This window comes from Faecalibacter rhinopitheci (assembly GCF_015234135.1).
GTDB lineage: Bacteria > Bacteroidota > Bacteroidia > Flavobacteriales > Weeksellaceae > Empedobacter > Empedobacter rhinopitheci.
The window spans coordinates 1-115,343 of sequence record NZ_JADGIK010000007.1 but is presented as its reverse complement, the minus strand read 5'-3'; the positions used below and the strand labels follow the sequence as shown (position 1 = coordinate 115,343).

101 protein-coding genes, 7 tRNA genes and 1 pseudogene (1 of these 109 running past the window's edge) are annotated in these 115,343 nt (G+C 31.0%); 54 read left to right on the top strand and 55 right to left on the bottom strand.

The window, feature by feature from the left end; translation table 11 throughout:
* From IM532_RS11165 to IM532_RS11145, 5 genes are all read right to left on the bottom strand, one after another.
* A protein-coding gene (locus IM532_RS11165) for an AAA family ATPase (RefSeq protein WP_194183531.1) crosses the window boundary here: on the bottom strand, positions 1-1,979 show its 5' portion. The gene continues 160 nt to the left of window position 1, outside the view; only the first 1,979 of its 2,139 coding nucleotides appear in the window; it begins with the start codon at positions 1,977-1,979; its stop codon lies off the left edge, out of view.
* A 106-nt stretch (positions 1,980-2,085) separates the two neighbouring features.
* On the bottom strand, positions 2,086-3,819 hold the full coding sequence (locus IM532_RS11160) for an AAA family ATPase (protein ID WP_194183530.1): 1,734 nt from the start codon (positions 3,817-3,819) through the stop codon (positions 2,086-2,088).
* 24 nt (positions 3,820-3,843) lie between these two features.
* Positions 3,844-5,172, bottom strand: a complete 1,329-nt coding sequence (locus tag IM532_RS13720; RefSeq protein WP_228063721.1) for a restriction endonuclease subunit S — start codon at positions 5,170-5,172, stop codon at positions 3,844-3,846.
* A complete protein-coding gene (locus IM532_RS11150) occupies positions 5,172-7,430 on the bottom strand; it encodes a restriction endonuclease subunit M (protein WP_194183529.1) in 2,259 nt (752 codons plus the stop codon). The genes IM532_RS13720 and IM532_RS11150 overlap by 1 nt, the downstream gene beginning before the upstream one ends.
* A gap of 2 nt (positions 7,431-7,432) precedes the next feature.
* Positions 7,433-7,630: a helix-turn-helix transcriptional regulator gene (locus tag IM532_RS11145; RefSeq protein ID WP_194183528.1), complete on the bottom strand. Its 198-nt coding sequence runs from the start codon at positions 7,628-7,630 to the stop codon at positions 7,433-7,435.
* Between the two features lie 326 nt (positions 7,631-7,956).
* Between IM532_RS11145 and IM532_RS11140 the strand changes: the two genes are divergently transcribed.
* Positions 7,957-8,466 carry a hypothetical protein gene (locus tag IM532_RS11140; protein WP_194183527.1) on the top strand — a complete coding sequence of 170 codons (510 nt, stop codon included), beginning with the start codon at positions 7,957-7,959 and terminating at the stop codon, positions 8,464-8,466.
* 12 nt (positions 8,467-8,478) lie between these two features.
* Complete coding sequence (locus IM532_RS11135; RefSeq protein ID WP_194183526.1) at positions 8,479-9,033, top strand: hypothetical protein; 555 nt, start codon at positions 8,479-8,481, stop codon at positions 9,031-9,033.
* Positions 9,034-9,063: 30 nt separating this feature from the next.
* Here IM532_RS11135 and mobC read toward each other — a convergent pair whose 3' ends face one another.
* The 6 genes from mobC to IM532_RS11105 all read right to left on the bottom strand — a co-directional run bounded on the left by mobC (position 9,064) and on the right by IM532_RS11105 (position 14,746).
* Positions 9,064-9,405 carry a plasmid mobilization relaxosome protein MobC gene (gene mobC, locus IM532_RS11130; RefSeq protein WP_194183525.1) on the bottom strand — a complete coding sequence of 114 codons (342 nt, stop codon included), beginning with the start codon at positions 9,403-9,405 and terminating at the stop codon, positions 9,064-9,066.
* A 239-nt stretch (positions 9,406-9,644) separates the two neighbouring features.
* Positions 9,645-10,502: a toprim domain-containing protein gene (locus IM532_RS11125; protein ID WP_194183524.1), complete on the bottom strand. Its 858-nt coding sequence runs from the start codon at positions 10,500-10,502 to the stop codon at positions 9,645-9,647.
* A 219-nt stretch (positions 10,503-10,721) separates the two neighbouring features.
* Positions 10,722-11,873: a VapE domain-containing protein gene (locus IM532_RS11120; RefSeq protein ID WP_194183523.1), complete on the bottom strand. Its 1,152-nt coding sequence runs from the start codon at positions 11,871-11,873 to the stop codon at positions 10,722-10,724.
* Between the two features lie 116 nt (positions 11,874-11,989).
* The gene (locus IM532_RS11115) at positions 11,990-12,268 is read right to left on the bottom strand and encodes a helix-turn-helix domain-containing protein (RefSeq protein ID WP_188319761.1); all 279 of its coding nucleotides are present in this window, start codon (positions 12,266-12,268) and stop codon (positions 11,990-11,992) included.
* A gap of 76 nt (positions 12,269-12,344) precedes the next feature.
* Complete coding sequence (locus tag IM532_RS11110) at positions 12,345-13,520, bottom strand: hypothetical protein (RefSeq protein WP_194183522.1); 1,176 nt, start codon at positions 13,518-13,520, stop codon at positions 12,345-12,347.
* The gene (locus IM532_RS11105) at positions 13,517-14,746 is read right to left on the bottom strand and encodes a phage integrase SAM-like domain-containing protein (protein ID WP_194183521.1); all 1,230 of its coding nucleotides are present in this window, start codon (positions 14,744-14,746) and stop codon (positions 13,517-13,519) included. Before IM532_RS11105 ends, IM532_RS11110 begins: the two co-directional genes overlap by 4 nt.
* Positions 14,747-15,079: 333 nt before the next feature.
* Between IM532_RS11105 and IM532_RS11100 the strand changes: the two are divergent.
* Positions 15,080-16,437: pseudogene (locus IM532_RS11100) on the top strand (IS3 family transposase).
* A 248-nt stretch (positions 16,438-16,685) separates the two neighbouring features.
* On the opposite strand, the gene IM532_RS11095 reads toward IM532_RS11100, so the two are convergent.
* From IM532_RS11095 to IM532_RS11075, 5 genes are all read right to left on the bottom strand, one after another.
* Complete coding sequence (locus IM532_RS11095; protein ID WP_194183520.1) at positions 16,686-17,090, bottom strand: hypothetical protein; 405 nt, start codon at positions 17,088-17,090, stop codon at positions 16,686-16,688.
* A gap of 232 nt (positions 17,091-17,322) precedes the next feature.
* Positions 17,323-17,730, bottom strand: a complete 408-nt coding sequence (locus IM532_RS11090) for a hypothetical protein (protein ID WP_194183519.1) — start codon at positions 17,728-17,730, stop codon at positions 17,323-17,325.
* A complete protein-coding gene (locus tag IM532_RS13825; protein ID WP_317173012.1) occupies positions 17,705-19,015 on the bottom strand; it encodes an RHS repeat protein in 1,311 nt (436 codons plus the stop codon). The genes IM532_RS11090 and IM532_RS13825 overlap by 26 nt, the downstream gene beginning before the upstream one ends.
* An 821-nt stretch (positions 19,016-19,836) precedes the next feature.
* Positions 19,837-20,679 (bottom strand): isoaspartyl peptidase/L-asparaginase, encoded by an 843-nt coding sequence (locus IM532_RS11080; RefSeq protein ID WP_194183518.1) that lies wholly within the window; start codon positions 20,677-20,679, stop codon positions 19,837-19,839.
* Between the two features lie 5 nt (positions 20,680-20,684).
* Positions 20,685-21,554, bottom strand: a complete 870-nt coding sequence (locus IM532_RS11075) for a cyanophycinase (RefSeq protein WP_194183517.1) — start codon at positions 21,552-21,554, stop codon at positions 20,685-20,687.
* Positions 21,555-21,671: 117 nt separating this feature from the next.
* Here IM532_RS11075 and cphA point away from each other — a divergent pair, with 117 nt between their 5' ends.
* Positions 21,672-24,293 carry a cyanophycin synthetase gene (gene cphA, locus IM532_RS11070; protein WP_194183516.1) on the top strand — a complete coding sequence of 874 codons (2,622 nt, stop codon included), beginning with the start codon at positions 21,672-21,674 and terminating at the stop codon, positions 24,291-24,293.
* Between the two features lie 106 nt (positions 24,294-24,399).
* On the opposite strand, the gene IM532_RS11065 is transcribed toward cphA, so the two are convergent.
* The 4 genes from IM532_RS11065 to IM532_RS11050 all read right to left on the bottom strand — a co-directional run bounded on the left by IM532_RS11065 (position 24,400) and on the right by IM532_RS11050 (position 27,505).
* Complete coding sequence (locus tag IM532_RS11065; protein ID WP_228063720.1) at positions 24,400-24,930, bottom strand: GNAT family N-acetyltransferase; 531 nt, start codon at positions 24,928-24,930, stop codon at positions 24,400-24,402.
* Positions 24,931-25,302: 372 nt separating this feature from the next.
* On the bottom strand, positions 25,303-25,944 hold the full coding sequence (locus IM532_RS11060) for a hypothetical protein (RefSeq protein ID WP_194183515.1): 642 nt from the start codon (positions 25,942-25,944) through the stop codon (positions 25,303-25,305).
* Positions 25,945-26,195: 251 nt separating this feature from the next.
* Entirely contained in the window at positions 26,196-26,924 is a 729-nt protein-coding gene (locus IM532_RS11055; protein WP_228063719.1) for a 3-ketoacyl-ACP reductase, read from the bottom strand.
* Positions 26,925-27,034: 110 nt separating this feature from the next.
* A complete protein-coding gene (locus IM532_RS11050; RefSeq protein WP_194183514.1) occupies positions 27,035-27,505 on the bottom strand; it encodes a nucleoside deaminase in 471 nt (156 codons plus the stop codon).
* A gap of 123 nt (positions 27,506-27,628) precedes the next feature.
* On the opposite strand from IM532_RS11050, the gene IM532_RS11045 reads away from it, so the two are divergent.
* The 7 genes from IM532_RS11045 (at position 27,629) to IM532_RS11015 (ending at position 33,713) form a co-directional block, all read left to right on the top strand.
* Positions 27,629-28,066, top strand: coding sequence for a DoxX family protein (locus IM532_RS11045; RefSeq protein ID WP_194183513.1), 438 nt, complete (start codon positions 27,629-27,631; stop codon positions 28,064-28,066).
* 201 nt (positions 28,067-28,267) lie between these two features.
* A complete protein-coding gene (locus IM532_RS11040; RefSeq protein WP_194183512.1) occupies positions 28,268-29,326 on the top strand; it encodes a 3-oxoacyl-ACP synthase III family protein in 1,059 nt (352 codons plus the stop codon).
* Between the two features lie 177 nt (positions 29,327-29,503).
* Positions 29,504-29,941: a MarR family winged helix-turn-helix transcriptional regulator gene (locus IM532_RS11035; protein ID WP_194183511.1), complete on the top strand. Its 438-nt coding sequence runs from the start codon at positions 29,504-29,506 to the stop codon at positions 29,939-29,941.
* A gap of 5 nt (positions 29,942-29,946) precedes the next feature.
* Positions 29,947-30,432 (top strand): DUF2798 domain-containing protein, encoded by a 486-nt coding sequence (locus IM532_RS11030; RefSeq protein ID WP_194183510.1) that lies wholly within the window; start codon positions 29,947-29,949, stop codon positions 30,430-30,432.
* A gap of 134 nt (positions 30,433-30,566) precedes the next feature.
* On the top strand, positions 30,567-30,890 hold the full coding sequence (locus IM532_RS11025) for a hypothetical protein (protein ID WP_194183509.1): 324 nt from the start codon (positions 30,567-30,569) through the stop codon (positions 30,888-30,890).
* Between the two features lie 31 nt (positions 30,891-30,921).
* Positions 30,922-31,869: a hypothetical protein gene (locus IM532_RS11020; protein ID WP_194183508.1), complete on the top strand. Its 948-nt coding sequence runs from the start codon at positions 30,922-30,924 to the stop codon at positions 31,867-31,869.
* A 68-nt stretch (positions 31,870-31,937) separates the two neighbouring features.
* Complete coding sequence (locus tag IM532_RS11015) at positions 31,938-33,713, top strand: MutS-related protein (RefSeq protein ID WP_194183507.1); 1,776 nt, start codon at positions 31,938-31,940, stop codon at positions 33,711-33,713.
* Between the two features lie 75 nt (positions 33,714-33,788).
* On the opposite strand, the gene IM532_RS11010 is transcribed toward IM532_RS11015, so the two are convergent.
* The gene (locus IM532_RS11010; protein WP_194183506.1) at positions 33,789-34,805 is read right to left on the bottom strand and encodes an OmpA family protein; all 1,017 of its coding nucleotides are present in this window, start codon (positions 34,803-34,805) and stop codon (positions 33,789-33,791) included.
* A 163-nt stretch (positions 34,806-34,968) separates the two neighbouring features.
* Between IM532_RS11010 and IM532_RS11005 the strand changes: the two genes are divergently transcribed.
* From IM532_RS11005 to IM532_RS10995, 3 genes are all read left to right on the top strand, one after another.
* Positions 34,969-35,850 (top strand): AraC family transcriptional regulator, encoded by an 882-nt coding sequence (locus tag IM532_RS11005; RefSeq protein WP_194183505.1) that lies wholly within the window; start codon positions 34,969-34,971, stop codon positions 35,848-35,850.
* An 832-nt stretch (positions 35,851-36,682) separates the two neighbouring features.
* Positions 36,683-37,039 (top strand): HopJ type III effector protein, encoded by a 357-nt coding sequence (locus IM532_RS11000; RefSeq protein ID WP_228063718.1) that lies wholly within the window; start codon positions 36,683-36,685, stop codon positions 37,037-37,039.
* 5 nt (positions 37,040-37,044) lie between these two features.
* Positions 37,045-37,485, top strand: a complete 441-nt coding sequence (locus IM532_RS10995; RefSeq protein WP_194183504.1) for a hypothetical protein — start codon at positions 37,045-37,047, stop codon at positions 37,483-37,485.
* A 78-nt stretch (positions 37,486-37,563) separates the two neighbouring features.
* Here the strand turns inward: IM532_RS10995 and IM532_RS10990 are convergent, their stop codons facing one another.
* Together IM532_RS10990 and IM532_RS10985 are read right to left on the bottom strand one after the other, a co-directional pair.
* On the bottom strand, positions 37,564-37,986 hold the full coding sequence (locus tag IM532_RS10990; protein WP_194183503.1) for a LexA family protein: 423 nt from the start codon (positions 37,984-37,986) through the stop codon (positions 37,564-37,566).
* Complete coding sequence (locus tag IM532_RS10985) at positions 37,986-39,254, bottom strand: Y-family DNA polymerase (RefSeq protein ID WP_194183502.1); 1,269 nt, start codon at positions 39,252-39,254, stop codon at positions 37,986-37,988. Before IM532_RS10985 ends, IM532_RS10990 begins: the two co-directional genes overlap by 1 nt.
* A gap of 142 nt (positions 39,255-39,396) precedes the next feature.
* Between IM532_RS10985 and IM532_RS10980 the strand changes: the two genes are divergently transcribed.
* Positions 39,397-39,705 carry a hypothetical protein gene (locus IM532_RS10980; protein WP_194183501.1) on the top strand — a complete coding sequence of 103 codons (309 nt, stop codon included), beginning with the start codon at positions 39,397-39,399 and terminating at the stop codon, positions 39,703-39,705.
* A 58-nt stretch (positions 39,706-39,763) separates the two neighbouring features.
* On the opposite strand, the gene IM532_RS10975 is transcribed toward IM532_RS10980, so the two are convergent.
* A complete protein-coding gene (locus IM532_RS10975; RefSeq protein WP_194183500.1) occupies positions 39,764-40,252 on the bottom strand; it encodes an SPOR domain-containing protein in 489 nt (162 codons plus the stop codon).
* 413 nt (positions 40,253-40,665) lie between these two features.
* Between IM532_RS10975 and IM532_RS10970 the strand changes: the two genes are divergently transcribed.
* The 8 genes from IM532_RS10970 to IM532_RS10935 all read left to right on the top strand — a co-directional run bounded on the left by IM532_RS10970 (position 40,666) and on the right by IM532_RS10935 (position 53,034).
* Positions 40,666-42,084, top strand: coding sequence for a c-type cytochrome (locus IM532_RS10970; RefSeq protein WP_194183499.1), 1,419 nt, complete (start codon positions 40,666-40,668; stop codon positions 42,082-42,084).
* Between the two features lie 22 nt (positions 42,085-42,106).
* Positions 42,107-45,262, top strand: coding sequence for a TAT-variant-translocated molybdopterin oxidoreductase (locus tag IM532_RS10965; RefSeq protein ID WP_194183498.1), 3,156 nt, complete (start codon positions 42,107-42,109; stop codon positions 45,260-45,262).
* A gap of 34 nt (positions 45,263-45,296) precedes the next feature.
* Entirely contained in the window at positions 45,297-46,700 is a 1,404-nt protein-coding gene (gene nrfD, locus IM532_RS10960) for an NrfD/PsrC family molybdoenzyme membrane anchor subunit (RefSeq protein WP_194183497.1), read from the top strand.
* On the top strand, positions 46,687-47,250 hold the full coding sequence (locus IM532_RS10955) for a DUF3341 domain-containing protein (RefSeq protein WP_194183593.1): 564 nt from the start codon (positions 46,687-46,689) through the stop codon (positions 47,248-47,250). Before nrfD ends, IM532_RS10955 begins: the two co-directional genes overlap by 14 nt.
* A complete protein-coding gene (locus IM532_RS10950; protein WP_194183496.1) occupies positions 47,250-47,927 on the top strand; it encodes a c-type cytochrome in 678 nt (225 codons plus the stop codon). The genes IM532_RS10955 and IM532_RS10950 overlap by 1 nt, the downstream gene beginning before the upstream one ends.
* 18 nt (positions 47,928-47,945) lie before the next feature.
* Positions 47,946-49,283 carry a hypothetical protein gene (locus IM532_RS10945; protein WP_194183495.1) on the top strand — a complete coding sequence of 446 codons (1,338 nt, stop codon included), beginning with the start codon at positions 47,946-47,948 and terminating at the stop codon, positions 49,281-49,283.
* 296 nt (positions 49,284-49,579) lie between these two features.
* Complete coding sequence (locus IM532_RS10940; RefSeq protein WP_194183494.1) at positions 49,580-50,389, top strand: GLPGLI family protein; 810 nt, start codon at positions 49,580-49,582, stop codon at positions 50,387-50,389.
* Positions 50,390-50,403: 14 nt separating this feature from the next.
* On the top strand, positions 50,404-53,034 hold the full coding sequence (locus IM532_RS10935) for a carboxypeptidase regulatory-like domain-containing protein (RefSeq protein ID WP_194183493.1): 2,631 nt from the start codon (positions 50,404-50,406) through the stop codon (positions 53,032-53,034).
* Positions 53,035-53,218: 184 nt separating this feature from the next.
* Here the strand turns inward: IM532_RS10935 and IM532_RS10930 are convergent, their stop codons facing one another.
* From IM532_RS10930 to IM532_RS10890, 9 genes are all read right to left on the bottom strand, one after another.
* Complete coding sequence (locus IM532_RS10930) at positions 53,219-53,533, bottom strand: hypothetical protein (protein ID WP_194183492.1); 315 nt, start codon at positions 53,531-53,533, stop codon at positions 53,219-53,221.
* Positions 53,534-53,630: 97 nt separating this feature from the next.
* On the bottom strand, positions 53,631-54,776 hold the full coding sequence (locus IM532_RS10925) for an acyl-CoA dehydrogenase family protein (RefSeq protein WP_194183491.1): 1,146 nt from the start codon (positions 54,774-54,776) through the stop codon (positions 53,631-53,633).
* 55 nt (positions 54,777-54,831) lie between these two features.
* Positions 54,832-56,382 (bottom strand): acyl-CoA dehydrogenase family protein, encoded by a 1,551-nt coding sequence (locus IM532_RS10920; protein WP_194183490.1) that lies wholly within the window; start codon positions 56,380-56,382, stop codon positions 54,832-54,834.
* 14 nt (positions 56,383-56,396) lie between these two features.
* The gene (locus tag IM532_RS10915; protein WP_194183489.1) at positions 56,397-58,082 is read right to left on the bottom strand and encodes an AMP-binding protein; all 1,686 of its coding nucleotides are present in this window, start codon (positions 58,080-58,082) and stop codon (positions 56,397-56,399) included.
* A 46-nt stretch (positions 58,083-58,128) separates the two neighbouring features.
* On the bottom strand, positions 58,129-58,899 hold the full coding sequence (locus tag IM532_RS10910) for an SDR family oxidoreductase (RefSeq protein ID WP_194183488.1): 771 nt from the start codon (positions 58,897-58,899) through the stop codon (positions 58,129-58,131).
* Positions 58,900-58,901: 2 nt separating this feature from the next.
* Positions 58,902-59,762 (bottom strand): BKACE family enzyme, encoded by an 861-nt coding sequence (locus tag IM532_RS10905; RefSeq protein WP_194183487.1) that lies wholly within the window; start codon positions 59,760-59,762, stop codon positions 58,902-58,904.
* A gap of 36 nt (positions 59,763-59,798) precedes the next feature.
* A complete protein-coding gene (locus IM532_RS10900; RefSeq protein ID WP_194183486.1) occupies positions 59,799-60,617 on the bottom strand; it encodes an enoyl-CoA hydratase-related protein in 819 nt (272 codons plus the stop codon).
* Between the two features lies 1 nt (position 60,618).
* A complete protein-coding gene (locus IM532_RS10895; protein WP_194183485.1) occupies positions 60,619-62,574 on the bottom strand; it encodes an acetyl/propionyl/methylcrotonyl-CoA carboxylase subunit alpha in 1,956 nt (651 codons plus the stop codon).
* Positions 62,575-62,599: 25 nt separating this feature from the next.
* Positions 62,600-64,195, bottom strand: coding sequence for an acyl-CoA carboxylase subunit beta (locus IM532_RS10890; RefSeq protein WP_194183484.1), 1,596 nt, complete (start codon positions 64,193-64,195; stop codon positions 62,600-62,602).
* Positions 64,196-64,440: 245 nt separating this feature from the next.
* Between IM532_RS10890 and IM532_RS10885 the strand changes: the two genes are divergently transcribed.
* The 6 genes from IM532_RS10885 to IM532_RS10860 all read left to right on the top strand — a co-directional run bounded on the left by IM532_RS10885 (position 64,441) and on the right by IM532_RS10860 (position 71,266).
* A complete protein-coding gene (locus IM532_RS10885) occupies positions 64,441-65,076 on the top strand; it encodes a TetR/AcrR family transcriptional regulator (protein WP_194183483.1) in 636 nt (211 codons plus the stop codon).
* A 37-nt stretch (positions 65,077-65,113) separates the two neighbouring features.
* Complete coding sequence (locus IM532_RS10880) at positions 65,114-66,319, top strand: acetyl-CoA C-acetyltransferase (RefSeq protein ID WP_194183482.1); 1,206 nt, start codon at positions 65,114-65,116, stop codon at positions 66,317-66,319.
* Between the two features lie 17 nt (positions 66,320-66,336).
* Positions 66,337-68,484: a 3-hydroxyacyl-CoA dehydrogenase NAD-binding domain-containing protein gene (locus IM532_RS10875; RefSeq protein ID WP_194183481.1), complete on the top strand. Its 2,148-nt coding sequence runs from the start codon at positions 66,337-66,339 to the stop codon at positions 68,482-68,484.
* A gap of 30 nt (positions 68,485-68,514) precedes the next feature.
* Positions 68,515-69,663 carry an acyl-CoA dehydrogenase family protein gene (locus IM532_RS10870; protein WP_194183480.1) on the top strand — a complete coding sequence of 383 codons (1,149 nt, stop codon included), beginning with the start codon at positions 68,515-68,517 and terminating at the stop codon, positions 69,661-69,663.
* A 117-nt stretch (positions 69,664-69,780) separates the two neighbouring features.
* The gene (locus IM532_RS10865; protein ID WP_194183479.1) at positions 69,781-70,827 is read left to right on the top strand and encodes a CaiB/BaiF CoA transferase family protein; all 1,047 of its coding nucleotides are present in this window, start codon (positions 69,781-69,783) and stop codon (positions 70,825-70,827) included.
* Positions 70,828-70,939: 112 nt separating this feature from the next.
* The gene (locus tag IM532_RS10860; RefSeq protein ID WP_194183478.1) at positions 70,940-71,266 is read left to right on the top strand and encodes a hypothetical protein; all 327 of its coding nucleotides are present in this window, start codon (positions 70,940-70,942) and stop codon (positions 71,264-71,266) included.
* A 67-nt stretch (positions 71,267-71,333) separates the two neighbouring features.
* Here IM532_RS10860 and IM532_RS10855 read toward each other — a convergent pair whose 3' ends face one another.
* The gene (locus tag IM532_RS10855) at positions 71,334-71,828 is read right to left on the bottom strand and encodes a septal ring lytic transglycosylase RlpA family protein (protein ID WP_194183477.1); all 495 of its coding nucleotides are present in this window, start codon (positions 71,826-71,828) and stop codon (positions 71,334-71,336) included.
* A gap of 223 nt (positions 71,829-72,051) precedes the next feature.
* Entirely contained in the window at positions 72,052-73,986 is a 1,935-nt protein-coding gene (gene dnaG, locus IM532_RS10850) for a DNA primase (RefSeq protein ID WP_194183476.1), read from the bottom strand.
* A 233-nt stretch (positions 73,987-74,219) separates the two neighbouring features.
* Between dnaG and IM532_RS10845 the strand changes: the two genes are divergently transcribed.
* The 3 genes from IM532_RS10845 (at position 74,220) to sucD (ending at position 77,045) form a co-directional block, all read left to right on the top strand.
* Positions 74,220-75,008: an META domain-containing protein gene (locus IM532_RS10845; protein ID WP_194183475.1), complete on the top strand. Its 789-nt coding sequence runs from the start codon at positions 74,220-74,222 to the stop codon at positions 75,006-75,008.
* A gap of 87 nt (positions 75,009-75,095) precedes the next feature.
* Positions 75,096-76,022 carry a UDP-3-O-(3-hydroxymyristoyl)glucosamine N-acyltransferase gene (locus IM532_RS10840; RefSeq protein WP_194183474.1) on the top strand — a complete coding sequence of 309 codons (927 nt, stop codon included), beginning with the start codon at positions 75,096-75,098 and terminating at the stop codon, positions 76,020-76,022.
* A 153-nt stretch (positions 76,023-76,175) separates the two neighbouring features.
* The gene (gene sucD / locus IM532_RS10835) at positions 76,176-77,045 is read left to right on the top strand and encodes a succinate--CoA ligase subunit alpha (RefSeq protein WP_194183473.1); all 870 of its coding nucleotides are present in this window, start codon (positions 76,176-76,178) and stop codon (positions 77,043-77,045) included.
* Between the two features lie 110 nt (positions 77,046-77,155).
* Here the strand turns inward: sucD and IM532_RS10830 are convergent, their stop codons facing one another.
* The 7 genes from IM532_RS10830 to IM532_RS10800 all read right to left on the bottom strand — a co-directional run bounded on the left by IM532_RS10830 (position 77,156) and on the right by IM532_RS10800 (position 82,302).
* A complete protein-coding gene (locus tag IM532_RS10830) occupies positions 77,156-77,557 on the bottom strand; it encodes a hypothetical protein (RefSeq protein WP_194183472.1) in 402 nt (133 codons plus the stop codon).
* 108 nt (positions 77,558-77,665) lie between these two features.
* Positions 77,666-78,004 carry a hypothetical protein gene (locus IM532_RS10825; RefSeq protein WP_194183471.1) on the bottom strand — a complete coding sequence of 113 codons (339 nt, stop codon included), beginning with the start codon at positions 78,002-78,004 and terminating at the stop codon, positions 77,666-77,668.
* A 186-nt stretch (positions 78,005-78,190) separates the two neighbouring features.
* Complete coding sequence (locus IM532_RS10820) at positions 78,191-78,862, bottom strand: DUF4240 domain-containing protein (RefSeq protein WP_194183470.1); 672 nt, start codon at positions 78,860-78,862, stop codon at positions 78,191-78,193.
* Positions 78,863-78,869: 7 nt separating this feature from the next.
* Positions 78,870-80,009: a glutathionylspermidine synthase family protein gene (locus tag IM532_RS10815; protein WP_194183469.1), complete on the bottom strand. Its 1,140-nt coding sequence runs from the start codon at positions 80,007-80,009 to the stop codon at positions 78,870-78,872.
* 9 nt (positions 80,010-80,018) lie between these two features.
* Positions 80,019-80,414 (bottom strand): hypothetical protein, encoded by a 396-nt coding sequence (locus tag IM532_RS10810; RefSeq protein WP_194183468.1) that lies wholly within the window; start codon positions 80,412-80,414, stop codon positions 80,019-80,021.
* A gap of 10 nt (positions 80,415-80,424) precedes the next feature.
* On the bottom strand, positions 80,425-80,664 hold the full coding sequence (locus tag IM532_RS10805) for a hypothetical protein (protein WP_228063716.1): 240 nt from the start codon (positions 80,662-80,664) through the stop codon (positions 80,425-80,427).
* 126 nt (positions 80,665-80,790) lie between these two features.
* On the bottom strand, positions 80,791-82,302 hold the full coding sequence (locus IM532_RS10800) for a succinate CoA transferase (protein WP_194183466.1): 1,512 nt from the start codon (positions 82,300-82,302) through the stop codon (positions 80,791-80,793).
* Between the two features lie 189 nt (positions 82,303-82,491).
* On the opposite strand from IM532_RS10800, the gene IM532_RS10795 reads away from it, so the two are divergent.
* Both IM532_RS10795 and IM532_RS10790 read left to right on the top strand, forming a co-directional pair.
* Positions 82,492-83,313 carry an AraC family transcriptional regulator gene (locus IM532_RS10795; RefSeq protein WP_194183465.1) on the top strand — a complete coding sequence of 274 codons (822 nt, stop codon included), beginning with the start codon at positions 82,492-82,494 and terminating at the stop codon, positions 83,311-83,313.
* Between the two features lie 2 nt (positions 83,314-83,315).
* A complete protein-coding gene (locus tag IM532_RS10790) occupies positions 83,316-83,975 on the top strand; it encodes an alpha/beta hydrolase (RefSeq protein WP_194183464.1) in 660 nt (219 codons plus the stop codon).
* 22 nt (positions 83,976-83,997) lie between these two features.
* Here the strand turns inward: IM532_RS10790 and truB are convergent, their stop codons facing one another.
* Genes truB through IM532_RS10770 form a run of 4 tightly spaced genes read right to left on the bottom strand, consistent with a single transcriptional unit; the run spans position 83,998 to position 86,766 of the window.
* The gene (gene truB / locus IM532_RS10785; RefSeq protein ID WP_194183463.1) at positions 83,998-84,693 is read right to left on the bottom strand and encodes a tRNA pseudouridine(55) synthase TruB; all 696 of its coding nucleotides are present in this window, start codon (positions 84,691-84,693) and stop codon (positions 83,998-84,000) included.
* Positions 84,693-85,571 carry an undecaprenyl-diphosphate phosphatase gene (locus IM532_RS10780; RefSeq protein ID WP_194183462.1) on the bottom strand — a complete coding sequence of 293 codons (879 nt, stop codon included), beginning with the start codon at positions 85,569-85,571 and terminating at the stop codon, positions 84,693-84,695. Before IM532_RS10780 ends, truB begins: the two co-directional genes overlap by 1 nt.
* A complete protein-coding gene (locus tag IM532_RS10775; protein ID WP_194183461.1) occupies positions 85,571-85,873 on the bottom strand; it encodes a DUF3098 domain-containing protein in 303 nt (100 codons plus the stop codon). Before IM532_RS10775 ends, IM532_RS10780 begins: the two co-directional genes overlap by 1 nt.
* Entirely contained in the window at positions 85,873-86,766 is an 894-nt protein-coding gene (locus IM532_RS10770; protein ID WP_194183460.1) for a cell division protein FtsX, read from the bottom strand. The genes IM532_RS10775 and IM532_RS10770 overlap by 1 nt, the downstream gene beginning before the upstream one ends.
* Positions 86,767-86,862: 96 nt before the next feature.
* On the opposite strand from IM532_RS10770, the gene rsmA reads away from it, so the two are divergent.
* Together rsmA and mgtE are read left to right on the top strand one after the other, a co-directional pair.
* Positions 86,863-87,630 (top strand): 16S rRNA (adenine(1518)-N(6)/adenine(1519)-N(6))-dimethyltransferase RsmA, encoded by a 768-nt coding sequence (gene rsmA / locus IM532_RS10765; protein WP_194183459.1) that lies wholly within the window; start codon positions 86,863-86,865, stop codon positions 87,628-87,630.
* 4 nt (positions 87,631-87,634) lie between these two features.
* The gene (gene mgtE, locus IM532_RS10760) at positions 87,635-88,990 is read left to right on the top strand and encodes a magnesium transporter (RefSeq protein ID WP_194183458.1); all 1,356 of its coding nucleotides are present in this window, start codon (positions 87,635-87,637) and stop codon (positions 88,988-88,990) included.
* Between the two features lie 48 nt (positions 88,991-89,038).
* Here the strand turns inward: mgtE and IM532_RS10755 are convergent, their stop codons facing one another.
* A complete protein-coding gene (locus tag IM532_RS10755) occupies positions 89,039-90,193 on the bottom strand; it encodes a sensor histidine kinase (protein WP_194183457.1) in 1,155 nt (384 codons plus the stop codon).
* 157 nt (positions 90,194-90,350) lie between these two features.
* Between IM532_RS10755 and IM532_RS10750 the strand changes: the two genes are divergently transcribed.
* Together IM532_RS10750 and odhB are read left to right on the top strand one after the other, a co-directional pair.
* Positions 90,351-93,131: a 2-oxoglutarate dehydrogenase E1 component gene (locus tag IM532_RS10750; RefSeq protein ID WP_194183456.1), complete on the top strand. Its 2,781-nt coding sequence runs from the start codon at positions 90,351-90,353 to the stop codon at positions 93,129-93,131.
* Positions 93,132-93,147: 16 nt separating this feature from the next.
* Positions 93,148-94,383: a 2-oxoglutarate dehydrogenase complex dihydrolipoyllysine-residue succinyltransferase gene (gene odhB, locus IM532_RS10745; protein ID WP_194183455.1), complete on the top strand. Its 1,236-nt coding sequence runs from the start codon at positions 93,148-93,150 to the stop codon at positions 94,381-94,383.
* A gap of 515 nt (positions 94,384-94,898) precedes the next feature.
* Here the strand turns inward: odhB and IM532_RS10740 are convergent.
* From IM532_RS10740 to IM532_RS10730, 3 genes are all read right to left on the bottom strand, one after another.
* A complete protein-coding gene (locus tag IM532_RS10740) occupies positions 94,899-95,534 on the bottom strand; it encodes a CPBP family intramembrane glutamic endopeptidase (protein ID WP_194183454.1) in 636 nt (211 codons plus the stop codon).
* Between the two features lie 196 nt (positions 95,535-95,730).
* The gene (locus tag IM532_RS10735) at positions 95,731-97,311 is read right to left on the bottom strand and encodes an FMN-binding glutamate synthase family protein (protein WP_194183453.1); all 1,581 of its coding nucleotides are present in this window, start codon (positions 97,309-97,311) and stop codon (positions 95,731-95,733) included.
* A 233-nt stretch (positions 97,312-97,544) separates the two neighbouring features.
* Positions 97,545-99,131, bottom strand: coding sequence for an ABC transporter substrate-binding protein (locus IM532_RS10730; RefSeq protein WP_228063715.1), 1,587 nt, complete (start codon positions 99,129-99,131; stop codon positions 97,545-97,547).
* A 64-nt stretch (positions 99,132-99,195) separates the two neighbouring features.
* Here IM532_RS10730 and mtaB point away from each other — a divergent pair, with 64 nt between their 5' ends.
* From mtaB to IM532_RS10710, 4 genes are all read left to right on the top strand, one after another.
* On the top strand, positions 99,196-100,530 hold the full coding sequence (mtaB, locus tag IM532_RS10725; protein ID WP_194183452.1) for a tRNA (N(6)-L-threonylcarbamoyladenosine(37)-C(2))-methylthiotransferase MtaB: 1,335 nt from the start codon (positions 99,196-99,198) through the stop codon (positions 100,528-100,530).
* Between the two features lie 54 nt (positions 100,531-100,584).
* Positions 100,585-101,199, top strand: a complete 615-nt coding sequence (locus IM532_RS10720; RefSeq protein WP_194183451.1) for a porin family protein — start codon at positions 100,585-100,587, stop codon at positions 101,197-101,199.
* Positions 101,200-101,282: 83 nt separating this feature from the next.
* Positions 101,283-101,795, top strand: a complete 513-nt coding sequence (locus IM532_RS10715; RefSeq protein ID WP_194183450.1) for a DUF4136 domain-containing protein — start codon at positions 101,283-101,285, stop codon at positions 101,793-101,795.
* 100 nt (positions 101,796-101,895) lie between these two features.
* Positions 101,896-102,495, top strand: a complete 600-nt coding sequence (locus IM532_RS10710) for a porin family protein (RefSeq protein ID WP_194183449.1) — start codon at positions 101,896-101,898, stop codon at positions 102,493-102,495.
* Between the two features lie 69 nt (positions 102,496-102,564).
* Here the strand turns inward: IM532_RS10710 and IM532_RS10705 are convergent, their stop codons facing one another.
* Entirely contained in the window at positions 102,565-103,635 is a 1,071-nt protein-coding gene (locus tag IM532_RS10705) for a TerC family protein (RefSeq protein ID WP_194183448.1), read from the bottom strand.
* Between the two features lie 103 nt (positions 103,636-103,738).
* Between IM532_RS10705 and IM532_RS10700 the strand changes: the two genes are divergently transcribed.
* The 4 genes from IM532_RS10700 to lon all read left to right on the top strand — a co-directional run bounded on the left by IM532_RS10700 (position 103,739) and on the right by lon (position 110,504).
* On the top strand, positions 103,739-105,484 hold the full coding sequence (locus tag IM532_RS10700) for a glycoside hydrolase family 3 protein (RefSeq protein ID WP_194183447.1): 1,746 nt from the start codon (positions 103,739-103,741) through the stop codon (positions 105,482-105,484).
* 5 nt (positions 105,485-105,489) lie between these two features.
* Positions 105,490-106,620: a serine hydrolase domain-containing protein gene (locus tag IM532_RS10695; protein WP_317173015.1), complete on the top strand. Its 1,131-nt coding sequence runs from the start codon at positions 105,490-105,492 to the stop codon at positions 106,618-106,620.
* Positions 106,621-106,642: 22 nt separating this feature from the next.
* Complete coding sequence (bshA, locus tag IM532_RS10690; RefSeq protein WP_194183591.1) at positions 106,643-107,770, top strand: N-acetyl-alpha-D-glucosaminyl L-malate synthase BshA; 1,128 nt, start codon at positions 106,643-106,645, stop codon at positions 107,768-107,770.
* A 319-nt stretch (positions 107,771-108,089) separates the two neighbouring features.
* Positions 108,090-110,504, top strand: coding sequence for an endopeptidase La (gene lon / locus IM532_RS10685; protein ID WP_194183445.1), 2,415 nt, complete (start codon positions 108,090-108,092; stop codon positions 110,502-110,504).
* A gap of 56 nt (positions 110,505-110,560) precedes the next feature.
* On the opposite strand, the gene pncB is transcribed toward lon, so the two are convergent.
* Positions 110,561-111,760 (bottom strand): nicotinate phosphoribosyltransferase, encoded by a 1,200-nt coding sequence (gene pncB, locus IM532_RS10680; protein WP_194183444.1) that lies wholly within the window; start codon positions 111,758-111,760, stop codon positions 110,561-110,563.
* A 92-nt stretch (positions 111,761-111,852) separates the two neighbouring features.
* The gene (locus IM532_RS10675) at positions 111,853-112,587 is read right to left on the bottom strand and encodes a hypothetical protein (RefSeq protein ID WP_194183443.1); all 735 of its coding nucleotides are present in this window, start codon (positions 112,585-112,587) and stop codon (positions 111,853-111,855) included.
* 69 nt (positions 112,588-112,656) lie between these two features.
* Here IM532_RS10675 and IM532_RS10670 point away from each other — a divergent pair, with 69 nt between their 5' ends.
* Entirely contained in the window at positions 112,657-113,049 is a 393-nt protein-coding gene (locus IM532_RS10670) for an RNA-binding S4 domain-containing protein (RefSeq protein WP_194183442.1), read from the top strand.
* A gap of 10 nt (positions 113,050-113,059) precedes the next feature.
* Here the strand turns inward: IM532_RS10670 and IM532_RS10665 are convergent, their stop codons facing one another.
* Together IM532_RS10665 and IM532_RS10660 are read right to left on the bottom strand one after the other, a co-directional pair.
* Positions 113,060-113,572, bottom strand: coding sequence for a shikimate kinase (locus tag IM532_RS10665; protein WP_194183441.1), 513 nt, complete (start codon positions 113,570-113,572; stop codon positions 113,060-113,062).
* 12 nt (positions 113,573-113,584) lie between these two features.
* Positions 113,585-114,187 (bottom strand): hypothetical protein, encoded by a 603-nt coding sequence (locus IM532_RS10660; RefSeq protein WP_194183440.1) that lies wholly within the window; start codon positions 114,185-114,187, stop codon positions 113,585-113,587.
* A gap of 267 nt (positions 114,188-114,454) precedes the next feature.
* On the opposite strand from IM532_RS10660, the gene IM532_RS10655 reads away from it, so the two are divergent.
* From IM532_RS10655 to IM532_RS10625, 7 genes are all read left to right on the top strand, one after another.
* A tRNA-Lys gene (locus IM532_RS10655) sits at positions 114,455-114,527 on the top strand.
* 126 nt (positions 114,528-114,653) lie between these two features.
* Positions 114,654-114,726: transfer RNA gene (locus tag IM532_RS10650), tRNA-Lys, on the top strand.
* Between the two features lie 49 nt (positions 114,727-114,775).
* Positions 114,776-114,848, top strand: a tRNA-Lys gene (locus IM532_RS10645).
* Positions 114,849-114,897: 49 nt separating this feature from the next.
* Positions 114,898-114,970: transfer RNA gene (locus IM532_RS10640), tRNA-Lys, on the top strand.
* 52 nt (positions 114,971-115,022) lie between these two features.
* Positions 115,023-115,095 (top strand) — tRNA-Lys (locus tag IM532_RS10635).
* A gap of 49 nt (positions 115,096-115,144) precedes the next feature.
* Positions 115,145-115,217: transfer RNA gene (locus IM532_RS10630), tRNA-Lys, on the top strand.
* A 49-nt stretch (positions 115,218-115,266) separates the two neighbouring features.
* Positions 115,267-115,339: transfer RNA gene (locus IM532_RS10625), tRNA-Lys, on the top strand.
* Positions 115,340-115,343: the final 4 nt, after the last annotated feature.

The window sequence follows — 115,343 nt, the reverse complement described above, 5'->3', positions numbered from 1 at the left end:
GTGGCTTTTTTCTTTAATTCTGTTTTTCTTTTCTTTGCTTGTTCTTTACCATAACTTGCTACTGTATCTAAAGCAAGTTTACTTCCTTTCTTTAGAGTGAATTTACCCTCTTGCTGATTATATGTCCCTATTATATCTGTATTACGTTTCTTGGTATATATTTTAAATAAGTGATTTTTTATAGGTTCATCTTTTACAACTTCATCATTTTGTGTAATAGGTTGAACATCCTTAACACTATTTTTTGTAATTAAACTTTTCCTATAAACATCAATTTCTTTAACTATGTTGAATAATTTTCTAAAATGATTAAAATCTTCTTTTTTAAAAGTTGATGATTGATTTGCCAAAATATTCTTAGCATCGTTTAAAACATCTTCGGAATATTCTTTTATAGATTTATTACTAGTCTTACCAAATGTATTAGAAACAGCCTCTTGAAAAGCATTTTCCCATAAAGAATATTCATACATCATTTCTATAGAACAATCACATCTTTTATCTTCAATCTCTGGTAATGTAGAAACGAAATAGTTCGAATTAGGCTTATCGCTTTCTAATATTTTATAATACGATTTTCCATCAATTTTAGAATAATTTTTTGGATTTTTGAAATCATTTAAAATTTTATTTTCTCTATCAAATAAACCAATATACAGTTTAGAATTATCAAATTCACTTTCATATAATCCTCTTAAAAAAGGTTGAATATTAGTTTCAGTATTTAACTTGAATATTTCAAAATCCAAATTTTGATATTCATCTTTTAAAGCCGAATAAGCGTTGTTAATATGTTCTTTATCGTGTTTACCTTCGACTAAAAGAATAATTGGTTTACGCGAAGCAATGAATGCATTTTGTTGAAACTTATTCCAAAAATCACCTGAAACATTTTCTAAGATTTCTTGTTTTTTCTGCGGAACCAATTTACCTTGGTTTAGCATATACAAAGCATCCTCTTCTAGCGTATCTGTCAAGGTTGGTGAATGAGTTGTTAAAACTACTTGGCGATTATCTATATACCGTTCGAAAACTTTTTTGATTTGAATCTTGTTGTTCAAATGAATATGAGCATCTGGTTCATCCAATATAAATAAACTATCTTCTGCTCCCGCAAATTCTAAAGCAGCTTTTATTAAAAGCATTTTCTTTTCACCTTCACTGAAATGTTCAATATCTAAATGGTCGTCATTGTATTTTATAACAATATCTTCTACCATTTTCTTTTTATCAGGTGTAAAAGCTATATATAAGTACTTATAAGCATCTGCAATGGTATAGCCTTTTTCATCAAAAATATCATTTAGTTCCTCTAATGTATATTCATCTTTACCATCTAGTGTTTGAATAAATTGTTTTACGTTACTATCTGCATAATTTTTATAATTATCCTTGTTGAAAGTAAATTTTACAGTATGTACTGTTTGTATATTAAGGATATCCAAACAGAAAGTATCCTTTTCATCATATTTTATTTGTAACAATAAACACAATAAAGAAATATGCCAATAAAATTTATTGATGTACAGCATTTTAGGAAAATCATTGTAAATTCCAATTCCTGTAGATTTACCACTTGTAATATTACTCACATAATCTAAATAAATTGGCTTATACCAATTATTCCAAAGTCGATTTTCTTCCCCGCTGTAGATAGCAACTATTTGTTTTGGAAGTTTGTCATATACATCTGAAACTACAATATCATTTACATAGTATTTAATTGTAGTTTTTTGTTTTGTGATCGTGATAGTGTTTGTAGATCCACTATTAACATAAGAGATTGAAAAACTAAACGGTATATCTTTATCCTTTTTTGTGTATAAATTTTTGAAAATAAAAGAAAGCGATTCAAGTAGATTACTTTTACCACTCCCATTATTTCCAATGAATGCCATAATTCCAGATTTATTATCTTTTAAATCGATATTTAGGTTTTTGTATTCTTTATCTTTTATCTCAAGATGAGTAATTTTCATTTTGTATTCAGTATATCTTAATTTATATTAGTATGTTTTATTTGTAGTGTAGAAAAAGTATTATCCTAAATGATTATTATTTGTTGTTGCTTTTCAATTGGTGTCATTAAGGTATTTTTATAGAATAAAGTTTGTCAATTATTTTTTTAAATCCCTTGAAATCTTCAAGTTTAAATTTCTCAAAATTATTTTCTATATAGCTTTTTGGGTCTTGAAATCCTTTTAAATCTTTAAATTGTTTAGCTTTACTCACTTTATTAGAGTAATATTTTTTGTAGGTATCTAAAGAAAAATAGTCTTCTAATAAAAAGTCTTTATGAAACTTTGAATTACTAGTTTTGGGATAGACAAAAGCAAATAAATTTGTTTTACCTGTTTTATCTATTTTTTTAACAATTTCATTTACAGTTTTTCGACCAGGATCATCATCGTCACAAATTATAAATAATTTCTGATTTGAATTTATTGATCTATATATTTTATTATAAATCTGAATAGTATTATCAGCTCCACCTCCATTGATAAAATCAAAACTTAAAACCTTATATTTATTATCTATTGACTTAAAATAACGCAATGCTCTAGTAAGATATTTTTCGTCATATTTACCCTCAACTAATATAATATCGTTTTTAGAAGAAACAGCAATTACGCCATCCATTAAAGAAAACTCATTGCCTGAAATATTTTTAATATCACTAAATTTTGTTGCATTTGTCACAGTTAAACCTGATCCTTTATCATTTAATATAAAAGTACTTTCATCAGGAAAACTATTTAATAAGCTTGGTGAATGAGAAGTTAATATTGAACAAAACTCTGCTTCCTGCAAATAAGTTTTTAACTCTTTCTTCTTAACGATATGTAAATGAGAATCTGGTTCATCTAATAAAATTATAGAATTATTATTCGCTAATACATTCAGGATGCATTTGATTAAAATTAATCTTTTTTCACCTTCGCTCAGTTGTTTTAGACCTAAATGATTGTTCTTTATTTCTATCTTATGAAAAAGCTTTTTCCCCTCTTTCATTCCTATGGCAAACAGTAAAAAGAATAATTTTCGACAGTTCTTTTTATTATCTCCAACCTGTAAAACTACAATATCTCTAATCTCATTAAGGTGTAAAGAACTTCTTTTTTCTTCTTGACGAGATTTTATTGTTCGAATTAGTGTAAGAGCCTCGTTATATGCTTCTTCACCGACATCAATATTTTTTACGTACCAATCAACTCTACGATCATAATTATTTGGAAAATCAAAATGTATAGAAATATCAGTTAATTCATTAACTTTTAAAATCTCCTTAATATAATCACTAGAGTCATCGTGACAAATAAGTGTTAATAGCGCAATTTGCCAGCTATATTTATTAACATATACTAACTTCTGCTTTTCACGATATGAACCTCTCGCTAGTTTATTAAAATAACCAAAATAGAATTTCGAATAGATTTCTTCCCACATTCGCTGCTCATCTCCACTATAACAAGCAAATATTTCGGATGGTAAATAATCTCTTTTTGATCTTTTTATTTCCTTATTTTTTATAATACCATCTTGTTTGAGTAGAGTATAAATCCCATTTTCTATTTGAATTTCTTTATTATCTATTGTGTAAATAATTTTGTATAAAAAATTATAATTTGGGTGAAACTCCTCAATAGTTTTGTTTTGATAAAGACTTCCAAATATCAAACTTATTGCTTCTAAAACATTACTTTTTCCTGATCCATTTAAACCAATCAAGGCAATATAATTTTCAGCATTAGTAAAATCAAAAATAGTTTTTTTCTTAATATTCTTATATCCTTTTATCTCTAGATGAGTAATTTTCATAATAATATTTTTGGCTAGTTTATTTTATTGAAAAATTGCGTTTTCAAATTCTTCGTTTGCTTGTAGTTTTAATAATTCAGCTTTGTTAAATATATTTCTTTTATCATACTTCAATTTTTGAATATTCTCAATAATCGATTTTTGGATTTCTAATGGAGGTAAAGGAATTATTATTTCTTTTAATTTACCTTGCGATAAGCTTGGCATAATTGTTCCAGTATATTTTTCTTTATATTGATTTTGAATAAAATTTGATAGATTTATTTCTGCGATATAATTACCTAAAACTTTCGATTTATCTATTTTTATAATAAATACTTCCGAAGATGCAATAAAAATTCCTATGTCTTTATAATAAGAATTACCAACTGTACCTTTTCTTGTAATAAGAAGATAATCGTCTTTCAATAAATCCTTCTCATTATATTTATTAACATACCTAATGTCTGCATCGGATATACAATTTTCTTTAATATCAGAGACCTTCAAAAATCTTATTCCTTCATTAGAATAAAACCTTGAAGAAACACCATTGTTAACACTAACAAATAAATCATTATACTTTACAAGTGGATATTTTGAAACTAACTTTTGTTGATAACCTAAAATAAATTCTGTATCCCATCTTTCTAATTGAGTAAAATTAACAAGATTAAGCCCTTTCTTTTTTTTATTTATTTTATCACCACTACTTATTCCCAACTCCGTAAACAAAAACTTCTCTATTTCTTGGTCTATATTCTTAGCTTGCTCTTCTAATTGATTCGATTCATTTATTTTAGCAAAATATGCATCTACAATTTCTTGTTGTTCTTGGAGGCTCGGTAAGGGAATTTTAAATTTTAAAAAAACTTCTATTTCAATCCTTTGTCTATTAGTTGTTCCACTACTACAAGATTTTGCTAAATCGATAAATACATTAGTTGAAGTAAGTAAGAAGAAGAAACTTGGATTAATAATATTTGTATCAATATTAAACAAAGGAAAATCATTAGTTACTATTGCTCCATCTAGAAAATCAGGAACAATTCCAAAAGCACCATTTCTTGCATCAATTTTAGACAAAATAAATTGCCCTTTAGATGCAATATATTGACGTTTTACACCTATTTCACTTCCCTTTATATCATCTCTTAAAAAAACTCCTTTGGAGTATAATTTTATCGTGACGCGTTTATAACTTGAAGTATTCTCTATATTAATTATATTCTTACTACGTTTTAATATTTTAGAAATTGGTATTAACTCAAATTTATTTTTAAAACTATTTTTTTGCTCTTTTAAAAAAGCTACACTCCAATAATTCAGATTCACTAAATTTGTAAATTCTAATAAACTATTTCCCATTTTCATTAGTTATAAAAGATTTCAGATTCAGCTGTTACATTACTTTCTGCTAAAGGAATACGATATATTTGGTTTTCAATTACTTCATATTTAATATCTTTAAATAAAGTATTCCACAATTTATTTTCTGAGCGGTATTGCTTAAATTCTTCTGCTAAAGGTTCTAAATCGTTTTCAATTTTAGCACCAGTTGTACTGATACCCGCTTTTTCTACTTCGGCAATCGGAATTTGATAATTGAATTTTTCTTTTACTAAAGCTTTTATTTCTGTTTCTATTTTTGTTTCAATAGACTTTTGTTCAGCTTTTAGAGTTTTCTTCTCTTCTACAGACAATGTTTCCTTACCTTTTTTAGCTAAATCCTCTTTAATTTTTTTTAAACGTATTTCATAGGTTGTATTTATCGTTTTTGTTACTTCTTTTACAATTTTATCATATTCTTTTCGCTCCTCTTCGGTAAACTTTTTAAAGAATAATAAGCTTGGTTTTACCGTCGCACCACTCGCAATAAATACATCTTGTGGAATAGAGGTAATTAAAATAATCTTGGCTTTGCTTACTACAAAATCTCTTACCTTATTTATATTTGAATTATTTAAAATTCCTTCAGGTAATACAATTCCCATACGTCCGCCTGGTTTCAATAAATTTAAATTACGCTCGATGAATAACACCTCAGTCAGCGTACTCATTTTACCAGTTTCGTACAAGTTTAAAAGTGGTTTACCGATATTATCGTTTACTTGTTTTAAAGCTTCATCGTACGCTGTCCCGTAGTCTTTCCTATATTTTTTAATTCGCTCTTCGTCTGTATATTTATCAGCTTCACTTATTTTTAATGTTTTTTCTACACGTGCTCCAAACGGTGGATTGGTTAAGATGACATCAAAACGATTTTCGAAGATTCCATTTACATTCAATAGACCATCGTTATGGTGTACACCACCGTGCCCATCACCATGCATAATCATATTCATTTTCGCTGTACGGCTCATACGAGGATTGGCATCTGTTCCATAAATACTGTATCGACTAAGTTTATACATTCTTCCTTTGGAATTATATATATCGAGTTCTGCGTTTAGCTTTGTAAAGAAATTATTTACCTGATCGTCTACTTTGGCTTTTTCTTTTTCAGAAAGTTTGTCGTATGCTTCTGTATAATATTGTGCCTTGATTTTGTCTTTTGCTACTTGAATTTCATCTTCAATTTTTGCACGTACGTATTCGAAGGCTTTAATTAAAAAACCTCCCGAACCACAACACGGATCGCAAATGGTTTCACCTTCTTGCGGATCTAATACATCTACCATAAAATCTACTACAGTACGCGGTGTAAAGAATTGACCTAATTCTCCTCTAAACGTACGCCCTAAGAATTGTTCGAACGCTATCCCTTTTACGTCATCTGATGTGGTAGAAAGGTTGTAAATCTGTAATTCTTTTACAATAGCTTCGAAACTGTTTTCACGGATTCTTAGAATTTCAGTAGGCTCGAATAAATCATCGTCTTTGAAATCTTCTTTGGTTTGATCGAATAAGAATTGATAAAAATCTTTCCCATCTTTTGGCTTGTATTTTTCGTAACTCGCTTTATCTGCTTTAAAGGCTTCTTCTGAAAATATCTGATGCTCAGAGTTAGCTCTTTCGTATCTAATCTTAATAAATAAAATTTTAGAAATTTCATCAAAAGCAGCTTCTGGAGAAAGTTTGTCGTTGTTACGAATGATGTTATGACATTTGAATAAAGTTTTACTAAAATCTTCTCTTAAAAAGTCATTAGTTTTTTGCAATAATTTTTTAATTTTTGGTTCACTTTGAGCTTCTTCATTATTTGGAATATCTAATATCTCTTCTGTGTTTAAGGAGTTTGTTTTGAATGTTTTAGAGAATATTTTAGTTTGTTTTGAGTTAGTTGCAACAAAAAAATCAGCTCCTATGTTTTTAGATAAATTAATACCTTTAAAATAATCTTCTTTTCTAATTATTATGCTATCGGATTTACACTCAATAACTATTAAAGGTTTTTTATTATTTAATTTTTCAATTTTGTTACTCCAAACAATAATGTCATATTTGATAGAATCTAAATTTCCTAAATTAATTTTTTTTGAATAGTCTTGTTCCATTTGATCAAGGCTATATCCATACGAATTAACTAACCTTACAATATAATTTTGCCTTACTTCCTCTTCTGGTTTTAACACTAGCCACTTATCTTTTAAAGGAGCATAAATTTTATTATTCTTAATTTGAACTTCCATTTTTATATTGTCGAGTTTAATAATTCTTTAATATCTATTTTTAATAGTATGGCAATCTGCGCCATAGTCTCTATTGATGGCTGTACTTCATTCGTACACCATCTAGAAACAGTAACTTCGCTTTTGCCTAGTTTTTCAGCTAACCATTTATTGGTTTTACTGTTCTCAACAAGTATTATTTTTAATCGATTGATTTTCATTATATGTTATTAGATTAACATTTGATGTTAAATATATTAATATAGGTAGTATAAAAAAAGAGAATTTGCAAGAAATATTTCAAATTAAAATATGGAATTGATTTTCTATCTTTACATCATTAAAATAGTAATTACGTACGCGTAAGCTATCGTCAATTGGTGACAGAAAACCGCGAATTTTCAAAACAACCAAATTTTCGATGGGCTTACGCCCATGTCTATATATGGCGTGGGCTAAGTCTTTCTGGTTGTTGGGTTCTTCGCGGTACCTCTGTCACGAAATGTATTTAGTTCCACGCTACTTTATTTCTAAAAACAATCTAGACATGGAGAATCAATTAACACTGCAAGAGAAAAAAAGTATTATTTCTCAATTTTTAAATATTTCTTTTTTTGGAAATATTAATCCACCAGAATTTATACGATTAAATGAAGTTGAAGTAAAAGAATTTTCAGATTCTTTTAAATCAGGAATTCTTAATAGAACAGAAGATTTTAAACCATTTATTATAAGTTCAATTTCAGCATATATTTCAAATTTGGATGAAACTGAAAGAAGCAAATTGTATTTGATGATGATATCTACTGGAAATTTTACAGCAGATGCTTTTTTATTCAATGAAAATGATGCTAGTATCGAAGAAATACATATTGGTATTCTTGAAGCAATTGAGAAAAATCAAAATAACTTATTTGTTAATCTATTTTTTTCTCGAATTCTAACTATAAAAGGAGGGATAATAGCTCATAAAAAGCATTATGCAACGAAAGAATGGTATGATTCAGCGATAGAAAATCAGTTGAATGACTATAATGAATTATGTTTTACTAATTAAATATTTGACCAAATGAAAGCAAGATTTATACTATTCATCTTATTCTATACGCTTTTAAACTCGTTCATCTTTGCTCAACAAAAATGTCCTGATCTAGAGAATGAAATTAAAATTCAAAAAGCTAAAAATGAAGAACTCTTGAAAGAGAATCATTATTACAAAGAAACGTTGAATTTAATGAAACCAATACAATCAGTGAAAGTAGATGGTTTTCAATTAGATATAACAAGTATTATAGGTTCTAAAGCTGATAAAACAGTTACGGTAACTTTTATGTACAAAAATATAGAAACTCAAACACGAAGTTTTTTTCAATGTGAACAAGCTTATTTTATAGATCCACAAGGAAACCAAGTGCAAACTTATGAAGTCTTTGTTTCGTTTAATAATGGAATTCGAGCCGAAAATATCAAAACTAACATCCCAACTAAAGCAACCATCACATTCAAAACAACCGAAACAACTTACCCAATCATACGACAGTTAAAAATAATCGTTTATCCAAAAGAAGTAATGTCGAAGCAAATTGAGGCAATTTTTGAGAACCTTGATGTTGTTTGGAAATAAAAAATGGATCAGATTTGATCCATTTTTTTTCTACAATTCCATTACATATTTATAAGCAAGATCGTTAGCTTTATTCTTTAAAATAATTAATTCACGAAGTAAATTATTAAATTCTTTTAGAGTATTTTCATCAATTTTTTGATTTGTATTTACATATTTTGCTACTTGATTTATGTTTGTAGAAACTTTAGAATAATCAAAATTTTCTTGATTTAATAAATTCATAATTTTACGATGTTTTGTTTTATCCCTTAACTTTAAAACATCAGTTAATATTAAATCAGTTAATGAAAGTTCTCTTTCACTTGCTATTTTAAGAAATTCATTTTTTTCTTTTTCTGACACCCTAATTTGTATAAATTTATCTCTCATTTTTTATAAAATTTTATTAAAATTCATGATTGAGTTCCGAAATTATGTACTCTTTTTTTTGTTAAAAAAGCAAGTTTGTGATTTGACGTAGTGACAAATCCACATCTTGCATCTAATTTGAAATTTAACATTATTTTAAGAATTGTTTACTTGAAAATTTTTTACAAAAAAAAGCAAGTTCGTGATTTGTCGTAGTGACAAATCCATATCTTGCATGTAAATTCATTTTTAACATTAATTTAAGAAATTGCTTTAATTAAAAAATCATTCAAATCTTTGAAGTTTTTATAAAAAAAAGAATCATCTTTTACTTTATTTTTTAATTCAGTTTCTAAAAAAAATGTAGCAGATTTTCCTGAGTCATCATGATCTAAATAGGATTCAATTTTTTCATATTGATTAATCAATTCTAAATTTTTTCTGAGCAAAGCAATTGAGTTTAAAATCAAAAAATCATTTTTAAATTCTTCAGTAGGAAATAAAAAAAGGTAACTAATAAAATCACTCCAACTTTCAAAAAGTTTTAATTGATTTTGATTATTTTTTATCAAAGTAATATTTTTTATAACCAAACACATTTTGACATATTTATTTCGAATTTCAAAACCATTTTGATTATTTGGAAATGCAATAGCATAATATTTTTTATCATTTAACTTATAATGAATTTCTTTACAATATCGATTTACAATTTCTAAAGGGAGTTTTCTCTCATCTAAATATTGAATTAAAGGTAATGAAGTGATTTTTTTCAATTCTAAGACACTATAATTATTTTTTGGAGTATATATATCATTTGAAACTTTTTGCTGTTGAAAAGAAAAAGAATTTTCGTTGAAGTATTTTAAAACTCCTTTTACATCTGTTTTCAAATAATGAATAAAAAAATCAACGTTTTTTCCACCTAATCCGTTTCCGTGATCGAACCAAATATCATATTTGTAAATCTTCGAAATATGAAAAGAAGGGGTTGATTCGTTTGGTCTAAAAGGAGATTTAAACCAAATCGATTTATTATTTATTTTTTTAGGTTTGAAGCCTATTTTTTGATCCAAAATTTTTACAAAATCTAGACTATTTATTTCGTTTAAATTCATATATATTCTTTTTAAGTAAGAGTTTTTACCCGTTCTACCTATTCAGTATAATCTATAAGCGGGATTGAGCTTATTTTTTCTACCTGTCCATACCTATTCAGCCTATTCACTTTTTGTACTTTTGAATAGGTAAGAATAGGTAGATATATCTTACTTATCTAAAATGAACATAGATGAATAAAGGGTTTGAATAGGTAGAACGGGTTGAATAGGTAGATTTTAAAAATTTAAAATTTTAGAGTAATAATTTGACAATTTTATTTTGTATTTTTTTGTTCTTTCATCTCCAATTCTCACATATTTATAACCGATATTGTTAAGTAGTTTACCCAATATGTTTGGGTATTTATTAATATTAACTTTTCTAAGTGCAAAACTTAAATCAGTTACAGTCATAAAATCATTTTCATCTTCACTATGATCTACAAATGCAATAATTTCTTCTTCTTCCCTTGTGAAAGCTCTGAAACTGTTATTTTTTTCATCATTGTAACTTAATTCATCTTTAGTCATAAATGGGTTAAACCCTTTTTCATTATAAGCTAGATGATAAGCTTGTGACCAAACTTTGTTAATATCTATTTTAGAATAAGAAAAGTCAATGTGATTTATTTCAAAAACTAACCATCTAACGTTACTATTATCTTTAAGTATGTGAGTTTTATTTGTAGATCCGATAAATGATGCAATACGCTCAATTCTTTCTGATTTTCTAGCATAAGGCAATCTTTCGTGGATATTTTCTTTTGAAATGAGAGCTTTTATAAATTCTAATAAACTTGTAAGAAAATTCTGCATTTCGTCTAAGTTTATAAGGAAGTTTGTAGCTAGTTTTATTACGCTGTCCTTCTCATTCGTTATGTCTTCTGAAAAATAATCCTCTAAAATAAACGGTACGAGATAACGTATAAATGAAGATTTTCCTATATTTTGGATTGAACTATAAAGTATAATAGCATTTTTGTTGATTATTTTCTTTTCACAAGCGCATAAAATAGTTCGAACTAGAAATTTTTTAAATTGCTCGTTAAAAAACTCTTGATGTTCATTCACTTCAATCTTAGAAACTAATTCTCCAATATAATCTTGTCCATCCCACTTAGGTAAAAGATTATGAAAATAGTTTTTAATTGGATCATAATGAGTAGAAAACGCTTTTAAATAGATTAATAGCTTATCAAATGATAGCTTAACATTGTTTCGTTCTAACTCAATATATAGACGTTCAATATTGAGTTCTGAGAAATTATATTCTCCTAAAGCAGAAACTTCGTAAATAAGTTTGATTTTATTAAAACGAATTTCATAATTTTTGTTCAGATAATACTCTAGCTTATCGAATACAGAATTCGACATAACATTTTCATTCATAAATGTTTCTGATTTTAAATGAAATGCCTTATATTTGTTTCGCAATATTTAAATACAATAAGGCATTTGCTTTGTTTATAATATTTGAAGTGATTATTGGGGAATAATCACTTTTTTTATGCTTTTACTAAATCTTGATTTTGGGAAGCAAGTTTGATTAATTGACTTCTAGAATAGATAATATTTCTTCCGATTTTATAAAAAGGAATTTTTCCTTTCTTTCGCCAATTAATAATTGTTTGAACAGTGGTATCAAACATTTCTGCAACTTCTGCTTGTTTTAAACGATCTTCTTTTACAGGATAATTTATTTTTTCAATAATTTTTATCGATTCTTTTTTTATTTCAGGAGCAATTACATTATCAACTCCACGATCTACAAATCTGTTACTCATTTTGTATAATTTTAATTGTTTTTAACTGATACAAATGTTGATATAATTTTTCATTTTCTATTTACACCAGTATACACTAGCCCTGTTCATCAATGTTTTGATATATTTTGTATATTTTGGAAATTTCTTTTGTTAGGGTTTTAGGTCTATTTAGAGGTCTTTTGAAATAAGATTCTATAGTACTTTTGCTTATTAATTGTGCTCCAAAATAATTAGATAATATTATTGGAAGAATATTTGTTATTCCCGTTAAATAACCAAGATCAAATTGATGAATAAAAAATGCTATAAATCTAATTTTTGATTCATCATCTTTTATGATTTTTTTTAAAATTATATTAGTATGATTTAAAGTAGAAATATCATATTCTGGTAACTCTATACAAATGTTAGTCAAAAATATTTCTCCAATATTAATATTATTATAAATTGAATCTTCACCTATTTCATTATACAAAAACTGTTTGAATTCATTTTGAAATGAAATGAAATTTGAAAAATGTGTGTTTGTATTTAGTAAATCTTTTTCAGTGTATTCTGATAAAGGATAATCAGCATTAAAATATTCTTTTTCACGTAATATTTTACATAATTCATGTTTTTCAATGAATAATTGATCGTCATTTTTTAAGAGTGAAACATCTTTATAATTTGAATGATCAAAATTTGGAATATGATTAATACCAATTTTATAAAAAATTACATCTTTACTCATTATTAGCTCTATTGCTAGAGTGTCAAAATCATATTTTTTTAATTTACTAATTACGAATTTTGTAAAAATGTTTAAAGCAACTTCCTTGTCATGAATAAAAAACAATCCAAAAGAATCTTTAATTGAAAAATTATCATTCAGCTCAGTATTTAGTTTTGCTTTGTGTTTAATTATCTTGTTGTCAATAATTTCTATAAAATCATCAAATAATGGTGGATGATATTCAAAAGAAATTGCTTTATATTTTAGACCAATTAAATAAGCTATAAAGTGAACTGTTGACAAACTTTTTTCAGTTTCTTTGATTTTTTCTAATGAATTATCAATAATATTATAGTAACCTTCAGAATCAATTAAATGGATGATTTTTTTGAAATTCTCATTTATATAAAAAGCAGGGAAAAGTTCTAATAGCTCAAAATAATCTAATTTTTCAATCATCTCTAATGATATATCATGAATATTTTGAAGATTTAGATTAAGTTTTAAAACACCCAAAATTTGATCAACGTTGTTTATTAAATTAAAAGTTCTCATTTTATATTATTCCAAATGTTCATTTCTCTTTGCTTATGTACTTCTTCTATTTTTACATAACGTCTGAATGATTTTTCATCTTTACTATTTGTGATGTTTCTTAGTACTCGTTCATTCATGCCAAGGATTAAACTGTTTGTTATGAAAGTTTTACGAGCGACATGAGAAGTGATTAATAAATATTTTTTAAACTTTTTATCAATTCGTTTTGTTCCTATGTAACGAACAATATTAACATCATCAAACCATTCTAGATCTTCACAACATTCTTGAATTTTTTTATTTAGTTTTTGTGAATAAATTTTAGGAATTGGATAATAGATAGTATCCTTATATTTATTTAAAATTTCATTTGCAAAATCATTTAATGGGACAATATGATCGTTTGTTTTAGTTTTGATTAATGATAAATTAATGTGATCTTCATATATATTTGCATTACCTAAATTGTAAACATCTGAGTGGCGTAGCCCAGTGAAGCTAGCGAAGCAAAAGAAATCTCTTGCTCTTTCCTTCGATTTATTGTCAAATTTATGATTATACAATTCCATTAATTCATCTATAGTTAAGTAAATTACTTCTACTTCATCTTCAACTCTTTTTAATCGCTTAAATTCATAACAATTATGATACTGACGATCAAAACTCCATTGCATAAAAGTTTTTATGATAGAAATTAATTTGCCATAATAGTTATTTAATGTTTCACGTTCATCAAAACAATAAAGCATAAATACCTCCTCAAATTTGGTGTTAATTGTATCAAAACGTAAAGGATATTTTGTAAAAGATTTAAAGTCATTTAAGAAATTTCGGACTGTTTTATATTTTTTTATTGTTCCTTCTGATTTAGTTGATTTTGATACATCCATAAATTCTTGAAAGGCTTCAAAAAAATCAATTGAAATTTTAGTATTATCTTCATCAAATCTCTCATTAAAAATTTGTTCAGAAAAAACAATTTCATTGTATTCAAAAAATTTAAAAATATAATCTACTTTCTCTGTGACATTGGTAATCTCCTTATTGCAAGAAATATAGTAATCGTAAAATGGACACTTTTTGCAATTATTAATCAATTGACTCTCTCTATTCCAATCAACAATAGTAGTTTTAGCATTGATATTTTTTCGAATTCTTATTTTTCCGTGTGTAACAACTAATCTAATAGGAATAAGTCCATCTTTTGTGATTTTATCCTTTCTTAATTCAAAATGATATTTCATTATAACAATTTTTAATTAGGGGGTCAGAAAGGGGGTGATTTTGAAATTAAAATGAGTTAAAAATTATTAAAACAAATTAATGTAAATACCTAACTAACTGATGTTTAGGTGGTGAAAGTACATTAAAAATTGATATAAACAAACTTAACTCCAAGTGGGACCACCTGTAAAAGCACTTTGTAAACAAGGTGCTTTTTTTATTTACTCCCCTAATACATTTAAATTCATAGTTTTATTTATATTAAAACTAACTAAATTGTAAATCGTCAGCAAAAAGTGGACATCTAAGACCTAAAATTTAAGATAGTGTTTTAAAAATCATTAACTTTAATTATGGCAAAATCCAAAACACCAACTCCAGAAAAATTTGTAAAAGAGATCCGTCAAAATACGAGACGACTATTTACATCCGAACAAAAGATTTTAATTGTAATGGAGGCCTTACGAGCAGAAACTTCAATTGCTGAACTTTGTAGAAAATATAGCATTAGTCAATCTCAATTTTATAAGTGGAATAAAGAATTTTTAGAAGCAGGTAAAAAGTGATTATCTGGTGATATTACTCGTGAAGCAACAAGCGATGATGTAAGTGAATTACGCAAAGAAAACCAGTGTTTAAAAGAGATTGTAGCCGATTTGGTTGTTCGCTATGATATCGTAAAAAAAACCTTGAACTCGTTGGATTAAAAACAAAATTCAAAAAATATATGCGATTATCAGCAAGTGAAAAACACAAAATTATCCAAATTGTAACTCGTTCAGAAATTGGAGTTAAACGTACTTTAGAGGAATTTGGAATTGCAAGGAGTACATTTTATAAATGGTATTCAAAATACTTAGCAAATGGATTTGAAGCATTAGAATCTAAACGTTACTCAACTCATCGTAAATGGAATAGTATTCCAGATTCTCAGAAGGATTTAATTGTAGAATTAGCCTTGGATTATCCTGAATTATCTGCTAGAGAACTGGCTTTTAAAATGACGGACGAATTAGGGATTTTCATCTCAGAATCGAGTGTTTATCGGATATTGAAGCAACGAAATCTAATTTCAGCACCCAATCATATTTTAATTTCAGCCGCAAATGAATTTAAAGATAAAACCAATTTTGTTCATCCAATGTAGCAGACTGATTTTACATACTTTAAAATTATTGGATGGGGATCGTATTATTTAAGCACGATTTTAGACGATTACAGCCGATATATTATTCATTGGGAATTATGTAGCTCAATGAAAGCTGAAGATGTAAAAAGAACCGTAAAAACAGCCATTGAAAAGGCTAAATTAAAAACCAAGGAAAAACCTAAATTATTATCGGATAATGGACCTTGTTATGTATCAAGTGAATTAAAAGATTATTTAGAAAATACCCAAAATATGAAGCATGTTAGAGGAAAACCGCTTCATCCACAGACACAAGGAAAGATTGAAAGATACCACAGGACAATGAAAAATGTAGTAAAATTGGATCATTACTATCATCCTGATGAGCTCGTAGAGGCCTTAAATAAGTTTGTAGAAAATTATAACAATCATAGGTATCATAAGGCTTTTAACAATCTTACGCCTTCGGATGTGTATTTTGGTCGAGCAGATAAAATTTTAGAACAAAGAGCAATTATTAAACAACAAACAATTGCAAAAAGAAGGCAATTGTATTATCAAGAAAAAATAATAAATTTATAAACCAAACACTCTCTTAATTTTTAGAAAGAGGTGTCTCATTTATTTTGACAACATACATTCATTATCTCTATCAGTTAGCTTAATATAATGATTGAGAATATCATCATACTTAATTCTTTTATTTTCTGAAATATTAATTGAGCTACAAGAATTAAATAAAAAGAATATTATTAAATACATATTTTTCCTTTTGTGGTTTTGTGAATTATACATTGTATAAAAACAACACATTTGGAAAAATACCTCGCTTATTTAATACTATCTCTTACCATAATCTTTAACACTTGGTTTTGGTCATATTTTGTCTTATCACAAAAATTTTCATAGCTTATAGAAACGATAGTGTCTTTTTTATAAATATACATAATCGCTTCACCTTTCTTTTTTATTACTGTATCTCCTATTGAAATATATTGTGCGAATGGTTGCCATCCTCTTGTGTCAGGATGAAAATATTCGGATTTATTTGTCTCTAGATTTCTCCCTTTTAATTTTAATGTACCTAAAGCAAAAGAAGACTTTTCTGTATTGTAATTTCTATCTATAATAATGTTAGATTGCTGTTTTAAAACTATTTTATGAAAGTCGTTACACTGTGATTCTCCACATCCACAAAACATAGATAGTATAAGTAATAATAATATTTTTTTCATTTTTTAAAAGGTCTCAATATTATAGAATTAGAAAATTGTTGACTAATTCCTAACCCTGGTTTTCGTAATCCTAAACAAACACTTTACTTCTTCAATTATCCTACACTCCATCTGTTTGAATGAACATCTCATTGTTTCTCAAATATAACAATATATAGAGAGATAATTTCTTTAATAAAAATGTAGCAACTTTATAAAATAACAAAAGGCAAACGTTGGTTTGCCTTTTGTTTTATTGTTTTTTTAGAACTTCTTTTATAGTTCCATCTGGATTATAAATTTCACCTTTACACTCCCATTCGTGAGAAATAATCGTATTTTTTTTGTGAATATTGAATGTTAGTTCGCCTTTTCGTTTGATAATAGTGTCTCCTATTTCTATTTCATTTCTATATTGAGACCACCATCTTCCTCCATCAGAACACTCACACTCCTTTTTAGTAGTAGGATTAATTCCTATAGCATCTAAAGTTGGAGATGGAGATGAAGGTAATTTATTTACGATTATGATGCATTCATTTTCAACTGCGAATTTTACTAACAAACCACAATCTATACCATTGGAACATGAGTATAGAAAAAGAATATTAAATAGTAAATAATATTTAAATAATTTAATTCGAGAATCTGTATATTTCATATGATTTTGTAATTGATCTTCCTGCTCCTACACTCGTACCTAAATTCACTCCATAGCTTCTAACACCGCTTGCGGCTTCAATAGGCTGTCCATTTTGGATAATAGGTATTTTTGTATCATTATCTATTAATGCAGATGTACTATAACTACCACCAAGAATTAAACTTGCTGAAGTAGTAATGTCAGATCCTTTTAGACCTCCTAAAACATCTTTATTCCCACCGTAGTTATCATGAAAATTCAAAGAAGCAGAAGGACCAAAGCCAATTTTATCAAAACTAACTCCTATGCCAGAATCTGCTCCACCTAAAATAGAAAAATCTCCTCCAGTTATAGCTACTTGTACATTTACATTTGCTTGAAAAAAGATAGCATTTACACCATAATTAAGTGAAAAGCTAATAGCGTCAGGATTATATGGAGAAAATCTAGGATCATAACTTTTATCATAAGCTCTATTTACAATGCCTTGGAAACTATTATCTTTCTTAGCAATTATACTAGCTTCACCTAAATTAACTGTTTCGTTAGCATATGTATTCTCTCCGTTTAAACCATCCCAGGTATTTTGTTTAGCATTATATACCCAACTACCTGTATCATCTGTATGAACATAACCATCTTTATATTCGTAGCCATTTTGTGGAGGATCAGGCATCATCCCATCGGGATCAATAAAGTAAACAGGATTATTAAAAGCATAATTGTAAGGTGAGTGGCGACGCATTTTCTCTGCCAAAGGATCTACATTGAACCATCTCCCAATATTAGCGTCATAATTTCTCCATCCATAGTCATGCCAATTTAAACCAAGTTCGTCTTGTAGTTCAACACTTCGTTTGGTATGTTCACCAAAAACTTTATTAAAGCTTTTGGCTCCATAATCGTTGTATTTGTACTTATAATTTCCAGAACCTGAAGAACTTTCTAAGCCAATTGCAATTTCTATCTTTCCAAGTGTACTTTGTATATCTTTCTGAGGTTTATTATAGCCATTGTGTTGTAAACCAAAAGGATAATAATGATCTTCGTTTACAGTTTTTAGTTTACTATTTACCTCATCCCATGCATAACTTACACGCACATTTCCTAGATGATCGGTTAAGTTATATACATAGTTATAAGCTACCGTACCATTAGTTATTGCATTTACATACCCTTCCGCTGTCGGGAAAAATTGTAATACCCCATCTTTATACTGAAAACCATCTAAATATTCTGTTATAGTTGTGGTTAATCCAGCATTTGTTCCACTTAGTTTTTTTACTATTTTTCTTAACTTCACACCATTTGCATTGTACGCATATGCTACACTTCCAACACCTTTCTGTACTAAGATAGGTAAATTTAAATGATTATAAATAATACTATCCGTAATTTCTTTATTTAAATCAATTTTTAAATTTCCATTTTTATCATATACATAATCGTCTCCATTTGTTCACTAAATAACTAAGTTTAACTGGCCTTAAATTCGGGCGTTAAGAAAAAGAACGAAGAAGGCGTTAAAAATAATTTCCCGAGCGATAGCGAGTGATTTAAATTATTTAGCCAACTGAAATTCTTTTTTAGCAAAGAATTTACAGCCTTGATTTTTTTGGTTCTTTTTTCATCAAAGAAAAAAGAACATCTAAATAAAAAACAAATTACTAAAAACTAGTTCACTTCCTTACAACTCTACTAATCGGCCTCTAAATCTATAACGTTAAGAAATTAAATAGAATGGAGGATAAGAAAGATTTAGCGAGTGCTAACGAGTCATTTAAATCTTTCCCGTAATGATATTTAATTTTAGTGAAATAGATTTGAAGCCTTGATTTTTTTGGTTCTTTTTTCATCAAAGAAAAAAGAACATATATAAAAAAATACAATATGAACTTAATACGCATCACAAATGAGTATAGACAAAATGAAAATTAGAGAAGAATACCTAAGCCACACCGTGGCTTCTCCTTTTAATTTCAAATGTTTTGTATCAAGACAAATTCGCAGGATTCATGAATACATTATTATTTAAATAAAATACTTATGAATAAAAATGAAAGCATTGTTTTTTCTCTCAAATAAAATAAATATATATAAGTTTAATACACTTCAGAAGTTACTTTAATCAAAAACATCCCAATTCTTTCCATCAAATGAAGCATATACCATTGTTGGATAACTTTCTTGATGAAAAATAGTACCATTGTGATCAATTCCAATTGCCCCTGCAAAACCATCAATTTGTTTTAATTCATTAAAAGTTTTGTCGAATGCAACTTCTATAGGCATACCATCCGTTACTCTTGTGACAATTTTAGCAGCCATAGCACCATTAATGATATCTTCTCCTACACCTGTTAAACTTACTCCACAAAATGAATTGGCATAATTACCCGCTACCGTTGAAGAATCTGAAACTCGACCTGGTATTTCAAACCCTTTTCCACCTGTTGAGGTAGCTGCTGCAATACGATTGTTTTGATCTATACAAACACATCCAACTGTTGAGGTTGGTATATTATTTTTCTTTTCTATATATTCTGCACGACGTTGAGGTATCTCTGGATTATAATAAGGGAAGTGATGTTTAATAGCAAAAGCATTTGCACCTTCACCACTTAAAAATCGATCATCTTGACCTGATAATTCTTTGGCCAATAAGATTGGATTTTGAATATTTTCTACATTAATTACACCACTCATATTTAGCTTATGGCCATCCATTAATGCGGCACTCATTCGGATTTTGCCGTCCGACTGAATTTGAGATCCCGTTCCTGCATTATACAAAGGATCATTTTCTAGTAAACTAACCACATGTACAACTGTTTCTAACGCAGAATGATTCTGAAGATATTGATAACCTTGGTTACAAATTTCTTTTAATGAATTTTGTTTATCTATTTTTACTTGTGCAGAGGTATCTGATTCAGAAAAAAAGCCTCCGTGAATAATAATCTTCATATAGGTTAATGGTATTGAGAATCTTTGATGATTAATTTATTTTCTTTGATATAATAGATATCATTTTTGGTCATACAATGAACAATAATATTAGCAATAGAAATAGGTTTACCAGTATGGATTTGAGTTAAATTAGTATCGGATATTTGATGCCCATCTACAATAATAAGGCTTCCTGAACCTAATGTTTGCATTTGATTATTATCTATAATTAATAAACCAGTATTTTCCCCTAAACCAATTCCAATTTTCATCGGATTACCAACTACTGTCTGAAATAAACGTCCAATTCTACCACGTTCTAAGAAATGTGTATCTACGATAATAGAATCTATTAGTCCTAATCCACCATTAATCTCAATTTCACCTTTTCTTAATGCAGCAGAAGATTCGCCCTCATAGATCATTCCAGAGGATACTGCAGCTGCACCAGCAGAAGTACCTGCATAAACAAATTCTTCATGGTAATATTTTTCAATTAACATTTGATGGAAAGGGGTTCCACCAATAGTAGAAGTTAAACGCAATTGATCTCCGCCTGTGAAGAAAATAACGTTACATTCTTGTAATCTTTTTAAAAAATCTTCATTCTTACAATCCATACGATTGTCTAGATGCATATGGCTTACATTATGTGCGCCCAATAAATTAAAAGCTCGGATATAAGCTGTTGCCGAATCAATCGCTACCCGTGATGCTGTTGTTACAATTTCGATACGAGAATTAATCCCTTTTTTTGATTCATCCAGTATCTTTTTTAAAATACCTTCTACAAAAAAAGATTTGTATTCAATATTAGTAGGTATAGTTTGTTCTGGGATTAAGTCCCCTGTGTCGATTCCACCTCCAACGATGATTAATTTTCCTTTGATCATTTGTAATTAATTAAGCGGTAATTAATTATCAATTATTATTCCTAAAAAAAAGACGGATTAGAATTGTAATTCGGTAAGGAAATTGTTAATAAACATTAAACCATAATAAAACTACATATGATTATTGAGAAAATTTTAATTCTAAAAGGGCCAAATGTATGGAGTATTAGACGTTCCAATTTGATTCAAATGCGACTTAATTTAGAAGAATTAGAAGAGTTCCCGACAAATAAAATAAATGGATTTTACGAACGAATTATACAATTAATTCCATCTTTATACACACATCGATGTTCAGAAGGAGTAGAAGGAGGCTTCTTTACACGGGTAAAAGAAGGGACATGGATGGGACATGTGATTGAACATATTGCTTTAGAAATACAAACGCTGGCAGGTATGTTTACTGGTTTTGGAAGAACAAGAAGTACATCTATAAAAGGTGTTTATAATGTTGTTTTTAATTATGTAGATGAAGAAGCAGGAAAGAATGCAGCAGAATTTGCAGTTGAAATTGCACAGGCTTTAATAAATGGGGATACAATAGAAATTCAACCCTATATTGATAAGCTGCATACTATTTATGAGAAAAATAAATTAGGTCCTTCTACCCAAAGTATTGTTGATGCGGCTGAAGCGCGTCACATCCCGTGGAGACGATTAAATAAAGAGTCATCTTTTATATATTTTGGACAAGGTATTCATCAAAAATTTATACAAGCTACTATTACATGTCAAACTTCTTACCATGGAGTTCAACTCGCTGGAGATAAAGATAGAACTAAACAACTTTTAAATCAATACCATATTCCAATTCCTAAAGGTGGTGTTGCAATAACAGGGGAAGAAGTATATGATTTGGTTAAACAATTGGGATTCCCTTTAGTCATAAAACCTCTTAATGGAAATCAAGGAAAGGGTGCAACTGTAAATATTTGTGATTTAGAAGATGTGGATAATGCTTTTTTGCAAGCGAAGGAATATGGAAATGAGGTGATTGTTGAGCGTTATATTGAGGGAAAAGATTACAGAATAATGGTGGTAAACCATAAAGTAGTTGCTTTAGCTGAAAGGGAACCTGCGCATATTGTAGGGGATGGTGTGCATACTATAAATCAACTAATTCAATTTGAAAATACAAATCCGCTACGAGGAGAAGGGCATATAAATTTTTTAACCAAATTATTAATTGACGATGATTTACTACAAATGCTTTCTAAACAGAAATATGATTTAGAAAGTATTCCATTAGAAAATGAAAAGGTCATTTTAAAATCTACTTGTAACCTAAGTACAGGAGGGACCTCAACGAATGTTACATCTATCGTTCATCCGTCAACCATCCTAATGGCGGAGAAAATATCTCGTATTATTGGGTTAGATGTATGTGGAATTGATGTTATCGCTCACGATATTTCATTACCTTTTACGCACGGAAATGGAGCAGTACTAGAAGTAAATGCCGCACCAGGTTTTCGTATGCATACCCATCCTGCACATGGAGAGCCCATAGATATCGGGAAATCAGTAATAGATTATTTATATCCTCAGAACATTCCGACCAATATACCTATCATTGCAGTGACGGGTACTAATGGTAAAACAACAACCACTCGTTTAATTGCTCATATTTTACAGCAATCAGGTAAACAAATCGGATACACTACCACAGATGGAATTTATCTTAATAAGTTACTGCTTGAACGTGGGGATACAACTGGTCCTCGTAGTGCTAGAAAAGTATTACAAGATCCTATGACTGAAATTGCAGTGTTAGAAACTGCACGTGGTGGAATATTAAGAGAAGGGATTGGTTTTAAGGAATGTCAAATTGGTGTATTAACTAATATTGAAGAAGATCATTTGGGTTTAAATGATATCAACACATTAGAAGATTTAGCCCGCGTTAAATCAGTAGTGTTAGATACGATTCAACCAAATGGGTGGGCAATAATTAATGCTGAAAATGCCATAAGTATGAAGATAAGTAAAAAATTATCTTGTCACAGTGCTTATTTTATTAGTAATCCTCAATCTGAATTAATCCCAGAATTTATCAAGAGAGGTGAAAAGTTTAGTTTTATTCAAGATGATATCGTTTGTATATATACGGGTCAAAAAATAATTAAAATTATTCCTGTTCAAGATGTTCCTATTACTTATGGAGGTAAAGCTCAGTTTATGATTCAGAATATGCTAGCTGCAGCATTGGCTTGTTATTTATTGCCTAGCGAAATAGGACAAATTAAACAAGGTTTAGAAACTTTTCAGCCAGGTGTGGAACAAACGCCAGGAAGATTAAATATTTTTGAGATCAATGATTTTAAATTGTTGGTGGACTATGCTCATAACCCTTCTGGTTACTTAGCTATACAATCTTTTATAGAAAGTTTTCAGTGCAATCGTAAAATAGGAATAATATCAGGAATTGGAGATCGTAGAGACCAAGATATTGTACAATGTGCTTCTATTGCAGCACAAATGTTTGACTATATAATTATACGCCAAGAACATCATTTACGAGGGCGCTCAGAAAAAGAAATTACGAGCCTGCTACTAAAAGGAATTCAGCAGGTTAATCCAAATATGCCAGTAAAATTAATTAGCGATGAGGTTGAAGCTTTAAAATACGCATTACAAATAGCAGAAAAAGGAGATTTTGTAATTGCGCTAAGCGATGAAATAACAAATGTGATACAGTGTATCAAAAGACAATTTAATGGTGAAATTAATATTGTATAGTAAGTATGAATTTAATTTTACAATAAAAACATCAAGTTATTAAAATAAATATCTATTTATAAGTTAAAAAAAGTGCTGAAAATCTCAGCACTTTTTTAATTGAATCTTATTTCTTTATTTCAAGTTTCATCATAATATCCGTTTGTTCATCATTTCCTAATCGGAAGATATGTTTATCGAATGCTGTGAAACCATTTTTTTTGTAAAATTTAATGGCTCTCGTGTTTTCTTCCCAAACACCTAACCATACATAATCTACGTTTTTTTGTTTCGCAATTTCAATTGCTTTATCATATAATTGCTGTCCTACTTTTTTTCCATGAAATGCATTTAAAACATAAATGCGTTCAATTTCTAAAGCGTTATTATCTTTTAATTCTGTCTGTGATTTTCCAAAATTGAGTTTTAAATATCCTACTATATCTTTATCCACTTTTGCAAAATAAAATTCAGAATTATCATCCTTTAATTCAGCTAATATTTTTTCTGAAGAAAAGCTTTCAGCCAAATATTTCTTCATATCCTCTTCGCTATTTGTGGTAGCAAAGGTTTCGGAAAATGTGGTTTTACCTATCTCTTGCAGAGCTTTTAAATCTGTAATTTCTACATTTAATATTTTGATTTCTTCCACTTTCATTTTTTTAATACAATTTATACTATGTACGTGTGCAAAGTTTATAATATATTTTGGTTTATCAGTAAATTACAATACATCTCTTTTCTAATTTAAATAATAATCAATGAAATAATAAAATGAGTAATCAAAGTGTGAAAAGAGTACTAAAATTTCCTTTTGTATAATGTAAGCGTACTTATTGTACATGTTTTCTGTAGGCAAGCTGTAGGTGCGCTATATCCATTCTGTATCGCTTCTGTAGGGTTCGTTCGGTGTTCGTTCGGATATAAGAATTCTATACCTATTTTATAAAAATATATAGTAGGAATAAGGTTCTATCATTTGTTATATAAAACAATTCAATTAAAATGCTATAATTTTATCCCTATTTCTTCATGAATCGTAACTAAATAGGCAACGAGCAAAATCTTTCCATAAAAGATTATCAATTCCTAATAATCCAAAATTTGAAATGAATATATTTCGAGCTAGTTTTAATTTACTGCTTACTTTGCTATTCAGAATCTCATTACGGCCATGTATAGATACACTTAGTATGTTTTTAACTCTATAAAGTATAAAAGTATTACTTGCATCTTTTCGATAGAAATGTTTTGTTTCATTAGAATTTATGAAAGGATTAATCGTAGGTGATAGTTCTATAATCGCACATGAAATTAATTCGTCATCAATCTCAATAAATTTTGTTATAATTACCCAATCAGCAAATAAATCTTCACATATATTTACTTTGTGCATAGGTTTCTTTTCTATTTTTATCAAATCACCAACGCTGTTTACCTGATTTAAATTTTCACCTTTATCATTCATTAAAGTAAAATGTACATCGCTGATTTTACAGAATTCATCCCATTGATTAATATGTGTTAACCTGTTTTTAAGTGTTTTAAAATGTGCTATAGGATCTTCATTTTCTAGTTTTTTATAAATAAACATATCGCGTTGAAATCCTTGAATATGTGCCGGGATATACGCAGTAATTTGCTTTGGAAGTAATTGGTCGTATGTTTTCATTTATAAAATAATTATCTTTTTAGTACGATATAAAATTGGTGGATAAATAAAGTTTTAATGAAGATGGATATGATGTATGTATTTAGTATCCACTTTATTAAAGTTTATATTTCTATATCAAAGACATGACCAAATAGATGACAAACTCTATATTTGAGTGTTAATGGGGAAATTATGTTGAGGTATAATTCTTTAGGTAATAAAAAAGCCCTGATAAACAGAGCTTTTATGTAATATTTTATGAGTAAAGATTAAGGGTTAGTTGACCATAAACCAAAGTCTTTTACAAAAGCACGTTGAGGTAATTTTAAGTGACTTACAATTAAATAAGCTAAATCTTGTGGTTGTAAGACTCTTTCTTCATTTCCATCTGTAAATTTAGCATTTAACGTCATTTCAGTTGCTATGGTACTTGGGTTAATTGTTGTTACACGTACACCTTTTTTACGGAACTCTTGCATTACTGCCTCAGACATGTTGATAACTGCTGCTTTAGAAGCTCCATAAGCACTAAGATTTGCGTTACCTTTTTGTCCAGCTGTAGAAGCGATATTGATAATATCACTTGAAGATTGTTGAGTTAAGAAAGGTAAAACTTCATGTAAAACGTAGTAAGTACCTAATACATTAATTTTAATAGATTGTTCAAATTCCTCAATTGGTAAATCTAAAATTCCTCCAGTTCTTAAAATTCCAGCATTGTTAATTAAAATATCGATTCTTGCATCGATTGCTGTTAATTCTTTTACAGTATTTTGTACTTGTGTCAAATCGCTTACATCCGCAACAGAAGTATTTACCGTAATATCGTTATTTAACGTTTTAGCTTCTTGTGCTACAGCGTCTAAATCAGCAGCTGTTCTTCCAACTAAAAATAGATTAGCTCCTTCTTTTGCTAAAGCCAACGCCATTGCTTTACCTAATCCTTTACCAGCTCCTGTGATGAAGGCTGTTTTTCCTTGTAATGATTGCATTTCCATATAAAAAACTTTTTATGCAAAGTTTGCTAAATTAGCGCAGAACATCAAATATTTTGGGATTAAAATAGAGTGTGATTTGCTAATCAAATGATGCAGAATTTATTTATAATTTAATAGGCTGTTTTATCAGAAGTTGTAGACCATTTTTTAAATGCTTCTAATCCTTCTTCTCTTAAAAATTGCTGAATAGGAATTGCTCTTTTTTCCATAGACAAAGCAATTTCATCATAAATAAAAGAGTCATCAAATCCAATCTCTTTTGCATCATCTCTTGTGTTGGCATAATATATAGCATCTATACGAGCCCAATAAATCGCACTTAAACACATCGGGCAAGGTTCACAAGAGGTATATATTTGACAACCTGCTAAACTAAAATTATTTAAATATTTCGTTGCATTCCGAATGGCTACAATTTCTGCATGAGCTGTAGGGTCATTACTTGCAGTAACGCGATTGGTTCCTTCCGCTATTATCTTTCCATCTTTTACAATCACTGCACCAAATGGTCCACCTTCTTGATCTATATTTTCACATGAGCAAGCAATTGCTCTTTTCATATGTTCTGCATTGTAATTCATCGTTTAGGCTTTTTAAAATTTATATTCAATTTAAGCCTATTTTAGGGAAAAACAGTTATTCCTTTGATTTTTATTAAAATAGGAGAGATTATTGTATACTATTGTATTAATTAAATATTTAAAATGAAAAATTATCCAACCTCGGTAAGTCAAACTCTAACTCGATTTGTGCTTGGTTTATTTATGTTATTTGCTGGTATAAGTCATCTAACTTTCATGAGAAGCGAGTTTCAGGCACAAGTTCCTCAATGGTTACAAAAAACTGCTGCAATGTCTGATGCTGTTGTTTTGGTATCAGGTGTAGTTGAAATCATATTTGGTCTTGCTCTTTTGTTTTTAGGAAGATATAAAGCCTATGTTGGTATTGCTTTAGCTTTATTTTATATTATTATTTTTCCTGGAAATATTTCACAATATATAAATGGTGTAGATGCATTCGGTTTGGATACAGATTTGAAACGATTAATACGATTATTTTTCCAACCTATATTAGTCATTCTTGCATTATGGTCTACAAAAGGATATAATTTACTTAAAAAACAAAATAAATATTGGAAATAAATCAATTAAAGTGTTGAGGGTTATTTAATTAAACTGTTTTCGTGTTTAATTAATTATTTTAATATTTTTTTAAGGTTTTTAAAAGGTCTTGAATTCATATTTTATGTAATTTTAAAAACGTTTAAACAATAAATTATTTTTTAATCGTTTTAATAATAAAAGTATACGTTTAGTAAAACGTATAGACAATGGAATACATTTATGACAAGTAAAATCATCGGGGTTGGAAACTACATTCCTTCCGAAATAATCACTAACATTTTTTTTGATCAACATAATTTTTTAGACAATAATGGTGATGCCTTAAAACATGATAATGCTACAATTGCATTAAAATTAAAAGAAATCACAGGTATAGAAGAAAGAAGATACGCTAGTAAAAATCAAGTCACTTCAGATCTTGGTTTAATTGCTGCTGAAGCTGCAATCAAAAATTCAGGTATTGATCCTGAAACATTAGATTACATCATTTTTGCACATAACTTTGGGGATGTAGCATTTGGTACAATACAATCTGATACAGTGCCCAGTTTAGCTTCTCGCGTAAAACACAAGTTGAAGATTAAGAATAATTATTGCGTGGCTTATGATGTTTTATTTGGATGTCCAGGATGGATTGAAGGAGTAATACAAGCTAATGCTTACATTAAATCTGGTCTTGCCAAAAGATGTTTAATTATTGGTGCTGAAACTTTATCGCGCGTTGTAGATCCACATGATAGAGATACCATGATTTATGCAGATGGTGCGGGAGCAGTAATAATAGAACATACAGAAGAGGAAAAAGGAATAAAATCTCATTTATCAGCTTCTTTTACATACGAAGAAAAAGATTATTTGTTCTTTGGGAAATCATATAATAACACAAAATGTCCAGATACTAAGTATATTAAAATGGATGGTCGTAAGATATATGAATTTGCATTGAATAATGTTGCTGCTGCCATGAAAGAGTGTTTGGCTAAAAGTGGATATGATATTACAAGTTTAAACAAGATTATCATTCACCAAGCAAATGAGAAGATGGACGAAGCTATCGTGAAACGTTTTTACCGTCAATATAGTATGCCAGTTCCGGAAGGTATTATGCCAATGGTTATTAGCAAGCTAGGAAATAGTAGTGTTGCAACAGTTCCTACATTATTAGCAATGATAATGAATAACGAATTGGAGGATCATCAGATAAATGACGGAGATTTAGTAATGTTTGCTTCAGTAGGAGCTGGTATGAATATTAACGCCATTGTTTACCAGTTCTAGTTATAAAGAGATATTTTATATACTTCATATATAAAGCACTGAAATTTAATTTCAGTGCTTTTTTTATAAATAAATTGAATCAATTTGCCAATAAGAGGATACTATTAATTGGTCAATCTACATCTCAGAAATAATAGTTACATTTGTAACCGTTATATTTATAACTAATTTATTTACATGAATAATAAAATTGCAATTGAACTGAATGGTTTAGAGCTAATCAAATACGCGTTATTCAAAGATTATTTTTTACCAGAAGAACTAAAAATGATTAACCTAACGCAAGAACGTATTTTAATGACGGTTAAACACTCAGTAAATTTATCAATGGTTAATATTTCTAGAGCTGTCGGACTTGAAAAAGGTCCATTTTCTCAATCTGTCGATAAATTAGAAGAGTTAGGTTTTATTCAACGAATTCGATCTGTCTCAGACAAAAGAAAAATACATTTAGCGCTAACGGATGAAGGAAATCTTTTCATTGATAAAGTAGAAACTAGTATGGATGAGCATTTTCAGAATAGAATGAAAATATTAACCCAAGAGCAGGTTCAAGAATTTTATCAAGCCTTAGCAACAATTAATAAATTATCTAATATTATCATTTCTCAATAATTATCATGAATCAAATGCCCATTAATAAGAAAGAAAATTTTGTATATACCTTTCTTATGGTTTTTGTTATGGCTTTCGGTATGTCAGCTTATAACACTATTTTATACGATGGAATTAACTTGGAAAGTTTAAAAAAAGCTTGGACAATTTTACCACTAACTTACATCATCGCTTTTACGGTGGAATGGTTTTTTGTAGGTAAAATGGCCATGAAGCTGATTCATAAATTCGTGAAACCAAACGATCCACTTCCAAAAGTTATTTTAGTTTCGGCATTATGCTTCGTAACACAAATGGTAATTATTATGTCATTTATTTGTTCTTTATTATTTTCTGATTTTGATGAAAACTGGATTCAAAATTGGTTAATCAGTATGCCTAGAAACTTTATAATGGCTTTTCCGTTACAAGTGATAGTAGCAGGTCCATTAGTCGGATTTGTATTTCGTAAACTATTTCCCGTAGGTACAATTATAGATCCAATTAAATAATTGAATGAACGTTTTTTAAAAAAATCTTTGCATCGACAAAGAATTTTTTTAAGAATTGTAAAAGCAGATTATTGTAAAATTCTTTTCTTTCTCGCAAATTTAATCTTAAATTTAAATAAGCTAAGAACGCTATTATGAAAAGAGTTTTTTTTGAGAAGGATAAATATTTTGATTATTTATTTGTGATTACGAATCCAGGGGAAGATGCTGAAATTTATAAAGTGAAGAATTTTACGGATGAAACGGGACACGAATATGTATATACATTGATTGGTGAACGAAAGTCGATAACTGACGAGATTTTTGCAAAAAGTGTTACGCCTTTACCTAATGGTAAATTTATGAATTATATGGATGGAGGAGAATCTATTACTGCTAAAGAATGTATAGAAAGTATGATTGATCTAAGAAGTATTAATAAAGAAAATGATATTTATATTTATATCAGAAGAAAATAAATTTTAGATTATCTCGATGTAGATTTACAACATGAAAATTGGCCGTATAATACCTCTCATTGTTTTATGTGGAATTTTATTTTTTGCAACCATTAGTTTTTCCTCTTTAGAATTTTTCTTAAGGGCAATACCTAATGATTTCTCTTTTAAAAAATATCACCTAGAATCTAGCCAAGACAAAATCGAAATTTTAATTTTAGGAAGTTCACATACTTATGTTAGCCTTGATCCTAAATTATTTTCTGCACCTACTTACAACTTAGCTTACTCATCTCAAACGCTCGACTTAGATGAGAAATTATTTGACCAATTCAAAAATCAGTTACCGCAGTTAAAAACTGTTATTATTCCTATTTCATATTTTAGTTATGTGTTGTGTTTGGAAGATGGATCTTCTGCCCACAAAATCAAGAATTACAATATTTATTACAGTATTTATTCACACACGTTGGATTGGAAGAATCAAACAGATATTTTTCATCAGCCATTATCTACATCTTTACATCGATTAGAGAAATATATAGAAGACCCTACAAACGAAATAAAAGTTGATCGTAACGGTTTTATCTCAAAACGTTATGTTAAACAGGATATTGATTCTATTGAAAGTGCCGAGCATGCAGTTGCAAATCATTCAAAAAATTTAAAAGATACTTTAACACAAAATCGTATTGCTTCAAATCTTAAAGCATTACAATGTATAATAAATTGGTGTAACGCAAATGATGTAAAGGTTATTTTGTTAACGTCTCCTGTAATGCGATTTTATATAGATCGTTTAAATAAAGATCAATATAATCATATGAAACAAACAACTCAGCAATTAATTGAGCAATATCCTGCGGTAGAATGGTGGAATTATATGGATTCTACTCGCTTATTTCTTCCTGAGGATTTTCAGAATGCAGATCATTTAAGTCAAAAAGGCGCACAAAAATGGAGTAAGCTGGTCAATACTAAACTGACGGTCGAAAAATAAAGCTTGCAGATGTTGCAATATTTTTCTTTATCCCTACATTTACGAGGATAAATTTCAACGACTTTTAAATGAAAGAATATTTAAAGATAGAAACTCAATATACGGAGAATTTCAATCTATTAAAATCTAAAAAAAATAAGCTTAGTAACATTCGATTAATTTGCTTTCTACTCTCGGCAGTTCTATTTTATTATTATACTTCAACAGATAACTATGTTTTTTTAGCAAGTTGTGGTATATTCTTCATTGGATTTCTAATATTAGTTGTAAAATCTTCGAAGGTTTCTGATGAACTGCAATACATTACTCAAGCGTTAGAAGTTATAGAATCTATTAAAAAAGAAGATAGAGTAGATGATTTTGAAAATTTGGAAGGCGATACACTAGACAATGTGTACAATAAAGATTTAGATATTATTACTGGAAATTCAATTTTTAATCGTGTCAATAAAACACAATCTTTTGTAGGGAATTTTCAATTGAAATCTTTATTATCATCGATTACACCAGAGAAAGAATACATTTTAAAAAGACAAGAATCTTTTAAAGAATTAAGCTCTAAACCAGAATGGATGGTTAAGTTTTTAACGCTTTCTAAACGTGCTAATATTGGTCAATTTGTAATATTTGGTGAAATAAAAAGAGTGTTTAACTCTACTAGATTGCAGATTTTACCTCTTGTTGTAGGGGGTATTAATTTAGTTACTTTTATTACTTTAGCTAGTGTTGGTTTTCCTAAAAAAGCAGTATTCTTCTGGGTTATAATTGCTATTCCGGTAGGATTTATTATTAATTTTATTTTCAAAAATAAAATTAATACATCGCTTTCATATCTTTTTGTAAATGCAGATCAGATAGAGAATTTATTAAAGTTATTTAAACATGTTGAAGATGAAAATTTTTCATCAGAGTTAAATTTAAAAATTAAGGAACAACTTATAAGTGATGGTAAAAAGGCTTCGGAGCTGATAAAAGATGTAAAATCTACGATAGAAGGCTTAGAAGCTATTGGTTTTCCGATTATTGGATTTTTATTGAATCAATTTACTTTATGGAAACTTTTCCACGCCATTCAGTTTGAACATAGAATTGAAAAAGTTATTGCTTATAATGAGAAATGGGTTACAAATTTAGCAACTTTAGAAGCTTATCAATCCTTTGCTATTTACAATTCTAAATATGAAAATTTTACTACGCCTCAAATTTCAGATTCGCCCTATCATTTAGAGATAATAGATGCATATCATCCCTTGTTAGCAGAGAATATAGCTGTAAGAAATAGTTTTACAACCAGCAGACCTAATAATATTGCTATAATTACTGGTGCTAATATGGCTGGAAAAAGTACCTTTCTTCGTACTGTAGGAACCAACTTAATATTGGCAATGAATGGAGCAAATGTAAGTGCAAAACAAATGGAATTTTATCCAATGGAGTTGTTTACCAGCATCAAAACAGTGGATAATTTATCTTCTGGGGATTCGTATTTTAAAAATGAAATTAATAAATTAAAGATCCTTATTGACCGTTTAGAAAAGGGTATTCCTCAGTACATAATTTTAGATGAAATATTAAAAGGAACAAATTCACAAGATAAACTAGTGGGTTCTAAGAAATTCTTAGAAAAACTAATGCATCACCATACACCATTGGTTTGCTTTATTGCAACGCATGATTTAGACCTAACAAAAATGGAGGAGGAGTATCCTGATCATGTGATTAATTATTGTTTTGAATTAAAGAATGTGGATAGTAATTATTTTTCCGATTATCGATTGATTCAAGGTACAACACAAGTGATGAATGCAATATTCTTGATGAAGCAATTCAGAATTATAGATTAACAAAATTCGTTCTATATTAAAAAGGCTCATTTCATAAGAAATGAGCCTTTTTAACGCATTTTATTTTTATAATTATTATATTTTAATCAACTCAACTCGTCTATTTTTAGCTTTTCCTTCTTCAGATGTATTTTCTGCTATAGGTTTTTGTGATCCGAAACCAAAATGTTGTAAGCGATCTTTACTTATTCCTTGGCTTACTACTTCATTATATACAGTTAAGGCGCGATTCTTGGATAATTGCATATTATTACTTTCAATTCCAGCGTTATCTGTATGTCCGTTAATAGAGATCTTTAAAGCTGGATTATTCTTTAATGCAAGTGTTATTTCATGAACTGCAGACTTCCCATCCGCTTTTAGAGTAGCTTTATTTGTATCAAAATTTATATTTAGTATTGATTTTCCGTTGTTGGTTAAATCTTTTTCAATTTGAGAAGCAGAAGTAGGTTTAATAGTCTGTTCAAATTCTTTTATTTCAAGAATATTTAAATAGGCTGAATTATTATCTCCCGTTATCACGATGTAAATAGGGCTTGCATCCATACGTCGGATTAAATATGTTTTTACTTTCTGACCAGCATAACCTATAGATGCATCTTCTCCTAAATAAATCATATCAGATTTATTTGCCTCATATGCTTCTTTAGTAATTTCTGTATCACTAACGAGGTGACCACCTGATGAAATAATAAAATCGTTCATACTTTTAGTAAAGTATGTGTATGAAAAATCATTATTTCCGTTTTCTGATTTTACGTAAGCTCTAAATACCTTACCTTCCATTGGAACCAGATTACCATTGATAGGTATATATAAAACATCAAAATTTTTAATCTTAGGTGGATTTAAATATTTTGTGCCTTCTGGTAATTCAAAAAATGGAAATTCACCCCAGTCACTTGTTGAAATTTCATAATTATCTATATCAAATGTAAAATTTGCAGAAGGATTGTTTTGTATAGTATCTTCTTTTGTAATTGTATCTGTGAGTATAGAATTGTCAATTTCTGTTTTTTGAGCTTCGTTTTTACAAGATAAAATACTTATAAATGTGACTATTATACTAAGAGTAGCTAATTTAATTTTCATCATATGTATAATTATAGTTAAGATTTTAAATATATTAAATAAATCTTAAACAATTGATATGCATGTGTTTGTATTTTATGTTTTTAACAATGCATATCAGGTACTTGTAGTGGAATTGATGAAATATTATATTGATTATCTTTACCAAGTAATAAAAAAAATAATGGATAAACATAATTTTTCTACCTCTAATGATATTGTTTTAGATACTGAAAAAAATAGCAATGAATTATTCTTGGTTAACCTATTTCATGGAATTATAAGTGATAAATTAGCTAGTGAACATATCTCTAAGCAAACTTGTATAAAGCTGGTTTTTTTTACAAAGGGTAGTGGTGAATGTATGATTGATTTTGAGCATTTTTCTATACATAAAGGGACAGTGTGTTTTATTTGTCCAGAGCAAGTTTATCAATGGAAATTTGGACAAAAATGTGAAGGATTTATCGTGAATTTTAGCGCAAATTTATTTGAAATTGCAGGTATAAAATCGTCTTTACTCAATCACTTTTCGTTTTTTAAAACAATGAATCTATCCGATCAAATTCTAGAAATAGAAAAGTCAAAACTTCCTTTTGTGATAGAAGATTTAGATTGTATGTTTAAAAACTTTCAAGAAAAAGATAAATGGACAAATCTGAAAATATCGACAGATTTACTTCAGTTATTGATGTATATTGATAGAATATCTTCTCCAACAATAAACCTATTAAATGAGTATCAATCTCTATTAATTTATAATTTTCAAGAGTTAATTGATAAGTTTTATAAAGAGATCAAGCTACCTAAAGAATACGCGGAATTGCTCTATATTACTCCTAATCATCTGAACGCATTGTGCAAAGATATTTTGGGTCTTTCAGCAGGAGAATTAATAAGAAATCGAATAGTTCTTGAAGCTAAACGTTTGCTTGTAAATAAGGATTTATCTGTTACTGAAATCGCTCATCAACTCAACTTTCAAGACCCGTCATATTTTGTGAAATTCTTTAAAAAATATACCACATTCACGCCAGATCAATTCAGGAAAAATTACTATTTATAATAGGAAAGACTTAAATTATTTAAGTCTTTTTTTGTTTATACAATATTATTAAGAGAAAATAATTTGATGTTTTTTGTTCTAAAAAGTAAAAAGTGCTATTGGTATTATAAAGGCTCTATTTTTTTAATTGTATAAGAAGTTATAGATGAATTTGAAGTTAAAATAAAATTTATTAAAATAGTATATACTAATGTTTTGTGTAATTTAATAAGCGTAAAAATACTATAATAAGTAAAAAGTGCCATTGTAAATAGAGGTGTAGTATACAGAATTAATGAGATGGTATATTTCTATTTTTTGACAATATATGAATACTTTTTATAAATATTAAACTTAATTAAAACCATATTTATAGAGCTTAATTTAAGTGAAAAAATGTTTTTATCAATATAGTATATAGGTCTATTCTGTGTTGATTTATCAAGGTTAGACTTAAAATTATTTCTAAAGATTATAGCGGTCGATTATTTGAAGGTGTTTTAAAATAATATTAGGTTTAAATTCAAAAAAAAATGAAATAATCTAAATGTTAAATGCTGTATTTATACTCAGTTTTTTTTGAATTATCTGATGAGATTCTTAAATCCAAAATGAAGCATTTTAAGAGGTTAAAATCTGTTGATTTATTAATGTTTTTAAGCGTGATAATACAATCCTATAATTTCAATTATTAAAATAAAAATATGCATATATTTCGGTGCATTTCTAAGTTGATTTTTTTTAGATTTTTAATAGTGATCCAAAACTTTTGTCTTTCAAATATTATGTGTTTGCACAGAAATTGAAAAGTGTATATATCGGTTTTCTTAAGGCTTGTAACTAAAATTTCTTTATGTTTGTTGCAAAGAGAAGGGAAATGGTACAAGAAATCTTAGAACAATTGGCTGAAGGTACAGTAACTTTTAATGATGTAATTGCATATATAGAATCCAGATATTCGTATGTGCCTACAGCATTTAAAAATGGTCAACAAGAGAATGCAGCAGAAGAGAATCAGGGAAGTGCTAAAGTTTTAGCTTTTGGAATGGTGGAAGGTTTAACACAAGCGGATACGTTAAAGTTATTTGCGGAGCATTATCAAGCAGTTTTAGACACGCCTGAAGGGAAGGACCATCAAAATATCCGTCAATTTATGGAAAATGGATGGCAAGGTGTTACTTTTGAAGGAAATGTTCTGATTTTAAAATAATTTCTATGAAAAATATTTCATTAATTCTTGTTTTTATTTCAATTTTTTCATGCGCTCAAGAAATTAAAAAGGAGGGAGTTGAAAATAATTCAGAGGTATATACATATAATGAGATTGATGAAATGGCTGTGTTGGAAAGTTGTAAAAATGAAGTACAAAAGGAGGCAGTTAAAAATTGTTTTTCTAATTATGTAAATATGCGATTCACACAGATTTATAATCATAAATTTTCTAACACAAGTAAGCTTACTGGTGTGATGAAAATCTCTTACATTATAGGTAAAGAGGGTAAATTGAAAGAAATATCTGGTCAAGGAAGTCAAGAGCTTTTACCTTTAGCTTTAGAGGTTATGAATGAAATTAATCAAGAAATTATCTATGAACCAGCACGTAGAAATAGTGAAAAAGTAGATCTTAAATTTGCTATTCCTATTCGTGTAAATTAATTGAATAAAGATTCGTTTGTCTGATAAAGAGAAAATCCGAAGAATTAGTTTCTTCGGATTTTTTTTTAACCTATAAAATTATACAGGTTTTATAATGTAAGTTACAATACCCCAGACTATAAAGTCATTTTCTTCAGTGATACGAATGGGATTGAATTTTTTGTTGTATGGCATAAGCCATACACAATCTTTGTCAACTTTTATTCGTTTTACAGTAAAATCTCCATCTACCATACATACAGCTATTTTACCATCTGTAGGTTCTAGGCTTTTGTCAACTATCAAAATATCACCTTCTTCCATGTCTGCTTCAATCATCGAATCGCCTTTTATACGAGCGTAGAAAGTAGTCTCCTTATTCTTTACGAGTGCAATGTCTAAGCTGATTTTACCAGTTTTAAAATCTTCTGCGGGAGATGGAAACCCTGCTTGAATCGTGTTTTCCATAAACACAACTTCTTGATGTGGGATGTATTGCGGTGCTTTGATAATTAATTTCATTATGCTATGTTTAAATCTATTTCGATAAGTTGATGAATATTTGTGGTATAATTATTAGAAAGATGTTTTTGTCTCATTTTCCAAGTTTTTTCTAAATCCTGAGCAGCTAATTTTACTTTAGTTTCACCAATTTTTATATTTAGATCATCAATAGTTTTCATTAATGCGGGATGTCGATTATCTTCATTGTGGAAAATGTTGAATTGTTTATGATTTTCGTTTGATATTCCAGAAACTATAATTCCGGCCTTTTTATAATAAAGACCTTCTTTAAAAATTTGTTTTAGACCTATAACAGCGTATTTAGCTAGCGTTATGTTGGAATTTGTAGCATATGGAATGTTTAGTGTAATCGTTCTTCGGTATTGCTGCGTTTCTTTTTGTGGATTTGTTTGTATGTAAACCGAAATTAATTCAGCAAAAGAGCGTTGTTTTCGTAGTTTTTCAGCGCAACTTACAGCAAATGTTATAATTCTCTCTTTTACAAATTTATAATCTTCTTCATCGTTTTCAAAGGAACGTGTAGTGGCTATATTTTTTTTAGTTTTAATATCTTCTAGTTTTAGAACAGATTCTCCCTGTAATTCCTTTTTTAGTCTTAGTTCTACGATAGAAAACTCTTTTAAAATAAATTTATCATTCAGTTGTGTAAAATCGAAAGCAGTATAAATGTTTATGAATTTCAGTCTTTCAGCTAATCTTTTTCCAATGCCCCAAACGTCTTCTATCTTTAACCATTTTAAAGCTTTGATTCTTTTTTCTTCTGAATCAATTTTATAAATTCCATTTAGTTCTAACGGAAATTTTTTAGCGATATAATTAGCAACTTTTGCTAATGCTTTTGTAGGCGCTAAGCCAATGCATACAGGCAGACCAACACCTTTTAAGATTTGCTTTCTTATTTGGAAAGCTGTTTTTTCTAAATCTAAATAATTTTCATAACCTTTGAATTGTAAAAAGGCTTCGTCTATCGAGTATATCTCCATGTCTGGAGTATATGTCTGGAGAATATTCATTACTCTTTCGCTCATATCAGCGTAAAGTGCATAATTACTTGAAAAAATATTTACGTTATGTTTTCTAAATAGAGAATGGTACTGAAAGTATGGAGCTCCCATTGGAATGCCAATTTTTTTAGCTTCCTCAGATCTGGAAATTACACATCCATCATTATTAGATAACACAATAACAGGTTGAGTTTTTATACTTGGTTTAAAAACTCGCTCACAGCTTACGTAGAAATTATTACAATCAACTAATGCATACATATTTCACAAAACTAAATTATTAATGCGACAGAAAGTGGCGCTAATGATTTAGTATGGTAAATTTATGTTAAAACACTATTAATGAGCTTTTTATATCAAATTATTGTGTGTAATTTAATTATCAATTTAAATCGAAAATAATATGTTTGAACACAAACAATTCTTATATGCTTCTTCTAGTGAGGCGCTTATAAAATTAAAAAATAAAGGGTATGAGATGGATTTTAATTTAAATCAAGATCGGATTTTAGAACATCCAACTGATTTTAAAATTATATATATTTTTAGATATGAAGGCGAATCAAGTCCAGAAGATTCTTCTACTGTATATGGAATAGAGTGTTTATCTAGTGGGGAGAAAGGAGTTTTTGTGATGGGAAACCCAGCACATGATAATAGTAATGGATCTGTAATATTGAATTTATTGGAAATAGAAGGTAGATATTCATAAAAATAGAGGGATTGTATAATACAAGCCCTCTATTTTTTTATTTATATACTAATTTCTTCTACTTTGCTCTACGGCATAAAACTTTGTATGGTATAGTAAAAGAACTATTGTATTTAGATTTTAATTTTCTAATGTCTGGAGAAGCAGAACCTTTAGTTAGATAATCACCAACTAAAACTCGGTAGTCTGGTGCAAAATATGCGACTTGAGCACTTAGATGAGGATAAGATTTTTCAAATTCATTACGAACCTTATCGGCATCACTTCTGTTTTTTGAGTAATAAATCTGAATTTTAAATCCGTTTATTTGAGTTTGTGTTGCACAAGGATCTGCCGAGTTTACTTTAGGAGTTTCTTTTCGTTCAATAACTTTTTTCGCAGCAACAGGACAATTAGTATCTTCTTTTGCAGTGATTATTTGGTTTATCCTATGGTCTAATTCTATCTTAAGAGTTCCGTTGTTATGAATAACAACTGTATCTACTTTTTCTTGTGCAGAAAGAAGTATAGAGGTAAATATGAAGAATAAAGTTATAAAATTTTTCATGAATGAATTAATTTGAGCAAATATAGTTTGAAGTTAGAAACTTAAAAAATAAAAATAGGTTATCAAATTATATAAAAGCTAATTTCATTCCAAATTTTGTATAAAAATACGATTCTAATTTTTTTTCAATTGTAGAAAGATGTAAATGATTAAAAATCTGTTATTTGTGATTAAATGTATTAAGCGTTTATGAATTGGTTAGCATAAAAAACATGTTTGAATGTTGCAAATAATTAGAATTATGATCTATTTTTTGTTGTATTAATTTAGAATAGATTTAAATTAAGATGAATGACAAAGTTCAGTATATAAACTTTATGATTTTGTTAAGTATTGAAAGTATTTTTGCTGTTAGTTAAGTGTTCAAAATAAAAACTAATTAAAAGTAAACAACGAACTGAGAAATTAAGTAAATGAAGGCAAGATTTCTAACGAGAATACGTTTATGGAGTGCCGCGGTTGTAATGGCCACGTTCTCCCTTGTACAAGCCCAAGATGCTGGAAAAGGTTACGAGTTATTCGAACAAAATTGTACAGCTTGTCACCAGATTGATGGCAAATTAATTGGACCAGAATTACGTAATGTTGAAAAGCGTCTGCAAGACGAACAAGGCTTAGGTAAGGAATGGTTACATGCTTGGATTAAAGACAACAAAGCATTACGTGAGTCAGGAGACGCGTATGCAAACAAAGTCTATGCAGAATACAATAACACAGAGATGTTAATCTTTTCAGGATTATCAGAAGGTGATATTGATAATATCTTAGCATATACTGCAGACCCAGACGGTGGAAAAGCGGCAGCTGATGAAGCTAAAGCGAAAGCCGAAGAAGAAGCGAAAGCTGCAAAAGCAGCAACAAGTCAAGGCGGTGGTGGTGCTGATACAGGTATCGTTGCAGTTGGATTTGTTGTATTAGGAGTATTATTACTTTGGATTTTAATGCGTGTAAATGCTTTAGCAAAAGCGACATCATTAAATGAATTAGATCCTGCGGTTGCAAAATCAGCTAAATCTTTCTCTGAAACATTTGATAAATACAAGAAAGTAGCTGGATTAGCAGTTGGAGTATTAGCTTTCTTTGCATTATTTAATGTATACTGGGGATTAATGGGAATTGGTGTTGATAAAGGTTATGAACCAGAACAACCAATTTATTTTTCTCACAAAGTACACGCTGGTATTCAAGGTGTAGATTGTCAGTACTGTCACAGTTCAGCTAAATACGGAAAAGTATCAGGGATTCCTTCTACTAACGTATGTATGAATTGTCACAAGTCAATCAAAGAATATAAAGGTGAATACTTTGAAGAAGAGTTAGTGGCTTCAGGTAAATTTGCTGATGGTGCAGAAGTTAAAAAGTTCTATACAGGAGAAATCCAAAAAATGTATAAAGCGATTGGATGGAACCCAGAAACAAATACTTACGATGGTCCACAAAAACCAATCGAATGGATTCGTATCCATAATATGCCAGATTTCGTTTTCTTTAGCCACGCACAACACGTTGTTGCAGGTGAGCAAGCAATTTTAAAAGCAATCAAAGAAGGAACTATTCCAAATTCGAAAGAATTAAACATTGGAAGTGGTGACCAAGTTTGTTTCGCTTGTCATGGTCGTGTTGATGAAATGAATGAAGTTAAAATGGCTAATGATTTCACAATGGGATGGTGTATTGAATGTCACAGAACTACAGAAGTAGATATGGACAACGAATATAACAAAGAATATTACGCAGAACTACACGAAAAGCTTAAGAAACAATACGGTGATGCTACTAAGATTACAGTAGATGCTATTGGAGGTTTAGAATGTGGTAAATGTCATTATTAATATAAAAAAGAGAGGAGTATAAATGGCTTCGAAGAAAAATTACTGGAAGAGTTTTGAGGAGTTAACTGACAATACTTTAAATGAAAAGTTAACTACCAACGAATTTACAGAAGAGATTCCCGTAGATGATTTCTTAGGGAATGATAGCGCCATGGAGAATAACCAAACTTCACGTCGTGACTTTTTGAAGATTTTAGGGTTCAGTACAGCTGCTGTTACATTAGCAGCCTGTGAAGCTCCAATCGTAAAATCAGTTCCTTATGTAGTAAAACCAGAGGATATCAATCCAGGTGTACCTACATATTACGCATCAACGATTTTTGATGGATATGATTACGCGAACGTATTAGTACGTACAAGAGAAGGTCGTCCAATTCGTATCGATGCTAATAAAGGAGCAAAATATTTTGGTTCTACAAATGCGAGAGTACAAGCATCTGTATTATCATTATACGATTCAGATAAAATAAAAACACCATTAGTAAATGATGGTGATAAATTCAAGCAAACTTCTTGGAAAGAGGCTGATAATAAAGTTGTAAAAGCTTTAGCATCATTAGGAGGTAAAAAAGCAGTTATTTTAACTTCTTCAATTCCTTCACCTTCAACTAAGAAATTGATCGCTGAATTCCAAGCAAAATATCCAACTGCTCAACATGTAATCTATGATGCAGTTTCTTATTCAAATGGATTAGATGCAGCGCAAGAATTTTACGGTAAAAGAGAATTACCATTCTATGATTTATCTGCAACAGAATTAGTAGTTGGTTTCAACGCTGATTTCTTAGCTGATTATAATGGAGGTGGTATGGAAGGTGCATACGCTGCAGCTCGTAAACCAGGAGTTACAATGTTACGCCACATCCAAGTAGAATCAGTATTATCTTTAACTGGAGCTAATGCGGATACACGTATTCCATTAAAACCAACTGATACTGAGAAATTATTAGCTGAAGTATACAATGGTTTACAAGGTGGTTCAGTTTCTGCAAATGCAAAAGCAATAGTTGCTGAATTACAAGCAAAAGGTTCTAAAGCTGTGGTAATGGCAGATGGTTCTAAAGAAGCATATTCTTTAGCATTCGCAATTAACCAAATTTTAGGTTCTGTAGCAGTTTCTAACAAAGCTGTTTTATTAAAAGAGTCTAATGATACAGCATTTAATCAATTTATTGCTGAAGCTAAAGCTGGACAAGTTGGAGTTTTATTTACTTACCAAGTAAATCCAATTTATAACAGTAATAAGTCTAAAGAAATTCAAGCTGCTTTCAAAAACATCAGTTTAAAAGTTTCCTTAAATGAAAAATTAGATGAAACAGCTTCATTAGCTAATCTTGTTTTACCAGTTACACACGCATTAGAGTCTTGGAATGATTTTAATCCATTAACAGGGGTTTACTCATTACAACAACCAACAATTCGTCGTGTATTTGATTCTCGTCAATTCCAAGATTCATTAATCGCATGGATGACAGGTCAAACTGAAGTTGTAGAAGTTGAGGATGCAAATGATCCTATCTTAATGATGGCTAAATCAGCAACAAGACAAAAAGTTTCTCCATATTTCTTATATGTTAAGAATAATTGGGAAGCTGCAATCTTACCTCAATTAGGAGTTGATTTCAACAAAGCATTATACAACGGATACAATGAATCACAAGAAGCGACTTCTTTTGCAGGTAATGCAGGAGTAGCTGCTACTGCCGCTGCTAAATTAGCTGCTGGTAAAGCTTCTGAGTGGGAAATTCAATTTTATGCAAAAACTGGTTTAGGAGACGGTACACAAGCAAATAACCCTTGGTTACAAGAGTTACCAGATCCAATTACTAGAAACTCTTGGGATAACTATTTAACAGTTAATCCAATGGATGCTGAGAAATTAGGTATAAAAATTCAAGATAATTACAATGTAACTAACGGAAGAATGCAGTTCGACGGTGAGTTCGTTAACGTAACAGTTAATGGAGCTACTGTAGAAGTTCCTGTATTTATCCAACCAGGTCAAGCATTAGGAACTGTAGGTTTAGCTTTCGGTTACGGACGTACTAAAGCTGGTAAAGTTGCAAATAATGTAGGTGTTAATGCATTCGAATTATATTCAGGAAATGTAGGTGCTTCTAACGTTAAGATTGAAAAATCTTCAAACACAGAGAAACATCCATTTGCTAACATGCAACAGCAACCAACATTAATGGGACGTTACGAAATTGCTCGTGAAGTTTCTTTAGGTGATTTTATTAATGGTGATCGTAACGAATGGAATCCAACATCTAAATTACCAACATGGAGAGGAGATACTCCTTCTAATGAGGTAGATTTATGGGCTTCTTTTGATCGTTCAACTGGACCTCACTTCAATTTATCAATCGACATGAACGCATGTACTGGTTGTGGAGCATGTGTTATTGCTTGTCAAGCAGAAAACAACGTTGCTGTTGTAGGTAAAGATGAAATGCGTCGTTCTCGTGATATGTATTGGTTAAGAATTGACCGTTACTATTCTGATGTTACTTACCAAGATGAAGCAGGTAAATTAACACAAAAAGTTGCATTGGAATCTGATCCAGATAACGAACCACAACAATACACTCGTTTAATCAAACCTGAGGCTGAAAATCCAGATGTGATTTTCCAACCAATGATGTGTCAACACTGTAACCACGCTCCTTGTGAAACTGTGTGTCCAGTAGCAGCTACATCTCACGGTCGTCAAGGTCAAAATATGATGGCTTATAACCGTTGTGTTGGTACTCGTTACTGTGCAAACAACTGTCCTTACAAAGTGCGTCGTTTCAACTGGTTTAATTATAACTTAAATGATAAGTTTGATTTCCACATGAACAACGATTTAGGACGTATGGTATTAAATCCAGACGTAGTAGTTCGTACAAGAGGGGTAATGGAGAAATGTTCTTTCTGTATTCAACAAACTCAAGCGACTATCTTAAAAGCTAAGAAAGAAGGTCGTAAAGTATCTGATTCTGAATTTATGGAAGCAGCAGCTTGTGCTGGAGCTTGTAGTTCAGGTGCAATGAAGTTTGGTGATATCAATGATGATAATTCTGAAGTAAGAAAGTTATCTAAAGATAATCGTTCTTATGTATTATTAGAAGAGATTGGAACTAAACCAAATGTTATCTATCAAGTTAAAGTTAGAAACAGAAAAGAGAACGCATAATTTAATTTATTAAAGAATCATAAGGTAAACAAATATGTCACATTACGAATCACAGGTAAGAGAACCCCTTATTAAAGGACATAAAACCTACCACGATATTTCTAATGACATCGCACGCCCAATTGAGAGCAAATCAGGTAAACTTTGGTGGACTGCTTTCGGAATTGCTTTCGTAGCTTTCTTAGTTGGTGTTGGGTGTATTGCTTATACAGTTGGTACGGGTATCGGTGTATGGGGACTAAATAGAACGATTAACTGGGCATGGGATATCACCAACTTCGTATGGTGGGTTGGTATCGGACACGCAGGTACGTTAATCTCGGCGGTATTATTATTATTCCGTCAAAAATGGAGAATGTCGGTTAACCGTTCTGCGGAAGCCATGACGATCTTCGCCGTTGTACAGGCAGCGTTATTCCCTGTAATTCACATGGGTCGTCCATGGTTAATGTACTGGGTTTTCCCAATTCCTAACCAATTCGGTTCATTATGGCCTAACTTTAACTCACCGTTATTATGGGACGTATTCGCGATTTCAACTTATTTCTCAGTATCGGTAGTATTCTGGTACATTGGATTAATTCCTGATTTCGCTTTAATTCGTGACCGTGCTACGAAACCATTCGCTAAAAAAGTATATGGTATCTTATCTTTCGGTTGGGGTGGTAAAGCTAAACACTGGCAACGTTTTGAGGAAATCTCTTTAGTATTAGCTGGTTTATGTACACCATTAGTATTCTCTGTACATACAATTGTATCATTTGACTTTGCAACGTCAGTAATTAAAGGATGGCACTCAACGGTATATCCTCCTTACTTCGTAGCAGGTGCGATCTTCTCAGGATTCGCGATGGTACAAACATTATTAGGAGTTTTACGTAAAGTATTCCATTACGAAGCTTACATTACTCGTAAACACATCGAGTATATGAATATCGTAATTGTTGTAACTGGAGGTATGGTAGCAGTAGCTTACTTAACTGAGTTATGGATTGCTTGGTATTCTGGATCTCGTTACGAAGATTTTACATACTTCTCTCCAGGTGCTGCAACAGGACCTTACTGGTGGGCTTTCTGGGCTTTAATTATCTGTAATGTTTTAATCCCAGGATTATTATGGTTCCGTCCTATTAGAAGAAACTTCTTCTGGACATTCATAATCTCAATTGTAGTTAACGTAGGGATGTGGTTTGAGCGTTTTGATATTATCGTTATTAACTTATCTCGTGACTACTTACCATCGAGCTGGACTATGTTTATGCCAACGTTCGTTGACGTAGGTATCTTTGTAGGAACAAACGGATTCTTCTTTGTATTATACTTATTGTACGCACGTACTTTCCCAGTATTACCACAAGCGGAATTAAAAACTATTTTGAAATCATCTGGCGAAAGCTACAAAAAACATCATACTGAAGATGAGCATCACGAACACTAAAATCGTATACGGTCTTTACGGAGACGACGATGATTTATTAAAGGCAGTAAAGTCAATTCGTAAACAAGGTATTACGATTGATGAAGTATATACACCATTCCCTGTACACGGGTTAGATAAAGCATTAGGTTTAAAGAAAACACGTATTTCTGATATTGCTTTCTTCTATGGTTTATTTGGAACAACTTTAGCATCTACTATGACATGGTTTATTATGAACCATGACTGGGCACAAGATATTGGTGGTAAACCATCTTTCTCTTGGGGACAAAACATGCCAGCTTTCGTTCCAATCATGTTCGAATTAACGGTATTCTGTGCAGCTCACTTTATGTCTTGGACTTATTTATTCCGTAATAAATTATATCCAGGAGCAGCTCCACAAAATCCAGATCCTCGTACAACGGATGATAAATTCATGATTGAAATTCATACTACTGATGTAGAGAAAATCAAAAATGTATTTGTTGAGACAGGTGCAGAAGAGGTTACTTTAAAGGGTGACTATATTCAACCTAATGTTAACAATTTAGTACAAGAAGAAGCGTAATGAAAAAGATAGCACTATTTTTAGGATTAGCAGGACTTGTTGCAGTTAGTTCATGTTCTGATAAAAAACGTAGTTCATCTATCGTTTATATGCCAGATATGTACTACGCAACAGCGTACGATCCTTATCAAAAAGCAAATGCAGAGTATCCAACTACGGATGCTCCATCAGATGTGCCAGTTTTCAATGCACACTATAACATGTCTGCTTTAGAATCTGTTGAAGGTTCTGTTGCAAGAACAGAAGGTGAGATTCTTCCTTGGCCATATAAAAACAATAACGCAGGTTATGCTCAAGCTAAAGCAATTACTGTTTCTCAATTACAAGGAGATAAAGTAAAAGATTTAGAAAGAGGTAAAAAATTATTTGGACAAAACTGTGCTGTTTGTCATGGTACAGCTGGAGATGGACAAGGTTCTATTGTACAATCTAAAGCATATTCAGGAGTACCAACATATGGTGAGCGTGATATTACTGTAGGTTCTATCTACCACGTTATCATGTACGGAAAGAATGCGATGGGTTCTTACTCATCTCAATTAACTCCAGCAGATAGATGGAGAGTTGCTGAGTACGTTATGAGTTTGAAAAACGGTGGAGCAGAAGCTGCACCAGCTGTAGAAGTTGCTGCAGTTGAAGCAGAAACATCAACTGAACAAACAACTAACGAAAAATAATCAAATAAGTTAATTATCATGCAATATACATTTTCCCCAAAATTAAAAATGACTTCTCTTATCATGGTTGTGATAGGGGTAGTACTTTACGGGATAGGATTTTTCTTACATCAATCAGATGTGGCAAATTCAACTGAATATATTAATGGATTAATACAAGCTGATCCAACGCAGTTTTATGGTGATTATGTATCAGAGTCTTTCAAGTCTTTAAATACTGATCATGAGGAGCACATGCACCACTTAGTAAACTTATTAAAAAACAGACCTTGGGCTGCTTTTTATGTACCAGCTTACTTTGCTTTCGGAATCGCTGCTGCTGCGTTATTTTACTTAAGTATTCAATTTGTTGCTAACGCTGGTTGGTCAATGGTTGTAACTCGTGTTATGGAAGGAATTGCTACTTTCTTACCAGTTGCATCTGTTTTATTAATGGTGATCGTTTTAGGATCTTACTTCCACATGAACCACTTATTCCACTGGATGGATGCTGATTTAATCGATCCTACTAGTGAGAAATATGATATTTTCATGGCGAATAAAGCTCAACTTTGGTTAAGCCCTAACTTTTGGTTAGTTCGTTGTGTTATTTACTTAGTAGTATTATCTGCTATGGTTCCTGTTATCAAAAATGCAACTCGTAAATTAGATGAAAATCCTGGTGATAAAGGATTATTCTCTTCTTTATATACGAAGTCGGTATTATACATTGTTTTCTTTGCTATCTGTTCTGCAGCATTTGCATGGGATTTCATCATGTCATTAGATCCACACTGGTTCTCTTCATTATTTATGTGGTACGGAATGGTTTCATACTTAGTTTCTGCGGTTTCTATTATGGCAATCATCTCAATCTACTTAAAAAGAAAAGGATCTTTACCATTATTCAATGACAACCACTTACATGATTTAACGAAATACATGTTCGGTTTCTCATTATTATGGTCTTACTTATGGTTCTGTCAGTTCATGTTACAATGGTATGCGAACATTCCTGAGGAGGTACAATACTTCCAACAACGTATGGCGCAATACCCTTACTACTTCTGGATGTTAGTAGTTAATTTAGCTGCACCATTCTTAATTTTAATCTCTTCGTCAATGAAACGTCGTTTCAACATTGTTTTCGTAATGGGATTTGTTATTATCTTAGGTCACTACTGGGATTTTTACAATCAAATTATGCCAGCAGCAGTTGGACCGTTCCATAACTTTGGATTAATGGAGATTGGAGCTTTTGTTGGAATTTCAGGATTATTTACTTTCGTAGTTATGAATGCAATTTCTAAATTAAACTTAGAAGCTAAAGGTCACCCTTACTTCCACGAATCAAAAATTTACGAATACCCATTCTAATCTGAAAGGTTATTATAAATACTTAAAAAGCCCGATGCATTTGCATCGGGCTTTTTTAATTATATTTAAATAATTGTTTACTATGCTTTTATAAATGATTGATTTTGGTGTATTCATTTATTATTATTATTGAAGTAATTAACATTAATGAGATGGTTATAGGTTGCAAACTATAACTAAGAATTAAAAACTAAATTACTTTAAAAATGAAAAAAATGTTATTAGCAAGTGTATTTGCACTTTTCGGAACGTTCGCTATGGTGAATGAAAATATTTAACACTTAATCGTAAAAATTATGAAATATTATTTTTTATTATTTTGCCTTGTCATAGTTAATTATAACTGTTTTGCTCAGCATAAACTCACTTATGATTATACCTATTATTATGACAGTCTTCGTCCTACTAATGTTATAGCAAATGAAGTTGCTGTAATTCATACGATGGATGAACGATTATATTTTGAAGTGAATAAAATAAAAAAAACAGAAGTAGATTATTTAGCATGGAAAAATAAAGAAGATCCTCAAGTAACTTGGGAAAAACAAGGAAATATTCCATATTCTAAATTAAATAATTATTTAATTCAAGATAATAACGGAATTTCGATATTTCATTCAAGTACTGATCTATTTATATCTAAACTAAACTTGGATGATACTCAGCAATGGATCTTATCAGATGCTAAGGATGAGAATAGTAATCTAAAGAAGGCAACGACAACTTATTTAGGAAGAAATTGGGTCGCGTGGTATGACGAAACAATTCCGATTAATGATGGCCCTTTTTTGTTTAAAGGATTACCAGGTTTAATCGTAGAATTACAAGATGATCGTGGATATTTTCATTGGAAGTTGGCATCGTATAAATTGAATTATGATGATAATAATTATACGAGAGAAATATTAAATTTTAGATTGCCTAAAGCAAATGCAATAAATGAAAAAGATTTTCAGAAAAGATTGATCGACGATTTTTACAATCCTGGTTATGCAATCCAATCTTCAGGAATTGTTGTAGAAGAAGAAAAAATGAAAAAAATGCTAGAATTTCGTAAATCGCAAATTCATCGATATTTAATCCCTGATTTATGGACGTATTTATAAAATAAGTTAACATTTTGAAACCACAATTTTCCCTACTATTCCTATTTATAGCTCATATTCTTTTTGCCCAACTTACAATTACTGGAAAAATTACCAATGAGAATGGTCAACCAATCGCTGGTGCAAATGTTATCTTATCGCCAAGCGATGAGGATAAAACATTGACTTATTTTATTACCAAAGCCGATGGGAACTTTACATTAACACTTAAAGATTCCTTATTCGAAATTTACGAAGTAAAAGTGCGAGCCATGAATTATGCCTATGCTTCCGATTTAGTCAACGAATCAACTTCTGATTTTGATTTTACATTACAAGAAAAAGCAATTGAGCTAAAAGAAGTGCAATTGAAGCAACCTGCAATTCGTAAAAAAGGCGATACTATTGCTTACGATGTGACGAACTTTAAAGATATACAAGATCGTACGATAGCTGATGTCATCAAAAAAATGCCAGGAATAGAGATCGAATCTTCAGGGCGTATTTTGTACCAAGGAGAACCTATTAATAAATATTATATTGAGGGAATGGATCTTTTAGGTGGGAAGTATTCCTTAGCTAACGAAAATTTGTCTGCAGATGCAGTAGATAAAGTTCAGATTTTAGAAAATCATCAGCCTATTAAAATGTTAGATAGTTTGGTGGTTAGTTCCAAAGCTGCATTAAATATTAAACTAAAAAATAAAATTACTTATTCGGGTAAAGCAGAAATCGGTTTAGGTGTTTCGCCATTGTTGTATCAAACGAATATAACGCCGATGTTGTTTAAAAAGAAACAACAAATGATTGGTTCTTACCAAGCCAATAATAGAGGAGAAGATGTAACCAAACAATTGCAAGTTTTATCTTTCGAGGATTTAATGAATAATACCGAACGTTTTTCTAATGAAAGTTGGTTAGGTATTTCCTCTGTGCAAACACCTCATTTTAATGAAAAAAGATGGTTGGATAATGCAGTTCAATTAGGAACATGGAATCATCTATTTAAGTTGAATAATGAATTTGATTTACGCTTTAATTTGTCGTATACCAACGATTACCAAAAGCGAATAGGGCAAAGTACAACCCAGTATTTTTTACCATCTGGAAATTTATTGTTAAATGAACAGAAGCGTAATCATCTTCAATCGGAAGACTTATCAGCAAAAGCTACTTTATTACGCAACAGTTCGGATAATTATTTGCAAAACGAAATCGAATTTAAAGGCGCATGGAATCATTCGCATGGTTATCTAAGGCGAGATAACGAATTAGTGGATCAAATTTTACAAAAGCCGAATCAAGAATTTGCCAATCAATTCAAGATCATAAAGAAAATAGGGAAGCAATTGGTAACAATTCGTTCGGTTGTTTCTTATAAGGATTATCAAGAAGAATTATCTGTTTCGCCTGGAGTTTTTAACGAGATGATTAATCAAAATCAAAATCAAAACTATCATAATACTTTCCAACGTGTAGATTTTTCTAAATTTTCAACGAATAATTTTATCGAATTTTCGAAAGGAATTAAATCGATTTCAGTTCATTCAAAATTAGGATTTGGATATTTAAATCAAGAAATGGAAAGTAATTTATTTGCTGATAATTCTTCTTCAGGAAGCAATTTTATCAATGATATTACTTGGTCAAAATTCAATTATTTTTGGGATAATCGATTCGAATATAAAAAAGAAAAATTCAGGGCAACGCTTTCTTTACCAATAGAAATGAATCACTTGCAGTTAAAAAGTTTTGTAAAAAAAGACGAAATGAATCGTTTGTTTGTAAATCCTAATTTATTTGTATCTTATAAATTATCCAATTATTGGGAGCTTAGATCTTCACATTCATTTAAACAAAGTTTCGGTAGTTTTTCTGCAATTCATGATAATTATATGTTGTATAATTACAATTCTATACAACAGCGTGACGGTAAATTAAACGAACGAGATATGTGGAATTCTTCGCTTCGTGCAGAATATAAAAATCCGATCAAAGCAAGGTTTATCAACTTTGGATATAATTATTCATGGACAGAAAATTCAATATTGAATAATTATGTTTACAATCCAGATGCAAGTACAATTTTACGAGTTGTAGAACAAACGAATCATCAATTATCTCATAGTTTAAACGGTAAGTTTAGTCAATATTTTTCAAAATTAAAATCAAATTTCGAAGTAGAAATTTACCAACAATGGTCTAAAAATGATGAATATCTCAACAATGAATTTGTAGAAGTGGATAATCAATTAACAAGTATAAAAACAGGTGTTAAATTTCGTCAATTAAGTTGGATGACGTTCGAGTATAACTATTCTTGGTTAAATTATGGAAACAAAATGGCAAATAATCCATTGCGTAAAGTAATTAACCAAGAGCATCAATTTGGGTTGCATTTTTTTCCAGCTGCTCGTCATTATATAAAACTGAATATGGATGCCTATATCAATGATGATTCTACTCTAAATCCAAATTCTGTTTTTGGCGATTTAATGTATCGTTACACCTTAAAGAAAAAGAAAATTGATTTCGAATTAACAGCTTATAATCTTTTTAACGAAAAGTATTTTTCTCAAAATAGTTTAAGTTCCTATTACGAAATGCATTATCAATACAAATTACGTCCCACACAAATAATGCTTAATACTCGTTTTACGTTCTAGTATTTTTGGGCGTTCCCTTCGGTCGGGCTTTCCGTTTCAATCTTTGGATGTTAACACTTTGCAAAGGATTTCCACTGCAATCCCTAACGCAATTTAAAAATTTAGAAAGATGTTCAAGATAACAACGTTTAAAATTAATAGAATAAAGAAGCCCGATGCAAAAGCATCGGGCTTCTTTATTTTATTAATTTTCGTCTGTTGTTCTTCGTTTAATTTCTAAATCAATAATAAATTGATCAATTTCATCATCTGTTCCTAATGATCCTAAGACATAAACACCTTTTTCATTAGATTCATTATTAACTATTCCATAGACAGAGGATTCATCATCAGGATTAGATGCTCCTTCGTATCGATAGATATATGTAATATCAAATACGTCAGGATTAACAAGAATTCTTTCTTTTTCTAAATTAAAATCAATAGTGTAGCCTAACTCTTTTAATTCATTTAATGCGAGACTCGCAGATTTGTAACGATATTGGATTTTTTCTTTCATAATGGTTGATTTTGATAGTATTGGTTCAAAATTTATTCCATTAAAAAAAGTACAATCTTTTGAATTGTACTTTTTGAAAAATCATAAAAATCTGTAATTAAGCTGCACCGTACTTTTTATCGTCGATAACCATTTTTGAAATAATCTCGAACATGATTTCTTGTGAGCCACCACCAATTGTACCAATTCTAGAATCACGATACATACGTGCTAAGAAATGATCTTCTCTCACACCTAAATCGTCCATAATTTCGATACATTTGATGATTATTTTATCGGCTAATGCTGTTGCATTAACTTTGGCAATTGAACATTCTAAAACCATATATTCACCTTCTTCATGGTTTTGACAACATTGATAAACAAATTGTTTCGATAATTCAACATCGGCCACCATTTGCGCTAAATCGTGACGTTTTTGTTGATTATCCGCTCCTTTCAATAGTTTTGCTTTTTGTTGGATGGTATATTCTAAAGCATTTACGGCATCGTTAATCGATCCAAGAGCCATCGAAAGTCGTTCGTACTGTAATCCTCCCATTAAGTAGAAGAAACCACTTCCTTCCGTTCCGATTAAATTTTCAATTGGAACTTTTACATTATTAAATCCTAATTCAGCCGTGTCTGAAGCATGCCAACCCATTTTGTGAATTGGATTTTTTGTAACACCTTCTGCATTAGCATCAATAATTAATAAAGAAAAACCAGTAAATCCTGCATTGGGATCTGTTTTAACAACTGTTACAAAATAATCACCCAAAATTCCATTTGTGATAAAAGTTTTAGAACCATTGACAATGTAATGATCACCTTCTTTGATTGCAACTGTTTTTGCATTGGCCACATCCGATCCACCTCCAGGTTCCGTAATTGCCATACAACAATTCATATCACCTAAAATAACAGGTTTTAGGTATTTTTGTTTTAAGTGTTCAGAACCGTATTTATGGATGTAGGGCAAAGCCATTTGTGTAATACCAAAAGCAGCGTTGAAACCACCACTTCTGATTTTAGAAACTTCTTCCACTAAAAGAACATTGTACCAGAAATCTCGATTCGTTCCTCCATATTCTTCAGGAAATCCATAACCGAGGTATCCGCGTTCCCCCATTTTTTTCCAAATGCTTTTAGGAATATGTTGTTCAATTTCCCATTGATCAATATAAGGTTGTACTTCTTGGTCGAAAAAAGCTTTGATTTCTTTTCTTTTTTCTTCGTGTTCGGCTTTATAATATCTACTCATACCTAATCAAATCATAAAATAAAAGGCTGAATCAACTTCAGCCTTTTATATGTTATTATCCTAATAAAGACTGAAGTTTCATTGCAACTCCCATATCTCCTTTGATTTGAACTTTTCCTCCCATCACGGCGTTCATTGGATTTAATTTTCCTGATAATAAATCAGCTAAATCTTCTTTAGAAACTTTTAAAGTACAATCAGCATCTTGATCATTTTCAGATACAACATTTGAATCTCCTGTACCATCGATTACGATTACTTGTCCTCCTAAATCGAATTTTAATGAATTTCCGATTGCTGATGCTTTTTCTGCGTTCGTTTTGATAACTTCTAATAAATTTAAATCTGACATAGTTGTGTTTTTTTCTTGATTAGTATTTGTAGTATTTATTGTTGCTTGACTGTTTGTTTTTGTTGCAGCATGTGCTGCTGGTTTTGAGTCATTTGCCGTTTCGTAAGATACATCATCAATAACCATTTTTGCAATAATTTCACGCATAATTTCTGATGTTCCTCCACCAATTGTTCCTACTCGTGTATCGCGATACATACGCGCGATTTTAAATTCCTCTGTAAATCCGTATCCACCAAAGAATTGTAGTGATTCGTTGATTACTCTGCTTGATAATTCAGTTGATTGTAATTTGGCTATTGAACATTCTTTAACGGCGTATTCACCATCATTTTGTAATTGAGCACAGTAATATACATAGTTCTTCGTCACTTCGATATCTGCAGTCATTTGCGCTACACGGTGACGTAACACTTGGAAACGGTTAATTTTACGACCAAATGCTTCCCGTTGGTTCATGTATTCTAAGGCATAGTTTAAAGCACATTCAGAAGCAGCTGTACCCATAATTGCACCAGCTAAACGTTCTAATTGTAAACCTCCCATTAAATAAATAAATCCTAAACCTTCTTGTCCTAACAAGTTTCGTTTTGGAACTCTTACATTATCGAAACTTATCTCAGATGTATCAGAAGAATGCCAACCTAATTTTTCAATTTTAGTTGTTGTAACTCCAGCAGATTCGCGATCAATTAATAATAAAGAAACTCCTTTTACCCCAGCTTCTGGATCTGTTTTTACAACTGTTACGTAGTAATCTCCATAAATTCCGTTTGTAATGAAAGTTTTAGATCCATTTACGATATAGTGATCACCATCCAATTTAGCCGTTGTACGAATATTTGCTGCATCAGATCCTGCACCTGGTTCGGTAATTGCGATGGCAGAAACTTTATCTCCAAAAATTGTAGGCGTTAAATAATTTTCTTTGATGAAATCAGACCCGTGTTTCATTAAATAAGGAGAAGACATGTATTGAATTACCGCAAAAGTAATGGCGAAACCTCCAGAAAAAACAGAAGAAATTTCTTCTAAGAAAATCACAGAATAGTAGAAATCTAAATCCATTCCTCCATATTCTTCTGGCATATTTATACCTAAATAGCCCATATCACCCATCTTCTTTATTATTTCGCGCGGAATTTTATTGTCCTTTTCCCACTGATCGATATATGGTGTAACTTCTTTATTTAAGAATTGTTTTAACGAATCTCTAAATGCTTTATGTTCGTCTGTAAACTTAATATTTTTCATTTCTTGTGTTTTTTTTAAGTCCAAATAATTTTTTCGGCTTTAGAAGCCCATTGGTTAAATTTGTCTTGGTATTTTTCTTGTACTAAATTTCGTTTCACTTTTAATGTAGGGGTTAAGATTTTATTTTCTATAGTCCACTCATCATTTATGATAACGATATGAGAAAGTCGTTGGAAATTGATCAATTCCTCGTTTACACGTTTCAATTCGGGTAAAAGATTTTCTTCAATTTCTTGTTTTGATTTTGCTTTACCTATTTCAGATAATCTTATTAATGCTAAAGGTTGTGCTAGTCCTAAACCGGCAACAACAATTTGTTCTATATTTTCATTTGTTCCAAATTTCCATTCGATCGGAGATGGGACAACATATTTTCCTTTTGAAGTTTTAAAAGTGTCTTGAAGTCGTCCATCAATAAATAAATAACCATCTTCATCTAAGCGACCACGATCTCCTGTATGTAACCATCCGTCTTGAATTACTTCAGCACTTTTTTCTGGATTCTTATAATAACCTTTTAAGATGGAAGGACCTTTTAATAAAATTTCCTTTGTTTCTTCATCAATTTTTAATTCCAATCCATCAATTGGTAATCCAACTGATCCGGTTTTTTTATTGCCTGAAGGTGTTAAAATGGTTAGACCTGTTGTTTCAGTCATTCCGTAGACTTCTCTTAAATCTAAACCTAAATTCATGTACCATTGCTTAAGATCGGGTGGAATAGGAGCAGATGCGGTAATCGGATGAACCATACGAGATAGACCTAATTTTTGTTTGATTTTATTTTTTACAATTCCTGAAATAATCGGAATTTTAAAGAGCATATCTAATCTTTTTTGAGGCATTTTTTCTAAGACACCTAATTGGAATTTAGACCAAAGATGAGGAACAGTAAACATCAATGTAGGTTGAGTATCTTGAATGTTTTGAACAAAAGAGTTAATACTTTCTACGAAAGAAATTGTACCTCCAGTAATTAAACACGCCATTTCTACTGCCATACGTTCACCAATATGATTCAGTGGTAATACAGAAATAAAGTGCGCGTTACCTAGAATATGTTTTAATCCGATAACATGTTGAGTCGTTTCAACTTTAATGACATGGCGCATATTTCCATACGTTAATACAACACCCTTAGGACTACCTGTTGTTCCGGAAGTAAATAGGATTGTCCAAATATCATCGTCATCAAAAGTTGGTTTATATTCTTTAATTTTTGATGAATTTTGGATATGATCCCATTTAATCCCTCTATCAATTTTTGAATGACCAGCGTGTTCTTTAAAAGTGAAAACTTCAACATTTTCTGGAATCGCATTCTTAATTTGATCCCAAGTTTCTAATTTTCCTACAAAAAGGAATTTTGAATCAGATTCTCTAAGAACAACTTCAAATTCTGTACAATTTAAGTTGGCATAAAATGGAGTTGAAATTGCACCTAACATTAGTAATGCTAAATCTGTAATAATCCATTCTGCACAATTTTTTGAAACGATTCCTACGTGTGTATTTTTTTTAACTCCTTTATCTTCTAAGAAACTTGCAAGTTTGCGGGCTTGTTCACCAACTTCTTTGTATGTATAAGTTGTCCATTCGCTACCTTTTGGCTGGCGAAGAAATACTTCATTGGGTTTAATTTTCTCCCAATGGAAGAAAAAATCCGTAAAAGCTGCATTAGTAAATTGTGGAAATGACATAATAGTGGAAATTTTGTGGTTTTGTGTTATTTCTTGTGGTTATATACTATAATGTAAAAACATCTCCCCAAAGTCTTTGACCGCCGTCAACATACAAGGTTTCTCCTGTAATAAATTTTGCATAAGGACTCGCTAAAAATAATACAGCGTGTGCTACATCATCAGTCGAACCTAACTCGTTTACTGGAACTGTTTTAGCAATTCCTTCTACCAATTCTTTTGGATATCTTTCTAATCCAGTAGATTGGATAATTCCTGGAGCAACCGCATTAATTTTAATGCCTTGTCTAGCCCATTCAATGGCTAATGATTTCGTTAAATTATCTACACCTGCGCGTGCTGCACCTGTGTGAGACATTCCAGGAAATCCTTTAAAAATATTCGCAATAATGTTGACAATATTTCCTTTCTTTTGTTCTAAGAAGAAAGTATTGGCCATGGTTTGCGTCATATAAAATGTTCCATTTAGATTATTATTGATAACCGAAGTCCATCCGTTGAAAGACAAATCTTTGGCTAATGAAGGAAACTGACCTCCGGCATTATTCACTAAAATATCTAAACGACCATATTTTTCTTTAATGTAATCTGCTAATTGTTGAATTTGTTCTTGTTCGCGAATATCACAGATTTGGTACGTCACTTCTCCTGCGTCTTGCAACTTTTCAATTGCTTTTTGCAGTTTTTCTTCGTTACGACCTGTAATTACTACTTTGGCTCCGTTTGTTAAAAATTGTTTCGCAATGCTAAATCCAATTCCACTTCCGCCACCCGTAACTAAAACAATTTGGTCTTGAAATGAATCCTGTAAAATCATACTTATGAGATTCTAGGGATATTTAAAATTTGACGTGTTTCTTCAATAGAAGCAGGCTCTTTTCCTACCATACGAGCTAAACGAACAGCAGCATCAACTAATTCACCGTTTGATTTTGCCATTTCTCCTTCTGGTAAATAGAAGTTATCTTCTAATCCAACACGGAAGTTTCCTCCTAAAGTTAAAGCAGCAGCAGCTAATGCCCATTGCTTACGTCCAATTCCGATAACCTGCCAAACTGAATCTGGTGGTAAAGTATTCACTTGATGCACTAAGTTTTGTGTCGTAGGCGCAATTCCTCCTAAAACACCCATTACTAATGAATAGATATAGGGTTTTTCCATAATTCCCATATCGATAATTGGCAAAGAGTTATTGATATGACCGTTATCGAAACATTCCATTTCTGGACGAGTTCCAGCTGCTTTCATTCTTTCCATAAAGAATTGAATGTCTTTGAATGGATTCGCGAAAACGAAATCGTGGTAAAATTGTTTTTTCTCTTTTGAGTAAATCGCGTAGTTCATTGAACCCATATTTAATGCTGCCGTTTCTGGTTTTAAAGCATCAATTTGGTGAATACGCTCTTCGTTTGGTATTCCGATGGCTCCAGTAGAATAGTTGATGATCACATCTGGACAATGTTTACGAACTTCTTCGTGAATTCTTGTATACGTTTCTACATCATACGCAGGTAATCCATTGTCTTGACGCGCGTGAATGTGAACGATTGAAGCTCCAGCTTCTACAGCTAATTTTGCTTCTAATCCAATTTCTTCTGGCGTATATGGAATATAAGGACATTGATTTCTGTTGGCTAAAGCTCCAGTTAATGCCGCTGTGATGACTACTTTATTTTTCATTTTTTGTGGTTTTGTGTTTTGATATGTTGTTTTAGTTTATTCTCCTTTCCATTCTGGTTGACGCTTTTCTCTAAAAGCTGCAATTCCTTCTTGTGCATCTTTCGATCCGATGGCTTGCATAAGCATTCCGAATAAATATTCGTTTTCTGCTTTTACGTCTTTTTCTTTTAATTTTTTATAGGCTGTTAATCCAAGTCGAATGGCGTTCGGTGAGTTTTCGAATAAAGTCGATAAGATTTCGTTTACTTTCTCATCCGTATTCTCTGTTACGTGTGTGATTAATCCATCCGTTAACGCTTCTTCTGCTGAAATACTTTTTCCTGTAATGCACCAATCGATGACTTTACGAGCAGGCATTACTTCCAACAAACTGCTCATGACTTGAAAAGGGTATAAGCCACGCTTCACTTCGGGTAAACCAAATTCTACCGATGGTTTTGCAACGACGTAGTTACAACCTGTCATGATTAACATTCCACCTGCTAATACATTTTTATCGACTTGAGCGATACAAGGTTTTGTTAGATTATTAAAGAACTCATTGATTAAGACTTTATCATTCGGGAATGGAATCGTGGATACAATTTCTTCCGCTCCACCTTGAAATGCCTTTAAATCGGCTCCGGCACAAAAAATATCTCCGTTTGCTTTTAAAACGACCGCCCAAACGTCTTTCGCTTGATTTGCATATTCTAAAGCAAAAGCTAATTCATTCACCATATGTGGATGCAAAGCGTTCTTTTTTTCTGGACGATTTAACGTAATCGATAAGCTATGATTTGCTTCTTCAACGATTAAAAATTGAAACGTTTGCTCGTGTAATTTTGCAACTAATTCTGATTCAAAATAGGCCATCTTATGCAATTTTTAAGAGTAAATAATCCGCTTCGATGCTTTGTGCTTTTTCCACAAAGATTTCTTCTACCACACCATCTTTATCGGCAACCACTGGAATTTCCATTTTCATTGAGGATAAAATAATTAGAGTTTGACCTTCTTTCACTTCGTCACCTACATTCACTCGAATGTCGATGATTTCAGCTGGCATAGGTGAGATATAACCACCTTCTACCTTTTCTTGTTTTTTTGGAGGGAAACGATCCACATATTTCACATCTAAACTTCCAAAATTTGGATGTTGAATAAAATACGTTTGATCTTTATGTAATACAGTGTATGTTTCTTTTTTACCGTTAATGATTAAATGGATTTGAGCATCTTTAAAATCGATAATAGTAACTTCGTATGTTGAATCCCCAATTGAATATGCTAAAGATTTTCCAACTGTACGATAGTTTACTTTTGTTTGATTTTCATTGATTTCAAACGTGTCCCATTGTCCTTGAGAGAAACTATTTCTCCATCCGATTAATGAATGATTATGCTTGTTTCTTTCAGCATAACGAGCAGCTGAAACCGCAATTAACGCTTCATTGATGTATGGATCAGTTGACGCTTTTTCAAATGAATAAGATGTTTCTAAGAATTTAGTATGATAATCTCCTGATTGAACGTGCTCATTTTTGATTAAATCCAATAAGAAATCTTGATTCGTCGTTACACCTAAACATTTTGTATGCTCTAATGTATACTGCATTTTACGGAACGCTTCATCACGTGTATTTCCGTGCACGATGATTTTCGCAATCATTGGATCGTAGAATAAAGAAATTTCTGATCCAGATTCAATTCCAGACTCAATTCTTAATCCATCCACTTTTGGTAGTTCGAATAATTCGATTTTACCAGTTGCTGGCATATAATTGTTCGAAGCATCTTCCGCATACAAACGTAATTCCATCGCATAACCAGAAGATTTTACGTCTTCTTGTTTGATGGCTAAAGCTTTTCCTTCTGCCGAATCAATTTGCATTTTGACTAAGTCTAATCCTGTAATTTCTTCCGTTACGGGATGCTCAACTTGTAAACGTGTATTTACTTCTAAGAAATAGAACGATTCGTCTTTGTCTGAATAAACAAACTCCACCGTTCCTGCATTGTCATAGTTTAACGCTTTTGCTACACGACAAGCTATTTCTCCCATTTCCTCTCTTTTCGCTTGTGATAAAACTGGCGAAGGAGATTCTTCCAATACTTTTTGGTAACGACGTTGGATGGAACATTCTCTTTCTAATAAATGAATCACATTTCCGTGTTTGTCTCCAAAAATTTGGAACTCGATATGACGTGCATTTTCGATGTATTTTTCGATGATTAAATGATCATCCCCAAAAGCAGATTTAGATTCGCGTTTCGCCGCTTCGATTGCGTTTTCAATTTCGCTTTCGTTGTTGACGATACGCATTCCTTTTCCACCTCCACCAGCAGAAGCTTTTAATAATAAAGGAAATCCAATTTTTAAGGCTTCTTGTGTTAAGGTTTCGATGCTTTGATCGTCTTTATTGTATCCCGGAATTGTTGGAATTTGGTGTTCCTCCATAATTTTCTTCGCAATGGATTTAGAACCCATTTGGCGAATTGCATTGGCGTTAGGACCAATAAAAGTTACACCTTCAGCTTCGCAACGTTCTGCGAAATCGGCATTTTCTGATAAGAAACCATAACCTGGATGAATGGCATCAGCTCCAGATTTTTTAATGATTTCAACTATTTTTTCGACATTGATATACGTATCAGCCGGTTGATTTCCTGGTAAGTGATACGCTTCATCTGCTTGTTTTACAAATAAAGAATCTTGATCAGCATCCGAGAATACAGCGATAGATTTTATCCCCAATTGTTTACACGTACGAATAATACGGCAAGCAATTTCTCCTCGGTTGATAATTATAATGGATTTAATCGATTTCATTTTGTTGTGCATTTTGAGTTTTAAATTACATACGGAAGATTCCAAATTTACCTGAAGCATTAAATGCTTTGTTGTGGATGACTTTCATACAAATTTTTAAGTAGTTGCGTGTTTCCACTGGATTAATGATTCCATCATCAAATTGTTCGCTCGTCGCAAACCAAGCATTTGATTTTTTCTCCGCTTCCATAATCATAAACTGTTGCATCATTTTCGCTTGCTCTTCGTCGTATGGTTTTCCTGTTTTCTCAGCCGCTTCACGTTGGATAATATCCATCACACCTGCTAACTGTTCAGGTCCCATTACGGCGATTTTCGAGTTTGGATACGTAAATAAGAAACGAGGTTGGTACGATTGACCATTCATCGCGTAGTTTCCTGCGCCGTAAGAAGATCCAACCATAATTGTAATTGTTGGTGTTTCACAATTAGAAACTGCATTGATTAATTTTGAACCGTTTTTAATGATTCCTTCTTCTTCATATTTACGACCAACCATAAATCCTGTAATATTCTGTAAGAACAATAAAGGAACATTGGATTGATTACATAACTGAATGAATTGCGCACCTTTGTTCGCCGATTCAGAGAAAAGAACTCCATTATTTCCGATGATACCGATTTTGTATCCGTTGATGTGTGCCCAACCTGTCACTAATGTATTTCCGTATTCTGGTTTAAATTCAGAGAATTCAGACCCATCTACGATACGCGCAATTAATTCGCGGCAATCGTAAGGAACTTTAATATCTGGACTGATGATACCTAAAATCTCATTCGGATCGTATAATGGTTCAACAACTGCACATTTATCCGGTTGCATTTCATCCGCTGGACGAATAAATTGAACGATTTCACGTGCAATACGGATTCCATCTACTTCGTCTTCTGCTAAATAATCAGAAACACCAGAAATTTTAGAATGCATTGCAGCACCTCCTAAACTTTCGTCATCAACTACTTCTTTTGTCGCCATTTTTACTAATGGAGGACCAGCTAAGAATACTTTGGCTTGATCTTTCACGAAAATGGCATAATCCGACATTCCAGGAACATAAGCTCCACCAGCCGTTGCATTTCCGAAAACAACCGAAATCGTTGGGAAACCTGCTTTTGATCGTCTTGTAATATCACGGAATGTCGTTCCACCGAAGTTGAAGATTTTTTCTTGTTCTGGTAAATTGGCCCCAGCACTCTCTACTAAATTAATAGTTGGTAATCCGTTTTCCATTGCGATTTCTCCAATACGAATAGATTTTCTTAACGTGGCATAATCAATAGCTCCACCTTTGTTCGTTGCTACGTTAGACGTAATCATACATAATCTTCCAGAGACTAAACCAATTCCGGCAACTGAAGTTCCTCCAGGTCCGAATCCTTTTCCTTCTAATCCGATTAAGGGTAAAAGTTCTAAAAAGAAACTGTCTTTGTCTAATAATAACTCGACACGTTCTCTGGCTAATAATTTTCCTTTGTCTTTGGCGCGTTGAATATGCTTTTCAGCACCTTGAAAACGGCTTTCTTCCAGGTGAAGATCAAGTTTTTTCAAAAGCTCAAGCATACCTTCTTTGTTCTTTAGGTACTGTTCAGCTTTCGTATTGATTTTAGTTTGAAAGATCATATTTTTTGTGGTTTTGTTTAAAATTTAATTTTAGTAATGTTGTACTAAGTTAGAACAAACATACTAAAAAATATTTTTGATTCACAAATAAAATTTTAAAAATTTTAAATGTAAATAGTTGAAATACAAAGAATAAATAAAGTAAATCTTTTGTTATTTAATTAGGACAAAGTTTCAAAAAAATCAAATAATTCTTTTTAAATTAGAACAGAATTACTAATATTGTTGTGCTTGAAATAATAAAGATGTCAAGGAATACGAAGGATAATATTTTATACAACGCATTAGAGTTGTTTAATACGAGAGGTGAAAGCGAAGTAACATTAAGAGATATTGCTTCAGCTTGTGAAATGAGTTTAGGAAATTTGGCTTATCACTATAAGAATAAGTCATACATTATTTCAGCATTGTTCAGAAATATGTTGGAAGAACGTAAGCAAGTTTTACGTAAAGTGAAAGAGTTGCCACGTTTTCAAACACTGAATGATCAATTAGAGCCATTAATTGATTTGAATTACAAATACCGGTTTTTCTATTTGGATTCAACCAATATCGAAAGAAATCATCCAACGATTGGTCGTTTACAAGGGCGTTACGCCAAATTCTTAATCAATTACGTGCATTCGGCAATGGAATATACAGTGGCTACTGAAAATATGAAGCCTGAAAGAATTAAAGGGCATTACATTAAAGTGGCTGAAATCTGTTGGACATTGTTCAATTTTTCCATCGAACGCACACGCGTTTTAGAAGGAACAAATCATGTGAATTCGAAAGAATTACGATTAATGTTATGGAATGTGATTTATCCTTTATTAACAGAAAAAGGATTTAAAACGCTTCGAAAAGTATTGGTACAGGATTTAGAATCCATCCAATAAATCATCACAATCAAAACAAAACCACAAAAAAATAAAAATGAGTAAAAATGCTTATATCTATGATGCAGTAAGAACTGTGAGAGGTAAAGGAAACAAAAATGGAGCCTTACTTCCAATTACTCCGACACAATTAGGAGCACAGCTTTTAACGCATTTAAAAGACTATAAAAATTTAGATCCAAAATTAGTTGAAGACCTAATGTTAGGTTGTGTTTCTCAGGTAATGGATCAAGGCGCAAATATTGCCAAAACAATTGCTCAAGTTTCGAATTACGGCGATCACTTATGCGGATATACGTTAAACCGATTCTGTGGATCAGGATTAGAGGCGATCAATCAGGCAGCGGCTTATACAAAATCAGGGTATAAAAATTTAGTATTAGCAGGTGGAGTAGAAAGTATGTCGCTAGTACCAATGGGTGCTGATGGTGGAGCAATGGCAGTAGATCCTGCGGCTGCATTGTACGGTATGTTTATTCCACAAGGGGTTTCAGCTGATTTAATTGCAACAAGAGAAGGTTATTCTCGTCAAGATTTAGATGCTTTTGCTTTAGAGTCGCACAGAAGAGCGATGAATGCAGAAAAGAACTGCTATTTCAAATCGAGAATTCCCGTAAAAGATATTAATGGATTTGATATTTTAACGTACGATGAAAATGTACGTGAATCTTCATTAGAGTCATTAGCAAAATTAAATCCATCATTCGAAATGATGGGAAAAATGGGAGGATTTGATGCTGTAGCCATCAATCGTTACCCAGAAGTTTCAGAAATTAATCACGTTCATCATCCAGGAAATTCTTCGGCTATTGTCGACGGTGCTGCAGTGGCAATCATCGGAAACGAAGAAGGAGGAAAAGCAGCTGGTTTAACGCCAAGAGCAAAAATTGTTTCGATGGCAATGGTAGGAACTGATCCAACCATTATGTTAACAGGTCCGGTTCCAGCAACTAAATTAGCGCTGAAAAATGCAGGAATGAACATTAATGATATTGATTTATTTGAAGTGAACGAAGCTTTCGCTGCGATTCCAATGTATTTAATGGATAAGTTAAATGTACACCACGACAAAGTCAATGTCAATGGTGGAGCGATCGCCATGGGACATCCACTTGGAGCTACAGGTTGTATGTTGATGGGAACATTAATCGATGAGTTAGAACGCCGCGATTTACAAACAGGTCTAGTTACGCTTTGTATAGGTGGTGGAATGGGTATCACAACGATTATCGAACGTGTTTAACTTTAAATGAAACTGAAATGACAACTAATCAATATTTTACATTAGAAACAGATGAAAATGGAATCGTAATCATCACAATGGATATGAAAGATTATCCTTTCAATATGTTTGTAAGCGATTTCTTAAAATTATACTTCGAAACTTTACAAGCTGAATTAGCAAAACCAGAAGTTAAAGGTTCAATTTTACGTTCGGCTCGTCCAGAATTTATGGCAGGAGCAGACATCAATTTACTATTGAATAAACCTGGTGATGCAGAAGCGTTTTTAAAAGATTTATTAAGTTTCCACGAACAATCATTAAAATTAGAAGAATTCAAAAAACCGATGGTGGTTTTAATTAACGGAAACTGTTTAGGTGGTGGATACGAATTATCGTTAATGAATAATCGTCGTATTGCATTAGCAGGTTCTTACCAAATCGGATTACCAGAAGCCAAATTAGGATTATTCCCAGGTGGTGGAGGTACCATTAAATTATCTCGTTTATTCGGATTAGAGAAAACAGCTAAAATAGTTTTACAAGGACAAACGTTCCGTCCAGCTGATGCTTTAAAAGAAGGTTTAATTGACGAAATTGTTGAAACACCAGAAGAATTATTAGAAAAAGGAAAAGAGTTTATTTTGGCTAATCCACAAGTGGAACAACCTTGGTCGAATCCAAAACATAAAATTCCAGGAGGTGGTTTAAAAACGCCAACAGGATATATGACCATGGTGGGATCAATCGGTAACTTACGTAAAAATTCACACGGAAATTATCCAGGTTTAAATTACGCGTTACAAGCTTTACACGATAGTATCGATTTACCAATGAATCGTGCGTTAGAAATCGAGGCGCGTTATTTTACAAAAGCTTTGTATTCGGATGTAACGACAAATATTATTCGTACAGGATTTTTCGGAATTAACGATGCGAAAAAAGGAAAATCAAAACCAAAAGGTTTTGAAAAGAAAGCCACTCAAAAATTAGGGATTTTAGGTGCCGGGATGATGGGTGCCGGAATTGCTTATGTTTCTGCAAAAGCAGGAATGGATGTTGTTTTAAAAGATGTTTCGGTTGAAAATGCAGAAAAAGGAAAAGCGTATTCTGAAAATTTATTGAAAGGTGCGATTGCAAAAGGTCGTTCAACGCAAGAAAAAGCAGATGCGTTATTACATAAAATTTTACCTACAGCGAATGTAGATGATTTAAAAGATTGTGATCTAATCATCGAGGCTGTATTTGAAGACCCTCAATTAAAAGCTATTGTGACGAAAGAAAGTGAGCCAATGATTAAATCGGACGGTTTTTTCGCTTCTAATACATCAACATTGCCAATTTCTCGTTTAGCGGAAGCTTCGGTTAATCCAGAAAAATTCATTGGTATTCACTTCTTTTCGCCTGTAGATAAAATGCCATTGGTAGAAATTATTGTAGGTAAACAAACGTCTGATGAAACTTTAGCTCACGCGATAGATTATGTTACACAAATCGGAAAAGTGCCAATTGTAGTGAACGATTCGCACGGATTTTTTACGTCTCGCGTGTTTGGATTCTACAATTTTGAAGCAGCAGCAATGGTGTTGGAAGGAATTAATCCTCAAACCATCGAAAATGTAGCCAAACAAGCCGGAATGGCAATTGGACCTTTAGCTGTAATGGATGAGGTTTCAATTGAATTAATTCTACGTGTAATTGCTCAAAAAGAATCGTTAAACGACAACGAAAAACAATTAAAAGATTTCTTCCAAAAAATGGCCGATTCAGGTCGTTTAGGGAAAAAAGTAGGAAAAGGTTTCTACGATTACCCAGAAGGAGGAAAGAAAGTCCTTTGGAAAAACGAATTTGTTGAGGTTAAAGAAGAACAAATGGTTTCGAACGAAGATATCGCGAAACGATTAATGCACGCCATGGCTTTAGACAGCTACCGTTGTTTAGAAGAAGGCGTTTTAAATACGACGTTAGACGGAGATATCGGATCGATGTTAGGATTAGGATTTGCATCTCAAACGGGAGGAGTTTTCTCTTACATCGATATGGTCGGAATTCAACAATTCATTGCCGATTGTGATCGTTTCTTACCGAACGGAAAGCAATGGGAAGTGCCTCAATCACTACGCGATTTAGCCGTACAAGATTTTAAATTCTATACAGGAAATACACAAAATTGGATTAAAAAATAAGTTTATATAAACACACAAAACCACAAAAAAATGAAATCACTTTATTTTAACGAAGACCACGAATTATTTCGTCAATCGGTAATTGAATATATTAATAAAAAGAAACCATTTTTCGACCAATGGGAAGAAGAGCGTCAAGTTCCTAAATCAGTTTGGAAAGAGATGGGAGATATGGGATTCTTAGGTTTAATGTACGATGAAAAGTACGGAGGTTCAAAAGTTGATTTCTTCTATTCTGTGATCTTAATGGAAGAAATGGCAAGAGCCGGAAACGCTGGTTTGTTAGGAGGTTTTTCAGTACACTCATACATGGCAACAAATCATATTAACAACATTGGTTCAGAAGAATTAAAACAAAAATACTTAGTGCCATCTATTGCGGGTGATATTTTAGGTGCAATTGCTTTTACAGAGCCAAATGCAGGTTCAGATGTACAAGGAATTACAACTTTTGCAAAGAAAGAAGGTGATCATTACATTATCAATGGTTCTAAAACCTACATTACTAGTGGATGTTCGGCAGATTATTTCTTAACATTATGTAAGACGGAAGCTGGTTTTGATATTATCGTAATTGATGGAGATGCACCTGGAATTACGCGTAATAAATTAAATAAAATCGGTTTACATTCGTCTGATACGGCAGAAATCTTCTTCCAAGATGTGAAAATTCCAACATCTAATTTAGTTGGAAATGAAGGAATGGGATTCTATTATGTAATGGAGTCTTTCCAATTAGAACGTTTATGTTGCGCAATTATGGCGATTGGTGCAATGGATACGATTATTGCTGAAACGTTAGAGTTTATGAAAAACCGTAAAGCATTTGGTCGTCCAATTGCTTACTTCCAAGTTTTACGTCATCGTTTAGCCGATTACTGTACGGATTTAGAGTGTATACGTTCTTTAACTTATGAAACGTGTTGGCGTTTTATGAACGGAGAATATGCCATTAAACAAGCCTCAATGTGTAAATTAAAAGCAACAGAGTTACAAAATGAAGTGGTGGCTGGATGTTTACAAATGCACGGTGGAGCAGGATATATGGAAGATTATCCAATTGCTCGTTATTTCCGTGATGCTCGTGTTGGAACAATCTATGGCGGATCTTCAGAAATTATGCGTGAAATCATAGCGAAAGTAGTGGTTGACGACGTTCAGTTCGGAAAAGTATACTAAAAGATATTTATGTAGATATTTCTTGATTTTTTATGGTGAAATCAGAAAGTGTGAAAGTAGCAAACGGAAGCTTGATTTCTGAATGCTACTTTTTTTTATTATTTAAAACTCTTAATGATGAATATACTAAACGGTATTAAAATTCTCGATTTTTCGAGGTTACTTCCAGGTCCAATGGCAACTAAACAATTGATGCAAATGGGCGCGGAAGTAATAAAAATAGAACATCCAAATAAACCTGAATTAACACGATTAATTCCACCCTTTGAAGATGGAATATCAGTTTCTTATCTGATGGTAAACAAAGGAAAAGAAGTTCGTCAAATTCAATACGAAACAGAAGAAGGAAGAAATGATATTTATGAATTGGTAAAAGAAGTTGATGTATTAATCGAAACTTTTCGTCCAGGAACAATGCAAACATTAGGTTTTGATTATGAGACTTTAAAAGCAATGAATCCAAAATTAATTTATGTTTCGTGTACTTCTTATGGTCAATCTGGACCTTATGCGCATTTGGCTGGTCACGATCTCAATTTTATGGCGTATTCCGGTTTATTGGCTAATAATAAAAATGCGGATGGAAATATTACGATGCCTTCGTTTCAAATCGCGGATTTATATGGAGGAACAGAACAAATTATTAATTCGGTTTTGTTAGGAATTATTCAACGATCAAAAACTAATAAAGGAGATTGGTTTGATATTTCGATTACTGAAGCTACTTTGCCGATGAATGCTTTATTAGCGCCGCCAATTTGGTACAATGAAAAAGCGCAAGCATTTGATATTTTAAGTGGTAAATTACCCCATTATTCGTATTATAAAACTAAAGATGACAAGTTTGTCGTTTTAGCAGGATTAGAAGATAAGTTTTGGCAAAATCTCTGTACTAAATTAGGTCGTGAAGAGTGGAAATCAGAGAATATAATGACGTTAATTCATCGTCAAGATATCCGATATGAATTAATCGATTTATTTTTAACAAAAACAAGAGATGAATGGATAGAATATTTTAAAAATACAGAAATATGTTTTTCACCTGTCTTAGAATTTGAAGAAACATTATCTCATCCACATTTTGTTGAAAAAAATAGTTATAAATATACTGAAGATGGAAAGCATATTATTGGATTTAACCTTGGAATCAGATCTATTGGATAAAAAAAAAATGGATGAGATAAATGTTAAGAATTTAATATTAAATAACTTATTTAGTTTTTGGTAAGGTTATTGAAAATACATTTAATAAGTTATATTTGCCGTTATGAAAAAAATGCTAAACAAGTTTACATCTTTATTTCTAGTTATTATAATAAGTTGCTTTTCTATTGCATGTAGTAGTAGTACAAGCATTCCAGGAATGGATAGGAATGGAAAGTCGGGGCATGTACATAAACAAAGAAGCCACCCTAAAGCAAAAATCCATAAGAAGAAACCATTACCTCCTGGGCATAAAAAGAAAATTTATGGAGATAAGTCAGCCAAGAGATATGCACCTGGTCATAATAAGCCTCATAAAAAGGTTAAAATGAAGGCTGTAAAGAAAAAGAATCATCACGATAAAGGTAAAAAACATCCTTTATATAAGGGGAAGCCTTAAATAATACAAAAAAAGGATAAAATTATTAAATAATTTTATCCTTTAAATAGTAATATCTAAAATCGTATTATTTTACGACTTCCATTTCAACATTTAATACACCAGAATTTATAGATCCTATTTCGTTAAATGCAGCTTTGCTTAAATCTAATACTCTTGATTTTGAATGAGGACCTCTATCATTTATTTTAACAACGACTGATTTTCCATTCTTCACATTAGTAACTTTTACTTTAGTGCCAAAGGGCAAAGTTTTATGTGCTGCTGTTAATTCTTGTTTATTATATAGTTCTCCACTTGAAGTTTTTAAACCATGGAATTTATCTGAATACCAAGATACCATTCCAGAAATTTTGTTTTTAGCGCTTTCTACAGCATTAAAAATTTCTTCGTTTGTGTTTTCATCAACAACTTTAATGTTTTTTAAAGAACTTTCTGATGTCGATTTATTGATCATTAAACCTATAATAGGTTCGTTTGATTCACTGTTTTTGTTAATTTCAGCTTTTGCTATTGGTGTTATCATTAGCATTATAAATAATGCAAAAATGCTTTGTTTCATCCTTTAGATTTTCTGATTATTATTCTAATTTAATAAAGGATTCTCAAAAAAATAGCTGAATTATGAAAACTAATTATTTATACATGCATTATAAGTCTTAATCTCGCTGATAACAGCTTGTAAGAGTGTTTGTTAAATATAAGTTAAAAAAAAATGCCTTTGCTAAAAAAATTGTGAATTTAATTTACAAATTAATATAACTTTAAGATTATTAGTTGATTAGCTATATAATTCGATCCAAGTGGGAATTTAAGAATATTTTCATTTTGGTCAAATCCATTACTTTTTTCATAATATCATTTCTTGCATCTCCAAAAAAATCAGGTGAACGAGAGATATCCATTAATTTTTTGATTTCATCTTCAATATAAATAGTTTTAAAGCGTAGCATCACATCAAATAAGTCCTTTTCTATACAATCTTCAATACTTTTGGTACTAATTCCTTGTTTATTCAACCAGTTTTCACTGATGGCATAATTATCAATCATCATAGAGGTGGCAGTTTGAGATATATCACTATCCATTAATCTGGCATAAAAGTCACCAGTTCTTAATTCTTCATTTTGTAAACCAATTTTTACATCATCAATAATTTTTTGATAAAAAGGATTTGATAATTCAAGTTCATTATGTTCTAACTGGTTGATGATTTCTTCTATTACAGTCGTTTTGTAAGGATTTTTTTCGTCATCTAATAAAGAAACCTCTAGATTACCGAATTGCATAATCAATCGAATAATTTCTTCTTCAACGACTTGAATTTGATTAACAACTTCTTTTGCAGATTTAGAAGGAACTATAGTAAAACGCTCCTTTTTATTTCCTTCTGTTGTTTCAAAAGTTTTTTCCCCTTTATTTAAAATTTGTGCTAAATATTTAAATAAAACTTCCTCGCGAATATCCATAATAGTGGCCGTTTCCATAACATATAATTCGCGTTGAATTAGACTAGGAATAAGCGCAATAGATTGGATGATTTCTCGAATTAACTCAGTTTTCTTTACAGGATCATTTTTAGCTTCATCTAATAATAATTTAGCTTTAAACTTGATAAAGTCAGTTGAGTTTTCTTTAATATAATCACTGATTTCTGAAGCAGAATGTTTACGCGCAAATGAATCAGGATCTTCTCCATCAGGAAATAAAAGAACTTTTACATTTAATTCTTGTTCTAAAATTAAATCAATTCCACGAAAAGAGGCTCTAATCCCGGCTGCATCACCATCATACATTACAGTAATATTTGATGTAAGGCGTTTGATAATTCGAATTTGATCTTTTGTTAAAGCAGTACCAGAACTAGCCACAACGTTTTCAATTCCGGATTGATGCATAGAAAGTACATCAGTATAGCCTTCTACTAAGAAACATTCGTTTTGCTTAAGTATAGCTTGCTTCGATTGGAATAGTCCATAAAGCGTTTTACTTTTAAAATAGATTTCATTCTCTGAAGAATTTAAATATTTCGCAGCTTTCGCATCGTTGCGTAATATGCGACCACCAAAACCTATCGCACGACCAGAAAAACTGTAAATAGGAAAGATAACACGTTCTCTGAATTTATCGAAACGTTTTCCATCTTCTTTATAAGTAACTAATCCTGAAGTTTGCAATAATTCTTTAGAATAACCTTTTTGTTCAGCAAATTCGGCAAATGCATCCCATTTATTTAAAGAATAACCTAATTCAAATTTTTTAATTATTTCGTTAGAGAAGCCACGTTCTTTAAAATATGACAAACCTATCATTTGTCCTTCTTCGGTGTCGTGTAATTGGTTTGTGTAGAATTTTTTAGCGAACTCTGTTAATATAAACAGGCTTTCTTTAGTCTTTTCGGCCTGCATTTGCTCAGGCGAAAATTCTTTCTCTTCATCAATTTCAATATTATATCTTTTGGCCAACCAACGCAACGCTTCAGGATACGTAAATTGTTCCAATTCCATAATAAAAGACACCACATTTCCTCCTTTACCTGTGGAGAAATCCTTCCAAATTTGTTTTGCAGGAGATACGACAAAGGAAGGTGTTCTTTCCTCTGTAAAAGGCGAAAGTCCTTTAAAATTACTACCGGCACGTTTTAATTGCACAAAATCTCCTACAACTTCTTCTACTCGAGCTGTATTAAATATGGTATCTATTGTACTTTTTGAAATCAATGTGATTGTTTTTAATTTTCAGATTTTTTTTAAAAAAAATGTTTTTCTAAATCTGTGATTTAAGATTATTTCCTGCAAAATTAATTTATTAAAATGAATTAAAGTCAGATTTGATTTATAATCGTTTTATTAATTTTATTGAATTCAAATAAGTTGATTTTGAACAGGATTCATAGATGAATATTTTTTTGGTACAATATTGGTATTACTACACTATCTTAAATAGAAAAACAATGAGAAAAACACTTTTCAGAATGATGTTTGTTGGAATTTTAGCAACAGCATTTACTACATCTTGCTCTACTACATTACCTTCGATTGATAATAGTGCTACTTCAAATTCTTTAACAGGAAAATGGGAATTAGACTATATAGCGACTAATGATGGAAAATCATTAGCAGAAAACTTCCCAATGGGAGCACCTTACATAAATTTTGTTTCAGAAAAATTAGTAAATGCATCGGACGGATGTAATAGTATAAATGGACCAATTAATGTGGAAGGAAAAACAATCTCATTTGGAAATTTAATTTCTACAATGAAAGCATGTGATGGTGTAAATGATTATGCGTTTAACTCAAAGTTGAAAGGAAAATTAAATTATTCAATTAGTGATAATACATTAACATTAATCAAAGGTGATGTCGCTGTAATGCGTTTTGTAAGACCAACTACATTAAATGGAAGTTGGGTATTAGAAGAATTTATAGCAAAAGATAGAAGTGCAAAAACATTAGATCAACGTTTTCCAAATAAAAAACCAACTGTAACTTTCCAAAATGGCCAAATTTCAGGATCCAATGGTTGTAATAATTTGACAGGTGCTTATGTAGCGATTGGGAAAACAATTAAAATGGGAAATATTGCAACAACACGTATGGCTTGTGATGGAGTAGACGAATTTGCATTTAATGATCGTTTTAATGCGGTTGATAGTTATCAAATAGAAAACGGAAAGTTAGTTTTATATGCTTCTGGCGTAAAAACGATGGTTTTTGGGAACTTAAAACAACCAAGATAATTATAATAGAATAAATAATTCTATAGTCGTTCTTATTAGAACGGCTTTTTTTTATTTCATATATTTGTTTTATAATTCAAATAAGAAATGAAATTTCCAAGAATATATCATTTAGAAGAAGTTGCTTCTATTATAGGAGCAAAGTATGTAGGAGATGCTGGTTTTCCTGTACATGGAATTAATGAAATACACCGAGTTGAAGCAGGTGATATTGTTTTTGTTGATCATCCTAAGTATTACGATAAAGCTTTAGAATCTGCAGCAACTATTGTTTTAATTAATAAAGAAGTTGAATGTCCTGTTGGTAAGGCATTAATTATATCTGATGATCCTTTTCGCGATTTCGTGAAAATAGGTCAATATTTTTTACCATTCCAAGAAGCAAATAAATCGATAAGCGAAACAGCTGAAATAGGAGAAGGTACAATTATACAACCAGGAGCATTTATTGGTAACCATGTGAAAATTGGAAAGAATTGTGTTATTCATTCTAATGTTTCAATTAATGATTATTCAATTATAGGAGATAATGTAATTATTCGTTCAGGAACAGTTTTAGGAGCAGATGCTTTTTATTATAAACATAGAGATACAGGTTTTGATCGTTTAAAATCTGTAGGGAATGTAATTATAGAAGATCGTGTAGAAATTGGTGCGAATTGTACAATCGATAGAGGAGTTTCTGCTTCAACAATTATTGGAGAAGGTACAATTATGGATAATCTTATTCAGATTGGGCATGATACAATTATAGGTAAAGATTGTTTAATTGCTTCTCAAGTTGGTATTGCAGGATGTGTTATTGTAGAAGATAGTGTTTCTATTTGGGGACAAGTAGGTATTACAAGTGGTGTAACAATAGGTGCAAAATCTGTATTACTTGCGCAAGCAGGTGTAAGCAAATCTTTAGAAGGGAGCAAAACTTATTTTGGTTATCCAGCACAAGAGGCTCGCTCTTTATATAAAAAGATGGCAGTCACTGATCTATTGGTTAAAGATTATAATAAAAAATAATATATTTAATTTAAACCAGCCATCAGGCTGGTTTTTTTGTGATAAATGTCTTCCCTGATTTAGTATGTTTTAGATAAAAGATAGTGTATTTTTTACATTGAATTATTTTTTAATATGATTCAAAATTCTATATTTGTCTAAATTAAAATCACAATGTCTGTATTAGTAAACAAAGATTCAAAAATAATCGTACAAGGATTCACAGGAAAAGAAGGAACTTTCCATGCTGAGCAAATGATTGAATATGGAACAAATGTAGTAGGAGGTGTAACACCAGGAAAAGGTGGACAAACACATTTAGGTTTACCAATTTTTAATACTGTTAAAGACGCAGTAGTAGAAGCTGGAGCTGATGTTTCTATTATTTTCGTTCCACCAGCATTCGCAGGTGACGCTGTTATGGAAGCAGCAGAGGCTGGAATCAAAGTAATTATTTGTATTACAGAGGGAATTCCTGTTGAAGATATGGTAAAAGTTCAAGCTTATGTAGATCAAAGAGATGTTATATTAATTGGGCCAAACTGTCCAGGTGTTATTACATCTGAGGAAGCTAAAGTTGGTATTATGCCAGGATTTATTTTCAAAAAAGGGAAAGTAGGAATTGTTTCTAAATCAGGAACTTTAACATATGAAGCTGCTGACCAAGTTGTAAAAGCTGGTTACGGTATTTCTACAGCAATCGGTATTGGGGGAGATCCAATTATTGGGACGACAACAAAAGAAGCAGTAGAATTATTTATGAATGATCCAGAAACTGAATTAATCGTAATGATCGGTGAAATTGGAGGGCAATTAGAAGCTGAAGCTGCTCGTTGGATTAAAGAACACGGAACAAAACCTGTTGTTGGATTTATCGCTGGTCAAACTGCACCAAAAGGTCGTACAATGGGACATGCAGGGGCAATCGTTGGTGGAGCTGATGATACTGCACAAGCAAAAATGGCAATTATGGAAGAGTGCGGAATCCATGTTGTTGTTTCACCAGCTGAAATTGGAGCAACAGTTGCTAAAGTTTTAGGATAATTAGAAATCAGATTTAGTTTATATTAAAAAGGAGAACCATTTGGTTCTCCTTTTTTTATGATTAGAATATATTGTGTAGTTGCACTCTCAGCCTTGCGGACTAAGAATTATTATGAATAAATTTTGTTGAATTGATATAGTGTATAACCTAATGCTAATAATGGTGCGATAATAATTATTAGATGAAAAAGATCAAATTTATTATCAGAAAGATCTGAATCCAAAAGAAATTCGTCCTGATATTTTATCTTTTTGATTGAAACAATTTTTTTGTTTGTTAGATGTGAAGAAAAGTAAGGTTTATCAATTAAACCATGTGCATAATCAAAATCATTACGATCAACATATAAAGTAATAGAATCTTTAGCTTGTAATAATTGCTCTCTATTGGTTTTATTGTAATCTTCTGTATGTACAATAAACATTTTATTAAAATTAATAAGATGTATTCGGTATTGAAACGTACTATTTCTTGTAGATTCGCTAATGTATTCTTCTGGTGAATATCGCATTTTTCCGTTAACTACTTTTAAAGTATTAGGTTGAGGGGAAAGCGATTCATAAAAATATCCAAAACTAAAAATAGTAATAATTGATGTAAGAATTAATTGGATTAATATTCATTGTTTAGGGTAATATTTTTCTTTTGTTGTTGATGTATGATTAATTTTTGTTGAATGTAAATTTAAATAATCAAAGACTTCATCGAATAAATAAGGATCTTGGTATTGATTAAATGCATAAACTTTTTGTTGCTTATTAAACAATTGTATTTGTAGAAATTCTCTTTTCTGGTTGTGAGAATCTCGATCGATTATTGTTTTTTCTGAAATACTGAATGCATCAAAATGTAGAGTTTTGTTGATCCAAAAAATTGTAATGTTGAGTTGATTAGGTGTAAATGTGTAGATTTCTTTTTGTCGTCCAATTAAAAAGTAAAATTGTAAACCTATTAGCATACTAATTAGAAAGAAATTATCCCATTCAGCAAATTTTGTAGAGATTATGATCAAATAAATGATAATAGAAATTATCGTTGAAATTTTCCAGTATTCGTTATCAGAAGTTTGATGGATAAAATTGGTTATTAATTTCCTGAATTGTTGAGTTATAAAAAAAAACGGACAAATAGCCCGTTTAGTATTTTATTCGATGTCAAATTCATCGCTTTGATCTTCCTCATCATCGTCATCTTCCTCATCATATTCTGATGCGTTTTCAATAAAAGTTGTAAAAAGTCTGGGACATATAGCTTGCAACGTCGTTATATTATCTTCATCCCAATTTAATTCAATTTCATTATAGTCTTCTTCAAAATAATTAAAATTTTCATAATCAATAAAATCATGAATATCATTTTTAAAAATTTTTAGAAATGCATCATTAGATATCGTAGAAAAATTTTCAAATTCGTATAGATCATCGTCGTTAAACCCATCTTCAAAATATTTTGCAAGATTATCAGCATCAATCATGGCATCAGAAAAAATTTCTTTGCCTTGAGAAATTAGCCATAATCTAAAGTTTTGGAAGCCATCTTCATCACATCCATCATTCATGATAGATCCTGCACACCATAATTCATTAGAATAGGACTGAAACATAAAGAACTCTGTTCTTAATCTAAAACCTATAATATCTTCGGCAGTTAAATTGGATAATTCTTGGAAAAGATTTTCTTGTTGCTCTTCTAAGGTATCTGCATCTTGTAGTGAGTTTTCTATGATTTGCCAATACAAATCTGTGTCTAACATCTGAGAAATTTTTTCAGTTGGTAGCGCGGGTAATGAATTAAATAAATTGTCTAAAAAACTCATGTATATATTATTCTATAATATGTGGAACAAATCTGCTTTTATCTGTCGTGATCATCTGATCACTTTCTCTAAAGGTAATACCACAAGATTCTTGCCCAATTATCCAACTTCCGATAATAGAATATCCCGTATCTTCTTTATGAAGTTGAGCTAATTCTTGACAAATAAATCCTTCTTCGCCGTATTCTCCTACTGTTTTTTCGGCTAAATTACCATCAATTATCATCTCAATGTTTGCTCCTTCTCTTGATAATAATGGTTTTTTAACGTAATTTTTCATTTGATGAGGTTCATCAAAATAGGATTCTAATAAAAGTGGATGATTTGGATACAATTCCCAAAGAACGGCTAAAATAGCTTTGTTTGATAGAATCATCTTCCAAGCCGGTTCAATCCAATTTGCTTTAATTTCGTCATTTTTGATATTATATGCAAACATTTCATTCACCATCCATTCCCATGGATATAATTTAAAAATATCCGTTATAGTTTCCTCTTCTAAATCTACAAAATTTACATTATTCCAACCAATTTCATCGATATAAATTAATTTAGTATTTATACCTGCTTGTATGGCACAATCTCTTAGGTATTCAACATTAGTTAAATCTTCTAAAGATTCTCTTACACAAGTAAAATGTAATGTATCACCTTTTAGATGAGGTTTTAGCATTTTCCAAGTATCAATTAATTTATCATGTACAGAATTAAATTGATCCTTTGTATCTTGGAAATAATTTTCCATCCAAAGCCATTGTACAACACCACATTCAAATAAAGAAGTTGGTGTATCAGCATTAAATTCTAATAATTTTAGTTGTTTATTTTTATCAAAAGCGAAATCGAATCGTCCATAGATGCTTGGAGAATCATTTTCCCAAGATTCAACTAAATAGGGCTGGATAAATTCAGGAATTTTAAATAGATCTAATTTTTTTTGACTTATTACATGATCTACAGCATGTAAACACATTTCCCAAAGTTGATTTGTTGCATCAAATATATTATCTGCTTCTTGTGCAGTGATAGAAAAATAGTAATCTTCTACCCAATAAGTTTGATTATTTTCATCTGTATGAAATCCAAAGCCAATATTTTCTACTCTTTGTTTCCAATTTTCATCTTTATTTATCTTTTTTAATTCCATTATTAGTTTTTAAGATGAAACAGTTTTATTTTCTGATGATTTACCAAAACCGCCTCTTATAGTTTGCCCTTTTAAAGCATTTGCTTTTGCAGTATTAGTCCCTACGTTAGATTGTTGGTGTAGTCCTGGACTTGCATATCCCATTCCACCAGTTAAGCTTCTAAAAGCCATAAACCAAAGTAAAGAAGATCCCATTCCCATACCTCCGTGTTGAGAATTATTTTGTGTATAGTTTTCTGTTACATCTGTATAAGGTGCAGAAGAATCGGCACGCATATATACTTTTTGTTGTGGAGAAGAAGCTGCTTCTGAAGGATCTTCAACTTTTTTCATACATGAACTTAATACAGACGAAACTAATACTAAAGTAACAATCTTGCTCGCTCTTTTATTTCTTTTGTTCATATGAAGCGTATTATTGTATGGTTACGTAAATAGGCGTTTTTATCGAATCGCTTGGTTGTTTCGCAACTTTTAGTGTATCGATTTTTTCGCTGATTAATTGGCTGTTAGACCATATTTTTTGAGTGGTAATGTGGTATAATGTATCGCCAATAGTTTGACTAGATAATACAACTTCTCTTGCAGAGGATTTATCTAATTGTTCTAAATTCTGCTCTTTATCTTGTTGCGTTTGGCAAGATACTAGTGCCATAAAAGCTATTGCTAAGTAAAATATTTTTTTCATCTTTTTAGTCTTCTTAACAAAGTTACATTATTTCAACAAAAAAGCACTTCCGTAAACGAAAGTGCTTGATAATATTTTAAAGAATTTTGTTAATTAAGAAACTAATGATTCTGTTGAAGATTTTTTCATAGAACCTGTAGTTTTTAATCTTGTGTGCCAAGAGAAAGCTTCCTCTAAGATATGTGGAGTTTGACCACCACGCTCAGCACAAGCTCTTTCAAAGTAAGATAATAACTCTTGTTTGTAATCTGGATGTACACAGTTTTTAATGATTTCAAGTGCTCTTTCGCGTGGAGCTAATCCTCTTAAATCTGCTAATCCTTCATCTGTTACAATAATATCTACATCGTGCTCTGTGTGGTCTACGTGAGAAACCATAGGAACGATAGAAGAGATATTTCCACCTTTAGCAGTAGAAGCTGTTACAAAAATAGAAATATACGCATTACGTGCAAAATCTCCAGATCCACCAATACCATTCATCATATGAGTTCCTGATACGTGTGTAGAGTTTACGTTTCCGTAAATATCACATTCTAATGAAGTGTTGATCCCAATAACTCCTAAACGACGAATAACTTCTACAGCATTAGAAATTGCTTGTGGACGTAAAACTATTTTATTTTTATAATGCTCAATATTACCGATTACACGGTCATAACATTCTTGAGAAACTGTCATTGAAGATGCTGATGCAAAATTCATTTTTCCAGAATCAATTAAATCGAATGTAGAATCTTGTAATACTTCAGAGTACATTACTAAATTTTCAAAATCAGAATGCTCTAATCCAGCTAAAACTGCATTAGCAACTTTACCAATACCACATTGTAACGGCATTAATTCTTTTGTTAAACGTCCTGATTCAACTTCTTTTTCAAAGAAATTAACGATATTTTTAGCAATAGCAGATGTAGCTGCATCTGCAGGAACAATATCTCCTGCCATATCATGGATATCATGGAAAACGATACCTACGATTTTAGAAGGATCAATTTTAATAGCATCAGATCCAATTTTAGAATCACAAGAAGTGATATTAATTGGAGTACGAGATCCATACTTTTCTACTTTATAAATATCATGTAAACCACGAATACTTGTAGGAATAGAAGTATTAATTTCTAATATGATTTGATCAGCACTTTCTGCGATATCAACATTGTTTCCTACTGAAGTTGTAGGAACGATTGAACCATCTTCTAAGATTTCTGTAACCTCTAAAACAGCAATATCGATTTTGAAAGTATCATTTAAGATATGTTCAGCAGATTCTCCTAAATGTTGGTCAATGAATAAAACATTACCAGCGTTTATATTTTTTCTTAAAACTGTATCTACTTGGAATGGTAAACGTTTTTTTAAAGCACCGCTTTCAGCTAAAGCCTCATCAGTACCGTGACCTAAAGATGCACCTGTGAATAAAGTAATTTCTAAATCTTCAGATTTAGCACGCTCTGCAACAGCTTTTAAAACTACTTTTGTATCACCACCTCTAGTAAATCCACTTGCACCTACAATCATTCCATTTTTAAAAAATTTGGCAGACTCCTCAGCAGTCATAACCTTTGACTGTAGGTCAGCCAATTTAATTCTTTCTAACATAATGCAACTTTTTTCTTTACTTTTCAATAATTATACCTTTCAGCGAAAGGGAACTACAAATGTTGTAAAATAATACTTCTGGCTAATATTAATAAAAGACAAATAATTATTCAAAATGGACATAATTATTTGTGTACATTATACAATATATTAAATAAAGTATTATATTAGTTATACTTTTACAAAGCTATGAATATAAACTTAGACACAAAATTAGATACTCGTTATTATTTAACAGAAATTGATAAAAATCCATCCTCAATTTTCTGCTACCACAAAGAGATTTCAGAAGCGTATGTTGTTGAGCATAAGCATGAAAAAGGCCAGTTTCTTTATTGCGAAGGAGGTATTGTGTATGTGAAAATTGGAAAGGATACTTATTACCTTCCTGCAAGACATTTTATGTGGATACCACCGCATGCAGAGCATAGTATACACCCAAATACACCAGATGTGATTATGCGAAATTTATATTTTCCTATTTCTGATCATGATGATGTGTTTTATAAAAAACTAGGAATATACCCTGCAGATGGTCTTTTATTGGAGCTCTTACTTTTTTCGAATAAATGGCTAGGAGATATAGGAAGTGAGCAAAGAAGCGAATTTATTATAGCACAGGCTTTTAAAGAAATTTTGCCACAAATCAGTAAAAATAGTCTTAAATTGACTTTGCCTTTACCTTCTGATGATCGTCTTAAAAAGATTGTTCAATTCTTAGAAGATAATATGGATAGTTCTATAACTATGAAAAAGATAACAGCTGAGTTTGGATTTAGTGAGCGATCTCTGTCACGATTATTTCAAAAAGATTTACAAATGACATTTGTGCAATATTTTACAATACTGCGTATGCTAAGAGCTTTAAAGTTATTGATTGATGGAACATACTCTATCAGTGAAATATCAAATATGGTAGGATACAATAGCTTACCAACTTTTAGTAATACTTTTCAAAAAGTAATTGGCGTTCGACCAACAGATTATTCAAAGAAAAAAGATATCTTATAAAAATGAAAATTTATCAGATTAGTGGATTAGGAGCAAACCAAAATGCTTTTCGGAATTTGAAGCTCGAAAATGGATTTGAAACTGAATACATATCTTGGTTAGAACCTGAACGAGATGAAACTCTGGCACATTACTCTGAAAGAATGATAGATAAAATTAATCCCACAGAAGATTTTCTTTTGATGGGATTATCTTTTGGTGGTATAATTGTCCAAGAGATGAATAGGTTTATTCGTCCAAAACATACAATATTATTATCTACAGTGAAGGATAGGAGTGAGATGCCTTCTATTTACCGATTTTCTTCGTCTACTAATATTCATAAAATAATCCCCATGAGTTTTTTAACATCTCAAAGAATATTTTCTTATATGATGCTTAGAAAATTATATTATACCAAAAAACAAGATGCTATTGATGATATATTTGAATTTAAAGATGCTAATTACTTAAAATGGTCTATTCATAAAATTGTAAATTGGCGTCATTCCACTGCATATAAAGAAGAAAATGTAACGCATATACATGGTGATAAGGATATTGTATTTCCTATATCTAATATAAAAAATTGTATTCCAATAGAAGGAGGTACGCATATTATGGTGATGCAAAAACCTAAAGCAGTTAGTATAGAAATAAATAAAATATTAAAAGGCTTGTAAAATTTACAAGCCTTTTAATATTTTATTTATTGTCTTCGAAATAAGAAATTTCTAACGAAGAATTATCTGCATTTATTACATCAAAATCTCCAATTTTTGTTCTTCTCAAAGCAGTTAAATATCCACCGGAATTTAAAGCTTTACCAAAGTCATAAGCTAATGATCGGATATAAGTTCCTTTGCTACAATGACATTCAAAATCTACAAAAGGTAAGTCAATCTTTGTAATTTTAAAATCATGAATGGTAATTTTTCTAGCTTTACGTTCAATTTCTACGCCTTCTCTAGCTAATTCATACAAACGTTTTCCATCTACTTTGATAGCTGAATGCATAGGAGGGAACTGCTCTATTTCTCCAATGAATTGCTTTGTAGCTTCATGAATAATTTCTTCTGTAAAATGATCTGTAGGAAAAGTTTGATCTTCTTCAGATTCTAAATCATAAGTTGGAGTAGTAACACCAAGTTTTATAGTTCCTGTATATGTTTTTTCTTGCGCTTGAAATTCATCAATTCTTTTAGTTAGTTTACCTGTACAAATTAATAAAAGTCCAGTTGCTTTAGGGTCTAAAGTACCGGCATGACCAACTTTTATTTTCTTTAAGTCATACGTTTTACGAATATTCCAACGGATTTTATTTACTACATCAAAAGAAGTCCAGTCTAAAGGTTTATCAATCAAAAAAACATGACCTTCTTGTATCTTCTCTACATTCATTATTGTTGTGTTGTTGTTTCGATAGAAACTTTATTATTTTCGTTTTGCGTTTCAGTTGGGTTATATGAAAAGTATACCAACAATACGATACCTATAATAATACGATACCATCCCCAGAATTTAAATCCATATTTAGTGAGTACTGAAATAAAAGATTTTACTGCAATTAGAGCAACAATAAATGCTACTACATTTCCGATAAGAAACAAAATAATATGTTCCTGATCTTGAAAAATCATTTCATACCCTTTCATAGGATTTGCAGTAGTTTCTCCCCAGGTTTTGACAAATACAGAATACACAGTAACTGCCAACATAGTTGGGACAGCTAAGAAAAATGAAAATTCGGCTGCGGCTTTTCGAGATAAACCTTGTGTCATTCCTCCAATAATAGATGCAGCAGAACGAGAAGTCCCAGGCATCATGGCAAGACATTGCCAAAATCCAATTGTTACAGCAGTTTTGATAGAAATATCTTTTTCATCATTAATTTTCGGATTTTTAAACCATTTGTCTACAAATAATAAAATAATCCCACCGAAAACTAGCATAGAAGATATTGCAATTTGATTTCCTAAAACCGCTTCAATTTTGTCATCTAACAGTTTTCCTAATACTAAAGCTGGTAAAACGGCACAAGCTAGTTTGATATAGAAGCCAATATTAAAGTTTTTTAAGTCAAAAAACTTTTTCCAGTATAATACAACGATTGACAAAATTGCTCCAAATTGTATTGAAACTTGAAACATTTTTAAAAATTCACTCTCAGGTAGACCCATCAACGCTGCTGTAAATCCCATGTGGGCAGTAGATGAAATTGGTAAATACTCTGTTAATCCTTCAATAATAGCTATAATAATAGCTTCAAAAAAATTCATTATTTATCTTTATTCGGGTTGATTAAAATAGCATAAATTTCTACTGCAAAACCAGTAAGAATAAGGAAAGGAGCTAATCGTATTCTGGTCCAAGAATAGATATCCTCATTCCAATAATTCACATCATATGTTCCGTCTGGTCTTGTGTTTGCATCATGTCCTGTCATTAGAATAAATCCTAATGCAATTAATGCTAACCCAATTCCCATCCAGATATAATTTCTTTTACCGAATAAAAAGGTAAAATCAGAACCTTTAGAAGATTCTGATTTTATAGTATTTTGTTTATTAATAATACTCATTAGTATAGTTGATCAGTTTTTAATTTTAAGTATCTCCAAGCAGCAAACAATGTACTGAATAAAGCTATTAATACGCCTAAACCAATTAGTGCAGCAATTAAATATCCAAAAGTTGGGTTCCAAAGTAATAAGCCAATTTTAGTGGCTAATAAATACCATATAATACCAATACCTAATATTGCAATAATAGAAGCTAATAGACCTAATAATGCACCTTCTAATAAGAAAGGTTTCATAATGAATCTTCTTCGTGCACCAACAAGTTGCATCGTTTTTATGCTAAACCTTTTGGCATATATTTTTAATCTTATAGAGTTGTTAATTAAGATAATAACAATAACTAAGAAAATTCCTGCAAAAATCATTAACCAAAAAGTGATTTTATTAATGCTTTGATAAATAGTTACCATTGCCTGTTTATCACTCTTAACTTCTTCTATAATAGGATTCTGAGATAAGATATTATTAATTGAATCAATTTGCTCAATCGAATCAATTTTTTTTGGATTTAAAGTGATTTGAACTGATGGAGGATAAATATTAGCCTCAAATAATTCAACATCATCTATTCCTAAATCTTGTTTAGCAATTTTAGATGCATCATCTTTACTTATATATTTAGTACTTTCTATAAAATCATATTTTATTTTTAAGGAATCAATATATTCCTTTTGCATTGATAATTCCTTGTCTTTAATCTTTGGATCATCAACATCATTAAAATATGCTTCTATTTTTAATTCTCTTTTTAGATGTTCTGCGTAACTTTGTGCATTAATTACAATTAATCCGAATACACCTAATAGAAATAAAACTAAGGAAATACTTATAACGACTGTTATGTTAGATGAGCGAAGTCTACCTTTCTCATATTTATCATTCGTTTTTGACATTTGGGCTTATTTTTGGGCTAAGATAAAAAAAACTTATTTCGAAACATATATAAACGGTTCGAAATTGGTTAAAGAAAACATAAAATTTAAAAAAATTTGAAAGTAAAAGCAAAAAAACATTTAGGACAACATTTTTTAAATGACGAAAACATCGCACGCGATATTGCTCATGGATTAACGTGGGAAGGCTACGATCGCGTATTAGAAATTGGTCCTGGGATGGGAGTATTGACTAAATATATTTTAGAAGCTAAAAAAAATATTGAAGTTGTAGAGATTGATACTGAGTCTGTAGAGTATCTAAAAGAAGTATATCAACCATTTTATCCTGGGTTTAAGATTCATTCGGAAGATTTTTTGAAAATGGATTTTTCAGAAAAGTTTAATGAACAAATTGCTATTTTAGGTAATTTCCCTTACAATATATCCTCTCAAATTGTTTTTAAAGCAATAGATGAACGCGAAATGGTGCCAGAACTTTGCGGAATGTTTCAAAAAGAAGTGGCAGAACGTATAGCTTCTAAAAAAGGAACAAAAGATTATGGTATACTTTCTGTATTAACACAAGCTTATTATCACTGCGAATATTTATTTACTGTTCCAGAACATGTTTTTACACCTCCACCAAGAGTAAAATCGGGCGTAATTATTATGAAACGATACCGTACAGAAATTGAAGGCGTTGAAAAATCAAGATTTTTTCAAGTTGTAAAAGCTGGTTTCGGTCAACGTAGAAAAACTTTACGAAATGCTTTAAAATCATTAGGTATTCCTGAGCAATTAAACGAACATGAATTCTTAAATTTGCGCGCTGAACAATTATCAGTAGAAGATTTTATTGAATTAACTAAACTGATGCAATAACGATATGAATATAGAAATTACAAAAGAATTTATTGACCTTCTGTCAGAGAAAATCAACGAACAAAACGCAAAAGCAATTAAAGAAATGCTTGAAGGGTTACACCCTGCTGATATTGCGGAATTGTTTGATGAATTATCCACCAAGGAACAATCTTTTGTAATTAATTTATTAGAAAACGAAACATCTGCTGATATTCTTTTAGAGTTAGAGGAAGAAGATCGTAAAAAATTACTATTAAAGTTCTCTGCAAAAGAAATTGCAAATGAAGTCATTAATGAAATGGATACAGATGATGCTGTTGATATTATTAATGAACTTTCTGAAAGGAAAAAGGTTGAAGTTATTGCGCAGATTGAAGATAAAGAACAAGCTAAAGAGATTGTTGAGTTACTTCGATACGATGAGGATACTGCCGGAGGTTTAATGGGGAAAGAATTGATCAAAGTAAATAAAAACTGGTCAGTTGTAACTGCTATTAAACAAATGCGAAAGCAAGCAGAAGATTTTGAAGAAGTATTTTCAATTTACGTAGTAGATGATGAAGATGTATTAATAGGTACATTATCGTTAAAAAAATTTTTAACAACTTCTGCAAATACAAAAGTGGGAGACGTGTATAATGATAAAATTCAATATGTTTATATAAATACTTCAAATGTTGAGGTTGCTAATGCTATTGTTAAATATGATTTATATGAAATTCCTGTTGTTGATGAATTAATGCGTTTGGTTGGTGTTATTACGGTTGATGATGTAATTGATGTAATCCGCGAAAATGCAGAAGAAGATTACCAATTAGCAGCCGGGATTACACAAAATGTAGATTCAGATGATAGCATTTGGAAGTTAACTAAAGCAAGATTGCCATGGTTAATGATTGGGATGTTAGGTGGTTTAGGAGCTGCATCTATAATGTCAGGTTTCGAAACTGCTTTAGAAAAATATACAATTTTGCTAATGTTTGTACCTTTAATCCAATCTTCTGCGGGTAATGTAGGAATCCAATCCTCTGCTATCGTGGTACAAGGATTGGCAAATGGATCAATTAAAGGAGGGATTTTTAAACGTTTAGGAAAAGAATTTTTATTAGGCCTTCTAAATGGTTTAGGAATCGCTTTGGTTGTTTTGTTGATAACACATTTTATCTTCGGAACCACTTATTATGTCTCTCTAACTATATGTGTAGCATTAGTAGCTGTAATTGTAAACGCAGCTATAATAGGAACATTTATACCGATATTTCTTAATGGGAGAGGTGTAGATCCTGCCGTTTCAACAGGGCCATTTATTACAACTAGTAACGATATTCTAGGGGTTTTTATATACTTTACAATCGCTAAAGTAATTTTAGGATTTTAAAAATAAACATATATTTATAAAAAAAGGCATCTAATTTAGATGCCTTTTTTATTGCCTTTTTAATTCAATTTTGAACGTGGTACCTTTCTCTTTAGAAGATTCAGCAACATATATTTTTCCGTTATGATAATCTTTAATAATTCTTTTTGCAAGAGATAATCCTAATCCCCATCCTCTTTTCTTAGTCGTGAAACCTGGATCAAATATCTTTTTTTGTAATTTAGAAGGTATTCCAGGTCCTGTATCAGCTATAGATATTATAATTTTATTACCCAATGTTTGAATATAAATATCAAGAACACCTTTATTTTGCATTGCGTCTGCTGCATTTTTTATTAAATTTTCAATTACCCAACTATATAAAAGAGGATTAAATTTGATATAAATTTCATCTATTTCAGATTGAAAATTCAATTCAATACCATTACTTATACGCTCTCTTAGATATAAAACAGTTGTTTTAGTCGTATTAACCAAATCATTATTTTGTAATTCTGCTTGAGATCCTATTCTAGAAAATCGTTCAGCAATATGCTTTAAACGTTCTACATCTTTTTCAATTTCTTCAACATGTGATTGATCAATTTCTTCTAATTTTAAGAGTTCAACCCAACCCATTAATGATGATAAAGGAGTTCCAATTTGATGTGCAGTTTCTTTTGCCATACCAGCCCATAAATAACTTTTTTCGGTTTCTCTAATCGTTTTAAAATACCAATATGTGAAGAGGAAAAAGATCAAACTAAGAATAATTATGATAATTGGGTATAGTTTTAGGTTGTTTAAAAGGTTAGAATTCGTATAATAAACGTGATTTTTGCCATCAGGAAGGTCAACTTCTATGTGTAAATCCTCGCTTTTAAGCGCAGTTAAATATTTTTCAAGTTTTTTTGGGTCATTTAGTATGTTTTCTTCAATATTTTTTGTGAAATTTATAGTGTTATTTTCATCAACGAGAATTACAGGAATTGAATTGTTATCTTCGATGAGTTTAAATAAGAAATCTTGAGTATATGGATCGATATATTCATTCTGACTTATGAGCTCTAATGATTTTGCATAATTTTCAATTTTTGATTTTTCAACATCTTTTAATCGTAAAACAATTTGATTCGAAAACCATAGTGTTAACGAAAAAATTATACAGATTAATATAAAACCAATACTTTGATTGGAAATTTTATGGCTTAAATATTTATACATAAAAGATATTATTCTTTTAGAAGTTTGTATCAAATGTAAAGAATATTTAACTATAATATATTTTTATGGCGTGATAAGATAAATATGATGGAAGTAATTTTTTTTAAAAATTTAAATAGTTTATTTTTGTAGCTAAATCTCATAGAGAGTAAAATTTATGGATCGTTTTTCGTTTTTAAACGCCGCTCATATTGAATTTATAGGCGACTTATATGACCAGTATATCCAATATCCGGATAGTGTAGAACCTAGTTGGAAATCTTTTTTCCAAGGGTATGATTTCGCAAACGCAACTTATGATGGAGAGCCATTATTTGTAGCATCAGCACCTGCTAGAGAGCAGAAGGTTGTGCAGCAAATAGTGAATCCGGCAGTAGTCGCTCAAGTTCCTGATTCAGTTCAAAAGGAATTTAAGGTTATTAATTTGATTAATGCTTACCGTACACGCGGGCATTTATTCACAAAAACTAACCCAGTTAGAGAGCGTAGAAAGTGGGAACCAACATTAGCATTAGAAAACTTCGGTTTATCTCAAGCTGATTTAAATCAAACTTTTACTGCAGGGGAAATCTTAGGTATTGGTGGTGCAATCACTTTAAAAGAGATTATTAACCATTTAGAAGAAATGTATTGTGACTCTATTGGAGTTGAATACATGTATGTAAGAGAACCTCAGAAAATTGAGTGGATTCAAAATTGGTTAAACCAAAACTTGAATCACCCAAAATTATCTAAAGAGGATAAAGAAAGAATTTTATTTAAGTTAAACCAAGCAACTGCTTTCGAAAGTTTCTTAAATACTAAATATGTAGGACAAAAACGTTTTTCTGTTGAAGGGAATGAGTCTTTAATCCCAGGATTAGATACTTTAATTAACCGTTCTTCAGATCATGGAGTACAAGAGGTTATCGTTGGTATGGCTCACCGTGGACGTTTAAATGTTTTAGCTAATATTTTTGGTAAATCTTATTCTCAGATTTTCTCTGAATTTGAAGGGAAAGCTTTTGATACGGACTTAGTAGCAGGTGATGTTAAATATCACATGGGATCTACTAACAAGATTCAAGCTGCTAATGGGAAAGAAGTTTTAATCAATTTAGCACCAAATCCATCTCACCTAGAGACTGTAGATGCAGTTGTAGAAGGAATTACTCGTGCAAAAGCTGAGAAAGATTATAGCGAAGATTATTCAAAAATCTTACCTGTTTTAATTCATGGTGATGCTGCTGTAGCTGGACAAGGAATTGTATACGAAGTATTACAAATGATGTCTTTAGAAGGGTACAAAACAGGTGGTACTGTGCATGTAGTAGTAAATAACCAAATCGGATTTACGACTAATTATTTAGACTCTCGTTCATCAACTTATTGTACAGATATTGCGAAAGTTACTTTATCGCCAGTATTACACGTTAATGCAGATGATGCTGAAGCAGTAGTACATGCATTCCGTTTTGCTGCTGATTATCGTGCGCAGTTCGGACAAGATGTATTCATCGATTTATTAGGTTACCGTAAGTACGGACACAACGAAGGTGATGAGCCTAAGTTTACTCAACCTAAATTATATGATATTATTGCAAAACACCCTAATCCTCGTAAAATTTATTTAGATAAATTATTAAAAGAAGGAGCAATAGGAGAAGATATCGTTAAACAAAAAGAAGAAGAGTTTAAAGCTTTATTAGAAGAAAACTTTAATGCTTCTAAAGAAATTCAACGTAATAAATTATTCCCTTTCATGCCAGAAGAGTGGGAAGAATTTAACATCGCTGAAGGAGATAAAGTTTTTGAAAAAGCAAATACAGCATACGATGCGGAAGCATTAAAAGAAATTGCAAAAGCAGTCTCTACAATCCCTGCTGATAAAAAATTCATTCGTAAAATTACACGTATCGTTGAAGGTCGTGCTAAAATGATTGAAGAGAATAAAATTGACTGGGGATTAGCAGAAGCATTAGCGTTTGGATCTATCTTAAAAGATGGACGTGATATTCGTTTATCTGGAGAAGATGTTCAACGTGGTACATTCTCACACCGTCATGCTGTGATTAAAACAGAAGATACAGAAGAAAAAGTTACTTTATTAAATACAATTTCTGAAGATCAAGGAAAATTTAGAGCATATAACTCTTTATTATCTGAATATGGAGTATTAGGTTTTGACTATGGATATGCAATGGCATACCCTGAAGCATTAACTATTTGGGAAGCACAATTTGGTGACTTTATGAATGGTGCTCAAATTATGATTGACCAATATATTACTGCTGCTGAAGACAAATGGAGATTACAAAACGGGTTAGTAATGTTATTGCCTCACGGATACGAAGGACAAGGTGCTGAACACTCTTCTGCACGTTTAGAGCGTTTCTTACAAGCAACTGCAGATAACAATATGTTTGTTGCAAACATCACAACTCCAGCTAACTTCTTCCACGCTTTAAGAAGACAAGTAGTAACAGATTACCGTAAGCCATTAGTAGTAATGTCACCAAAATCATTATTACGTCATGCACAAGCTGTTTCTTCATTAGAAGATTTCACAACAGGATCTTTCCAAGAAATCATTGAAGATACTTTTGTAGATCCTAAAAAAGCGAAGAAATTAGTTTTCTGTTCTGGTAAAATTTACTACGAATTAGCAAAAAAACGTGAAGAGTTAGGAGATACAACTACTGCAATTGTACGTATTGAGCAATTATACCCAATCCAAGAAGGACGTTTAGAGGGAATTGTTGCTAAATACGGAAAAGCAGAGTTAATTTGGGCTCAAGAAGAACCTGAAAACATGGGAGCATGGAGTTACATTTTACGTAAATTCCGTAAGTTACCATTCGATGTAGTTTCACCTAAAGAATCTGCTGCAACTGCTCCAGGATCTAGCAAAAGATGGGCTGCAATCTACGAAGAAGTTATAAATAAAGTTTTCAAATAAAATAAAGCTAATAGATATGTTAGAAATGAAAGTCCCTTCACCAGGGGAGTCTATCACGGAAGTAGAAATCGCTACTTGGTTAGTTAAAGATGGTGATTACGTAGAAAAAGACCAAGCTATTGCTGAGGTTGATTCAGATAAAGCTACATTAGAATTACCAGCTGAAGAAGCAGGTATTATCTACTTAAAAGCTGAAGAAGGAGATGTAGTAGAAGTAGGGCAAGTTGTTTGTCATATTGATACTGCTGCTGCAAAACCTGCAGGAAACGCTGCTCCAGCTGCTGAAGCACCTAAAGCTGAGGTTAAGGAAGAAGTTAAAGCTGCTCCAGCTCCAGTTGCTACACCAGCACCTGCTGCTCCAGCTGCAACTTACGCTACAGGAACTCCATCACCAGCTGCTAAAAAAGTTTTAGACGAGAAAGGTGTTGATGCTGCTCAAGTAGTAGGTTCAGGACGCGACGGACGTATTACACAACAAGATGCTGTACGTTTTACTCCAGCAATGGGTACTGCGCCAGTTTCAGGATCACGTTCTTCTTCAGAGAAAAAATTATCTTCTTTACGTCGTAAAATTGCACAACGTTTAGTTTCTGTTAAAAATGAAACTGCAATGTTAACTACATTCAACGAAGTTGATATGTCTGCAATTTTTGCTTTACGTAACGAATATAAAGATGCATTCAAAGCTAAACATGGTGTTGGATTAGGATTTATGTCTTTCTTCACAAAAGCTGTTACACGTGCATTAGAGTTATATCCAGACGTAAACTCTATGATCGATGGTGACTACCAAGTTAAATTTGACTATGCTGACGTTTCAGTTGCAGTATCAGGACCTAAAGGTTTAATGGTACCAGTTGTACGTAATGCAGAAAACTTAACTTTCCGTGGTGTTGAGCAATCTATCAAAGATTTAGCAATCAAAGTACGTGATGGTAAAATTTCTGTTGATGAAATGACAGGAGGTACATTTACAATCACTAATGGTGGTGTATTTGGATCAATGATGTCTACACCAATCATCAACCCACCTCAATCAGGTATCTTAGGAATGCACAATATCGTTGAGCGTCCAATCGCTAAAAACGGTCAAGTGGTTATCGCTCCTATGATGTACATCGCGTTATCTTACGATCACCGTGTAATTGATGGACGTGAGTCTGTTGGTTTCTTAGTGGCTGTAAAAGAAGCGATCGAAGATCCATTAAATGTATTAATGGGTGGAGATGCTAAAAAAGCATTAGAATTATAATATATCATTATAATCATATATTTAAAAGCCGTTCGAAAGAACGGCTTTTTTATTTTTTTAAAATTTTGATTTGCTAATTAATATCTTTAATCATAATCAAACAAAAATGAAAAACATTTCAATCTGTCATTTGCCATATTTTCTGTAAATAATCTAGAGGCTCAATTACATCCAAATACCGAAAATTCTGAGGTATTAAATCTAAATTCTACTATTAAAGAGGTTTTCTTAAAAAATTATTCAATTACTTTTCAGAGTTAATATTATAATTTCAATACAAAAGAAATTTATACGTTTTGAAAATAATTAAAGATCGAAGATTTATAATTTTTCTTTAAATCAATTACAAGATTTAGAGAAAGGACAACAAGTAAATGATAAAGCTCCTCTATATATAGGCATATTTTTCTTCTTAAACAATGAGTAAACAAATGATTTACTGTAATGAAATGATTGAAGGATTACCTATATGGATCTTCAGCATGAAATGGGTGAATGATAATTAGTTTGATAAATTAAATTCTTTTTAATACTTGTTTTTTTAAACAAATAGAAATTGACACTATCAATAATATTATAATCACATATGGTAAATATATAGTTACAGTGTCAAATTTATATTGTAAAAATTGGATAAATGTTGAATAATTATTGGCTATTAGATGGAGTAAAATTGGTAAAATTATATTGTTAGTTTTATAATAAATAAATCCAAAAAATATACTTAAGCAAATTGCTAATGCATACTGATTTGGATGATGAACTAACATAAATAAGATAGAACTAATAATTACAGCATAATGCGGTTTTAATGTCTGTAAAAGACCTCGTTGTATTATTGCTCTAAAAATTAATTCTTCAAACACAGGGCCTACAAGTCCAATAGCAATTAGCATCCACAAATTATTTGTAGTATATGGATTGAAAAATTTTGAATCACCATCTGAAAATTTAATTATGGATACAAAAAGAGTAACAACTGATATTACAACAATAGAACAGGTTAATAATATATATAAAGTAGGCTGTTGGAAAGAAATATTTGTATCTCTCTTTTTAAATTTATTAATTAGATAATAAAACATTAACGGGCCTATAAAGAATAAAAATGTTTCTATAAGTGTTCTAAAACCTAATGAAAATTTGATCATATAATTTAGATCAAATTGTACAATGAAGAAAATCCAAACAAATGAAATTATTAGAAGTAATATTACCTGAAAAGGATTTGAAGGAAAAAAGTTTTTTCGGTTCATCTAAAAATGGCGGTAATTAATTAAAGAGTAAATATAAATAAAAAAGCGACTTGAATATTCAAGTCGCTTTTTTATTTATATTATTGAGTTATTATCTTGCACCCATTCCTCTTTGTCTAATGCTCTCTAAGATTTCCACCTTATCTTTTCCAATATAAGATCCTTCCTCTACAATTGGATATAATTGATCATAAGAAACTATTCTTGTATTATCTACACGTAAGTTGACGTGTGTACGGTTAAAATCTCTATGTGATTTAACTCCAGTTGCTGAAATTAACTCAGATAAAATATGCATTGTTTTTTTATGGAAGTTGAACATACGAGTTGCTTTATCTTCAACATCTAGACCTTTCATTAAATCTTGATCTTGTGTAGCGACCCCTACAGGACAAGTATTTGTATTACATTGTAATGCTTGGATACATCCAACAGCCATCATCATAGCACGAGCAGAATATACTAAATCAGCACCAATTGCCATAACACGAGCAATATGGAATGATGATATAATTTTACCAGAAGCAATAACGCGTATATCTTTCTTTAGATCATATCCTCTTAAAGTATCAACTGCAAAAGCTAAACCGTCTAATAAAGGCATTCCTAATGAGTTTGAAAACTCTACAGGAGCAGCTCCTGTACCACCTTCACCACCATCAATAGCAATAAAATCTGGTTTTATCCCTGTTTTGATAATTGCTTCACAAATTTCGATAAATTCTTGTTTTATACCAATACAAAGTTTAAAACCAACAGGCTTTCCACCAGATAATTCTCTTAATTGTTTGATGAAATGTAGCATTCCTTCAGCATCAGAAAACGCAGAGTGTGAAGGAGGCGAATCTACAGTTGTGTAAGGCTCTACAGCACGAATTGCTGCAATTTCTGGTGTATTTTTATTTGCTGGTAAAATTCCTCCATGACCTGGTTTAGCACCTTGAGAAATTTTAAGCTCAATCATTTTAACATTTGGTAAAGTAGCACGTTCAATATATTTAGAAGCGTCAAAACCACCGTCTGCAGCGCGACATCCAAAATAACCTGTACCAATTTGCCAAATTAAATCTCCACCTGGTTTTAAGTGATATGGAGAAATTCCTCCTTCACCTGTATTATGAGCGAAATTACCTAATTTAGCTCCTTTATTCATAGCTAATACTGCATTTTCACTTAGTGATCCAAATGACATTGCAGAGATGTTTAATAAACTTGCCAAGTAGGGTTGCTTACAATCAGCACCTCCAATCTTAACACGTGGATCATCTGCATGTTGGATTTTTCCTGCATACATTGAATGATTTAACCATTCATATCCTGCTTCATAAACATCTAATTGAGTTCCGAAAGGTACTGTGTCAATTACATTTTTTGCACGGCGATAAACCATAGAGCGCATTAAACGGTCGATTGGTTTTCCTTCCGTATCTGTTTCCACAAAATACTGCATAATTTCTGGACGAATACTTTCAAAAAAGTATCGAAAGTTTCCAATTACGGGGAAATTACGACGAATTGCATGTCTTTTCTGAGACATATCCACTATACCTAATAAGATAAGAGGAGCTACGAATATAAATGCCCATAATATTCCTTTCCAAAAAAATGAAATACCCAATATCGCAAGAACAAGTACAATTGATATTATTACGAAACCTTGTCTAACTTTCATAAGTGTTTACTTAAAATAAATAATAGTTCGATTTAAAGTTCAAAGATATTCAAAAAATGGTATTCAAAATTATCTATTTTACATTTTTTTACGAATTTTCTTCATTATTTCAATCGTTTGAAAGAGATGTTTTTAAGATATTTTTAAATAATTGCATTTTTTTAAAAATATCTTAAATGATTAAGTAAGGTTGTTAAATTATCTACAATTAAATCAAAGAATAATTACTTTACTTATTCTTTGGAAACTCTGGTTAAATCCAATAATTTGATAGGACTCATTTGAAAGTTTTTAACTCTTTTATTCAAAAATACAGCTGTTTGATCATAGAATAAGGGCAATATAGGTGTTGATTTCATTAATATTGAATCCATTTTAGAGTAAATTATTGCGCGTTCTTCTAAATTATTTATTAAAAATGATTTTTCGTATAGTTGATCAAACGAAGTATTTTTAAAATGTGAGTAATTAGGACCCTCTGGTGAAAAGTTTTTTGAATAATATAAGGATAAGAAATTTTCGGCATCTGGATAATCTGCACCCCAATTGGCGCGAAATAGAGAAAATTTACCTGTTGATTTTCCATCTCTCATCGTAGGTCCAGGAACTACATTGATTTGTATTGGTAAACCTAATTTAGCCATTTCTGCAGAAATAAATTCGCATATGTCTACATATTCTTGTACAGTAGTTAATTCTATTGGTTTTATATTTCCTTTTTGTTTTTTATAGGTAAGGATTAATTCTCTAGCTTTTGCAGGATTATACTCGTAACCTGATTTTTTTGAATATCCTGGTAAACCTTTTGGGATAAATCCTCCATCTGCAGGAAATGCTAAGCCTTTCATCATATACTTGATGATTTTATCTTTATCCACTCCATAATTTAGTGCTTCTCGTAGTCTTGTATCAATAGATTCTTGATGATCAAGATAGAAGCATAAATAAACTGTACTTAGATAGGGTGACTTTACTAATGAGATATGTTCAGAATATTTAGGATTCAATTCACCTAAAGGATTTAAAATTTCATCTTTATAAGAAGGGTCTAAATCAGCCATCATATCTATATTACCTTTGATCAATTCTAAAAATTCAGAATTTTTTTCTGGTAAGAATGTAATATTTACAGCTTCTAAGTAAGGTAATCTTTCGCCTTTATCATCATACTCAAAATATAGAGGATTTTTTCGTAAGACTAATTTTACATTATCTTCCCAAATTTTGAAATAGAAAGGTCCTGTTCCAATAGGTTGTTTTAGAAAATCATCATTTCCATTTTTAAACATTTCATGTGGAACTACTGATGCGTATTTCATGGAAATTAATCCTAAAAAAGGAGGAAATGCTTCTTTCAATTTAATTTCAAATATTGTATCATTTACAGCTGTATAATTTTCAATATTATTCATAATCCATCCACCAGATCCGCCAAATGTTGGATCTTTTAAACGATTAAAAGAATATACAAAATCATTAGCCACAACAATTCGAGTAGAATCTTTGCCAAAATTTTTATGTTTATGAAAATATACATTATTGTTTAATGTAAAAGTATAAGTTCTGCCATCATCAGAAATATTCCAAGATTTAGCTATATCTGGTTCTATTTCAAGTTTATTGTTTATCTTTACCAGGCTATTGTAAATTAGATTACAAGCCCAAGTATTAGCTTGCGTACGTGCATTTATGGGGTCTAGAGATGATATATTATCATAGCGGTTAAGTTTAAAAACTTTACTTGAATCTACATCGCTTTTCTTGGAGCAACTAAATAAGCTGAAAATTAAGAAAATGTAAGTTAATTGTTTAATCATCATTGATGTTAAATTTTTATAGTTCAAAACTAGGTATTATTTATTGCAAATGTATAAATTTGCAGCTATGATTAATCTAACAAAAACAGTTGCATTTCATACATTAGGATGTAAATTAAATTTTTCTGAAACATCTACCATTGCTCGAAATTTAAAAGATCATGGTTATCACAAGGTTGAATTTACGGAAAAGGCTGATGTATATGTAATTAACACATGTTCGGTAACCGCAAATGCAGATAGAGAATGTAGAACGATTGTGAAAAACGCTTTAAAGGCTAATTCAAATGGATTTGTTGTTGTAGTTGGTTGTTATGCCCAGTTAAAACCTGAAGAAATTGCTTCTATTGAAGGAGTTGATTTAGTGCTTGGAGCTGCTGAAAAATTCAATGTTGCTCAATATCTTGAAAATCTAAATAAAACAGAAGATACAATTATACATTCTTGTGAAATAGAGGATGCAGATTTTTATGTGGGATCGTACTCTATTGGGGATCGTACACGAGCATTTCTAAAAGTCCAAGATGGATGTGATTATAAATGTACATATTGTACTATTCCATTAGCACGTGGTATTTCTAGATCTGATACGATGCAAAATGTATTAGATAATGCAAAGGAAATTGCCAATAAAGGAATTAAAGAAATTGTCTTAACTGGAGTTAATATTGGAGATTATGGAAAAGGTGAGTTTGGAAATAAAAAACACGAACATACTTTTCTTGAATTAGTCCAAGAATTAGATAAAGTTGAAGATATAGATCGTATTCGTATCTCTTCAATAGAACCTAATTTATTGAAAAATGAAACGATAGATTTTGTTTCTAAATCTCAGCGTTTTGTACCACACTTTCATATTCCTTTACAATCAGGAAGTGATGAGATTTTAAAGAAAATGAAGCGCAGATATTTATCTGGTCTTTATTTAGATCGTGTGAATAAAATTAGAGAAGTCTTGCCAAATGCTTGTATTGGTGTTGATGTAATTGTTGGATTTCCTGGAGAAACTGAAGAGTTATTTCTTGAAACTTACAATTTTTTAAATGAATTACCAATTAGTTATTTACATGTATTTACATATTCTGAGCGTGACAATACAGAGGCTATAGAATTTGATGGAGTTGTAGATATAGCTGAGCGTAAGCGAAGAAATAAAATGTTGCGTATTCTTTCAGAGAAAAAACGACAAGCTTTTTATCAAACTCAATTAGGTACTACTCAAAAAGTATTATGGGAACACGATAATAAAGATGGAAAAATGTTTGGATTTACGGAGAATTATGTAAAAGTACAAACAGATTTTGATGAAGAATTAGTAAACCAAACACAGATTATTGAATTAATTAAAATAAACCATAATGGAAATGTAGAAATAAAAGTTCCAACTGCTTTAACTATATAATTTCTTAACTAACAACTATTAAAACGCTAAAATAAACACATGAAAACACTAAGAATGAAGTTTTTACTCATTGCTGCTGGATTATTTTTTACTCTACCATTATCAGCACAAGTAGATTTTGGAGGTAAACTAGGTGCAGGAATGTCTAATATGAAAAATATATTCCCAGATTCTAAAGCTAGAATTGGAATACAAGCTGGGCTTGTCGCTAGATTTCAATTGGAATATTCTTCATATAGAACATTTAAGAATTACATTCAAGCAGAATTAGTGTATAGTGCGCAAGGTGAAAAAAATGGGAAATATGAGCAATATGTAGACTACTTAACTTTGCCAGTAATGTATAAATATTATTTGACAGATAGTGATGCAGATTTCTTTGTAGAAGCAGGTCCTCAATTTTCCTATGCAATAAATACGAATCTAGAACCTTATAAATCTCATGATCCTAGCAAGCCACACTTTGGATCGGATAATAACATTCTGAATAAATTCGATGTAGCATTTAATGGAGGTATAGGATATTCATTCCAAAGAAAATTTGAGTTGAATCTTAGATATAGTTTAGGTTTAATGGATACTTTTGATTATAAGTATAAGGATAACAAGCATAACAGGTCTTCATTCTTATCATTTTCGATGATCTATTTCTTTAACACATATTATTAAAATATTAAAACCTGATTTTTTAAATCAGGTTTTTTTTATTCAAAAATCCACCTTAAATTTAATATAATTACAAAAATCATATTATGAAAAACTTATCACTACTTTGTGCTTTATTATGCGTTTTTATTCTATCGAGCTGTAATACAGTTAGTGTAACTACAGATTACGATAAATCAGCTAATTTTTCATCATACAAAACATATGCATTTCATGAAAAAGGGATTACAAAGTTGAAAATTAATGATTTAGATAAAAGAAGAATTGTAGCGGCTATAGATGCAGAAATGGCTGCCAAAGGCTTTACGAAAGTTACATCAAATGCAGATTTAGTTGTAAATATTTTGGCTAGTTCTTCACAAGAACTTTATGTAAATAATAACTATGGCTACTACGGGTATTGGGGTAATTCTTATGCAAATGTTTCTGAATATACATCGGGTAAAATTATTATTGATATAATAGATGATAAAAAAAATATCCTAGTTTGGCAGGGTATAGGCTCAGGATTAAATGTAGATAACATAGCAGCTAAGTCTGAAAAAATTCCACAGGCAATAAATGAAGTTCTTACTAAATTTCCGCCATTAAACAAGTAATAAATAATTAAATAATTATAAAAAAAAGACCTTATTCAATAAGGTCTTTTTTTATCGATTTTATTTGTTAAATTTACATAAGTCACACATAATCAACCTTATGAATATTTTTAAAACTAAAATCGTTCCCTTGTTTATATTAGGGATATCATCCTTTTCTTTTGGTCAATTCCAATACGGTGTAAAAGCCGGTGTAGGGATAAGTAATACCACCATAGTACATGGTATTTCTAAGGAAAGAGTTGGTTTGCTAGCAGGATTTATAGCAAAATATCAATTATCTTCTCGTTCAGAAGAACATTATTTACAGGCAGAGGTGCTTTATACTAATCAAGGTGAATTTACTGTAGATAGATCAGGGAATAAATTCAAAGCTTTTGTGGATTATATAAATATTCCTATTATGTATAAATATTATTTTGATGACAGTGGAAGTGATTTCTTTCTTGAAGGAGGTCCACAACTTGGTTTTAAAATTGCAGATAATATTGATCCTCTCGGACCAGATGCTACTAATAATGTATTAAAATCCTTTGATTTAGCTTTTAATTTAGGAGTAGGATACTCATTACAGCGTAAATACGAAGTTAATCTTAGATACGGTATAGGTTTAGTGGATACATATGATTACTTAAAATGGGATAATGATATAAATAGAACTTCTCTAATCTCGTTAGGTATAACATACTATTTTAATTAATACTTTGTTTTATATTAAAAAGAGCATCTAATATATTAGATGCTCTTTTTATTTATATGTTATAAAATTTTAAGCTGTTTTTTTATTGGAAATTAAAGACCAAATAATAGTCGTTAATAAAACACCTCCAATAACTGCTAAAGAAACAGTAGAATCAAAATGATAAAAAGGCATTATAATCATTTTTATACCAATAAAGGTTAAGATAATAGCCAAACCATAATGTAGTTTCCCGAATTTATCCATAGAATTTGCTAAAAGAAAATACAATGATCGAAGTCCTAAAATAGCGAATATATTAGATGAATATAATATAAAAGGATCATTAGGAGCAATAGCAAATATGGCTGGAATACTATCTACAGCAAATACTAAATCTGTAACCTCTATAACGGCTAATGCAACAAACAATGGTGTAACCATTTTTACGCCATTTTTTACAGTGAAAAATTTATCTCCATCAAAGGAAGGTGAAACTTTAAAAAATTTATGAACGATTCTTACTCCAATGTTTTTAGATAAATCATCATCTTCGTCGTTGCTAGAAGACCAAGATTTGATACCAGCAATAATTAGAAAAAATCCGAATAAGGTAAGTATTATATTAGGTCTATAAAATTCTTTTAAAGCTAAATTAGCGTGCGCTGCTTCACTGTCTAAAACAAATTTAAAGTCTCCAATTGAAAATTCTGGTAGATATGTAAGTTTAATTAATTCTACACCTGCAAAAATGAAAATTGCTCTAAATAGTAAAGCTCCTAAAATACCCCAAAATAATATCTTATGTTGGTATTCTTTTGGAATTTTAAAAAATCCAAAAACTAGGATAAAAACAAATAAATTATCTACCGATAGAGCTTTTTCTATCCAATATGCAGCTTGATATTGTGAGAATTTCTCCATCGCAAAAGCATGACCGTCATCCGTTTTAAATACGAAGTATATAACTCCACTAAAAAGCATGGATAAGGAAATCCAAACGATACTCCATGTTAATGCTTCTTTATTTGAAACAATATGAGCATTTTTATTAAATACTCCTAAATCTAATAGAAGCATGATAACAACTGCAATACCAAAAATGGCAATTAGTCCAGGATGATTCAGCATGTTATCTTGTACGACAGCTAATAAAGACATATTTATAACTTTTTAATTGATTTTTTATCTAAATTTGACTTAATAAGTTAGTAAAGATAAATTATTTCTTCACTCATTTAATTATAAAATTAAATAAACATTAATGAAACTTTTTTTAACAGCTATTTTTTGCTCAATTACCTTATCATATACTGTAAATGCACAAGATAATTCACCACTATATGTAGATTCTGCTCAATTAAAATGGGTCGATGAACAATATAATTTGATGTCTTTAGATGAAAAAGTAGGGCAATTATTTATTGTTGCAGCATATTCAAATAGAGATATAGCACATGAAAATGAAATCTTAAAATTAATTCAAGAAGAAAAAATCGGAGGTTTAATTTTTATGCAAGATATAGCTGAGAAACAAATTGATTTAACAAATCGTTATCAATCGGCATCTAAAATTCCTTTAATGATAGGGATTGATGGCGAATGGGGATTAGCAATGCGATTAAAAGGAGTAGAGCGTTTTCCGTGGAATATGACTATAGGAGCGTTAGAAGGTGAAGATTTAGTTTTCAAAAAAGGTCAACAAGTTGGTCAACAAGCAAATCGTATGGGAATTCATTTCAATTTTGCGCCTTCAATAGACGTAAATGTAAATCCTAATAACCCAATAATAGGGAATCGTTCTTATGGATCTGATCCTATGAATGTAGCAAAAAAAGGAACTGCTTTTATGAAAGGTCAACAATCCATGAAAGTTCTTGCATCGGCTAAACACTTTCCGGGTCATGGAGATACAGATCAGGATTCTCATAAAACTTTACCATTAATATCTGCAAATAAAGCTGATTTAGAAAAATTCCATGTTGCTCCATTTCGCCAATTAATAAATGAAGGTGTTCAAGCTATTATGGTGGCTCATCTTAATGTTCCAGCATTAGAACCAGATCCAAAAATTCCATCTACATTATCTAAAAAAATTGTAACGGATTATCTAAAGAATGATTTAGGCTTTAAAGGTATTATCATCACTGATGCTTTAAATATGGATGGAGTTGCTAAATTGTATGCTCCAGGAGAAGTGGATTACCGTGCATTTTTAGCAGGGAATGATATTCTTCTCTTTTCTCAAGGTGTAAAAATAGGTAAACAAAAAATAATTACTGCTTTAGAGAAAGGTGAAATTACAGAAGACCGATTAAGCGAAAGTGTTAAAAAAATATTGATGGCTAAATATTTAGTGGGATTAAATGAGTTTAAATCACTTGATACAACCAATTTAATGAATGACTTAAATTCAGAAGAAAATGAAGCCTTAACTTATAAAATATTTGAGGAAGCCACTACAATTGTTAAAAATGAAAATGCTATTTTACCAATAAAGGATCTTACTGCAAAAATTGCTTTTGTACCATTAGAACAGACAGATTATTCTTTATTCTATGAACATCTAAAAAAGTATGCAGATGTTAAATTAGTTAAGATTGACAATGCCAATCAAATTAATAAATTAAATGAATATGAATACATTATTTATGGTGCTTTCTTGTCGAATGAAACTGTTTATAAATCGTATAAATTATCATCAACTTCTAAAGCAATTTTAAAAGCAACACCAGCAGACAAAAAATCTATTTTGTCTTTATTTACAAGTCCTTATGGTTTAAAAGATTTAGATTTAACTACAATTGATGGAGTAATCATTAATTATCAAAATACAACTCAAACCAAACAAATTAGTCCTCAAATTATTTTTGGAGCTTTACCAGCTAAGGGAAAATTACCAGTTACTGTAAATGATAGTTTTCATTTTGGAGATAAAATTCAAACCAAAGAAATTCAACGATTAGGATTTGATGAACCAGCTAACGTTGGCGTTGAAAAAAAAAACTAAATAAGATAGATGTTTTAGCCCAAGAAGCCATTTCAAAAAATTACACACCGGGAATGCAAATTATTGTTGCAAAAAAGGGTAAAGTGATTTATGATAAAGTTTTTGGTACACAAGATATACATAAAAGACAGAAGTTAAATTGGGATCATCTTTATGATGTTGCATCTGTAACAAAGGTAGTAGCTTCTGTTCCTTTGATTATGAAGGAATTTGAAGCGGGTAAAATAACATTTGAACAAACGCTTGGTGAACTTGATTCAGACTTAAAAACAACCAATAAAAATGGTTTAAAAGTAAAAGAAGTTTTAGCACATCAAGCAGGATTAGCTCCATGGATAGGATTTTATAAAGAAACAGTCAACGTAAAAAATGCACGTTTATATTTAGATTTTTATTCACGTAGACAAGATGAGGAACATACAATTAAAGTTACTGATAATATATTTATAATTAATTCGATAAAAGATTCTATTTATGAGGATATTGCTAAATCTCCAATAGGAAAAAAAGTATATGAATATTCTGACTTAGGATTTTATATTTTTCAAAAGAGAATAGAGAACGATTATAAAAAATCCTATCAAGAACTTTTGCAAGAAAAATTCTATCAGCCATTAGGGATGTATCATACGATGTATAATCCAAAAGATAAGTTTGATTTAGAAGTAATTGTTCCTACAGCTTATGATAAGACTTACCGTAATCAGTTGATACACGGATATGTGCATGATCAAGGTGCAGCTATGATGGGCGGGATAGCCGGTCATGCAGGTGTGTTTTCTAATGCAATAGATCTAGCTAAACTAATGCAGATGTATCTGAATAAAGGTTTTTATGGTGGTCAACAATTTATTAAATCTGAAATTATTGACCAATTTACTGCAAAGCAATATCCTAATTCAAATCGAGGTGCAGGGTTCGATAAATCTTTAATAAAGAGTATTAAAGGTGCATCAAACGATGCGTTTGGTCATTATGGTTTTACTGGAACAATGGTTTGGGCTGATCCAAAATATGACTTGGTCTATATATTTTTAAGTAATCGGGTTAATATAAGTGAAGACAATAATTTACTTTCCTCAAAAAAAGTAAGAGAAAATATACTTCAATTAATTTACGATTCATTTTTACCTTAAATTTGACGTCATGAAATCGACTATGAAAATCGGAATTGTATGCTATCCAACCTATGGAGGTTCTGGAATTGTAGCGACAGAATTAGGAATGGATTTAGCAGAGAAAGGGCATGAAGTGCACTTTTTTAGCACTAATATTCCAGCAAGATTAAATATTAAATTATCAAATATATATTTTCATCGTATACATGTAGAAACGTATCCTTTGTTTCAATATCAACCATATGATTTAGCTTTAAGTACAATTTTATATGAAAAAGTACTACATTATAAGTTAGACTTAGTACACGTACACTATGCTATTCCGCATGCTTATGCGGCATATTTCACCAAACAAATGCTAGCCAGAAAGGGATATCATTTACCTATAGTAACAACATTACATGGTACAGATATCACATTAGTTGGACAACATCCTGTATATAAAACGGCGGTGGAATTCTCTATAAATGAATCGGATGTTGTAACTTCTGTTTCAGAAAGTTTAAAACAAGATACTTTAAAAGCTTTTGATATTACAAATGAAATTAAAGTAATTCCAAACTTTATTGATAACGAACAATACATGCCTGAAAAATGTGTATGTTGTCGTAATAATTTTGCAGAACCAAAAGAAAAAGTAATCCTTCATACTTCAAATCTTAGAAAAGTAAAACGTATACAAGATGTTATCAGTGCATTTAATATAATCCAAAAGCAAATCCCCTCAAAATTAATTATTGCTGGCGAAGGTCCTGAATGGGATTTAGCAGACCAATTAATTCAAGAATACGGAATACAAGATAAAGTTAAAAGCTTAGGAATGGTAAGTGACCTAAATGATGTGTTGAAAGCTGCAGATTTATTTATTTTACCATCAGAACAAGAAAGTTTTGGATTAGCAGCCTTAGAAGCAATGGCAGCTAATGTTCCTGTTATATCTTCTAACGCTGGAGGTTTACCTGAGGTTAATATAGATGGATTCTCTGGGTTTGTATGTCCTGTAGGTGATGTTGAAATGATGGCTCAAAAAGCAATCTATATATTAGAAGATGAAGACCGTTTAAAGCAGTTAAGTAAAAATGCCAAAGAGCAAGCATTAAGTTTTGATAAAAATAAAATATTGCCACAATACGAAGTCCTTTATCGAAATGCAATTGATATGAAATAAAATTGTATAATTTTAGCTTCGTTATGTTTACTATATTTATTGAATATATATAAATTCTTCAGCAAAAATGTAAGGATTTCTAACTCAGAATATTTTTATCTTTGAGATATAATTCTTTCCCTTACTGACATTATAAGTCATTGGCATAGGAATTGACCTACCTAGTATAGCATAAATATTAATAAATTAATAATGCATATCAACCCGTTATTAACTAGCTATTTATGTTATTTGTAAGCGGTGAAATTTATATTTTCAACTGCTGACAAATTCGTTTAGTATATAAATATAAAAAGACAGATTGTCATTAAAAAATAGAATGGAAGAAGAAATCGAATTAATTCCTTTAATGAGTAAAGATGAAGAAGTTAAGTTGCAAAAACAAAATATTCCTTCAGTTTTACCTGTTTTATCCTTAAGAAATACAGTTCTTTTCCCAGGCGTTGTTGCTCCAATTACTGCAGGAAGAGATAAATCTATAAAATTATTAACAGACGCTTATAAAGGTGATGGTATCATCGGTGTGTTATCTCAGAAAGATATCGCTGTAGAAGATCCAACGCCAGAAGATTTATACCAAGTAGGTACTGTTGCTCGTATTATACGTCTTATCAAATTACCTGATGGAAATATAACGGTCATTTTACAAGGTATAAAACGTTTTAAAGCTGAAGAATTTATTGAAGAAGCTCCATATTTTAAAGCTAACGTTGAAATTTTAACAGAGAAAGTACCAACTGCTCGTAATAAAGAATTTCCTATTATTATAGAATCAATTCGCGATTTGGCTTATCAAATCGTGGAGGAAAATCCAATGTTACCTTCAGAAGCTGCTAATGCTATAAAAAGCATCGAAAGTAGAATTTTCTTAATCAACTTTGTAGCTTCAAATTTAACATTAACATTACAAGAAAAACAGCTTTTATTAGAAGTTTCTGATTTAAAGTTGAGAGCATTGGAAGTGATGCGTTATATGAATGTTGAGCTTCAAAAATTAGAATTAAAAAATTCAATCCAAAATAAGGTTCGTAAAGAATTAGATCAGCAACAAAAAGAATATTTCTTAAATCAGCAAATAAAATCTATCCAAGAAGAATTAGGTGGAAATACGACTGAAGAAGAAATTAACGAAATGCGTAAAAAAGCGCAAGATAAACGTTGGTCTGAAGAAACAGCAAATCATTTTGATAAAGAAATAGGACGATTATCTCGTCTTAATCCACAAATGCCAGAGCATAATATTCAGCGTAATTATCTTGAGTTTATGTTGGATTTACCGTGGAATGACTTTACAAAAGATCAATTTGATTTAAAAAATGCACAGAAAATCTTAGATTCTGATCATTATGGTTTAGAGGATGTAAAAGAAAGAATTATTGAACATTTAGCTGTATTAAAGCTAAAAGGAGATATGCGTTCTCCAATTTTATGTTTATATGGACCTCCAGGTGTGGGTAAAACATCTTTAGGAAAATCTATTGCGAAGGCAATAGGACGTAAATATGTGCGTATGTCTTTAGGTGGATTACATGATGAATCTGAAATTAGAGGACACCGTAAAACCTATATTGGAGCAATGCCAGGTAGGATTTTACAATCCATTAAAAAATCAGAATCATCTAACCCAGTTTTTGTGTTAGATGAGATTGATAAAATGACTGCAAGTGCACATGGTGATCCTTCATCTGCAATGTTAGAAGTTTTAGATCCGGAACAAAACAGCTCTTTTCATGATAATTTCTTAGAATTAGGATACGATTTATCAAAAGTGTTTTTTATTGCTACAGCTAATAATATTGGTAATATTCCAGGTCCTCTACGTGACCGTATGGAAATGATAAATATTTCGGGTTATACTATTGAAGAAAAAGCTGAAATCGTAAAACGACACTTATTACCTAAGCAACTAAAAGAACATGGAATTGATGAAAAAGGAATTGTTTTAGGAAAAAAAGAAATAGAATTTTTAATCACAGGTTATACAAGAGAATCTGGTGTAAGAAATTTAAATCAAAAAGTTGCAAAATTAGTTCGTAATGCTGCGAAAAATATTGCAATGGAGGTAGAATATAACATCAAATATTCTATTAAAGATATTGAAAAAGTATTAGGACCATCTATTATCGCTGAACGTTATGAGAATAATGATTCTCCAGGAGTAGTTGTAGGATTGGCTTGGACGTCTGTAGGTGGAGATATTTTATTTATAGAATCTTTGTTATCTAAAGGAAAAGGAGGACTTTCTATTACTGGAAATTTAGGTACTGTAATGAAAGAATCTGCGACAATTGCATTAGAATATATTAAAGCACATGCTGATGAATATGGAATAGATTCAGATGTTTTCGAAAATTATAAAGTGCATATTCACGTTCCGGAAGGTGCAACGCCAAAAGATGGACCATCTGCTGGTATAACAATGCTAACATCTTTAATGTCTTCTTTTACTCAACGAAAAGTGAAAGCAAATTTAGCCATGACAGGTGAGATTACATTACGTGGTAAAGTTTTACCTGTTGGAGGAATAAAAGAAAAAATATTAGCTGCTAAACGTGCAGATATCAAAGACATTATTTTATGTGATGATAACCGAAAAGATATTGAGGATATAAAACCTGAATATTTAAAAGGTTTAACTTTTCACTATGTAAAAGAAATGAAAGAGGTTTTAGATATTGCATTATTGAACCAAAAGGTGAAAGGTGCAAAAACATTTGAAATAACTAAAAAATAAATTTATAATACAAAAAAAGCGACCCGATGAGGTCGCTTTTTTATGTATTAAATATTTTATTTTAAAACTTCATCGTTGGCTTTAATTTCACCTAATTGAAGGATTTCCTTAGCTAATCGGATATCATTTTCTGATCCGGTATGTTTATTTTTTTCGTCAGAAAGTTTCACAACTCCAGTCCATGGAATATCATACGAAGAAATCTCTGTTAATTTCATCACGATATTCATGGCACGTAGCCCCACATCATTAGTAAGATTTGTCCCTATCCCGAATGATAAACCGATACGTCCTTTAAAAGCATTTGTTATGATTTCTACTTTTTCTGAATTTAACCCATCAGAGAAAATAATTGTTTTGTGCTGAGGATTAATTCCCATTCTATTATAATGTGCAATTACCTTTTCTCCAAACTCAATAGGATCTCCAGAATCATGGCGTACTCCATCAAATAATTTTGATAATTTCTTATCAAACTGGCGGAAAAATATATCTGAGGTATAAGTATCTGTTAATGCAATTCCTAAATCACCATAATAAACTTTTACCCAACGATCTAAGCTCATGGAATTGGCAACTTTATATCCAAAACGCGCGGCATGAAACATAAACCATTCGTGTGCGTGTGTTCCAATAGGTTTTACATTATACTTATGCGCAAAATGTACGTTAGATGTACCTACGAAACTTTTTCCGGAATGGTTAGTCATTTCTTTCATTACAACATCATGTACTTCATAAGAATGACGACGACGTGTTCCAAACTCTGCAACTGTAACTCCTAGTTTGTTGTATAAATCTACTTTATCACTAGTGTTTTGTGTAACTTCATCATTAGTCTGTCTTTCAGCATTTGTAAGTTTATAAAAAACTTCACTTATTAATGCTAATAATGGTACCTCCCAAAGAATAGTTCTGTACCAATTTCCTTCTACTTCAACGCTTAGATTTTTTCCGTCTTGTAAAATTTTAACTTCTTCTGGATTATACCTATATCCTTGTAAAAAATCTAAATATGCGGGACTTAGGTAAGGACAGTTAGTATGTAAAAAGTCTTTTTCATCTTTTGTTAACGCTAAATTTGCCATAGAATTTACTTGTTTCTGTAATTCTTCAGCAAATCCATCAGGGAATTCATGTTTTCCTCTATTTATAAATTTATAACGAGCAATAACATCAGGATAAAGTTTGGTAACTGCGTATTGCATCGTGAATTTATAGAAATCATTATCTAAAAAGGAATTGAATATTATCATTTTTTAATGTGTTTTATTCTAAAATATAAATGTAAATAAAAAACCATCACTATTGTAGTGATGGCTTTTTATTTTATGATTTATAAAGTAAATTATTTTCTTGGTGTTACTTTATGTAACTCAAAATTGAAAATAAAAGAAACATCGCGGTAAGCATGATTTTCAGTTACTGAAGTTCCTGTATACATTCTTTTTCTTCCGAATGCCAAACGTGATGGTAAGATAATAACTCCTTGGAAGTTGTATAACCCACTTCCGTTTGTATTTGTAGATTTAAATTTCTTTAAAGCTTCATTAAAGTATTCAAATTCTACATGCTCTCTTCCTACACCATTACTTATTTGTGTTTCGTTTAGTTTATAGTAATAAAAAGCTGGATCATATACTCCAGAACCATCTCCAGAATTTATAGAGCTTGAGTATCCTATAATACTCGCATATTTATTGTTATAAGTATCTAAATCGTTTGTAGATTGAAACTGCTTAACATCATAAGAAATTAAAATCTTTGATTCGTCATTTGAAGTAATAGCTTCTCCATTTGCTTCCACATTTGGTCTCATTGCATAGTAGTATCCAGCAGGATCTTTGATTGCAATTGATTTTAAAGGTTGATAGTTATCATCCTCATTCCCTTTAATGGTATCAAATTTTGTTAATACTCCTTTTTCAGGGTGAAAGTAATGGTCTTCTAAATACTCTTCAATAGCCTGATCGTCTAATGAATTTCTTTGTTCAACACTTAGCTCTTTAACATCATCGTCACTCTTACAGCTAGCAAGTAATACTGTCGTTGCTAATAAAGTTACAAAGAATTTCTTTATCATGATTATTCGGTTTAAATTGCGAATTTAGAAAAAATATTCAACGAACAATCATAAATAGTCAGAATAAGTATGCGAATTGATAAATTTCTTTGGAGCGTAAGATATTACAAGACCAGAGCTCTTGCAACAGATGCTATAAAAAAAAATAGAGTAAAAATTAACGGAATGGTCGTTAAAGCGTCTAGAGATGTAATTCCGGGAGATCAAATAGATGTAAGAAAAGATCAAATTAATTTATCATTTAAAGTTCTTCAGATTCCAAAAAGTAGAATAGGGGCTAAGTTACTAACACTACATATTGTAGATACTACCCCAAAGGAGGAATACGAATTATTAGAATTAAGAAGATTGTCTCAGGATTATTATAGAGAAAGAGGCGAAGGAAGACCAACCAAAAAAGACCGAAGAGATTTGGACGACTATGTCGCAGGAGATCAATTTTTATTAGAAGATTTAGAGTAATCTAAATCTTCTAACTTTTTATTTTTTCCATAATCTCATTCAATACTTCATAGGTGCTTTGTGTAGTAATAGAAATAGTATATTTCGCTTTTTGATAAAATTGATTTCTTTCAAATAAATGTTTCGCAATAAATTCCATCAAATCTTCATTTTCTAAATGTGCAATTAATGGTCTTGTATGTTTTTTAGATTCCAACCTTTTTACCAAGTATGGCAATTGTACTCGTAGGAATATAGACTCAGAATTTTTATTGATAAAATCCATATTATCATAATATACAGGCGTTCCTCCGCCTAAAGAAAGCACAAGATTTGTTTGCTGTAAAACCTCATGGAGTGCTTCACGCTCACGTTTCCTAAAACCAATTTCTCCATACTTAGAAAAAATATCAGTAATCTCTAGATTATATTTTTGTTCTATAAATTGGTCTAAATCTATAAACTCATAGCCTAAAGTTTTTGCTAAATCTTTTCCTGTCGTAGATTTTCCACTACCCATGTAACCTATTAATGAAATAATCATCTTCTGCTTCGTTTAATCAACTGGTAAATCCTCAGAGTAAAAAATTGTTAATTTTGCAAATCCATCATGCGTATCAATTTGGTAAGAATAAGAATTTTTTAATTTTCTATTATCCCAACGATCAATTTCATATGTAATCTTAAAATCTTCATTGGTAACTACAGAATTAGAACGGTAAAAGTTACCTTTTTTTGCTTCTTTTTCAATCGCAATTTTATATTGATTCAAATATTTTATTGGAAAACTATATTGTAATTTATAGACAATCTCCTGAGAAATTTCCATTGCAGAGATTTTATTTAAGAAAAACACGCCTTGTTTTACTTGCTTTATCTTTAAGGAATCAAACTTTTGTACATCACTTACATATAAGTTTTTTCCGAAGTCAGCTTTAGTAAAACACTTTTGTTCTAAGAATGCTTTTATCTCTTGTGGATTAGTTTTAATTAAATTTTTAAGATCTTTTAAAGAAATTTCTCCATGTAATTGATCTTTTAAATCAGAAGCACATCTTTCTTCTACGATTTCATCTTTTAGCTGTTCGTCAACTTTTCCTTTACATGATTGTAAGAAAATAGTACTTAATATAAAAAGGATGACTAATTTATAAGGCATTTTAAAATTTTAAAATTGGAGTCTAATACATTTGTAATGGTAAAGCCCATCTTTATTGTCTACAAATATAATTGTTTTTTAAAGCTGTTTAGTTTAAAAATTATCTAAAATATAATAAAAACCAAAAGAAAAGAATAAGAACAATATGTTTTTTTTTTGATAAGTTTCTTAAATCGAAATGTTTAAAAATTATTTCGATAAAAAGATAGATATATGTTTGTTTTATTAGGTTTAATCACCCTATATTTGCAGTCGAATTAAGGAAATGACCTGGTAGCTCAGTTGGTAGAGCACAACACTTTTAATGTTGGGGTCCTGGGTTCGAGCCCCAGCCAGGTCACTATTTTTTTAGTGATAAATTTTCTTAAATAAGATGTTCTTTTTTTATTAAAAATTTTTCCAGAAAAAATACTTTTTAATTTTGTAGTGTTAAAATTTTAAATATCTTTGCACTCCGAAAAAAGAAGACTTGGTAGCTCAGCTGGTAGAGCACAACACTTTTAATGTTGGGGTCCTGGGTTCGAACCCCAGCCAAGTCACAAACTTCATGTTACTAAGAAGTATAAAAATAGTAACACTCCAAACGGAGACCTGGTAGCTCAGCTGGTAGAGCACAACACTTTTAATGTTGGGGTCCTGGGTTCGAACCCCAGCCAGGTCACAAACTTCTCGTTACAAAGAAGTATAAAAATAGTAACACTCCAAACGGAGACTTGGTAGCTCAGCTGGTAGAGCACAACACTTTTAATGTTGGGGTCCTGGGTTCGAACCCCAGCCAAGTCACAAACTTCACGTCACTAAGAAGTATAAAAATAGTAACACTCCAAAAAACGGAGACCTGGTAGCTCAGCTGGTAGAGCACAACACTTTTAATGTTGGGGTCCTGGGTTCGAACCCCAGCCAGGTCACAAACTTCTCGTTGCTAAGAAGTATAAAAATAGTAACACTCCAAACGGAGACTTGGTAGCTCAGCTGGTAGAGCACAACACTTTTAATGTTGGGGTCCTGGGTTCGAACCCCAGCCAAGTCACAAACTTCATGTTACTAAGAAGTATAAAAATAGTAACACTCCAAACGGAGACCTGGTAGCTCAGCTGGTAGAGCACAACACTTTTAATGTTGGGGTCCTGGGTTCGAACCCCAGCCAGGTCACAAA

Excerpts from the sequence above, each read along its gene's own strand:
- IM532_RS11160 (WP_194183530.1), bottom strand. The coding sequence starts at position 3,819 with ATGAAAATTACTCATCTAGAGATAAAAGGATATAAGAATATTAAGAAA.
- IM532_RS13720 (WP_228063721.1), bottom strand. The coding sequence starts at position 5,172 with ATGAAAATGGGAAATAGTTTATTAGAATTTACAAATTTAGTGAATCTG.
- IM532_RS11150 (WP_194183529.1), bottom strand. The coding sequence starts at position 7,430 with ATGGAAGTTCAAATTAAGAATAATAAAATTTATGCTCCTTTAAAAGAT.
- IM532_RS11145 (WP_194183528.1), bottom strand. The coding sequence starts at position 7,630 with ATGAAAATCAATCGATTAAAAATAATACTTGTTGAGAACAGTAAAACC.
- IM532_RS11140 (WP_194183527.1), top strand. The coding sequence starts at position 7,957 with ATGGAGAATCAATTAACACTGCAAGAGAAAAAAAGTATTATTTCTCAA.
- IM532_RS11135 (WP_194183526.1), top strand. The coding sequence starts at position 8,479 with ATGAAAGCAAGATTTATACTATTCATCTTATTCTATACGCTTTTAAAC.
- mobC (WP_194183525.1), bottom strand. The coding sequence starts at position 9,405 with ATGAGAGATAAATTTATACAAATTAGGGTGTCAGAAAAAGAAAAAAAT.
- IM532_RS11125 (WP_194183524.1), bottom strand. The coding sequence starts at position 10,502 with ATGAATTTAAACGAAATAAATAGTCTAGATTTTGTAAAAATTTTGGAT.
- IM532_RS11120 (WP_194183523.1), bottom strand. The coding sequence starts at position 11,873 with ATGAATGAAAATGTTATGTCGAATTCTGTATTCGATAAGCTAGAGTAT.
- IM532_RS11115 (WP_188319761.1), bottom strand. The coding sequence starts at position 12,268 with ATGAGTAACAGATTTGTAGATCGTGGAGTTGATAATGTAATTGCTCCT.
- IM532_RS11110 (WP_194183522.1), bottom strand. The coding sequence starts at position 13,520 with ATGAGAACTTTTAATTTAATAAACAACGTTGATCAAATTTTGGGTGTT.
- IM532_RS11105 (WP_194183521.1), bottom strand. The coding sequence starts at position 14,746 with ATGAAATATCATTTTGAATTAAGAAAGGATAAAATCACAAAAGATGGA.
- IM532_RS11095 (WP_194183520.1), bottom strand. The coding sequence starts at position 17,090 with ATGAAAAAAATATTATTATTACTTATACTATCTATGTTTTGTGGATGT.
- IM532_RS11090 (WP_194183519.1), bottom strand. The coding sequence starts at position 17,730 with ATGAAATATACAGATTCTCGAATTAAATTATTTAAATATTATTTACTA.
- IM532_RS11080 (WP_194183518.1), bottom strand. The coding sequence starts at position 20,679 with ATGAAGATTATTATTCACGGAGGCTTTTTTTCTGAATCAGATACCTCT.
- IM532_RS11075 (WP_194183517.1), bottom strand. The coding sequence starts at position 21,554 with ATGATCAAAGGAAAATTAATCATCGTTGGAGGTGGAATCGACACAGGG.
- cphA (WP_194183516.1), top strand. The coding sequence starts at position 21,672 with ATGATTATTGAGAAAATTTTAATTCTAAAAGGGCCAAATGTATGGAGT.
- IM532_RS11065 (WP_228063720.1), bottom strand. The coding sequence starts at position 24,930 with ATGAAAGTGGAAGAAATCAAAATATTAAATGTAGAAATTACAGATTTA.
- IM532_RS11060 (WP_194183515.1), bottom strand. The coding sequence starts at position 25,944 with ATGAAAACATACGACCAATTACTTCCAAAGCAAATTACTGCGTATATC.
- IM532_RS11055 (WP_228063719.1), bottom strand. The coding sequence starts at position 26,924 with ATGGAAATGCAATCATTACAAGGAAAAACAGCCTTCATCACAGGAGCT.
- IM532_RS11050 (WP_194183514.1), bottom strand. The coding sequence starts at position 27,505 with ATGAATTACAATGCAGAACATATGAAAAGAGCAATTGCTTGCTCATGT.
- IM532_RS11045 (WP_194183513.1), top strand. The coding sequence starts at position 27,629 with ATGAAAAATTATCCAACCTCGGTAAGTCAAACTCTAACTCGATTTGTG.
- IM532_RS11040 (WP_194183512.1), top strand. The coding sequence starts at position 28,268 with ATGACAAGTAAAATCATCGGGGTTGGAAACTACATTCCTTCCGAAATA.
- IM532_RS11035 (WP_194183511.1), top strand. The coding sequence starts at position 29,504 with ATGAATAATAAAATTGCAATTGAACTGAATGGTTTAGAGCTAATCAAA.
- IM532_RS11030 (WP_194183510.1), top strand. The coding sequence starts at position 29,947 with ATGAATCAAATGCCCATTAATAAGAAAGAAAATTTTGTATATACCTTT.
- IM532_RS11025 (WP_194183509.1), top strand. The coding sequence starts at position 30,567 with ATGAAAAGAGTTTTTTTTGAGAAGGATAAATATTTTGATTATTTATTT.
- IM532_RS11020 (WP_194183508.1), top strand. The coding sequence starts at position 30,922 with ATGAAAATTGGCCGTATAATACCTCTCATTGTTTTATGTGGAATTTTA.
- IM532_RS11015 (WP_194183507.1), top strand. The coding sequence starts at position 31,938 with ATGAAAGAATATTTAAAGATAGAAACTCAATATACGGAGAATTTCAAT.
- IM532_RS11010 (WP_194183506.1), bottom strand. The coding sequence starts at position 34,805 with ATGAAAATTAAATTAGCTACTCTTAGTATAATAGTCACATTTATAAGT.
- IM532_RS11005 (WP_194183505.1), top strand. The coding sequence starts at position 34,969 with ATGGATAAACATAATTTTTCTACCTCTAATGATATTGTTTTAGATACT.
- IM532_RS11000 (WP_228063718.1), top strand. The coding sequence starts at position 36,683 with ATGTTTGTTGCAAAGAGAAGGGAAATGGTACAAGAAATCTTAGAACAA.
- IM532_RS10995 (WP_194183504.1), top strand. The coding sequence starts at position 37,045 with ATGAAAAATATTTCATTAATTCTTGTTTTTATTTCAATTTTTTCATGC.
- IM532_RS10990 (WP_194183503.1), bottom strand. The coding sequence starts at position 37,986 with ATGAAATTAATTATCAAAGCACCGCAATACATCCCACATCAAGAAGTT.
- IM532_RS10985 (WP_194183502.1), bottom strand. The coding sequence starts at position 39,254 with ATGTATGCATTAGTTGATTGTAATAATTTCTACGTAAGCTGTGAGCGA.
- IM532_RS10980 (WP_194183501.1), top strand. The coding sequence starts at position 39,397 with ATGTTTGAACACAAACAATTCTTATATGCTTCTTCTAGTGAGGCGCTT.
- IM532_RS10975 (WP_194183500.1), bottom strand. The coding sequence starts at position 40,252 with ATGAAAAATTTTATAACTTTATTCTTCATATTTACCTCTATACTTCTT.
- IM532_RS10970 (WP_194183499.1), top strand. The coding sequence starts at position 40,666 with ATGAAGGCAAGATTTCTAACGAGAATACGTTTATGGAGTGCCGCGGTT.
- IM532_RS10965 (WP_194183498.1), top strand. The coding sequence starts at position 42,107 with ATGGCTTCGAAGAAAAATTACTGGAAGAGTTTTGAGGAGTTAACTGAC.
- nrfD (WP_194183497.1), top strand. The coding sequence starts at position 45,297 with ATGTCACATTACGAATCACAGGTAAGAGAACCCCTTATTAAAGGACAT.
- IM532_RS10950 (WP_194183496.1), top strand. The coding sequence starts at position 47,250 with ATGAAAAAGATAGCACTATTTTTAGGATTAGCAGGACTTGTTGCAGTT.
- IM532_RS10945 (WP_194183495.1), top strand. The coding sequence starts at position 47,946 with ATGCAATATACATTTTCCCCAAAATTAAAAATGACTTCTCTTATCATG.
- IM532_RS10940 (WP_194183494.1), top strand. The coding sequence starts at position 49,580 with ATGAAATATTATTTTTTATTATTTTGCCTTGTCATAGTTAATTATAAC.
- IM532_RS10930 (WP_194183492.1), bottom strand. The coding sequence starts at position 53,533 with ATGAAAGAAAAAATCCAATATCGTTACAAATCTGCGAGTCTCGCATTA.
- IM532_RS10925 (WP_194183491.1), bottom strand. The coding sequence starts at position 54,776 with ATGAGTAGATATTATAAAGCCGAACACGAAGAAAAAAGAAAAGAAATC.
- IM532_RS10920 (WP_194183490.1), bottom strand. The coding sequence starts at position 56,382 with ATGAAAAATATTAAGTTTACAGACGAACATAAAGCATTTAGAGATTCG.
- IM532_RS10915 (WP_194183489.1), bottom strand. The coding sequence starts at position 58,082 with ATGTCATTTCCACAATTTACTAATGCAGCTTTTACGGATTTTTTCTTC.
- IM532_RS10910 (WP_194183488.1), bottom strand. The coding sequence starts at position 58,899 with ATGATTTTACAGGATTCATTTCAAGACCAAATTGTTTTAGTTACGGGT.
- IM532_RS10905 (WP_194183487.1), bottom strand. The coding sequence starts at position 59,762 with ATGAAAAATAAAGTAGTCATCACAGCGGCATTAACTGGAGCTTTAGCC.
- IM532_RS10900 (WP_194183486.1), bottom strand. The coding sequence starts at position 60,617 with ATGGCCTATTTTGAATCAGAATTAGTTGCAAAATTACACGAGCAAACG.
- IM532_RS10895 (WP_194183485.1), bottom strand. The coding sequence starts at position 62,574 with ATGAAATCGATTAAATCCATTATAATTATCAACCGAGGAGAAATTGCT.
- IM532_RS10890 (WP_194183484.1), bottom strand. The coding sequence starts at position 64,195 with ATGATCTTTCAAACTAAAATCAATACGAAAGCTGAACAGTACCTAAAG.
- IM532_RS10885 (WP_194183483.1), top strand. The coding sequence starts at position 64,441 with ATGTCAAGGAATACGAAGGATAATATTTTATACAACGCATTAGAGTTG.
- IM532_RS10880 (WP_194183482.1), top strand. The coding sequence starts at position 65,114 with ATGAGTAAAAATGCTTATATCTATGATGCAGTAAGAACTGTGAGAGGT.
- IM532_RS10875 (WP_194183481.1), top strand. The coding sequence starts at position 66,337 with ATGACAACTAATCAATATTTTACATTAGAAACAGATGAAAATGGAATC.
- IM532_RS10870 (WP_194183480.1), top strand. The coding sequence starts at position 68,515 with ATGAAATCACTTTATTTTAACGAAGACCACGAATTATTTCGTCAATCG.
- IM532_RS10865 (WP_194183479.1), top strand. The coding sequence starts at position 69,781 with ATGAATATACTAAACGGTATTAAAATTCTCGATTTTTCGAGGTTACTT.
- IM532_RS10860 (WP_194183478.1), top strand. The coding sequence starts at position 70,940 with ATGCTAAACAAGTTTACATCTTTATTTCTAGTTATTATAATAAGTTGC.
- IM532_RS10855 (WP_194183477.1), bottom strand. The coding sequence starts at position 71,828 with ATGAAACAAAGCATTTTTGCATTATTTATAATGCTAATGATAACACCA.
- IM532_RS10845 (WP_194183475.1), top strand. The coding sequence starts at position 74,220 with ATGAGAAAAACACTTTTCAGAATGATGTTTGTTGGAATTTTAGCAACA.
- IM532_RS10840 (WP_194183474.1), top strand. The coding sequence starts at position 75,096 with ATGAAATTTCCAAGAATATATCATTTAGAAGAAGTTGCTTCTATTATA.
- sucD (WP_194183473.1), top strand. The coding sequence starts at position 76,176 with ATGTCTGTATTAGTAAACAAAGATTCAAAAATAATCGTACAAGGATTC.
- IM532_RS10830 (WP_194183472.1), bottom strand. The coding sequence starts at position 77,557 with ATGCGATATTCACCAGAAGAATACATTAGCGAATCTACAAGAAATAGT.
- IM532_RS10825 (WP_194183471.1), bottom strand. The coding sequence starts at position 78,004 with ATGCTAATAGGTTTACAATTTTACTTTTTAATTGGACGACAAAAAGAA.
- IM532_RS10820 (WP_194183470.1), bottom strand. The coding sequence starts at position 78,862 with ATGAGTTTTTTAGACAATTTATTTAATTCATTACCCGCGCTACCAACT.
- IM532_RS10815 (WP_194183469.1), bottom strand. The coding sequence starts at position 80,009 with ATGGAATTAAAAAAGATAAATAAAGATGAAAATTGGAAACAAAGAGTA.
- IM532_RS10810 (WP_194183468.1), bottom strand. The coding sequence starts at position 80,414 with ATGAACAAAAGAAATAAAAGAGCGAGCAAGATTGTTACTTTAGTATTA.
- IM532_RS10805 (WP_228063716.1), bottom strand. The coding sequence starts at position 80,664 with ATGGCACTAGTATCTTGCCAAACGCAACAAGATAAAGAGCAGAATTTA.
- IM532_RS10800 (WP_194183466.1), bottom strand. The coding sequence starts at position 82,302 with ATGTTAGAAAGAATTAAATTGGCTGACCTACAGTCAAAGGTTATGACT.
- IM532_RS10795 (WP_194183465.1), top strand. The coding sequence starts at position 82,492 with ATGAATATAAACTTAGACACAAAATTAGATACTCGTTATTATTTAACA.
- IM532_RS10790 (WP_194183464.1), top strand. The coding sequence starts at position 83,316 with ATGAAAATTTATCAGATTAGTGGATTAGGAGCAAACCAAAATGCTTTT.
- truB (WP_194183463.1), bottom strand. The coding sequence starts at position 84,693 with ATGAATGTAGAGAAGATACAAGAAGGTCATGTTTTTTTGATTGATAAA.
- IM532_RS10780 (WP_194183462.1), bottom strand. The coding sequence starts at position 85,571 with ATGAATTTTTTTGAAGCTATTATTATAGCTATTATTGAAGGATTAACA.
- IM532_RS10775 (WP_194183461.1), bottom strand. The coding sequence starts at position 85,873 with ATGAGTATTATTAATAAACAAAATACTATAAAATCAGAATCTTCTAAA.
- IM532_RS10770 (WP_194183460.1), bottom strand. The coding sequence starts at position 86,766 with ATGTCAAAAACGAATGATAAATATGAGAAAGGTAGACTTCGCTCATCT.
- mgtE (WP_194183458.1), top strand. The coding sequence starts at position 87,635 with ATGAATATAGAAATTACAAAAGAATTTATTGACCTTCTGTCAGAGAAA.
- IM532_RS10755 (WP_194183457.1), bottom strand. The coding sequence starts at position 90,193 with ATGTATAAATATTTAAGCCATAAAATTTCCAATCAAAGTATTGGTTTT.
- IM532_RS10750 (WP_194183456.1), top strand. The coding sequence starts at position 90,351 with ATGGATCGTTTTTCGTTTTTAAACGCCGCTCATATTGAATTTATAGGC.
- odhB (WP_194183455.1), top strand. The coding sequence starts at position 93,148 with ATGTTAGAAATGAAAGTCCCTTCACCAGGGGAGTCTATCACGGAAGTA.
- IM532_RS10740 (WP_194183454.1), bottom strand. The coding sequence starts at position 95,534 with ATGATCAAATTTTCATTAGGTTTTAGAACACTTATAGAAACATTTTTA.
- IM532_RS10735 (WP_194183453.1), bottom strand. The coding sequence starts at position 97,311 with ATGAAAGTTAGACAAGGTTTCGTAATAATATCAATTGTACTTGTTCTT.
- IM532_RS10730 (WP_228063715.1), bottom strand. The coding sequence starts at position 99,131 with ATGATGATTAAACAATTAACTTACATTTTCTTAATTTTCAGCTTATTT.
- mtaB (WP_194183452.1), top strand. The coding sequence starts at position 99,196 with ATGATTAATCTAACAAAAACAGTTGCATTTCATACATTAGGATGTAAA.
- IM532_RS10720 (WP_194183451.1), top strand. The coding sequence starts at position 100,585 with ATGAAGTTTTTACTCATTGCTGCTGGATTATTTTTTACTCTACCATTA.
- IM532_RS10715 (WP_194183450.1), top strand. The coding sequence starts at position 101,283 with ATGAAAAACTTATCACTACTTTGTGCTTTATTATGCGTTTTTATTCTA.
- IM532_RS10710 (WP_194183449.1), top strand. The coding sequence starts at position 101,896 with ATGAATATTTTTAAAACTAAAATCGTTCCCTTGTTTATATTAGGGATA.
- IM532_RS10705 (WP_194183448.1), bottom strand. The coding sequence starts at position 103,635 with ATGTCTTTATTAGCTGTCGTACAAGATAACATGCTGAATCATCCTGGA.
- IM532_RS10700 (WP_194183447.1), top strand. The coding sequence starts at position 103,739 with ATGAAACTTTTTTTAACAGCTATTTTTTGCTCAATTACCTTATCATAT.
- bshA (WP_194183591.1), top strand. The coding sequence starts at position 106,643 with ATGAAAATCGGAATTGTATGCTATCCAACCTATGGAGGTTCTGGAATT.
- lon (WP_194183445.1), top strand. The coding sequence starts at position 108,090 with ATGGAAGAAGAAATCGAATTAATTCCTTTAATGAGTAAAGATGAAGAA.
- pncB (WP_194183444.1), bottom strand. The coding sequence starts at position 111,760 with ATGATAATATTCAATTCCTTTTTAGATAATGATTTCTATAAATTCACG.
- IM532_RS10675 (WP_194183443.1), bottom strand. The coding sequence starts at position 112,587 with ATGATAAAGAAATTCTTTGTAACTTTATTAGCAACGACAGTATTACTT.
- IM532_RS10670 (WP_194183442.1), top strand. The coding sequence starts at position 112,657 with ATGCGAATTGATAAATTTCTTTGGAGCGTAAGATATTACAAGACCAGA.
- IM532_RS10665 (WP_194183441.1), bottom strand. The coding sequence starts at position 113,572 with ATGATTATTTCATTAATAGGTTACATGGGTAGTGGAAAATCTACGACA.
- IM532_RS10660 (WP_194183440.1), bottom strand. The coding sequence starts at position 114,187 with ATGCCTTATAAATTAGTCATCCTTTTTATATTAAGTACTATTTTCTTA.